Genomic DNA, 113,185 nt, shown 5'->3' on the forward strand with positions numbered 1-113,185 from the left:
TTTCGTCACGGACCTCATGGGATTCCTGTCTTTTCTGGGACTCGCGAGCCTCATCCTGCTGTAACTGGCGTCAGGCTTGCGCCCGGCTGGACGGGCGCCTGTCGCCTGTGCCGATTTGGGACGGATAGAGCTCGTGCTCTCGCGCCACCGCGTCTCCCGGGCGGCCATCGAACTGATCAAGCGGTTCGAGGGCTATCGCCGGACTGCCGCCCAGTTGCCCGACGGGCGCTGGACGATCGGCTATGGCCACACGCTGACCGCGCGCGAGGGCGCCGAGGTCTCCGAGCCCGACGCCGAGGCGCTGCTGGTCTACGACCTGATCGCCGTCCAGCATGCGGTGAACGAAGGCCTGCTGGCCCCGGTCACGCAGAACCAGTTCGACGCGCTCAGCAGCTTCGCCTTCAACGTCGGGATCGACAACTTCCGCCGTTCGCAGGTGCTCAAGCGCCTGAACGCCGGCGCCCCCGTGCAGGCTGCCTGCGCGATGGAGCTGTGGCGCAAGGCCTACTTCGAGGGCGAGCGGATCGTGGTGGACGCCCTGGTCCGCCGCCGCTCGGTCGAGAAGGCTCTGTTCCTGACGCCGCCGAACGACGCGTGGACGCCCGCGCCGTCGCCGCTGCTGCGGCCGGTGATCGACCTGGACGCGCTCGACCTGGTGCCGCTGCGCCGGCCGGTGGAGGTGGAGGCGTCGTTCGAGGGCCCGAAGGTCACCGCGCGCCGCGACGACCTGCCGGACGAGGACGCGCCGCCCGAGCCGACCCCGGACCTGGCGGCGCCGGCGCTGACCGCCGCGGCCGAGCAGATCGCCAGCCGCCTCGAGGCCATCTTCCCGGACACCGGGGAGGAGCCGGCGCTCCTCGACCTCGACGACGCCCCGCGGGCGGGTGAAACGCACGCCGTGCGCCCGCAGGCCGACTTCGCGCCGCCGATCACCGAGCGTGTGGAAGGGCCCGAGCCCGAGCCGCCCGTCGTGGACGCCGAACTGGCCATCCCGCTGGCCCCGAGCGCGCCCGAGCCGGACGCGACGCCGGAAGCTCCGGCCGAGCCTGAACCCTATGAGTTCATCCCCGCCCGCCTGCGGCCCGAGCCCAGGCCCAGGGAACAGTCGGTGGCCTGGGACCTGCTGCTCTCGCTGCTGGGCCTGGCCTTCTTCGGCTTCGGCGTCTTCTGGGGGCTTTCGGCGCGGCCAGCCCCGACGGGCGCGGTGATCACCCCGTTCATGGTGGCCTGGAGCGCGGGCCTGGCCGGCGTCGGCTTCGTGGCCGTGGCGGTCTACCGCCTGCTGCAGCGCATGGGCCGCGAGGCGGAACGGGACTGAGGCTGTGCGCGTCGCGTGGCTGTGCTAACCCGCGCAACATGATCCCGAACCACGGACCCAGCCTCGAATTCGGCCTCGGCGAGAGCGCGGACATGATCCGCGACACCACCCAGCGCTTCGCCGCCGACAGGATCGCGCCGCTCGCCGCGGAGATCGACGCCACCAACACCTTCCCGCGCGCGCTCTGGCCGCAGATGGGCGAGCTGGGCCTGCACGGGATCACGGTGGAGGAGGCGTTCGGCGGCCTGGGCCTGGGCTACCTCGAGCATGTCGTGGCGGTGGAGGAGGTCAGCCGCGCCTCGGCCTCGATCGGCCTCAGCTACGGCGCGCACTCGAACCTCTGCGTGAACCAGTTGCGCCGCTGGGGCACGCCCGAGCAGAAGGCCCGCTACCTGCCGAAGCTGATCAGCGGCGAGCACGTGGGCTCGCTGGCCATGAGCGAGGCCGGCGCGGGCTCGGACGTGGTCTCCATGCGCCTGCGCGCCGAGAAGAAGGGCGACCGCTACGTCCTGAACGGCACGAAGTTCTGGATCACCAACGCGCCGCACGCCGACACCCTGGTGGTCTACGCCAAGACCGACCCGGACGGGGCCTCGCGCGGCATCACGGCCTTCATCATCGAGAAGGGCTTCAAGGGCTTCAGCGTCAGCCAGAAGCTGGACAAGATGGGCATGCGCGGGTCCGACACCGGCGAACTGGTGTTCGAGGACTGCGAGGTGCCGGAAGAGAACGTCATGGGCCCGGTCGGCGGCGGCGCGGGCGTGCTGATGAGCGGCCTGGACTACGAGCGCGCGGTGCTGTCGGGCGGGCCGCTGGGCATCATGCAGGCCTGCCTGGACGTGGTCCTGCCCTACGTCCGCGAGCGGAAGCAGTTCGGCAGGCCGATCGGCAGCTTCCAGCTCATGCAGGGCAAGGTCGCCGACATGTACGTGGCGCTGAACTCGGCGCGCGCCTACGTGTATGCGGTGGCCAAGGCCTGCGACGCGGGCCTGACGACGCGGTTCGACGCGGCCGGGGCGATCCTGATGGCGAGCGAGAACGCCGTGAGGGTCAGCCTGGAGGCGATCCAGGCGCTGGGCGGGGCGGGGTACACCAAGGAGTACCCGGTGGAGCGCCTGCTGCGCGACGCCAAGCTCTACGACATCGGCGCCGGCACCAACGAGATCCGCAGGTTCCTGATCGGACGCGAGCTCGTGGGCGGGTGATCCGGGCGGGGGCCATCGTCCTGCTGGCGGGCGTCCTGCTCGCGGGCTGCCGGACGGCCCCGCCCAAGTCGCCGTGCCCGGCCGGGCAGGCCGAACTGCGGACCGCCCAGGTGTTCCTGGCGGCCAAGGCGCCCGCCAGGCTGAACGACGCCGACATCCGCAGGTTCGTCGACCAGGAGGTCACGCCGCGGTTCCCGGACGGCGTCACCGTCGTGGACGGCGGCGGCCAGTGGAAGGGCGACGAGAACCAGATGATCCGCGACGCGGCCAAGGTGCTGACGATCGTGCTGCCGGCCGCGGGCGATCCGATGGGCCGGGTGGAAGCCGTCCGCGCCGCCTACCGCGCCAGGTTCAGGCAGGAGTCGGTGGTGGTCCTGCCGCCGCCCGCCTGCATCGCGCTCTCCGACCCCGCCCGCGCAGGCGGGCCAGGGCGGGCCGCGAGGCGCTGAAATAGCGAAAGGCCGCCCCATGGCTGGGGCGGCCTTTCCATAGTCGGACCGCTGAGCGGCGCGCGACCCTGCCTAGTGGCTAGGCGCGAACCCCGTAGACGGAGGTCCAGGTCACGGTCACCGCAGTGCGGCTTTCACTATGAGACACTGGGTCACCTCCTTTCAGTTGTTGAACACCCTCTGAATATGGGGGCGCGTCGCGCGCCTCCGCAAGGCTCATTCCGCCGCGGCGTGCGCGGAGGCCATGAAAGGGGCGGTGTGGGCGCCGGCCGCCTGCTGTTCACGCAGCGAGGCGCGGCGGCGCAGTTCGGGGAGCGGCCTGGTCAGCTTGTCGAGGGCTGCGAGCGTCGCGCGATAGCCCGCCTCGACGGCCTCGTCGTAGGCCTCCCAGTCGCGGATTTCGATGCCCGAGACGTCGGGCTGGACCAGGACGTCGGTGGCCTCGCGGGCCGCGGCGAGGTCGCGGCCGGTGGAGACGGTGGCGGTGCGCATCAGCAGCGACACGATCGGGGGGCCGAGGCGCCACTGCCCCGAGCGGATCCAGCGCCAGACGGAGGAGGGCCGGGCGACGTCGTTGGCCGTGATGCTGCGCGCGGTGGTGACGTCGACGCCGACGATGGGGCCGGTCATGGCGGCGCGCATGACGTCGGCGGGGAAGTTCTTCATCACGGCGCCGTCGACCAGCACGTTCTGGCCGTCGGTGGCGGGCGGGAGCACGCCGGGCAGGGAGATGGTGGCCCTGAGCGCATGGCGCAGCAGGCCGCGCTTGTGGAGCTGGTAGGCGCCGGTGGTCAGGTTGGACGACAGGCAGAAGAACGGCAGCCAGAGGTCGGCGATCTGCGTCTCGCCGAAGTGGTGCGCCAGCCGCTCGCTCACCTTCACCCCGTGGGTCATGGCCAGCAGGGGCAGCGCGATGTCGTCCAGCGGGCTCGTGGTGACGAAGGCCTCCTTCAGGCGGCGGTCCATCTCCTCCTGGTCCCAGCCCATGGCGAGGCCGGCGCCCACCACCGCCCCCATGGACGAGCCGCCGACGAAGTCGATGGGCACGCCGCGCTCGCGCAGCGCCCGGATCGCGCCGACGTGGGCGTAGGCCCGCGCGCCGCCGCCCGAGAGCACCAGGCCGACCGCCTGCCCGGTGAGCACGCGGGCCAGCCGCTCGAAGTCCGGTTCGTGGCCGCGGCGGACGTGGAAGACCCGCGCCGCGCCCGTGCCGTCCAGCCAGGCCTCGGCCCCCTGCGGCCGGACCGCGTCGCCGGGCTGGACGAGGATCAGGTCGACGAGGCCCTGCTCCTGCAGCGTCGCCGCGCCGGGTGGAGCGCCCGACGCCTCGGCGGGCCGGTCGCCGCGGCCGACGCGGAACAGGCGGTCCACCTGGCGCGGCACGAACGACGCCCACGCGGTCTCGTCGCGCTCGGCCACGTAGAGGACGAAGTCGTGGATGCGCTCGACCTCGGAGAACCACTCGGTGGGCGCCGAGGCCGCTTCGGCGCCCACCGTGGTGACCTCGTAGCCGAGGGCGGCGATCTCGCGCTCCAGCCGCTCGACGATGGGCCGGATCGGGCCGGGCCTTCCGACGGGAACGAAGCCGAACACCGAGGGGTCACCCACCGGCCCGCGCCGCGCGGTCTGGCGGCTGCGCAGGATCATCAGCTTGGCGAGCTCGATCATCACGTCGGCGTCGGCGTCGCAGGCGTCGAAGAAGGCCTTTTTCGGGATCGCGAAGATCTCGGAGTCGCGCAGCGCATAGACGTCGGCCGAGTGCGGGATGCCGGCGATCAGGGCCATCTCGCCGGCCGGCTCGCCGGGGCGGATCACGCCCAGGAACTGCGCCTCCTGGCCCTCCTCGCGGCGGAACGCGCCCAGGCGGCCGGTGCGCACGACGTAGAGGGCGTCGGAAGCGTCGCCCTGGCCGAACAGCTTCGAGCCGCCGGGCACGGAGAACCAGATGGTCTCGGCCCGTGCGTTCGGCTGCCGGAACAGCCGGGCCAGGGCCGAATCGGCCTCGATTTCAGGCAGGCTCGCCACGGCGCGGAGGGTAGCGCCGCTCGGCGCCCAGAGCTACGCCTGTGCGTTGTCGTCATGCACAGGAGGCCCGATGACCAACGAGCTCGCCCACCCGCTGGTGGAATTCCCGGACGTCAGCGCGACCTCCGACCTGGTGCATATCCACGCGACCCAGGCGGGCGCGGTGACGGTGACGATGAACCGGCCGGCGCGGAAGAACGCCTTCGACGACGACCTGATCTCGGCGCTGGAGGAGGCGTTCGAGACGCTGAAGGGCGCCGAGGGCGTGCGGGTGGTGTTCGTGCGCGGCGCGGGCGGGACGTTCTCGGCCGGGGCCGACCTCGAGTGGATGCGGGCCGCCGTGGAGCGCAGCGAGGCCGACAATCGCGCCGACGCCATGAACCTGGCGAAGATGCTGAAGGCGCTCTACGACCTGCCGGCCCTGACCGTCGCCCTGGTCGAGGGCGGGGCCTATGGCGGCGGCGTCGGCCTGGCGGCCTGCTGCGACATGGCGGTGGCGACCGAGGGCGCGCGCTTCAGCTTCTCGGAGGCGCGCCTGGGCCTGATCGCGGCCACCATAAGCCCCTATGTGGTCCAGGCGATCGGGCCGCGGCATGCGCGGGCGCTGTTCGCCAGCGCCCGGGTGTTCGACGCCGCCTACGCCGAGAGGATCGGGCTTGTGGACGAGGTGGTCGCCGACGCGGCCGGGCTGGCGGCCGTATCGCACCGCATCTTCCGCGAGGTCCTGGCCTGCGCGCCGGGCGCCGTCGAGGCGTCGAAGCGGCTGGTTGACGAGGTGGCGGGCCGGCCCATCGACCGCGGGCTGATGGAGCTGACGGCGCACCGGATCGCCGCCGCGCGGGTGGGCGAGGAGGGACAGGCGGGCGTCCGCGCCTTCCTGTCCAGGCAGAAGCCGCCGTGGGCTCAATGACGCACTTTCCAAGGCGCTGAAGCGGCCCTAATCCGGGGCCGATGGCCCTGCACATGATCAAGCTGGTGGTGGGCGCCGCCACCATCGAGGACCTGCTCGACTGGCGCGCCCGCAACGCCGTGACCGGCGAGCCCTGGATCCTGCGCACCCGCATGACGCCGAAGCGCGCGCCGGAGATGGTGGACGGGGGCTCGGTCTATCGCGTGTTCAAGGGGGTGATCCTCTGCCGCCAGAAGATCCTGGCCGTCGACACGGTGGGCGAGGGCGCCGCCGCCCGCTGCCACGTGACCCTGGACGAGCAGGTCGTGCGCGTGGCGCCGACGCCGCGGCGCGCCTTCCAGGGCTGGCGCTACCTCGACGCCAGGGATGCGCCGCCGGACCTGGACGAGGCGGCCTTCGGCGACGTCCCGGAAGCGCTGGCCCGGCAACTGCGCGACGCGGGGGCGTGGTGAGGCTGCACGCTGGGGCGAAGCTCACTCCGCGGAGATGGATATGACCCAGGTCTCCCTTCCTCCTCGACGGAGGAAGGGTCGGGGATGGTGGTGTGCGCACGGCGCTCGAGACGCCCCCGCTTGAGGGGCTGAGCCAAACACGGCCGGGCCTCAAACTCAAGGGCCACACCACCACCCAACCCTCCTCCGTCGAGGAGGAGGGCTCATGATTTCAATAGTCTAGAAGGCAGCCCTGGCCGACCTGAATGTGGCTTGCACCTAATCCCCGACGTTGTCGATGAGGCGGGTCTTGCCGAGGCGGGCGGCGGCGAGGACGCGGACGGGGCCGTCGGTGGGGCCGGGGCCGAGGCGCTCCAGCGTGGCCGGGTGGCGGACCTCGACATAGTCGATCCGCTGGAAACCGGCGCGGGCCAGGGCGTCGAGGGCGACGCGCTCCACGGCCGCCACGGACTCGCCGTCGCGCAGGTTCCGGAGCAGCGTCTGCAGCACCTGGTGCAGGGCCGGCGCCTGCTGGCGTTCCTCGGCCGTCAGGTAGGCGTTGCGGGAGGACAGGGCCAGGCCGTCGTCGGCCCGCATCGTCGGCGCGCCGACGATCTCCACGGGGATGTCCAGGTCGGCGACGAGGCGGCGGATCACCGCGAGCTGCTGGAAGTCCTTCTGGCCGAACACCGCCACGTCGGGGCCGCACTGGTTCAGCAGCTTCGTGACCACGGTGGCGACGCCTGCGAAATGGCCCGGCCGCGCCGCGCCCTCCAGGGGCTCGGCGACGCCGCAGACGGTGACGATGGTGGACGCGCCCTCGGGGTACATCTCGGCCACGGCCGGCGCGTAGAGGAGGTGGCAGCCCGCGCCTTCCAGCAACCCGGCGTCGCGGGCCTCGTCGCGCGGGTAGGCGTCGAAGTCCTCGCTGGGGCCGAACTGGGTGGGGTTCACGAAGAGGCTCGTGACCACGCGGTCGGCCTTCGTCCGCGCCAGCCGGACCAGCGAGAGGTGCCCCTCGTGCAGCGCGCCCATGGTGGGGACGAACCCGACGCCCAGGCCCTCGGCCCGCCAGGCGCGCACCCGCGCGCGGAGGTCGGCGACGGTGCGGACGAGGGGGAGGGCCATGGCGCGGATATGGCGTCGGCGCGCCGCCAAGTCCATCCACAGGCCGCGCCGAGCGGTCACGTTGACGCTGCGCGGGCGTACACGCTCTGTTAAAGGTCGGTTGAGTCGGTCCTCCCAGACCGGCGTGTCTACCGATTGGGGCGGCGAGCCGCTCCTGGGGGAGCTAGAGAGCCATGGGCCAGGCCAGCGTCATCGTGGTCGGCAACGAAAAGGGCGGGGCGGGCAAGTCCACCATCGCCATCCACATCGTCACCGCCCTGCTGCACGGGAAGGCGAAGGTCGCGGTGCTCGACCTGGACCTGCGCCAGCAGACCCTCGGTCACTTCTTCGCGAACCGGGCCGCGTGGCTGGCCGCGAACGCGGCCGAGGCGCCGATGCCGATCGAGCACGCCATCAGCTCGGCCGGCGACGCGCTGGCCAAGGCGGCCGAGGCCGAGCAGCTCGCCCGCTTCGAGGCGGCGTTCGCCGAGGTGAGCGAGGCGGCCGACTTCGTGCTGATCGACACGCCCGGGAGCGACACGGCGATCAGCCGCGCGGCCCACGCGCGCGCCGACCTGATCGTGACGCCCATGAACGACAGCTTCGTCGACTTCGACATGCTGGGCGTCGTCGACCCGGTGACGCTCGACCTGAAGCGGCACTCGCTCTACGCCGAGACGGTCTGGGGTTGCCGCAAGCAGCGCGCGACCGCCGAGCGCAAGCAGATCGACTGGGTGGTGCTGCGCAACCGCCTGGCGCCCACCGAGGCCCGCAACCGCCGCCGCCTGGACGAACGCGTCGAGGCGCTGTCGAAGAAGGTGGGCTTCCGCGTCGGACCGGGCCTGCGCGACCGCGTGATCTACCGTGAGCTGTTCCCGTTCGGCCTGACGGTGGCCGACCTGTCGCCGGCGATCCGGCCCGTCGCCATGAGCCTGCAGCACGTGGCCGCCCGCCAGGAGCTGCGCGCGCTGATGGTCGCCCTGGGCTTCCAGGGGCTGGACGACGCCGAACGCATCGCGGCCGAATAGGCCGATGCTCTATCTCCTGCTCGGGAGCGCGCTGCTCGCGGGCTACTTCTGGCTGAATGGCCGACGGTTCCCGGTGCTGGGGCGCCGGGAGTGGCGCGTGGTCTCGGCGGCCGCGGCGCTGGTGGCGTTCACGGCGGCGGCCTGGTCGGGCGTGCGGGGCGTCTGGGGGCCGACGATCGTGCTGGCGATCACGGGCCTGTGGTTCGCCGCCTCCGCGCGGAAGACCGACGCGGGGGGCGCGAGGCCTCCGCCGCCGCAGAGCCGGATGAGCGCCGAGGAGGCGCGCCGCATCCTGGGCGTGGGCGAGGGCGCGTCGCGCGAGGAGATCCAGGCCGCCTACACGCGCCTGATGCGCGCGGTGCATCCGGACAAGGGCGGCACGGCCGGCCTGGCGGCCCAGCTCAACGCGGCGCGCGACCGGCTGCTGAAACCCTGAGCGGAGGGCTGCGTGAGCAGGCCGGACAAACGGCGCCGACCTGTCGGCGCAGCATGCGCCGCAGGCGCTCTACTCCCACCACCAAGACCACGAAGATCACGAAGGCGTCGCGGATGAGCTGAGCGTAACGGGCTTCCCGGACCCTTGGTGGTCTTCGTGGTCTTGGTGGTCAATCAAACGGCGCTGACGCGCCAACGCGGCTCGAAGGTCCGCACGGCCTTTCATCCGGACGCTGCGCGCGGGAAGAAGGGCCGTTCCCTACCCCCGTGCCGGACCCATCACCACGCAGGGCTGCTTCTTGGCCTTCAGCGCCTTGCAGGCGTCGCGGGCGTCCTGTTCGGTCATGCCCTGGAAGCGGGCGCGATACTTGCCGCCGTCCTTCTCGGCGACGGCGCGGGCGTCGTCCACGTGCTTGCCGAAGCGCTTGCCGATGAGCGAGAGCTGCTCGCGCGCGTCCGCGCGGCTGTTGAACGAGCCGACCTGCACGGTCCAGCGGCCGCCGGCCTGGGCCTTGCCCTTGCCGGAGAGCTTCGGCACCGACTTCGGCTCGACGATCTGGATCTGCGAGGCGCGCGCCGGGGGCGGCGAGGAGGCGAGGCGGACCGGCAGGCTGTCGCCGGTGTCGCCCTGGGCCATCTGCGGCTCGGTGGCGGCGGCGAGCTGCGGCGGCTCGAAGAAGTTCTGCGCGACCTTGATGTCCTCGCCCAGGTTGCGGCGGCGGATCACGTCGAAGCCGGTGAGCAGCAGGCTTTCGGCGACGCGGTCGCGGGTGATGCGGGTCGGGCCGCCCAGGACCACCACGATCAGGCGGCGGCCGTCCTTCACGCCCGAGATGGCGATGTTGAAGCCGGACGCGTTGGTGAAGCCGGTCTTCAGCCCGTCCACGCCCGGCGTGTTGCTGAGCATATGGTTGTGGTTGGTGATCGTGCGGCCGCGGAACTCGAACGAGACCTGGCTGAAGAAGCGATAGTACTGCGGATAGTCGCGCATGGCCGCGCGCGACAGGATGGCGATGTCGCGGGCCGTCGACAGGTTGCGCGTGTTCGGCAGGCCGTTGGCGTTGGCGAAGTTGGTGTTGGTCATGCCCAGTTCCTGGGCGCGCAGCGTCATCAGCGCGGCGAAGCGCTGCTCGGTGCCGCCCAGCTTCTCGGCCATGGCGACCGAGGCGTCGTTGGCCGAGAGCGTACACATCGCCTGGATGGCCTCGAGCACCGAGATCGAATCGCCGGCGCGGATGCCCAGCTTGGTCGGCGCTTGCGCCGCGGCGTGGGGCGAGAAGACGACGCGGTCGTCCAGGCTGATCCGGCCCGCCGAGAGCGCCTCGAAGGTGAGGTAGAGCGTCATCACCTTGGTGATCGACGCGGGATACCGCGGGGCGTCCGCGCGTTTGGCGTAGAGCACCTCGCCCGTCTTCGCGTCGACGACGATCGACGCGTACTTGGACGAGTCCTGCGGGATGAGGCTGAGGTAGGGGACCTGCGCCATCGCGGCCGGGACGGCCCCGCCGATGGCCATGGCGAACGCCAGGCCGAAGGAAAGCAACAGGCGGCGGGCGTGCTGGATCATGCTTCGTCCGTCGAATCAAAGCGTTGCGATGGCGACATGCCACCGGAGGGAGTCCGTAGCATGCCCCTCTCATCCTTTCATGAGGGTAAACAAGGATTGAACGAGCGCAATTGCCGCAGTGGAGGCGGCGTGCTGCGCAGGCGTCCTGCCTCTCCAGCCGGGAGAGGCCGTCTTCAGCGGGGTTTGTGACGCTCATGTTGCACTGCACAAAAATGCGTTGACTTGTGCAGTGCAGCATGGAATAACCGGGTTCGTGATTTGGGGCGGACCGCCCCGCCGTCCCCGTTCTGTCACCCCAACCAGCAGGAGCCGCCCATGGCCGCCGCCGAAGCCGCGAAGAATACCGTCGAGCAGTTCACCACCGCCTCCAACGTCGCCTTCAAGGAAGGCATCGAGAAGGGCCTGGCCGCGATGAACGAGCTGAACGCCCATTCGAAGAAGAACCTGGAAGCCGTCGTCGCCTCGGCGACCGCTTCGGCCAAGGGCGCGGAAGCCCTGGGCGCCCAGGCGATGGCCTTCTCCAAGGCCGTGTTCGACACCCAGGTGTCGGCCGCCAAGTCGCTCGCCGGCGCCAAGAGCGTGCAGGAAGTGGTCGAGCTGCAGACCGCCTACGCCAAGTCGGCGCTCGAGACCTACATGGCCGAGTTCACCAAGATGTCGGACACCGTGTCGGCCTCGGTGAAGGAATCGATGAAGCCGATCAACGAGCGCGTGACCGCGACCGTCGAGAAGTTCCAGGCCGTCCGCTAAGGCCATTCCCTCCCCTTCATGGGGAGGGACAGATTGCGAAGCAATCAGGGTGGGGAAGTGTGGGGCCAGAACGCCGGCGTCGGTGTTCGGTCCACGCTTCCCCACCCGTCTCGCATTCGCTCGCCACCCTCCCCATGAAGGGGAGGGAAGGGCCCGGTCCGATGAGGACCGGCCCTTTTTCTTTGCGCGGCGTGGCGGTAAGCGTTCGCCATGTCCAAGGTCGAAGAACGCCTCGCCGCCGCCGGCATCGAACTGCCGACGCCGAACGCCCCCGTCGCCAACTACGCGCCCTTCGTGCGGGTGGGCGAGTTGGTCCACATCTCGGGCCAGGTCTCGGTCGACGCGTCCGGCGGGGTCCGCGGCATGGTGGGCGAGGACGTCGACTTCGACGCCGCCGTGCGCGCCGCCCGCATCTGCGGGATCAACCTGCTCGCCCAGATGAAGGCCGCCTGCGAGGGCGACCTGGAGCGCGTGGTGCGCGTGGTGAAGCTGGGCGGCTTCGTCCAGGCGGGGCCGAACTTCTTCGACATCCCCAAGGTCGTGAACGGCTGCTCGGACGTGATGGTCGAGGCGTTCGGCGACGCCGGGCGCCACGCCCGCTCGGCCGTGGGCGTCTATCGCCTGCCGCTGAACTTCGCCGTCGAGGTCGACGCGGTGGTGCAGGTCCGGTGAAGGCCGCGCCCGGCAAGGAGGGCTTCGGCCAGGCCTGGGAGCTTCTGTTCCATCCGCCCATCGCGCATCGCGGCCTTTGGAGTCCGGACGGCCCGCCGGAGAATTCGCTGGGCGCGTTCCAGGCCGCGTGCGCCGCCGGCTACGGCATCGAGCTGGACGTCCAGTTGTCGGCCGATGGCGAGGCGATGGTCTTCCACGACGACAAGCTGATGCGGATGTGCGGCGTCGAGGGCCGGGTGCGCGACTTCACCGCCGCCGACCTGGCCGGGATGCGCCTGAAAGGCACGGACGAGAAGATTCCCACGCTGCTGGAGACCCTGGCCGTCGTCGGGCATCGCGCGATGATCCACGTCGAGCTGAAGACGCCCTTCGGCGAGGTCGGCCCGCTGGAGCAGCGGACGCACGAGGTGATCGCCGACCACAACGGCCCGCTCTGCGTGATCGGCTTCAATCCCTACAGCCACGCCTGGTTCGCCGACCGCTATCCCGGCGTGCTGCGCGGCCTCGACAGCTACTCGTGGGACAGGGCGCCCCACATGAACGAGGCGCAGCGCAGGTCCTTCGCCGACCTGGAGCACGTGGCGATCGCGCGGCCGCACTTCCTGGCGCTGGGTCTCGACATGCTGCCGAGCGCGAAGGGCGCGGCCTATCGCGAGAAGGGGATGCCCGTCGTCGCCTGGACGGTGCGCGAGCCGGCGCAGTGGGACGCGATCAGGGACGGCTGCGACAACCTCATCTTCGAAGGCTTTCCGGCGTGAAGCTGAAGCCGGCGGTCAGCGTGGCCCGCCGCATCGCCGAGATCGGCCGCGAGGGCTGGGACGCCTGCGCCGACAATCCGGCCTACGGGCAGAACCCCTTCATCCGCTTCGACTTCCTGGACGCCCTGGAGGAGGCGGGCTGCGCCGTCGAGCGCACGGGCTGGGGGCCGCAGCACCTCTCGGTCGAGGACGGGAGCGGCCGCGTGGCCGCGGTGATGCCGCTCTACCTCAAGAGCCACAGCCAGGGGGAATACATCTTCGACCACGCCTGGGCCGACGCCTACGAGCGGGCGGGCGGGCGCTACTATCCGAAGCTGCTGTCGGCCGCGCCGTTCACGCCGGCCACCGGCGCGCGGCTCCTGTGCCGGCCCGACGTGGACCCGGAAGAGGCGTGGGGCATGCTGGTGGGCGGCGGGTTGCAGCTCTGCGAGCGGTTCGGCGCCTCGGGGCTCAACCTCAACTTCGTCACCGAGGCCGAGTGGCGGTGGCTGGGCGGGCAGGGGCTGGGGCGGCGCGAGGGGCAGCAGTACCACTGGCAGAACCACGGCTACCGCGACTTCGAGGACTTCCTGGGGGCGCTGTCGTCCGGCCGGCGCAAGACGATCCGTCGCGAGCGGCGCGAGGCGCAGGCCGGCGCCGAGATCTGCTGCCTGACCGGCGCGGACCTCACCGAGGATCACTGGGACGCCTTCTTCCGCTTCTACATGGACACCGGCTCGCGCAAGTGGGGGCGGCCCTACCTGACGCGCGCCTTCTTCTCGATGCTGGGCGAGCGGATGGCCGACCGGGTGCTGCTGGTGATGGCGAGGCGTGGAGGACGCTGGATCGCCGGGGCGCTGAACCTGATCGGCGGCGACTGCCTCTACGGGCGGCACTGGGGCTGCGTGGAGGACGTGCCCTTCCTCCACTTCGAGCTCTGCTACTACCAGGCCATCGAATGGGCGATCGGCCGGGGCCTGCCGCGCGTTGAGGCCGGCGCGCAGGGGCAGCACAAGATCGCCCGCGGCTACCTGCCGAAGCCGGTCTATTCCGCCCACTGGATCGCCGACCCGGCGCTGCGCGGGCCTGTCGAACGGTTCCTGGCCCAGGAGCGGCAGGCGGTGGACCAGGAGATGGAGTGGCTGGAAGAGGCCTACTCTCCGTTCAGGGACGGCGTCTGAAACGACGAAGGCCGCCCCGGGGAGGGCGGCCTTCGGTTACGCTTACGCTTACTGAGACTGTGACTTGGATCAGGCCGCCGCGGCGCGGCGACGGCGCAGGCCGGCGCCGGCGAGGCCGAAGCCGCCGATCATCAGCGCCCAGGTCGCCGGTTCCGGCACGCCGCCGGTGCTGTCGATGTTCGCCGTGGTCAGGAAGGCGATGTACTGCTGGCCTTGCTGAAGCTGGACGTTGAAGTCGCCGATGTTCGTCCAGGCAAAGGTGTCGCCGACCGGGATGACGGTGCTGGTGGTGTAGAGCACCGGGCCCACCGGGCGCGAGCCGTCGAAGGCCGCGATCACGAAGTTGGCGTCCACCGGGCCCGCGGACGCCGCGCAGACCTCGCCGCAACCGCCGCCGCCGCCCGACGAGTAGTTGTAGATCAGGAAGTTGAACGAGGTCAGCGCTCCGCCCGGTGCGAAGAAGGTCTGGCCGTAGCTCGTCGTGTCGGGATCGCCGAAGCTGTAGATGTAGTCGCTGCCGTTCCACGAGTCGTAGTTGGTGTACGACGTCTCGCCGAAGGTCGCGTTGAACACGACGTTGCCGTACGAGAACTGGGTATCCCAGGCGCCGCCGTTCTCGAACGGGTCCTGGCCGTTCGAGTTGAGGTAGGCGAACGTGCCGCCGAGGCCGCCGTTGTCGCCGGTCGCGGCCCATTGCGACTCGGTCACCGGATCGGCGAAGGCCGATGTCGCGGCGCCGGCCAGGGCGAAGGCCGCAGCGGCGGCGGTCAGAATCTTGAGTGTGCGCACGAGGTATGCCCCATCCTGAGTTGCGATAGAGAGCCCCCACTCACCATCGAGCGCTACCCTAGGATGGGAGGACGCAGTCCGCGAACTCTGTTCAACCAACTGGAGAATCCAGGGCCTGGAAAAACGCCTGCCGCCGTTCATTCGCACGCGCCTTGGCTTCTCCTGCCGTGGATTTCGCTCGGAAGCTGTGCCTCAGGAGCGTTCGAAGGCCTGCCTGAGCAACGCCTTCACGCCGGAATCGACCCCGGCCGGGGCGGTGAGGACCAGGACGGACGTCAGCCGCTCGCTCCAGCCTTCGTTCTTCGGCGGCCCCAGCCGAGGATCGGCGTCGGGCTCGACGGCGAGGCCCAGGCGCACGCCGCCCCTGGCCGGCCGGGCCGACGCGAACTGGAATGCCTTCGAGAAGGCGGTGAAGCCCTTGCGCTGCGCCGAGACGAGGCCCGGGAAGTCGGCGACGGCCGCCTCGATGGCCTCCAGCACCGCCCGCGCCCCGGCGTCGGCCCACAGCGCGCCGCGCAGGTTGTCGGGCTCGGCCCAGTGGGCGGTCTCGGGGAAGGCCTTGCCGAGGATGACGCTGGCGCGGTTCGTGCCGATGCCGTGGACCGCCTTGAACCAGGCCTTGCGGGCGGCGGGCCTGGTCTCGGGGCAGGTCCGGGCGATGACGACCCATTCGTCCAGCGTCTTGCCGGTCTCGCGCTCCATGCTCTCCAGGATCGAGGCGAACCACTTCTCCTGGCGGGAGGTCATGCTGCTGGGCCTGTCCGACATTTCCCCCTCGGAGGCGATTTGCTACGCGTGCCCCGCAACGCGCAGGAGCACTGCCCATGAGCCTGGACGGGACCTACGACCCCGGCAACATCTTCGCCAGGATCCTGCGCGGCGAGATGCCGTCCGTGCGGGTGTTCGAGGACGACCACGTGCTGGCGTTCATGGACGTGTTCCCGCAGGCCCGCGGCCACACGCTCGTCATCCCCAAGCATTCGACGGCGCGCAACTTCCTGGAGGAGACGCCGGAGAACATCGGGCCGCTGATGGAGGGCGTGCAGCGCGTGGCGAAGGCGGTGCGCGCGGCGCTGAACCCCGATGGCATCGTCATCACCCAGTTCAACGGCTCGCCCGCCGGCCAGACCGTCTACCACCTGCACGTCCACATCATCCCGCGCTGGGAGGGCGTCGCGCTCGGCCGGCACGGCGAGGGGATGGCGGACGTGGAGGAACTGAAGGGCCTGGCCGCGCAGATTTCGGCGAAGATCGCCTAGCCCGTCCCTCCCAACCGGAACGTCATGCCCAGCCTGCGTCGTCTGGCCGGTTGAGTTCGCGGTGGCTCGCGCCTATCCGTCAGGCGTCATGGACCGCGAAGCTGCCGAAACGCCCCTGATCGCCGGGTCTCCCCGGACAGGGCGGCCCGCGGCGCCGTTCCTGCCGATGAGCCGGGCCGAGATGGACGCGCTGGGCTGGGACGCCTGCGACATCGTCCTGGTGACCGGCGACGCCTATGTGGACCACCCCAGCTTCGGGATGGCGATCATCGGGCGGCTGCTGGAGGCGCAGGGCTTCCGGGTCGGCATCATCGCCCAGCCGGACTGGCGGTCGGCCGAGGCGTTCAAGGTCCTGGGCAGGCCGTGGGTCTTCTTCGGCGTCACCGGCGGCAACATGGACTCGATGGTCAACCGCTACACGGCGGACCGTCGCATCCGCAGCGACGACGCCTATACGCCGGGCGGGGAGGGCGGAAAGCGGCCGGACCGCTGCACGCTGGTCTATTCGCAGCGCTGCCGCGAGGCGTTCAGGGACGTGCCGATCGTCCTGGGCGGGATCGAGGCGTCGCTGCGCCGGATCGCCCACTTCGACTACTGGTCCGAGAAGATCCGCCGCTCGGTGCTGGCCGACGCCAAGGCCGACCTGCTGCTCTACGGCAACGCCGAGCGGGCGGTGGTCGAGGTGGCGAACCGGATCGCCGCCGGCGAGGCGCCGCGCGACCTCACCGACGTGCGCGGCGTGGCGCTGTTCCGGCGCGTGCCCGAGCACGTCACGGAACTGCCCGCCGACGACCTCGACAGCGCCGACGAGGGGGCCGCCCGCAAGCCCGGCGACGTGGTCATCCGACTGCCGTCCTATGAGCAGGTGGAACAGGACAGCGAGGCCTATGCGCGGGCCTCGCGCGTGCTGCACCGGGAGAGCAACCCCGGCAATGCGCGGCCGCTGGTGCAGCGCCACGGCGACCGCGACCTGTGGCTCAATCCGCCGCCGATCCCGCTCGCCACCGAGGAGATGGACGCGGTCTACGACCTGCCGTACGCGCGAGCCCCGCACCCGTCCTATGGCGACGCCAGGATCCCGGCGTGGGACATGATCCGATTCTCGGTGACGATCATGCGCGGCTGTTTCGGCGGCTGCACCTTCTGCTCGATCACCGAGCACGAGGGGCGGATCATCCAGAACCGGTCCGAAGCCTCGATCCTGCAGGAGATCGAGAAGATCCGGGACAAGACGCCGGGCTTCACCGGCGTGATCTCCGACATCGGCGGCCCGACCGCCAACATGTACCGGATGGCCTGCAAGGACCCGAAGATCGAGAAGGCCTGCCGCCTGCCCTCGTGCGTGTTCCCGGACATCTGCCCGAACCTGAACACCAGCCACGACGACCTCATCCGCCTCTATCGCAAGGTGCGCGAGGTGAAGGGGGTGAAGAAGGCGCTGGTGGCCTCGGGCGTGCGCTACGACCTGGCGGTGGAGAGCCCGGAGTACGTGCAGGAGCTGGTCACGCACCACGTGGGCGGCCTCCTGAAGATCGCGCCCGAGCACACCGAGGACGGCCCGCTCGGCAAGATGATGAAGCCGGGCATCGGGACCTACGACCGGTTCAAGGAGATGTTCGACGCGGCCGCCCAGAAGGCGGGCAAGAAGTACCACCTGATCCCGTACTTCATCGCCGCGCACCCGGGCACGACCGACGAGGACATGATGAACCTCGCGATCTGGCTGAAGAAGAACGGCTTCCGCGCCGACCAGGTGCAGACCTTCCTGCCGTCGCCGATGGCCACGGCGACGGCCATGTACCACTCGGGCGTGAACCCGCTGAAGGGCGTACGCCGCGGCGTGAGCGAGAAGGTCGAGACGGTGAAGGGCCTGCGCCAGCGCCGGCTGCACAAGGCCTTCCTGCGCTACCACGATCCCGAGAACTGGCCGGTGCTGCGCGAGGCGCTGAGGGCCATGGGCCGCGCCGACCTGATCGGCCCGCGGCCCGACCAGTTGATCCCGGCGCACCAGCCGGGCGTCGCCGGGCGGCCGAAGCGCCACCCCGGCGCCAAGTTCACGACCAAGGGCGTGCCGATCCGGAGATAGCCCCTATCCCACAGCGCTGCCGCGCTTGGGAGAGGAGCTAGGATTTCACCATCACCGCGGCGAAGAAGCCGTCGGTGTCGTGGCGGGCGGGGGTGAGGGACAGGTAGTCAGGATGGGCCGAGTCCGTGATCTGCGGGACGGCCTCGCGGAGCGGGACGGGGCGGAACTCCGGGTGTGCAGCGAGGAAGGCCTCGACCTGGGCCTCGTTCTCTTCGACCAGCAGCGAGCAGGTGGCGTAGACGAGGCGGCCGCCGGGCTTCACCAGCCGCGCGGCGCTGTCGAGGATGGCGGCCTGCAGCGGCAGCAGGGCCTCGAACCCGGCGTGTTCGGCGCGCCAGCGGGCGTCGGGGTTGCGCCGCCAGGTGCCCGTGCCGCTGCACGGCGCATCGACCAGGACGCGGTCGAAGCCGCCCTTGTGGCGCTTGACCCACTTGTCGCGTTCGCTGCCGAGCAGGCGGGTCTGGATGTTGTGCAGGCCGGCGCGGCGGAAGCGTTCGGCGCCGCGCTTCAGCCGGTTCTCCAGCACGTCGCAGGCGATGACGACGCCCTTGTTCGCCATGTCGGCGGCGATCGCCAGGGTCTTGCCGCCGGCGCCGGCGCAGAAGTCGACGACGCGCTCGCCGGCCTTGGCGCCGACCAGCAGGGCGACGAGCTGCGAGCCCTCGTCCTGGATCTCGACCTCTCCGGTCCGCAGCATCGGCAGGCGGGAGAGCGACGCGCGCTCGCCTATGCGGATGCCGTGGGGCGCCATCCGGCACGCCGTGGCCTTCAGGCCGAGGCCGGCGAGGGCGGCGAGCATGGCCTCGCGCGTGGTCCGGAGCGGATTGACCCGCAGGTCGAGCGGCGGCGGGGTCAGCATCCCGGCCATCTCGCGGGCGAAGGCGTCGCCGAAGCGGCGGCGGAGCGCGTCCAGCGCCCACTCGGGGCATTCGCCGCGCACCTCGTCGGGCATGGCGGGGTGATCGAGGGAGCCGCCCTGGAGCCGCCCCAGCAACTGGCGCTCGGGCTCCGTCAGGACGGCCGCGGCGAGCCGGCCGCCGCTGAACTGGCGCTCGACCTGCTCGCGGGTGCTGCCGCGGCCGAGCATGAGCCAGGCCAGCAGCCGGTTGCGCGGCGTGGCGGGCCGCTCGTACTTCGCGAGCCACCAGGTGAGCCGGGCCTGGCTGCGCAGCATCGAATAGACGAGGTCGTAGATCACGCCGCGATCGGCCTCGCTGAGGTCGCGGCGGGCGCGGAACCACGACGAGACCACCGCATCGGCGGGGCGGGGCGCGCGCTCGATCTCGCGGATGAGGTCGAGCGCGGCTTGCAGGCGGGCAGGGGGCGTCACGGCGAGGCGGACCTAGACGCCTTCCACGCCGCCGTCCAGCGGATCACCCCGGCGGGCGGTCGGCGATGACCTCAGCCTCGGCGAGGTCGGCGATCTCCTGGGCGGCGTAGCCCAGCGACGCGAGGACCTCGGCGTTGTGCTGGCCGAGGCCGGGCGGGCCCTTCAGCATCACCTGCCGGCGGCTGAAGTGGAGCGGGAAGCCGGGGAAGCGCTGCGGGCCGGCGTCGGCCTGGTCCAGGGTGACGATGAAGCCGCGGGCCGCCAGATGCTCGCTTTCGACCAGGTCGCGGTTCGTGAAGGCCGGGCAGGCGGGGACGCCGGCGGCCTGGAGCGCGATGGCGGCGTCCATGGCCGTGCGCCGGCTCGTCCACGCGGATATGGCCGCTTCGATCGCCGCGCGGTCGGCCTGCCGCGCCTCGACCGTGAGGTCGGCGCGGGCGTCGCCGATGAGGCCGGCCAGGGCCCGCCACTCGTCGTCGCTGCGGACCGCGACGGCGACCCAGACGTCGTCGCCCTGGCAGGGAAAGACGCCGTGCGGCGCGTGGTCGGGCGAGCTGTTGCCGCGGCGCGCGGGCGGGGCGCCATGCACCGACGCCGCCACCAGCGCTTCGCCCGCGAAGCTGAGCAGGCCTTCGAGCTGCGAGAGGTCGGCGTGGACCGGGCCGCCGCCGCCTGCGGCCTGTTCCCAGAGCCCGCCCAGCACCGCCGCCGCGCCGAGTGCGCCGCCGATGGCGTCAGGGTAGGCGACGCCGATCCGCATCGGTCCTTCGCCCTCGTAGCCCATGGCCTGGTCCACGCCGCCGAATGCCTCCAGCAGGGGGCCGTAGGCGCCGAAGTCGCGCATGGGCCCCGTTTCGCCGTAGCCGGTCATGGCCACCGTGACGGCGTTCGGCCGATGCGCCTCGATGGAGGCGCGGTCGATCCCGAGGGAGTCGGCGCCGCGGGGCGAGAAGTTGTGCAGGACGGCGTCCGCCGAGGCGAGCAGGCGGGCCAGCACCGCCTCGCCGCCGGGCGCCTTCACGTCGAGCGCCAGGCTTCGCTTCCCGCGGCCCAGCTTGTTGATGACGGCCGAGCGGTTCCAGCGGCGCTCGCCCGGCTCGGCGTGGGGATAGACCGGCGCGCGGATGAGCGGGTCGGGCAGGTCGCCCCACCGGAGCGGCGCGGCGGGCTGCGCGCCGCCGGGCGGACCGCGGCCTGCGGGATGCTCGACCTTGATCACCTCCATCCCGAGGTCGGCCAGGAACCGCCCGGCGAGCGGCCCGGCCCAGGCCAGCGTGAATTCGGCGACGCGTTTGGTGGAGAGGTCGAGGCGAGGGTGTTCAGGGCGCGTCGCGCCGTCGAGGCCGGCCAGCACGTCGGCCGTGTGTTCCTCCGGCGCCGGCGCGGGGCGGTCGCGGCGATCGCTGCGGCTGAGGACGAACGGCGCGCGCGGGACCTTGCCGCCCGGCGCGCCGGGCAGGTCGGCCCAGAGGTCGCGCGCCTTCAGGTGCCCGGCTTCGAGCGTCTCGGTGTAGTCGAGCAGGCGGCTGGCCGGCACGCGGGCCGCCTGCAGGATCTCGACGATCCCGGCGGCGCTGTGCTGTTGCAGGAACGGCTGGACCCGCGCGTCGATCTCCGCCGCCCGCTCGAAGCGCTCGGCCGGCGCGTTGAGGCGCTCGTCGGCGAGCAGGTCGGGCACATCCAGGGCGATGCAGAACGCCTCCCACTGCGCGAGCGTCGCCGCGCCGATGCAGACCCAGCCGTCGCGACAGCGGAAGAGCGCCATCGGGTGGTAGGCCTCGCCCAGCAGCGCGCCCCAGCGCCGCTTCACCGCGCCCGTATGGGTGTACATGACGATCGACCACTGGTGGGCGGCGGCGCCGCACTCCATCGCGCCGACGTCGACGAGCTGGCCCAGGCCCGTGCAGGTGCGGTCGAAGAGGGCGGCCTGGGCGCCCACGGCCGCCGCGGCGCCGGCGAGGCAGGCGTTCAGCGGACTGCCGGGGGTGAGCGGCGCGCGGCCGGGCTCGCCGGTCAGGTAGAGGTGGCCGCCCGAGGCCCAGTCGATGAGCGGGCTGTGCTTCCAGGCCGCCAGGGGGCCGGAGAGGCCGAAGCCGCTGGTCACCACATGCACGGCCGCCGGGTTGAGGGCGGCGATATGGTCGTGCAGGGCCAGCGCCGCGGCCGGCTCGCCGTCGCAACCGGAGACGACGATGTCGGCCCAGCGGATCAGGCGGTCGAGGCCTTCGCCGTTGGCGACGATCGAGCGTTTGCCGTAGTTCAGGTGCTCATGCAGCGCGCTGCGGCCACGCGGGTCGAGCGGGCGGCCGGTCGGATCCGGGATCCACGGGCCTTCGCGACGCAGCGCAGAGCCCTCCGAGGGTTCGAGCATGACGACGTCGGCGCCCAGCGCCCCCAGCACCCGCGTGCAGTAGGCCCCCGCCACGGACTCGCTGAGTTCCAGCACCCGCACGCCCCGCATCGACGTCCCGTCCCTTCGGCTTGTCGCTGCGGGCAGTTAAGGGCACGCGGGCAGGGCCAGCAACGCTGCCGCCGCGGAAGCGAAAAGGCCCGGGATCGCTCCAGGGCCTTCGCATTCCGATGCTCCGGCGGCGGCTCAGACCGCCTCCGGCTCCTCGGCGGGCGCCTCGACCACCGGCGCGCCGGGCTCGCGGTCGTCGCCTTCGATCTGGAACGCCAGCTTGCCGTCCTTGAGCACCACGCGGACGTGGCCGCCCTTGGCGAGCTTGCCGAACAGGATCTCGTCGGCCAGCGGCTTCTTGATGTGCTCCTGGATGACCCGGGCCAGCGGCCGGGCGCCGTAGAGCTCGTCGAAGCCGTTCTTGGCGAGCCAGTCGGCCGCCTCGTCCGACGTCTCGATGGTGACGTGGCGGTCCGCAAGCTGGGCTTCCAGTTGCATGACGAACTTCTGCACCACCTGGCGGATGATCTCGGGCGTCAGCGCGCGGAACTGGACGATGGCGTCCAGGCGGTTGCGGAACTCCGGCGTGAACAGCCGCTTCAACGCCTCGTCGACCTCGTCGTCCTGCTTGCCTCGGCCGAAGCCGATGGTGTTGCGCTGGGCGTCGGAGGCGCCGGCGTTGGTGGTCATGATCAGGACCACGTTGCGGAAGTCGATCTTCTTGCCGTTCGAGTCGGTGAGCTGCCCGTGGTCCATGACCTGGAGCAGGATGTTGAAGACGTCCGGGTGCGCCTTCTCGATCTCGTCCAGCAGGACCACCGCGTGCGGATGCTGGTCGACCGCGTCGGTGAGCAGGCCGCCCTGGTCGAAGCCCACATAGCCGGGCGGCGCGCCGATCAGGCGGCTCACCGTGTGGCGCTCCATGTACTCGCTCATGTCGAACCGCAGGAGCTCGATGCCGAGGGTGGAGGCGAGCTGGCGCGCCGTCTCGGTCTTGCCGGTGCCGGTGGGGCCCGAGAACAGGTAGCAGCCGATCGGCTTGTTGGCGTCGCGCAGGCCGGCGCGGGCCATCTTCATGGCCGAGCTCAGGCTGTCGATCGCCTCATCCTGGCCGTAGACCGCGCGCTTCAGGTCGTTCTCGAGCTGCTTCAGCGCCTCGGTGTCGGACTTGGAGACCGACTTCGGCGGGATGCGGGCGATCTTGGCGACGACCGCCTCCACTTCCTTCAGGCCGATGATCTTCTTCCGCTTGCCCTCGGGCAGCAGCATCTGCGAGGCGCCGGCCTCGTCGATGATGTCGATCGCCTTGTCGGGCAGCTTGCGGTCGTTGATGTACTTGGCCGACAGCTCCACCGCCGCCTTGATGGCGTCGTTGGTGTAGCGGAGCTTGTGGAACTCCTCGTAGTACACCTTCAGGCCCTTCAGGATCTTGATGGTGTCCTCGATGGTCGGCTCGTTCACGTCGATCTTCTGGAAGCGCCGGACGAGCGCCCGGTCCTTCTCGAAGTGCTGGCGGAACTCCTTGTAGGTGGTCGAGCCCATGCAGCGCAGGGTGCCCGAGGCCAGCGCGGGCTTCAGCAGGTTGGAGGCGTCCATGGCCCCGCCGGACGTCGCGCCGGCGCCGATCACCGTGTGGATCTCGTCGATGAACAGCACCGCGTCCGGGTGGTTCTCCAGTTCCTTGACCACCTGCTTCACGCGCTCTTCGAAGTCGCCGCGGTAGCGGGTGCCGGCCAGCAGCGCGCCCATGTCGAGCGAGAAGATGGTCGACTTGGCCAGGACCTCGGGCACCTGCTTGTTGACGATCTTGCGCGCCAGGCCCTCGGCGATGGCGGTCTTGCCGACCCCCGGGTCGCCCACCAGCAGCGGGTTGTTCTTGGTGCGGCGGCAGAGGATCTGGATGCAGCGCTCGACCTCGGACATGCGTCCGATGAGCGGGTCCACCTTACCCTGCTTGGCCTTCTCGTTGAGGTTGACGCAGTAGGCTTCGAGCGCCTCGCCGCCGGTCTTCACCTGCGGCTTGTCCTCGTCCTCGGCGCCCTTCACGGGTTTGGCCTCGGAGGCGCCGGCCTTCTTGGCGATGCCGTGGGCGATGTAGTTCACCGCGTCGTACCGCGTCATGTCCTGCTCCTGCAGGAAGTAGGCGGCGTGGCTCTCGCGCTCGCTGAAGATGGCGACGAGCACGTTGGCGCCCGTCACCTCCTCGCGTCCGGAGGACTGGACATGGATGACCGCGCGCTGGATCACGCGCTGGAAGCCGGCGGTGGGCTTGGCGTCCTCGCCGTCGTCGACGACCAGGCTGCGCAGCTCGTTGTCCACGTAGTTGGTGAGCGTGGTGCGCAGGGCGCCGAGTTCCACGTCGCAGGCGCGCATCACGCCGGCGGCGTCCTCGTCGTCCACCAGGCTGAGGAGCAGGTGCTCCAGCGTGGCGTATTCATGCTTGCGCTGGTTGGCGTAGGCGACCGCGCGATGCAGGGATTCTTCGAGCTGGCGGGAGAATGAAGGCAAGAGCGCCTAATCCTTTTCCATGGTGCATTGCAGCGGGTGCTGATGCCGCCGCGCCGTATCAACGACCTGGGCTACTTTTGTTTCCGCCACTTCGTATGTGTAGATCCCGCAGACGCCCACACCGTGTTGATGGACGTGAAGCATGATCCGAGTCGCATCTTCGCGCGACTTGTTGAAGAATTGCTCAAGTACGTACACGACGAACTCCATCGGCGTGTAGTCGTCGTTGAGGATCAGAACCCGATACATGCTCGGCTTCTGAGTCTTCGGCTTGGTCTGGGTGATGACCGTCGAGCGAACGCCGGTGTCAGCGTCACCATCCTTTCGTTCGCTCATGTGTCCGTTCTCCTTGCGGGCGCCGGTCCGGGCCATCCCGACCCGATTAGATATGCCAGAAAGCGCCTTTTGAAAGGGATGAATCGTCACGGCCCGGGTTCACGCTGCGGCGCCTGCGCCTGAACCCGGCGGCCCGCCGCCTGCCGGCTTTCGTGGCGTTGGCGCCGAAACCTCACTCTTCGTCATACGTGGTCCTGGCCCGCAGGATGCGTCCCGAGGTGACCGAATCGGGGCCGAACTTCGCGCGGATCGCGTCGATGGACCGTTCGGAGGCCAGCGCCTTCTTCTCGTCGCCGGCGAAGAAGTCGTCCGCGGCCTGCCCGGCGTCGACCAGGTCGGCGATGCCGATGCCGATCAGGCGCCACGGCCGGCCGGTGGCCTCCCGGGCCAGCAGCTCGCGGCCGACCTTGAAGAGGGTGTGCGCGGTCTGGGTGGCGACGGGCAGGGTGCGGCGCCGTGTCACGATCCGGAAGTCGGTGGTCCTGAGCTTCAGCGTCACCACGCGGCCGGCGACGCCGCCCTGGCGGGCCTGGCGGGCCACCCGCTCGGCCAGCGGGGCCAGCCTGTCCTCCAGGTCGGGGATGCGGCTGAGGTCCTCGTTGAAGGTGGTCTCGCAACTGATGCCCTTGCGCGCCTCGTTGGGGTTCACCGCGCGATGGTCGCGGCCGTGGGCGAGGTTGTGCAGGCGCAGGCCGTGGGCGCCCCAGCGCTCGGCCAGCACCTTCACGTCGACGCGGGCCAGGTCGCCCACCGTGTGGTAGCCGGCCTTCTCCAGGCTGGCGACCATCGCGGGCCCGACGCCGGGCAGGATCCTCACCGGCTTGTCGGCCAGGAACTGCTGCGCCTCATGGCCGATCACCGAGAAGCCGCGGGGCTTGTCGAGGTCGGAGGCGACCTTGGCCAGGAACTTGTTCGCCGCCAGGCCGATGGAGACGGTGAGGCCGGTCTCGTCCTCGATGCGCTGCTGCAGCTTCGCGAGCGTGACGGCGGGCGGCGCGCCGTGCAGGCGCTCGGTGCCGGAGAGGTCCATCCAGGCCTCGTCGAGGCTGAGGTTCTGGATCAGCGGCGTGAGCTCCGCCGCCATGCCCAGGATGCGCTTCGATTCGGCGCGGTACTTGGCGAAGTCGGGCTTGATCACCACGGCCTCGGGGCAGGCCTTCAGCGCCTTGAACATCGGCATGGCCGAGCGCACGCCCTTGATGCGGGCGATGTAGCAGCAGGTGGTGACGACGCCGCGCTTGCCGCCGCCGACGATCACCGCCCGGTCGCGCAGCTCGGGCCGGTCGCGCTTCTCGACGCTGGCGTAGAAGGCGTCGCAGTCCATGTGGGCGATGGCGAGGGCGCCCAGCTCGGGATGCGTCACCACCCGCGGCGTGCCGCAGGACGGGCAGCGCCGCACGGCCTCCTCGCCGCTCCAGAAGCAGTCGCGGCAGAAGGCCCTCATTCCAGCTCGTCCAGCCGCCAGAGCCAGGCCGCGCCCCGGACGCCCGACGAGTCGCCGTGCATCGCCTTCACGACAGGCGTGGCGAACACGTCGGAGAAGACGTGCGGGGCGATGGCCTCGGGCAGCCGCTCGTAGAGCCGTGCGATGTTCGACATGCCGCCGCCCAGGACGACGACGTCGGGGTCGAGCACGTCGGCGATCACGGCGAGGCCGCGGGCGAGGCGGTCGATGTAGGTGTCGAGGGCGTCCAGGTCGCCCGCCGCCACCGCGGCCTCGGCCGGGCGGCCGGCCTCGCGGGCGAAGCCCGTCCCCGACAGCCAGAGCTCCAGGCAGTTCACGCGGCCGCACCAGCAGGCGACGCCCGGCAGTTCGGGCCCGCGCGGCCAGGGCAGGGGCGTGTGGCCCCACTCGCCGGCGATCCGGTTGCGGCCCTCCAGCAGGCGGCCGTCCACGGCGATCCCGCCGCCGCAGCCTGTGCCGACGATCACCGCGAAGACCACCCCCGCGCCGGCCGCCGCCCCGTCGGTGGCCTCGGACAGCGCCAGGCAGTTGGCGTCGTTGGCGTAGCGGACGGGGCGGCCCAGCGTCCGCTCCAGGTCGGCCGGGAAGGGCCGGTCGTTCAGCACCGTCGAGTTGGAGTTGCGCATCAGGCCGGTGACCGGCGAGGGGGAGCCGGGTCCGCCGACGCCGATGCGCGCCACCTTCGCGCCCGCCTGCCGCTCGGCCTCGGCGACGACCTGCGCGGTCGCATCGAGCCGCGCCGGATAGTCCGGCGGCGTGGCCACGCGCACCCGTGCCTGGAAGCGGCCCCCGGCGTCCAGCGCCGCGGCCTCGATCTTGGTGCCGCCGAAGTCGACGCCGATGCGGATCATGGCGCGCGGCGGACCGCCGCTTCGATCGCTTCGCCCAGGTCGGCCCAGTCGTCGAAGCGGGGGTGGTTGTCGGAGCGCGGCGCGAACGGGCGCAGGCGCAGGTCCGCGACGTGCTGGAACGTCGCCGTGCCCGGCGAATGCTCCGTCACCGAATCGAGGTTCGGCAGCAGGTCGTCGACGAAGGCGGTGCGGTGCGGAGTCTGGGCGACCAGGCCGGCGGCGATCGGCCCCTTGGGACCCGAGTTCAGCACGAGCGGATGGGCCATCCCGTGCCGGGCCAGCCATTGGGCGCGCAGCCGCTCGCCCTGGGCCGGCGCGTTCGACAGGATCAGGATCTCGGCCGACTTCGCGAGCTTGTTCAGCGCGGCGATCGCCCCCGGCGCCGGCTCGATCTCGTGGCAGTGGCCGGCGAAGAACTCGTCGAACAGCCTGCGCCCCGTCTCCAGGTCGATGTGCTCGGAGCCGCCCGGCGGATAGACGTTCTGGAACAGGGCGAACCGCTCGATCCGCATCTCGTAGCCGCGGCCGGCCAGGAAGTCGCCGAAGCCCTGCATGAACAGGCCCAGCACCTCGTCCACGTCGACCAGCACCAGGGGCCGCTCGGCCGGCAGGCCCAGCGAGGCGAGGGTGGGAACGGTCGGGGTCGGGGCTTGGGCCAAGTCACCTCGGTACGCGGATAACGAAGTTTAAGGATATCGCGGGGAATAACCATCGGCAGGGTGGGGAAGGCCGAAAACCGGCCGGGTCCCAAGAACGCTTGTCGGGGCTGAATGGCCAAGAAGGTCCTCATCGTCGAGGATAACGAGCTGAACATGAAGCTCTTTCATGATCTGCTCGAAGCCCAGGGGTACGAGACCCTCGAGACCCGTGAGGGTCTGGCCGCGCTGTCGCTCGCCCGCGAGCACAAGCCGGACCTCATCCTGATGGACATCCAGCTCCCCGAGATCTCGGGGCTGGAGGTCACCAAGTGGCTCAAGGAGGACGACGACCTCGCGCACATCCCGGTGGTGGCGGTGACCGCCTTCGCCATGAAGGGCGACGAGGAGCGGATCCGCGAGGGCGGCTGCGAGGCCTATATCTCCAAGCCGATCTCGGTCAGCCACTTCCTCGAAACCATCAAGCGCCTGTTGAACTAGGCCGCCCATGTCCGCCCGCATCCTCGTCGTCGACGACATCGAATCGAACGTGCGGCTGCTGGAGGCCAAGCTTTCGGCCGAATACTACGAGGTGCTGACCGCCTGCGACGGGCCGACCGCCCTGGCCGTGGCCGCCTCCGAGCGCCCCGACATCGTGCTGCTCGACGTCATGATGCCCGGCATGGACGGCTTCCAGGTCTGCCGCCGGCTCAAGGACGACCCCGAGACGCGCCATGTGCCGGTGGTGCTGGTGACCGCCCTCGACGGCCGCGCCGACCGCGTGGCGGGCCTGGAGGCCGGCGCCGACGACTTCCTGACCAAGCCCATCGACGACGTGATGCTGTTCGCCCGCGTCCGCAGCCTCGTGCGCCTGAAGGCCGTGATCGACGAGTTGCGCGACCGCGAGGCCTCGGGCCGCCGCATGGGCGTGATCGCCGGCGCCGCCTCGCGCCTGGGCGGCTCGGGCGGCCGCATCCTCATCGTAGACGACAACCCGCGCCAGGCCGAGCGCGTGGCCTCCGAACTCTCGATCGAGCACCGCCCGGTCGTGGAGACCGAGGCCTACAAGGCCGCGCTCACCGCCCGCGGCCCCGTGGACCTGGTCATCGTGAACACCGGCGCCAAGGCCTTCGACGGCCTGCGCTTCGCAGCCGGCCTGCGCTCGGACGAGACCACGCGGCAGATCCCGATCCTGGCCGTCGCCGACGTCGACGAGCGGCCCAAGGCGGTCAAGGCGCTGGAGATCGGCGTCAACGACATCCTGGCCCGCCCGATCGACCCGGGCGAGCTGGCCGCCCGCGTGCGCACCCAGATTCGCCGCAAGCGCTACACCGACTACCTGCGCTCGAACCTCGACCACTCGCTGGAACTGGCCGTCACCGACCAGCTCACCGGCCTGCACAACCGCCGCTACATGTCGGGCCAGCTCGAGGCGCTGATGCGCCGCGCCTGCCAGGGCGGCGAGCCCGTGTCGCTGCTGGTCATCGACATCGACCACTTCAAGAAGGTCAACGACAGCTTCGGCCACGACGTGGGCGACGAGGTGCTGGCCGAGTTCGCCGTGCGCCTGGCCTCCAACGTGCGCGCCATCGACCTGCCCGTCCGCCACGGCGGCGAGGAGTTCGTGGTCGTCATGCCCGACACCGACCTGGAGGACGCGCGCCGCATCGCCGAGCGCATCCGCCTGCACGTGGCCGGCGCGCCCTTCCGCGTGATGGGCGGCCAGGAGCTGCTCAGCGTCACCATCTCCATCGGCGTCGCCTCCAGCGCCGGCGCGAGCGACACGTCGAACGCGCTCCTGAAGCGCGCCGACGAAGCCGTCTACGAAGCCAAGTCCCGCGGCCGCAACCGGGTGATCGCGCGGGCGGCATAGAGGCTCAGTCCCGCCCGTAGATCCATTCCGTCAGCATCAGCCGCGGGACGGAGAGTCGCCCCAGTCAGCGACTGATTCTCCACTGTCAGCGGTGCGCTCACATGGCCACCGCGAGGTGATAGCGGGTGGATTTCAGTGCGCCGGTCTGCGTCAGCGCGCCCATCGCGACCAGTTCTTGCAGATCCCGGGTGGCGGTTGCGCGCGAAGTGTCGGTGATCGTGAGGTAGTTGGCGACGCTCAACCCGCCCTTGAAGCCGTCCGGCCCTTCACGGAACATGCGGGCGACGACCCGCTCCTGCCGCGTGTTGAGGCGGCCCCGGAAGCGGTCGTGGAACCTGGTCCTGGCGAGCAGGAAGTCGATGAGGGTCAGGCTGTAGTCCTGCGCGTCGAGCGCCATGCTCGCGAAATACGCCAGCCAGTCCGTGACCTCGTTGGCCTTGTTCGCGGCTTCCAGCGCATCGTAGTAGGCGGTGCGGCTGCGCTGGATGGTCTGCGACAGGGCGATGAGGCTGGGCTGGCCGATGGCCTGCGAGAGCGCCTTTTCGGCGATGCCGCGCGCAATGCGCCCGTTGCCGTCCTCGAACGGATGGATGGACACGAAATAGAGATGCGCCAGCCCTGCCCGCGTCAGTCCGGGCAAGGGCCGCACGCCATCCGGCGCGGTGTCGGCGCACCATGCCAGGAAGCGCGCCATTTCCGCAGGCATGGCGGCGGACGGCGGCGCTTCGAAATGGACCTTCGGACGATGCAGCGGCCCGGACACCACTTGCATCGGGTCGTCATGCTCGCGATAGCGCCCCACGGCCGCCACGTCCTGCCGCCCGTTCATCACCATGCGATGCCAATCGCACAGCGCCTGTTCGGTGAGGGGTTCGGCGAAGTCGCGATAGAGCGCCATCATCATTTCGGCGATGCCCCGCTCGGCGGGCGGGATGCGGCGATGGTCGGTCTCGAGCCCGAACTGACGGCGCAGGGAGGATTGCACGCTGTCGCGATTGAGCCGTTCCCCCTCGATCTCGGCGGTCTTGACGGCCTCGCCCGTCATCACGTCGATTGTGACGGTGGCGCGATCGTCATCACCGAGGTGCTTGACCGTGCCGATGACAACGCCGGATTGCCGCAGGAACCGCGCTTCGAGCGCGGCCAGGGCCGCGCTGTCCCACCGAAAATCCGGCCAATCCGACTGCTGCCAGTTCCATCTCATGCGTTACACTGCCGCCGTTTATGCCTCATAAAGTCCCATAATTTGAGGTATAAATCCACTCCTTATAGCTCATGGCGAGAGCAGCAGGCGCGCCACATGCGGCGTCGCTCGGCGAGAGCGGCCGTCAGAAACGCAAAACGCCCGGCGGTGAGGCCGGGCGTCTTCGGATCGGTCAATGCGTCGGCGTGACTACTTGATCTTGCCTTCGCGGAATTCGACGTGCTTGCGCACGACGGGATCGTACTTCTTCAGCACGAGCTTGTCGGTCTTGGTGCGGGCGTTCTTCTTGGCCACGTAGAAGTAGCCGGTGTCCGCCGACGAGTTCAGGCGGATCTTGATGGAGGCGGGCTTCGCCATGGGTCTTGTCCTCGGGCGGGGCCAAACGGATACGCACCGCCGGCGGGTGTTTCTTCAGGAGGCGCGGAAAATACGAATCCGCCGCCGGAAGTCAACCTCGCCCTTGCCGCCCTCCCTTTCCCGCAGGCGGGAAAGGGAGGCTACAGGTACGTCGGCCGCATGCCGCTCTCGCGGTCCTTGTAGCGCAGGAAGGGCTTCGGGCGGCTGGGGTCCTTCATCCGCTCGACGGTCTCCTTCAGCATCATGCGCGTGACGGTCGGTAGCGGCAGGCCCATGGCGTCGTCGAAGTCGACCCAGTCGATCTCCTCCAGTTCGCCGCAGTCGGGCTGGCGCTCCAGGCTGGTGAGGCGCTCGGCGTCGGCGGTCAGGAACCAGGTGTCGAAGCGCTTGCCCACCGCCGGCGGCGTGATGGCGCGGGCCACCACGTCCATGGCGTCGAGGTCGGCCAGGAAGCCCTGGGCGACGAAGTCCTTCCACGGCCCTCCGGCCTTGGCGGCGCCCGGCCTGGCCAGCAGCAGGCCGGCTTCCTCCCAGGTCTCGCGCACGGCGGCCAGCGCCAGGGCGCGGCCGCGGCCGGCGGGCAGGTAGCGGTCGAAGAGGCCGCCGACGTCGGTCCGCAGGTCCGAGGCGAAGGGGGCGCGATAGTCGGCCCGGTCGATCCGGCCGCCCGGGAACACCCAGCGATCGGGCATGAAGCTGTGGCCGCCATGACGCTTGCCCATCAGCACGCGCGGCTTGGCGGCGTCACGGCGGATGATCATCACGGTGGCGGCGTTCTTCGGGCGCACGGCCCGCTGGCCGGGAACGCGCGGCGGGCCCTCGGGCTTCGGGGCGCCGTCCGGCGCAGGGGCCTTCGCGGGAACTTCGATCTTCGACATGAAACAACTGTATGACCTCGCCGGAGCCCGAGGAAAGGGCGCCGTGGCGGAAGGCCGCTACCGCCGCTTGCCGCCCATCTTCTTCTTGCGGCCGGTGCGGATGCCGGGCGGGCGGCCGCTGGCCGGTTTGGGCGGCCCGCGCCTGGGGCCCCGGTCGAATCCCCGGTCGCCGCGCTCGCGCATGCCGAGGCGGGGCCGCGGCATCGAGGCGTCGGCCGGCGCGGGGTCGCTCAGCATCTCGAACAGCAGGCCGCCGGTGATCGGCGTGGCTTCCTCCAGCCGCACCTGCACGGTCATGCCCAGCGGCCAGCGCGCGCCGGAGCGCTCGCCCACCAGCGAATGGGTGCGATCGTCGTGGACGAAGTACTCGCCGCCCAGCCTGGAGATCGGCACGAGGCCGTCCGCGCCGGTGTCGGCCAGCCGCACGAAGAGGCCGAAGCGGGTGACGCCGGTGATCTTGCCGGCGAACTCGGCGCCGACCCGGTCCGACAGGAAGGCGGCCACGTAGCGGTCCATGGCGTCGCGCTCGGCCGCCATGGCGCGGCGCTCGGCGTGGGTGATCAGTTCCGCGGTGTCCTTCATCTTCGAGATGTCCCAGTCGGACAGCCCGTCCGAGCCCAGCCCCAGCGCGGTGATCAGCGCACGATGCACGATCAGGTCGGCGTAGCGGCGGATGGGCGAGGTGAAGTGGGCGTACTTCGCCAGGTTCAGGCCGTAGTGGCCGATGTTCTCGGTGGAGTAGACCGCCTGCATCTGGGTGCGCAGGACCACCTCGTTGACGATGTCGGCGTGGGGACCGCCGCGGGTCTCGTCCAGCAGCCTGTTGAAGCGCTCGGTGCGCGGCGCCTCGCCCTTGGTCCACGGCAGGCCCATCGAGCCCAGGAAGTCGGCGAGGGCCTGGATCTTCTCCGGGCTGGGCTGGTCGTGGATGCGGTAGATCAGCGGCGTCTTCTTCTGCTCCAGCGTCTCGGCGGCGCAGACGTTCGCCTGGATCATGAACTCCTCGATCAGCTTGTGGGCTTCGAGGCTGGCGCGCGGCGTGATGGCGGCGATCTCGCCGTCGGCGATGGCGATCTTGCGTTCGGCGCTCTCGATGGCCAGCGGCGAGCGGGCGTCGCGGCCCGTCTTCAGGCAAGCGTAGGCGGCCCAGAGCGGCTTCAGCACCGGCTCCAGCAGGGGGCCGGACTTGTCGTCGGGTTGGCCGTCGACGGCGGCCTGGGCCTGCTCGTAGCTGAGCTTGGCGGCCGAGCGCATCAGGCCGCGGACGAACCTGTGGCTGCGCTTGCGCCCGTCGGCGCCGAACACCATCCGCACGGCCAGGCAGGCGCGGTTCTCGCCCTCGCGCAAGGAGCACAGGCCGTTCGACAGCCGCTCGGGCAGCATCGGCTCGACGCGGTCGGGGAAGTAGACGCTGTTGCCCTTGTCGCGGGCGATGCGGTCCAGCTCGGAGTTCGGGCGCACGTAGGCGGCCACGTCGGCGATGGCGACCCAGCAGACCCAGCCGCCCGGGTTCTTCGGATCGTCGTCCGGGTGGGCGTAGACCGCGTCGTCGTGGTCGCGGGCGTCCACGGGATCGATGGTGACCAGCGGCAGGTCGCGCAGGTCCTCGCGGCCGGCCAGCGTCGGCTCCTGCGCCGCTTCGGCCTCGGTTTCGGCGGCCTCGGAGAAGCCGGTCGGGATGCCGTGGGCGTGGATGGCGATCAGGGAATAGGCGCGCGGATCGTCCTCCTTCCCGACGATCTCCAGCAGCTTGCCGCGCTTGGGTCCATAGCGGGGGCCGTGCGGCTCGATCTGCGCCACCACGAGGTCGCCGTCGCGGACGTCCTCGCCCTCGGGCAGCAGCAGGGTGTCCTTCGAGCGGCGGTCGACGGGCTCGACGCGGACCTCGCGCCGCGCCTTGCGGACCACGCCCAGGATGCGGTGCGCGCTCTGGCCGAGGCGCTTGATGAGGCGGGCCTCGAACTCGCCGCTCTCCAGCTTCACGAAGCGCACCAGCACGCGGTCGCCCAGGCCGGGCGCGCCGGCCTTCGGGTCGCTGTTGGGCGAAAGCGCCACCAGCGGGGCGTCCTCGCCGCGGGTGAGGCGGACCAGGAGATCGCCATCGGCGTCGCGCTCCACCACGTCGGCCACGCCCACCTCGGGCAGGGCGCCGGCCTCGGCGAAGCCGCGGCGGCCGCGCTTGCCCAGCGCGCCGTCGGCTTCCAGGGCGTTCAGCATGTGGCGCAGCGCCCGGCGATCCTCGCCCTTCAGGCCGAAGGCGCGGGCGACGGCGGCCTTGTCGGTCTCGCCGCTCTCGCGGATGAACTTCAGGAGGGTGTCGCGGTCGGGAAGGCCTTTCGCAAAGCGGGCGGACTTCGGAATCTTGGGTCGGGCCATCGGGCGTGCTTTAGCATCTTTGCCGAGGCGGGAGGGCCAGAAGATGCTGACCGGGACACACAGGTTTCCGCGCCAGGACCAGATCGCCTACGGCCGCCCGGCCGCCGAGGTGGTGCGCGAACTCGCCAGGGCCTGGGGCTGCTCGCGGCTGCTGGTGACGACGACACGTTCGCTGGCGGGCGGCCTGGCGGCGGACTTCGCGCGCGGCCTCGGCGACCTCTCCGTCGGCGTGTTCTCCGAGATCGGCGCGCACTCGCCGCGCGAGGGCGTTATCGCGGGCGCCGCCGAGGCGCGGCGCGCGGAGGCCGACCTGCTCGTGGCCCTGGGCGGCGGCTCGGTGATCGATGCGACGAAGGTGATCCAGCTCGCGCTCTGGGCCGGCCTGACCGAGCCCGGGCAGCTCGACGCCTACCGCGCCGCGCGCGGGCCGGGGCGCACCGACGTGAGCAGGGTCCCGGCGGGCGTGCGCATGATCGCCGTGCCGACCACGCTGTCGGCGGCGGAGTTCACGGCCTTCGCCGGCGTCACCGACGTCGCGAACCGGTCGAAGGAGGGATATGGCCACCCGCTGCTGGCCCCGCGCGCCGTCGTGCTCGATCCGGAGGCGACGCGCGCGACGCCGCTCCAGCTCTGGTTCTCGACGGGGATGAAGGCCGTGGACCACGCCTGCGAGCAGCTCTGCAATCCTCAGCGCGCGCCCTATGCCGACGCCCTGGCGCTGGACGGCCTGCGCCGTCTCGCCCGCGGCCTGGCCGCCACGAAGGCCGATCCGAACGACATGGGCGCCCGGCTCGAATGCCAGTTCGGCATGTGGCTGGCGATCAGCGGCGTGGGCTCGGGGCGCGGCATGGGCCCCAGCCACGCCATCGGCCACACCCTGGGCGGGACCTACGGGGTGCCCCATGGGATCACGTCGTGCGTGATCCTGCCGGCGGTGCTGGCCTGGACCGGGCAGGGCGGCTCGCCGCAGCACGCCCTGATCGCCGAAGCCCTGGGGGCGCCCAGCGCCGCCGAAGGCGTCCGCCGCCTCGTGACCGACCTGGGCCTGCCCGCGGACCTGAAGAGCGTCGGCGTCGGCCGCGAGGCGTTCCAGGCCATCGCCGAGCATACGATGCACGACGCCGGCGTCCGGACCAGCCCGCGCCCGGTCGCCGGCCCGGCGGACCTGGTGGAGATCCTGGAACTGGCGGCGGGCTAACGGACCCACCTCTCTGAACGTCATGGCCGAGCCTGTCCCGGCCATGACGTTCCGGGAGGGAAGGGGGCTAGCGCGTCAGGAAGTCGATGATCGCCGGGTAGGCGGCGCGGTCCTGGAGCATGAAGAGGTGGCCGCCCTCGAACCAGTGGAGCTCGGCGCCGGGGATGCGGGCCGCCATCCGCTCCTGGGTAGCGGGGAGCGCGATGCCGTCGTAGCGGCCGGCGGCGATCATCGTGGGGCAGGCGATCCGGCCCAGGCGATCCCAGGTGTCGTGGTGCGAACGGGCCTCGAGCTGGTTCCACGCGCCCTCGGCCTGGCCGGGTTCGCCGGCGTAGGGATCGGCCGCCGCCAACTGCACGAAGCGCTCGTAGTCCTCCGGGTTCGCGGCCTGCCAGGCCGCGTCTCGGCGCGTGTCGCTGACCGGCATCAGGAAGCGGGCGCGTTCCTCGCCCTTCAGGTGGTCGATCTCGTGGAATGGGTAGGACGCGCCGCCCGCGCCGCCCGGCGAGGTGCAGGCCAGCACCAGCCGCTTCACCCGCTGCGGATGCCGCAACACCAACTCCTGCGCCACCATCCCGCCGAACGAGACGCCGACCACCAGGGCCGCGTCCCAGCCCTGGTCCGCCATCAGCGCCGCCGCATCGTCGGCGTACTGGGCCATCGAGTACGGGCCGTCCGGCTTGCTGGTGCGCCCCAGGCCCCGCTGGTCGTAGGCCAGGAGGTCGAACGTGCGGGCGAGCGGCGAGGCGAAGACGTTGGGCTGCACCCTGAGGTCGCCGCCCGTGCCCGAGATGAACAGCAGCGGCGGCCCCGCGCCGGCGCGCTCGTAGTAGAGGTCGAGGCCGTTGATCTGCGCTGTCGGCACGCGAACCCTCCCAACCCGCTCATCCCCGCGAATGCGGGGACCTAGGCTTGCTTCCGACGAAGCTAGCCACAGGCCGCGTGGGACGGAAGGTCGTCCGCAAAGAGAAGTCTGGGTCCCCGCATTCGCGGGGATGAGCGGAAGAGGGGTTAGAACGGCGCCTCGTCGTCGTCGATCGGGGCGGAGGCGGCCCTTTTCGCCGCCGGCTTCTTCGCGCCCGCCTTCTTCTTCGCGGGCTTCTTGACGGCCTTCGCCGCGCCGCCCTCGGCCTTGGCGGCCCTCGCCGGCTTCTTGCCCTTTTTGCCGCCGCCCTTGGCTTCGCGCTCGGCGATCAGGGCCACGGCCTGCTCCAGGGTCACCGACAGCGGGTCGGCGCCGCGGGGCACGTTGGCGTTGGTGGAGCCGTGCTTGATGTAGGGCCCGTAGCGGCCGGAGAGCACGCGCACGGGCTGGCCGTCCACCGGGTGCGGGCCCAGCTCCTTCAGCGCCGCGGCCTCGGCGCCGCCCCGGCGGCCCGCGCGCTTGGTGGCGATCAGGTCCACGGCGCGGTTCACGCCCACCTCGAACACCTCGTCCACGCTCGGCAGGTTGGCGTAGGTCCCCTCGTGCAGCACGAACGGGCCGAAGCGGCCGATGCCGGCGAGAATGGGTTTCCCGTCCTCGGGGTGCAGGCCGACCTCGCGGGGCAGGCGCAGCAGGCGCAGCGCCTTCTCCAGGTCCATGTCGGGCGCGCTCCAGCCCTTCGGCAGGCTCGATCGCTTCGGCTTCTCGCCGTCGCCGAGCTGCACGTAGACGCCGAAGCGGCCGGTCTTCAGGTAGACGGTCTCGCCGGTCACCGGGTCCTTGCCGAGCTCGCGGTCGCCCGACGCGCCGTCCTCGCCCTCGACCTGCACGCCGATCGGGCGGGTGTAGCGGCACTCCGGATAGTTCGAGCAGCCCAGGAACGGCCCGTAGCGGCTCGACTTCAGGCCCATGCGGCCCGTGCCGCAGGTGGGGCAGGCGCGCGGGTCCGAGCCGTCCGGCTTGTCCGGGAACAGGTGCGGGCCGAGCGCGGCGTCCAGCGCGTTCAGGACGTCGGTGATCTTCAGGTCCGCCGTCTCGCCGATCTTGGCGTTGAACTCGGTCCAGAACTCGCGGAGCAGCACCTTCCAGTCGAGGTCGCCGGCCGACACCAGGTCGAGGCGTTCCTCCAGCCCGGCGGTGAAGTCGTACTCGACGTAGCGCTCGAAGAACTCGCCCAGGAAGGCGATCAGCATGCGGCCCTGGTCCTCGGGCACGAACCGCTGCTTCTCCATGCGGACATAGGCGCGGTCGCGCAGCACCGTCAGGATCGAGGCGTAGGTCGAGGGCCGGCCGATGCCGAGCTCCTCCATCTTCTTCACGAGGCTCGCTTCCGAATAGCGCGGCGGCGGCTCGGTGAAGTGCTGGTCGGCCTTGGCGGAGCGGACGTTGGCCGCGGCGCCCTCGGCCACCTGCGGCAGGCGGCCGCCTTCCTCGTCGTCCGGGTCGTCGCGGCCTTCCTCGTAGACGGCGAGATAGCCCGGGAAGGTCACCACCCGGCCCGTGGCGCGCAGGCCGGTCCGGCCGTCGCTGCTCTCCAGGTTGATGTTGGTGTCCTCGATGCGCGCGGCTTCCATCTGCGACGCGATCATCCGCTTCCAGATCAGCTCGTAGAGCCGGCCGAGGTCGCCCTCGAGCTTCAGCTTGCCGGGGTTGCGGCCCAGGCTGGTCGGGCGGATCGCCTCGTGCGCCTCCTGGGCGTTCTTGGCCTTGGTGGAGTAGATCCGCGCCTTCTCGGGCACGTAGTCCTTGCCGTAGAGCCCGTTGATGACCGCGCGCGCCTCGTCCAGCGCCTCGGGCGCGGTCTGCACGCCGTCGGTCCGCATGTAGGTGATGAGGCCCACGGTCTCGCCGCCGATGTCGATGCCCTCGTAGAGCTTCTGGGCGGCCTGCATGGTGCGCTGCGCGTTGAAGCCCAGCTTGCGCGAGGCCTCCTGCTGCAGGGTCGAGGTGGTGAACGGCGGCGGCGGCGAGCGGCGGCCGGGCTTGCGCTCGACCGAGGCCACCTTGAAGGTCGCGGCCTTGATCGCGTCGCGCGCGGCGAACGCCGAGGTCTCGTTGGCGAGGTCGAACTTGGTGAGCCGCTTGCCCTCATGCTTCACGAGGCGGGCGGTGAAGGGATCGCCGCCGGCGGCGACCTCGGCCTCGACCGTCCAGTATTCCTGGCTCCTGAAGCGCTCGATCTCGATCTCGCGCTCGACGACCAGCCGGAGCGCCACCGACTGCACCCGGCCGGCCGAGCGCGCGCCCGGCAGCTTGCGCCACAGCACCGGCGAGAGGGTGAAGCCGACCAGGTAGTCCAGCGCGCGGCGCGCCAGGTAGGCCTCGACCAGTTCCATGTCGAGGTCGCGCGGATTGGCCATGGCGTCGAGCACGGCCGACTTGGTGATGGCGTTGAACACGACCCGCTGGACCGTCGCGCCCTTGATGGCGCGCTTCTTCTGCAGCACCTCCAGCACGTGCCAGCTTATCGCCTCGCCCTCCCGGTCGGGGTCGGTGGCCAGGATCAGCTTGTCGGCCGCCTTCGCCGCGTCAGCGATCTCGGCCAAGCGTTTGGCCGCCTTGCCGTCGACCTCCCAGGACATGTCGAAGTCCTCGTCCGGGCGCACCGAACCGTCCTTCGCGGGCAGGTCGCGGACGTGGCCGTACGAGGCCAGGACCTTGTAGTCCGAGCCCAGGTACTTGTTGATGGTCTTGGCCTTGGCCGGGCTCTCGACGATGACGAGTTGCATCTAGAGGTGTGTCTCGTCCCCAGAAAAAGAGCGCGGAAGGTGGGGGCGGCGCCCGTGCGCTGTCAACGTCCGCTTTCGGCCCGGCCGGCGAGCCCCCTTAGGGGGCTCACGCTGTTGCGACCATTCCGCCCGGCAGCAGTTCGGCGCGGCCGGCCAGCGAAAGCTCCATCAGGGCGGCGAAGACGAGCGGGGCGGGGGCGCGGGCGGCGCGGACCAGTTCGTCGCGGCTGACCGGCGTGGGCGACAGGAGCGCGGCGAGGCGTTCGCGCAAGGCCTCGTCGGGTTCGCAGGCCGGGCCGCGGAAGGGCGTGGGGTCCGGCTCGCGGAAGCCGCCGAGGCCTTCGAGGGCGCGCAGAACGTCGTCGACGCCCTCGCAGATCGCCGCGCCCTGGCGGATCAGGTCGTTGGTCCCCCTGGCGCGCGGGTCGAGCGGCGAACCGGGCACGGCCAGCACCTCGCGGCCCTGCTCGTTGGCGAGGCGGGCGGTGATCAGCGAGCCCGAGCGGAACTCGGCCTCCACCACCACGACGGCGCGGGCGAGGCCGGCGATGATGCGGTTGCGGCGCGGGAAGTCGCGGGCGACGGCGGTGCGGCCGGGCTCGCTCTCGGAGACCACACAGCCCTCGGCGACGATGCGGTCGTAGAGGCCGCGGTGCTCGGGCGGATAGACGTCGTCGATCCCGCCGCCCAGCACGGCGACCGTGCCTGTGGGCAGCGCCCCCTCGTGCGCGGCGGCGTCGATGCCGCGCGCCAGGCCCGAGACCACGACGCAGCCGGCCTGGCCCAGGTCGGCGGCGAGCCCGCGGGCGAAGCGCTGGCCGGCGGCCGACGCCACCCGCGCGCCCACCACCGCGACGGTGCGGCGGTCGAGGGTGGCCACGTCGCCGCGGGTCCAGATCAGCGGCGGCGGCGGATCGAGCGCGGCCAGCGCCTGCGGGAAGTCGGGCTCGCACGATGCGATCAGCCGCGCGCCGAGCCTGGCCCCGGCCTCAAGTTCGGCGTCGGCCTCGTCGGCGGCCGGGACGCGGATGCCGGCGCGCCCGCCGCGGCGGGCGAGGTCGGGCAGGGCGGCCAGGGCGACGGAGGCCTCGCCGTAGCGGGTGATCAACTGGTCGAACGTCACCGGCCCCACGTTCTCGGCGCGGGCCAGCCGCAGCCAGTCGCGGCGCTGGGCGTCGGTCAGCGGCCGGATCACCCCTCGGCGCTCTCCGGAGCCTTCCTGCCGCCGCCGATCTTCGGCTCCTCGCCCTTCAGCAGGCGGCGGATGTTCTCGCTGTGCCGCACGTAGACGAGGAGCGCCATGAAGAGGGCCAGCAGCGCGATGGGCCGCGGCCGCCCCAGGCCCAGCGCGATCGCCGGCGCCAGCGCCACCGCCACCAGCGCCGCCAGCGACGAGATGCGGAAGAGGAAGGCGGTGGCCAGCCAGGCGGCGCCGGCCGCCAGGCCCACGGGCCAGGCCGCCGCCAGCAGCGTGCCGAAGAAGGTCGCCACGCCCTTGCCGCCCCGGAAGCCCAGCCACACCGGGAAGAGGTGGCCCAGGAACGCCGCGCCGGCCGCCAGCGACGTCAGCACCGCCTGCTGCTCGACCGTTCCGTCGCGGGTGGCGAGCCAGGCCAGCAGCACCGCGACCGCGCCCTTGCCGCCGTCGCCCAGCAGGGTGATGGCCGCGAGGTCCCGCCGTCCGGTCCGCAGTACGTTGGTCGCGCCGATGTTGCCCGACCCCACCTTGCGCAGGTCGCCCGCGCCGCCCAGCCTGGCCGCGATCACCCCGAACGGGATCGAGCCCAGCAGGTATCCCCCCGCCAGCGCCGCGCCGATCTCCACCGGACCCAGGACTTCCGCCATGCACGCTCCCTCGTCGCCCGCAGTCCTAGCGCGGGCCGCGCCGTTCGTCTCGCGGGCCGGAGCAGAAGGGAACTAATCGGGAACGTCAAGGCAAATGCACAGCTTGCCGCCTCCGGGCTAGATCCGCCAGTCCACGGACAGTCCGCAGCGCGCCAGGCGTTCGGCCATCACGCGCGGTGAGGTCGCGTACCAGAAGCACGCCAAACCGACCGACGATTCGCGCCCGCTCCGGGGCGCGTCCGGCTTGAGCATGATCTCCAGCGACCGCGGCAGGCCCTCGAAGAGCCCTTCGGGCCCTGTTTCGATCCGCTCGATATCCCCGAGACCCACCGACCATCCGACCTCGACGAGACGGCCGTCCCGGATTTCCAGGCCTCGAGCGCCTCCGAACAGCACGCGCGCGACCAGCGGCAGGCCGAGCGTGAGAAAGCAGCCGATGCCGAGGATCACGGGCAGGAAGTAGCCGACGCCGAACTGCAATTCGTCATAGCGCGGTCGATAATAGCCTCTTACCAAGGCCAGCCAGAGCATCAGCGCAATCAAGCCGATGCCGAGCAGATACAGCGCCAGTATCCTGGGCGCCGACAGGTTTCCGATGACGATGTGAGGTTCCCGAGCCAACTCAGAAGGCGCGGCGGCGTCCCGCCCAGGTCTCGGGATTGTTGACTCTCGCAACGCCTTCGCGCGCCGTCCTTTCGAATTCGCGAGCAAAACGCCTGGCATTGCGCCAGCCGCCGGCCAGCGCCGAGGCGAGCATCTCACCATCCTTTTGTCCTATATATTCTCCGAGCTGCGCCGCAGAGTCAAGAACAAATAGAGAACAATGCTCTCCCATGTTCATCGGCCCCGGGGATGGACCGGGGGATGTGAGTAGGGGAGAGTCGCCGGCGCCTAAGCCGAATAGACCGTCCGGCCGTCCACCAGCGTCCGCAGCACGCGGCCCTGAAGGCGGCGGCCGTCGAAGGGGGAGTTCTTCGACTTCGAGACCAGCTTGTCGGCGTCGATGTGGACCGGCGTGTCGAGGTTGGCCAGCACCAGGTCGGCCGGCGCGCCCTTGGCGATGCGGCCGGCGGCGAGGCCCAGCAGGCCGGCCGGCGCGCTCGTGACGGTGCGGATCAGGTCGATCAGCGGGATGCGGCCCTCGTGGTGGAAGGCCAGCAGCGCCGCCAGCAGCGTCTGCAGGCCCACCGCGCCGGGCGCCGCCTCGTCGTAGGGCAGGCGCTTGTCCTCGGCCGGCGCGGGCGCGTGGGCCGACACCACCACTTGGATCAGCCCCGAGGCCACGGCCTCGATCACCGCCTGGCGGTCGTCCTCGCTGCGCAGCGGCGGGTCGAGCTTGCAGAAGGTCCGGTAGTCGCCGATGTCGATCTCGTTGAACGACAGGTGGTTGATCGAGGTGGTCGCCGTCACCGGCAGGCCGCGGTCGAGGCCGCGCTTCAGGCTCTCCAGCGCGCCGGCGGTGGTGACCTGGTCGACGATGAGCTGGGCGTCCGTCAGCTCCACCAGCGCCAGGTCGCGCTCCAGCATGATCTTCTCGGCGACGGCCGGGACGGCCGGCAGGCCCATCCGCGCGGCGAACTCGCCCTCGCTGGCCGCCGCGCCCGCCGAGAGCCACGGATCGGCCGGGCGATGGGCCACGGGCGCGCCGAACGCTCGCGCGTAGCTGAGCACCCGGCGGAACACCTTGGAGTCGACGATCGGCTTGTCGGCATCGGTCACATAGAGGCAGCCGGCCTCGTGCATCAGGCCGATCTCGGCCATCCGCTGGCCCTCGCAGCCCTTGGTGGCCGCGCCGGCCGGATAGACGTTCACGAGTTCGATGTCGCGGGCGCGGCGCAGGATGAAGTCCACGACCGATGGCTCGTCCATCACCGGGTGTGTGTCGGGCTGGACGACGATGGTGGTGACCCCGCCGGCCGCCGCGGCCAGGGCGGCCGACTTCAGCGTCTCCTTGGGCTCGGCGCCCGGCTCGCCGGTCTTCACCCGGATGTCGATCAGGCCAGGGATCAGCAGCGCGCCGTCGGCGTCCACCACCTCGACGTCGGCCGAGAGCTTCCCGAGGTCCGGCTTGCGCGCCACGTCGGCGATCACGCCTTCCGTGACGACCACCGCGCCCGGCCCGTCGTAGCCGCTCGCGGGATCGACCAGCCGCGCGTTCACGAAAGCGAGGGGACGGCTCATCCTACTTCGCTCCCTTCGGGAGCTTCGAAGGACAAGTCCGCCCATCCCGCGATCGCGTGGAGGGCCTGCCCTCCGAAGCCTTGGCGAAGGAGGGTCACCGGTCGTTCTCCAGCCGCGCGGCGAGCGAGGTCAGCACGGCCATGCGGGCGGCCACGCCCATCTCCACCTGGTCCTGGATCAGGCTGACCGAGAGGTCGTCGGCGACGTCCGAGTCGATCTCCACGCCGCGGTTCATCGGCCCGGGATGCATCACCCGCACGTGGTCCGACGCGAACGCCAGCTTCTCGCGGTCGAGGCCGAAGAAGCGGAAATACTCGCGCTGGCTGGGGGCCATCACGCCATCCATCCGCTCCAGTTGCAGGCGCAGCATCATCACCACGTCGCAGCCGGCGATGCCCTGGCGCAGGTCGTGGAACACCTCGACGTTCCAGAGGTGCGCCGCGGCCGGGATCAGCGTCGGCGGCCCCACCAGCCGCACGTTGGCGGCCAGCATCTGAAGCATGGCGATGTTCGAGCGGGCGACCCGGCTGTGCAGCACGTCGCCGCAGATCGCCACCTTCAGCCCGGCGATGTCGCCGAAGGCGCGGCGGATGGAGAGCGCGTCCAGCAGCGCCTGCGTCGGATGCTCGTGCTGGCCGTCGCCGGCGTTGATCACCGAGCAGCCCACCTTCTGCGACAGCAGCGAGGCCGCGCCCGACGAGGCGTGGCGCACCACCAGCAGGTCGGGCTGCATGGCGTTCAGCGTCACCGCCGTGTCGATCAGCGTCTCGCCCTTGGAGATCGACGAGGAGCGCGGGCTCATGTTGACCACGTCGGCGCCCAGCCGCTTGCCCGCCAGCTCGAAGCTGGCCTGCGTCCGCGTCGAGTTCTCGAAGAAGAGGTTCATCAGCGTCCGGCCCTTGAGCAGGTCCAGCTTCTTCGAGGTCTGCCGGTTCAGGCTCACGAACCCGTCGGCGAGGTCCAGGAGGCTGCGCACCTCCACCTCGTTCAGGTCCGTCGCCGACAGGAAATGGCGCTTGGGGAAGGAGAAGGTCCGTTGCAGGACCTCGTTCAGGCCGGGGGGTGCGCCGCTCATCAAAGCGCCCTCCTAGAGGACCCCGCCCCCGATGGGAAGCCGACGCAACGGGTGATCCCCAGGATTCCTGGCCCCCGGGCTCAGCCGTTCCGCAGGCGGTCCAGCGCGCCTTGCAGGATCCAGGCGGCGGCGGCCCTGTCGACCACCTCGGCGCGGCGCGCGCGGCTGACGTCGGCTTCGCCGATCAGCATCCGGTTCACCGCCATGGTCGACATCCGCTCGTCCCAGAACGCGATCGCGAGGTCCGGCTTCAGCCGCAGCAGGTTGCGCGCGAACGCCCGGTTCGACTGGCACCGCGCGCCCTCGGTCCCGTCCATGTTCACCGGCAGCCCGATGACGAAGCCGACCGGCCGGCGGCTGTCCACCAGCCTGAAGAGCGCGGCGACGTCGTCGGTGAACCTGGTCTTGCGGATCGTCTGCAGCGGCGAGGCGATCATGCGGATCGCGTCGGACACCGCCACGCCCATGGTCTTCTCGCCCAGGTCCAGGCCCACGAGGGCGCCTGCGGGCGGCAATTCGGCGAGATCAACGACGGCCATGGCCGCCTATAGCTTGCAATACGCCCCCTCGCACGGCTAACCACCGCGCTCGTAATCAGGAGGCCCCCATGGCCATCGACGCCGCGACGGTGCGCAAGGTCGCGAGGCTGGCGCGCATCGCAGAGCCGGAAGAGAAGCTGGAGCCGCTCGCCAGGGAGCTCTCGGGCATCCTGAACTGGATCGAGCAGTTGAACGAGGTCGACACCGACGGCGTCGAGCCGATGACCACGTCGGTCGCCACGACGCTGCCCATGCGCGACGACGTCGTCACCGATGGCGGCGACGCGGCCCGCGTGCTGGGCAACGCGCCCAGGTCCGAGAAGGGCTTCTACGTCGTGCCGAAGGTGGTGGAATAGCATGTCCGACCTGACCGGCCTGTCGCTGAAGGCCGCCCTCGACGGCCTCGCCAAGGGCGACTTCTCCTCGGAGGAGATCACCAGCGCGCACCTCGACGCGATCCGCGCGTCTCGGCCGCTGAACGCCTACGTGGTCGAGACGCCGCATAAGGCCATCGAGATGGCCAAGGCCTCGGACGCCCGCCGCAAGGCCGGCGAGGCCGGGCCGCTGGAAGGCGCGCCGCTGGGCGTCAAGGACCTGTTCTGCACCGAAGGCGTGCAGTCGACCGCGGGCTCGATGATCCTGCGCGAGTTCCGGCCTGCCTACGAGAGCACCGTCACCTCGCAGCTCTGGCGCGACGGCGCGGTCATGCTGGGCAAGCTCAACATGGACGAGTTCGCCATGGGCTCGTCCAACGAGACCTCGGCCTGGGGGCCGGTCGCGAACCCCTGGCGCGTGGAAGGCTCGAACGCCAACCTGACCCCCGGCGGCTCGTCGGGCGGCTCGGCCGCGGCGGTCGCGGCCGACCTGTGCCTCGGCGCCACGGCCACCGACACGGGCGGCTCGATCCGCCAGCCCGCCGCCTTCACCGGCACGGTCGGCATCAAGCCGACCTACGGCCGCTGCTCGCGCTGGGGCATCGTCGCCTTCGCCTCGTCGCTGGACCAGGCCGGCCCGATGGCGCGCTCGGTCGAGGACGCCGCGATCCTGCTGAAGTCGATGTCGGGCCACGACCCGAAGGACTCCACCAGCCTGCCGGTCGAGGTTCCGGACTTCCCGGCCTTCGTCGGCAAGTCGGTGAAGGGCCTGCGCGTCGGCATCCCGAAGGAATACCGCGTCGACGGCATGCCCGCCGAGATCGAGAAGCTGTGGGAGCAGGGCATCGCCTGGCTGAAGGAGGCCGGCTGCGAGATCGTCGAGGTCAGCCTGCCGCACACCCGCTACGCGCTGCCCGCCTACTACATCATCGCCCCGGCCGAGGCGTCCTCGAACCTCGCCCGCTACGACGGCATGCGCTACGGCCTGCGCGTCGACGGCCAGAACCTGACCGACACCTATGAGAAGACCCGCGCGGAGGGCTTCGGCGCCGAGGTGAAGCGCCGCATCCTGATCGGCACCTACGTGCTCTCGGCCGGCTACTACGACGCCTACTACCTGAAGGCCCTGAAGGTGCGCGCGCGCATCGCCGAGGACTTCGACAAGGCGTGGGAGAAGGTCGACGCCCTGCTGACGCCGACGGCGCCCTCGGCCGCCTTCGCGCTGGGCGAGAAGTCGGACGATCCGGTGGCGATGTACCTGAACGACATCTTCACGGTGACGGTGAACCTGGCGGGCCTGCCGGGCATGAGCATCCCGGCCGGCCTCGACGCCAACGGCCTGCCGCTCGGCCTGCAACTGATCGGCCGGAACCTCGACGAGGGCACGCTCTTCTCGCTGGGCGGCGCCATCGAAAAGGCCGCCGACTTCAAGGCCAAGCCGAAGAAGTGGTGGTGAGGGTCTAGGCATCCCTCCCCATCAGGGCAGGGCGATCGCATATGGCTTGTGGGCGGCTTGTCCGCCCGATTCTTGAACCGCAGAGATCGCGGAGACACGCAGAGAGGGGCGCCGATCCACCGGAGTCCTCTGCGTATCTCCGCGATCTCTGCGGTTTGACTGACGGCCTTATCAGCCGCCCGAATCCATATGCGATGGCCCTACGCGTCAGGGCAGGGGCGGCTCGCCCCAGGCGAGCGGGGTGGGGAAGCCTGCCGCCGCGCGGACGTCGCGGATTTCCCCACCCTGACCGCTGCGCGGTCGGTCCCTCCCCTGAAGGGGAGGGATAGTCGGTCCTACTTGCCGATTTCGTCGAACTTCGCCTGGAGTTCCTTGAGCTTGGCGTCGTCGAGGGCGCCCTGGCTCATCGGGGCCACCTGGGACAGCGTCATGGTCGAGATCTGGTCGTAGAACTGCGGGATCTCCGGCAGCGCCGCTTCCAGCACGGCCTTGGCCTTCTCGTTCTTGATGATGTCGCCGATCGGCGTGTTCTCGACGCTGATCTTGCCGTCGGCCGCGGCGGCCGCGGCGTGGTCGGCGTGGTCCTGGGCGAGCGCCGGCGCAGCGATCGCGGCCACGGCGAGCGCCGCGGCGAAAGCGATGGTCTTCATGTGGGTGTTCCTCATCCCCTGGTCTGAGCGCCGTTAAGACGCGGCGCCAGTGAGGCGATTTCGGGGCGCTCGCGCAAGTGACTTCTGAGCAAGCTTCCGATTTGTCGCCGGCTTGGGTAGTACGCGGCCTATGACTGACACGAGCACCCGCCGCGCCGGCGAGGCGACCAAGGTGATCCAGGGCCGGACCGGCCCGTGGGAGATGGTCCTGGGCCTTGAGATCCACGCCCAGGTGGCCTCGAACGCCAAGCTGTTCTCCGGGGCGGCGGTCGGCGCGGGCGCGCAGCCGAACAGCCAGGTCAGTCTCGTGGACGCCGCCATGCCCGGCATGCTGCCCGTCATCAACCGCCATTGCGTGGAGCAGGCGATCAAGACGGGCCTGGGCCTGAAGGCGAAGATCAACGAATGGTCGCGCTTCGACCGGAAGAACTATTTCTACCCGGACCTGCCGCAGGGCTATCAGATCAGCCAGTTCAAGGACCCGATCGTGGGCGAGGGCGAGGTGCTCGTCGAACGCGACGACGGATCGGCCTTCACCGTGCGCATCGAGCGGCTGCACCTGGAGCAGGACGCCGGCAAGAGCGTCCACGACCAGGACCCCAACGCCACCTACATCGACCTGAACCGGGCCGGCACCGCGCTGATGGAGATCGTGTCGCGGCCCGACATGCGCTCGTCGGACGAGGCGGCCGCCTATGTGAAGAAGCTCAGGACCATCCTGATCTATCTCGGCGCCTGCGACGGCGACATGGAGAAGGGCAACCTGCGCGCCGACGTCAACGTCTCGGTCTGCCGCCCCGGCGACTACGAGAAGTTCCGCGAGACCGGCTCGTTCAAGCACCTCGGCACGCGCTGCGAGATCAAGAACGTCAACTCGTTCCGCTTCATCCAGCAGGCGATCGAGTACGAGGCGCGCCGCCAGATCGACATCCTCGAGGACGGCGGCAAGATCGACCAGGAGACCCGGCTCTTCGACCCGGCCAAGGGCGAGACGCGCTCGATGCGCTCGAAGGAGGAGGCGCACGACTACCGCTACTTCCCCGACCCGGACCTGCTGCCGCTGGTGCTGGACCCGGCGTGGATCAAGCGCATCGAGGCCGGGCTGCCCGAGTTGCCCGACGCCAAGAAGGCGCGCTTCCAGTCGCAGTATGGCCTCTCGGCCTACGACGCCGGCGTGCTGATCAGCGAGCAGGCGAGGGCGGACTACTACGAGGCCGCGGCCAAGGGGCGCGATGCGAAGCTCACCGCCAACTGGGTGACCAACGACCTGGCCGCTAGGCTGACGGCCGACGGGATCGAGATCGGGAACTCGCCGATCAGGCCCGCGGCCATCGCCGAACTGGTGCAACTGATCGAGGACGGCACAATCTCGTCCAAGATCGCCAAGGACGTCTTCGAGCGCATGTGGGCGGGCGAGGGCGCCCCCGGCGAGATCGTCGAGAAGCAGGGCCTCAAGCAGGTCAGCGACACCGGCGCGCTGGAGAAGATCATCGACGACCTGATCGCCGCCAACCCCGGCCAGGCCGCCGCGGTGAAGGAGAAGCCCCAGGCCATCGGCTGGTTCGTGGGCCAGGTGATGAAGGCCACGGGCGGCAAGGCCAACCCCGGCGTCATCAACGGCCTCCTGAAGTCGAAGCTCGGGCTCTGATTTCCCTCCCCTTCATGGGGAGGGTGGCGAGCGAAGCGAGACGGGTGGGGAAGGCTGGATCATCACCGGCCTCTCAGATCACGCACATCGCATCCCCACCCTGGCCGCCGGCGCGGCCTGTCCCTCCCGGGAGGGATGGGTCAGTCCGGGATCACGTCGAAGACCTGGCCGGTGCCCTCGGAGACGAGGGCGAAGCCGTTGCCGACGCGCACCCAGGCGTAGCCGTGGGGCGGCGGGCGCAGGCGGTAGCGGCGGTAGTCCTCGACCACGCCGCCCCGGAACTGGTCGGGCAGGTAGCCGCCCCGGCGCGCGCCGGGCGGCGCGAACGACTGCGGCGGCGGACGCTCGTCATAGCGGCGGCGGTCCTCGTAGCGCGGCGGCGGCGCGGGCTGGCGGCGGTCTTCGGCCTCCCAGCGGCGGCGGTCGTCGCCGCGGTCGCCCTCCCGGGGACGCTCGTCGCGGCGTTCGTAGCCGCGCGGCGGGGCGTTCCGGTCGTCCGGACGCCGGCTCTCGCCACGGCCCTGCTGGCCGCGCGGCTCGGACCGCTGGCCCCGCGCATCGCCCCGGCCCTGGGCGAAGGCGAGGTCGGCGCTCATCGGCCCGGCCACGCACGCGGCCGCCGCGATCATGAGGAACAGGCGTTTCATGCTGGCGCCATCATGCCCGGCCGTGGCTGAACTGTCGCTGAACGCGTTGCGACCTGCCCGGGGCACCGCTCGTCCCGGTCTCGCGTTAAGGGTGCGGCGTATTGGCCGGCCTGCGATTCTGACGATTGCACAACAGCGCTCTTAACCATGTGTTCAACTGAAGCTTGGTTTCTTCCACACGTAAGCCGGTGACGGGCCCGAAAAGCGGGTCGGCCGGGCTGGATGGGATGAAGACCATGCTGGCGAGCATCGACACGAAGTGTGATGGCCTGCCGCTGCCGACTCCGGAGGCGACGGGCGACGAGCTGTTTCGGATGGGGCTGCTCTATTCGACCGGGCAGGGCGGCGCGCCGCTCGACTACGTCTCGGCCCACATGCTGTTCAACCTGGCCGCCATGCGCGGTTCGGTCGAAGCCAAGGTCTACCGCAAGGAGCTCTCCGAGGAGATGGCGTCGGAAGACGTGGCCGAGGCCCAGCGCCAGGCCCGCCAGTGGCTGGCGCAAGGCTGACGATCCGACCGGCCGCCAGGGCGCCGCTTTCCCCTGTCGGTTGAAAATGAGGGGTGTCCGACTTCTGCGGGAACTTACCTCATCCCCTCCTTGTTAGGCCCCACAGGGATCCCTGCGGAGGCTATGACACGTGAAAACCCTCGCTCTCGCTGCAGCGACGTCTGCTGCTGCGTTGCTCGCCACGACGGCCCAGGCGGCCGTCTTCATCTCGTTTGACGGTGTGACCACCGCCTATTCCCAGGCCGGCGACGGCGAATTCGCCTTCAGCGCGGTCTGCGGCGGCGTCGGCGATCCCTGCGGGGGCTTCGAGACGGTGGCGGTCGTCGGCACGGCGCCGCCGGACCTGCCCGGCCTGCTGCACAGCGACAGCGTCGCGGTCAACGCGCGCAACACGGGCGCGGCTTCGATCACCATCTGGGTGACGCGGACCGATCTCACCAATCTCGGCGACGATTTCTTCTCCTCGTTCACGAGCAACAACCTGGGCGGCGCGGTGCAGGTCCACCTGGACACGCTGATCTCGTCGACGAACCAGCTCTTCGGCGGCGCGACCCTCGCGTCCTTCGACCACAACTCCACGGGCAGCGCGTCGAGCAACGTCGACACGGCCTTCGCGACGGGCGCCGGCCCCTATTCCGTGACGCAGAAGTACATCATCACCGTGAACAGTTCCGCCACGGAGCGCAGCGCGTCGCCCACCATCACGCTCTCGACCAGCTCGGCCGTCGTACCGGAACCCGGCGCCTGGGCGCTGATGATCCTGGGCTTCGGCGGCGCGGGCGCCATGCTCCGCAGCCACCGCCGGCGGACGGCCGCGGCCTGAGGCGCCGTCCCGGACCGCTTTCGCGAACGCCCCGGCCAGGCCGCCGCGGCGTTCGCATCGTGCGCCCTCCCGGCGACGGAGAGGGAGCGCGAGCTCGTTGCGGGCGAGCCTGCGACTTCGCCCGCCGGAGCCGTCTAGGCAGACGGGCGATCGTCCGCTAAGAACGCCCTCCCGCGGGCGCCCAGGCGTCTGCGCGCTGGTGACGTGGCCGAGTGGCTGAAGGCAACGGTTTGCTAAATCGTCATACGTGAAAGCGTATCGAGGGTTCGAATCCCTCCGTCACCGCCATTCATTCCTAGTTGACGCCCCCGCCTCCCGTGAGGGGGGGAATACAGTTGAGATTTCCGGTGCTTGGCAGCTAAGCAACGCGACTCCACGCATTCTCTCAAGCTGTTTTTGCGCAATTGTGGTCCGGCCGTGGGGCTGCATTCTCCGGGCCCAGACTGAGAAGTACCCAATTCGCGACAGCCGAGCGGCGGAGAAAGGTTCGAATCTGCGTCTGTAGGGCACCGGCTGGAGTTCTCAGCGGGAATTGATCCTTCGCTGACCGTAGGAAGGTCCGGTTTCCGGAGCGCTAACTCCCGGAAGACCAAAGCGATCCTAACGACCGGAACTGACCGATGACGTCAAACCGGGATCTCGTCGTCGAGATCGTCCTCGGCGACAGGTTCCTCATTACCGTCGGCTTCGCCCTGCGCTGCATGCCCCTCCGCGCCAGGAGCCGCTGCGGCTAAGGCAGCATCCCCTCCGTCCGGTGTAGTCCACGCTGCGACAAGCTCCGGCCAATCGACGGTCCGTTCCTCCTGCCCGGTCCAAACCTTCCAAAAATCCGGATCGGCGGAGTGCGGCCGGTGTTCGTCGGGGAGTTCGTCCATTTCGACCAAGACTGGAATCGGCGCCGCCCAGCCCAATAGGATCGCCTGACGAGACGGCAGACTCGGCAGCTCACGCAAGAGGCCGCCGACGTTATCCGGCACTAACCTCGAGACGAGGTTTTGATCGCTGTCGTTAACGATGCGATGCAGCAAGAAGGTGTTGCACTGAGCTAGGACAGTTGGTGAAAGCTCAGACGGTCGTTGTGAGCTGAGCACGAGACCGAGCCCGAACTTGCGCCCCTCCCGCGCAATCCGCTCGAAGATTTCTCGACAAAGGGCGGCCGGCGATGAGGCATCGGCACCTTCATCCGACCCTTTCCTGACGAAGGTGTGGGCTTCTTCAAGCACCAGCACCGTTGGGAGAACTTTGCCCTCGGGATGGCTGCGGCGATAGCGCTGCAAGGTTTCGAAAACGATCCGGGCCAGCACCGCCACCACGATATGGGTGATTTCTGAAGGAACGAGGGAGAGATCGATAATCGCAATCGGTCCGTTTGCAGCCCCATCCGCCCCTATGTAGTCGCCGAGCCAATCCTCAAATGTGGTTGGAGGATTCCTTGCGATCACGCCGCCGAGCCGCTTGTCCGCAAGCATGCTCCGGATCCGTAAGCCCAGCGTTGAGAGAAAGCCGGCGACATTGGCGCCTTGGTCCAGCGCGATACGCTCCAGGTGATCGGCCAACTGGTCGACGTCGAAGAAGATGGGAGCGTCCTCGCCGACACCGCTTGGGGGCACGAACGCTGGAATATCACCCACCACAGCCACGAGGGCGTCGCGCACGCCCTCAAGATCGGCCACGCTGAAGTCGTTGAACCATTGCCCGGAGCGCCGATTTTCCATCACCGCTTCTGCTGTGTTCGCGGCATCATGCAACGCGGTGCTCAAGGGGTCCGGCACGTCACCCGCCCAAGCCCGCGTATCGTTCATCACGTTGGTCAGCATCTGACCGCACGCCATCCGGGCTTGAACGGCGCCGGAGAAAGCTTGCGGCCCGGTCCCCAACAGCGCTGCGATCCGCACGGCGTAGGCCGAGATGTAGGGTCGAATCTGAGCCTCGCGCGGAATAGCACCCGCATTGCCAGTCTTAAGTTCACGCAGCCCTTGCAGGAGGAGCGGGCGTTGGGCGCCAGGCTGTGCATGTGCGACGGCGGTCCACTCATGCCCATTCCAAAGCCAGGCGGGCACATCTAGCGGGCGCTCATTGCTGGCGGTGTCGATCGGGGGAACACGAAAGTGTCGGGCTTTCCCGCCGAGGTCGGCAAACGCCCGCGAATATTCTCCGTTGGGGTCGAGCACGATGAACCGCGCATTGGGGGCCGGATCTGGCTTCTCAGTGGTCGGAGGTGGCGTGGCAGCCTCTAATGACCACCGGATGACGCCAGCAACGCTGCACGACTTGCCGCTGCCTGTGTTGCCGAGCACCGCCAAGTGCCTGCCGAACAGCTTGTCAGGATCAACCATGATGGCGGCGTTGGACGCCATCGGTGACGCGCCGATGCGCACCCGTCGGTCGTTCTCCTTGGCCCCGACGATCGCTTCGACCTGTTCGGGTGTCGGTAGCAGCACCTGGTCGCCGACTGACGGGAACGCGGTGACGCCTCGCGAGAGTTCGTATCGGACGCCACCCCTCGCTTTTCGGTCCCTACGGGTCGTGAGCGTTCCGACCGGCGAGATCGTCATCTTCCGGAGTGGAAACGGAAGATCGATGAGCCCGAAATCTTTGAGCCCCGACCGCTTAGGATAAGGCGACCGCTCGATGCCGATCCAAGCGATGTAGCCGACCGTCGCCCCGGCTTCATTGGGGATCAGGACATAGCTGTTAAGTCTGGGAAAGGCGCTGGGCGTGCCGGCATTTAGGGCTGTTGTCTGAGGCGCATCGAGTTCGAGCATCACTCGAATCTCATCAGGGGCCACCGACTCGACGGTGCCAATGACGAGCTGCGCCAAGCGTTCGGTAGCGCTTGTCATGGAACCGCGCCGCCGGCTGGGGGCACCGGAGCTGGCGGTGGCGGCGAGGGACGGTGCCTCAGCAGCTCGGTAAGCCGGCCCGTGACGTAGTCGAGCGCTGGCTTCGGCAGATAGTGCTCGACCAAATTGTCCAGCGAGGCGAAGTGTGGCCCAATTAGCAGCGACACCTGGGCAGCCCGCGTCCGCGCGCAGAAGTTTCTGATCCGGTCATCGACGCCATAAGTGATGATCACTAGGTGCGTGGACGGGATCGCGAGCATGTCGACGAGGACCCGATTGATATGGTCGTCGCCGAACCCATACCCATAGGTCACCACGACGGCGTTGGGACGACAGAGTGCAGCCGCCATGTCGCGGAATAGCTCTGCATACGGGTAAGCCGTCGTCTCAACGTCCTTGGCCGGGTTCGGATAGATCATGACCGTGTCGAGCGTGTTGGTCGGCAGGTCGGTGTGAGTGTCTGGCGCCCCAAAGGGGACGGCAAACTTGCGGATCGCCCCGATACCTGGATCGAAGCGCCAATCCAGGGAGCCATGAAGCTTGGTCAGGCGAACCACGCCCTCCATGAAACGCGGCTCCCCTCGGATTCCGGGCGGGTTGTAGTGGAGGTCCACTTCGATGCGCGACGACCGGAAGATCGGCGAGAGCGCGCCGACGAACCGATCGACGATCCGAAGGCCCGCCAAGTCTGCCCCGTGTTCGATGAGGCGATCATAGTTCGTGGTGAAGACGTGCAGCCGTTCACGGGACGCGGCACGACTCGCGAAACTCAAGAGAAACGACTGAAGGAACGCTTCGGCTTCCGCCTTCTTGTCGGCGCCAGCTTCGGCGATGCCGCGCTCGGTGGCCAGCAGGGATTTGAGGAACGCCAGCAGTTGCGCGTCCATCGCTGTCTTCAAGGTTGCCCCGGCAACCGGATCGGTGACCTTAAGGCCCTCCAACACCGCGAGCGCGCTCCGGAATTGGTCCTCGACGTTCGCAGTCCCCCTGTTCATCGCCTTCGCGGCCGCGGTGGCGTGGGCATTGATGGCGACGTCGTAGGCACTACCAAACGTCACAGTTGACATGCCGGTCGCAGCCGAACCGGCCTTGTACGCAATGGCGGTTGTGAACCCGCTTCCTACCAGCAGATTAAGGTGTTCAGCCTGAAAGACGGCCGATAGCCATGGCTCGATGTTCTTCCGAGCGGCGGCTGTGAAGTCATCCAGCTCGGTTGGGTCGACGGGCAGCACATCGACTTCGAGCGTGTGCGAGCCGGCTCGATACCCGTGTGCTTTCCACTCCATCGGCCGCTCACTTCAACTTGTCCGTGTCCTCAAACCATACCGACCACCAGTCGGGGCGTCGAGGCCAGCAGCCAAGCTCCGGTGCGCGGAAAAGACGGTTTCCGGGATTTGGCACCCGAATCCAGGATGGCAACCTGTCAGGGCATGGCGGCGCTCGGGCGACGCATCTCAGGTCTTCTCGAACTTCAGCTTGTAGAGCTTCTTAAGAACCGCCTCGACGACCTCCCGGTACGCGGCAATATCCTTGTCACTGATGCCGGCCGACGCGCGCTTGTGAACCAGATCACAGCGTAGATTATAATAGTGGCCAATCTTGCTCCACGTCGCCGCGGACAGATTGACGTATTTCTTGATCTCGCTCTGAACGAGGTGACGCTGCTTGAACATCGTCAGTAGCTGTCCGTCCGAGTAATGCGCGCCCGAGTCGTTGACGAGGTACTCCTTGAACGCGATCTCCAGAGTGCTGTCCAAGAGGATCAGCACGATCCGGTTCTTTTGCTCCAGCTTCTGTTTTCCGATCAGGTCCGCTGCGATCACGCCCTCATAGAGACCTCGAACCCAGGGTTTCGTCTTGACCAGTTTCGCATTCGACTGCGTGACGACATCACCGTATCGCGGCCGTGATTTCGGTGCGGGTGCCAAGTACGACTTCTTCGCGGTAGGGAAATCATCGATCGGGATGTCGACGATCTTGCCAGTCTTGTGACGGAACACCTGATCTTGCCATTCGCCCTGCCACGCGCGCGACACGGTGGCGTAGTCCTTGACCACCGTGACCAGCCAGCCCTGGAGCGCGACAAACACGGGGTGCTTGGTGCTAATGTCTGACTTGCTGCTGTTCCATGGCATTGCGCCCGCTTCGCCATGAAGCGATACAATAATCTTCGTGAGCGACACCTTCGGGTGGGGCAATCCCGCCAGACCCTTGGTAAATCCCACGTCGAAGGTCTTCAGACCGCGAGCGAACAGGCGATCGTTTCCATAAAAGTAGACGCCATACTCACCGGACGCCGGACTGGATTCGTTGCTAAGGCCCGCCAGGACTTCAACCTTGATGACGGTGCCATCGTCGGCTTGGATTTGGCCATGGTAGCGGTGTGGTAGGTAGTTGGGCGGATACGCCCAGTTGTCGAAAAACTCCGGGCCGATTGGATCATTATTGACGCGGATCGTGACCTGCCCGTCCTTCAGAAACTTTCCGTAGGTGGCGCCAAGGTGCAGCTTCAGACCGTCGATGGCGTCCTCGTTGATCGCCACACGTAGTTTTTGGAGGTCGACTCGTGTGGTCCCTTTGGGAAGAGGATCCACCTCGTAGTAGGGCAAGTCCCACGTGGTCTCGTCGTCGATCCAGGGATCGTCGAATTCGATCCGGAATGTCGGCCCTGACCCGAACCGCGTTGTGACCTTGATGTCCTGGGCGAGCGCGACCATCGCTCGCTTCGTACCGACGCCAAAGAAGCCGATAATCTCGTCGCCCGATGCCGAGCCCGTCTGGCCGGGGCCAACGATGACGCTCAGCTCCTTTTCAGCGACGCCGCCGGCGTCATCTTCAACGCAGATGGTCTTCTGATCCTCGTTCAGAATGACCTTGATCGTTACGGCACCCTTGCGGCCGCCCCGTACCCACACGTCCAAGCCATTGTCGACCAGCTCACAGATCGACTTGTTGAGGTCGTAGTCTGCGATGATCGATTGGTAGACGCGCTTGGACGGCACCGCGCTGACGGTGTCTACGAGCCTTTTCATGCCCACCCCGAGCATTTATTTCGTTGCTTCAAATGGATGGCGCCAATTGTAGCGCTTAGCAATGCGCGCCTTAGTAGAACCGCCTCACGCACGGCCGGCTCCAGGGGAGACCCCCGGGTGGGACATCAACTGCCGCGCCGTAACCGACCGCGAAAGCATTGCTGTGGCGACATCCAAGCGTACAAGTTGCTATGATGAAGGCTACGAGTTCTCGCCCAGGGAAACGCAGAGAGGCAGTCACGCCCACCAGCCCCGAAGTCACAGGGGGTGCCGGTTTCACTTTCGAAGACACGGTCACGGCCTATTACCTCGCGGCCCTCGTCGGCGAACACGGCGCAAGAGGGCTTGAGCGGACCATCGTCCAGCGAGTGGCTCTACAGAGGGCCGCACTCGGCTTGCCCTTGGATGACGTCATCGTCGATGGCAAGGACGCCGTCGGAACGCGCCGCCTCAGCGTTCAGGTCAAGCGCAGCTTCCGCGTCTCCGCAGCGAAGACTAACGCCGACTTCTTCGACGTTGTGGCCCGCGCGCAAGCGACCCTCGACCTGCCGGAGTTCCAGGAGGGTCGGGATAGGATTGGCGTGGCAGCCGAGACATTCCTGGGTGACACGGTTCGCCAAGCGAAGGCCGTGTGCGACTGGGCCCGCGACAGCGCCACACCCGAAGACTTTCTCGAGCGTATTAAGCTGCAGAGGTTTGCCGCTGAAGCCAAGCGAGGGGTGCTAGTCGCCGTGCGAAAGGCGCTTGGCGCGGCGTTGGGCGCGCCGGCCACGGACGCGCAGGTCCATAGGTTCTTCCGGCACTTCGTGCTGCTGCGCTTCGACCTCCTGGGCGAGGCCCCCCAGGACGCCGATCTGGTCTTGGACCGCATCCGCACGAGCTTGCGGCCGAGTGCGGCAGACCAAGCTCCGGCCGTCTGGGACCGGCTGCGTCTGGTGGCGCGGGAAGCGGCTGGAAATGCCGGCAGCTTTGACTTGGCAGCCCTGCGCGCGCGGTTGGACGACGTGGCGAGCCTGGCGGTCAGCCGCTCAGTGGCGGCTGACGTGGCCCGACTCGAGACGGAGTCCTGGGCCGCGCTGAGCTCGATCAACCATAGCGTAGATGGCTTTACCGTCCCTCGCGACGACCGGGTTGACGAACTCTTTGCTCGGCTGGGATCGCGACGGTTCCTACAGATCCTCGGTCAGCCGGGTGTCGGTAAATCGGCGATCTTGCGTGCGGTCGCCGAGCGCGCGGCGGGGACGGGTCCCATCCTGGTGCTCAAGGCCGATCGCCTTGTGACGGGAGGCTGGCCTGCTTTCGCGCAGCGTCATCGGCTTGAGTCCGCCAAGCCGCGCGAGCTGTTGGCCCAGATGGCGGCCCTCGGCGAACCGATCCTCTTCATCGACGGTCTCGATCGGATCAGTCGCGACGAACGGGCCGTCCTAAGCGAGCTGCTCACGCCGATCCTCGAAGACCCACTGCTGTCGGACTGGCGCATCGTCGCGACGGCCCGGGACGGAGCGACCGAACACCTTCGCCAGTGGTTGCCCCGGCAGCTCATTGGCGCCGACGGCTTCGAAACCCTGCGAGTGGAGCCGCTGAGCGGTGCCGAGTGCCAAGTCCTCGTGAAGGCGAAACCGGGACTGCAACCCCTCTTGTATGGCGCTCCAGCGGTTCGTGAGATCGCACGACGCCCCTTCTTCCTAGCTGTACTTGCCCGTTTGGCCGCTGTGCCGAACGCGCCGCCTCCAGCCAGTGAGACGGAGCTTCTATCCGTTTGGTGGAGAGGCGGGGGCTACGACGCCGAGGGTGCGGACCGGGGGCGACGCCAGGAGTGCCTGCTCGAGCTGGCGGCCAGAGGCGCCGGCTCGCTTGGCCGCGGCATGCCTATTCGACGGCTGGACCATGATGCGATCGAGCCATTGAGGTCGGATGGCGTCCTCAACGATGCCGAGTCGGGGCACACGGTCTCCTTTCACCACGACATCTTCTTTGAGTGGGCATTCACCCACCTTTTAATCGATGCCGGCCCGAATTGGCGGGATCGACTTACCGAGGCGAGCGAGCCGCCTGCGCTGGGGCGGCCGGTCGAGCTGTTGTCCCAGCTGAGGTTTGAGCGCGACCAAGCCTGGTCCGACGAGCTGACAGCTCTCGAAGGCGCGGCGACACGGAGTCAGTGGATTCGCGCCTGGTTGCTGGGCCCACTCTCGTCGCCGCGGTTCGAAGAGTTCAGCGATCAGTTTTCAGACGCGGTTCGGCCGAACGCGAACGATCGGCTGGAAAAGCTACTCACATGGTTCCAAGCGGTGCGGACCGACGCACACCCCGGGATCCTATCCTCGGGGACGGTCGCACTTACGGACTCCCTAGATCGGATGCGCCTAGCGGACGCCTTAGGCATCCCAGCCGACATTGCAGCCTGGCGCCGCCTACTGGCTTGGCTGCTTTCGGCGCCAGACGCCATTCCACCCCCGCTTTGGCCTGCGGCCGTCACCCTTATGGAGGTCTGGCAGCGGACCGCAGGCGGATTCGACAACCCGATCTCGAGGGCCCTTCTCGCTCAGGCCAATACTTGGCTGATAACGCTCGAAGACACCCTCCATCCCGAGGAGTGGCGGACCCTGCGCGAGATCGACGGACTGGACCGAGAACAGACCGAGGCGCTCGAAACTCAGCTTCGGACGCTTCTTCTGCGGGGATCGCAAGTCTACCCAGAAATTGCTGAAGCTTATCTGCGGCACCTCGCTGAACGCCCGGCGGTCAACGCCCGCGTCTGGTCGGAGCTGGCGTACGTGTCGGATGCTTTGGCGGCCGCGGCGCCGGCCATCTTCATCGACGCGTTGCTCGCGGCCGCCCTGGATCCGTTGCCGAAAGAGAACGTCGCGCGTGCGGAGCGCGACTACCAGGAGCGGATGAAAGCAGCCGATGAGGCGCAGGACGAGCGCGAGGCTGAGCTTCTCCGTCCCGTCATCTACCATCCCGGTGTTAATCGCTGGGACTGGGACCAGCTGTCCCTCGATCGGCTCGGCCAGGCCTTCTATCCACCGACGCCGGACACAGAACCTTTCCGGTCGCTATTCGCCCGGGCGCCCGCCGACGGTCTGCGGCTAGTTAAGACGCTCGCCAATCATGCGGTGGCCGCGTGGCGCGAGCTGAACGAAGTGGATTACGAGCGCCGGGCAACGCCCATCCCGCTGAAGTTACAGTTCCCGTGGGGAGAAGAGACCTACTGGGGCACCTGGCGCGAGTACGTTGCCTTCCGCGCCTGCTTTGCGCCTCACATCCTTGAGGCCGGCCTCATGGCAATGGAGGACTGGGCCTTCCAGCAGCTCGAAGGCGGTCGCGACTTGGACGCTATCATAGAGGATCTTGCGAAAGGGGCTCATCACCCTGCGGTCCTCGGTATCTGTGTGGCTCTCTTCGCCACAAAACCTGCTTACACCCGAACCACGCGCGCCCTCGCCACGGCGCAGCGGCTCTGGGATTGGGACTTGGTACGGTTCATCAAGATGGACCAGGGTCCCTGCGCCAATCTCATCGGCGCCATGGGTCGGGAAGAATACGTTGCGTCGCTACGGCGGGCCAACGAACGGCCCGCGCGGAAGGTGCTTCTGCGGAACGCCGCCCTCGGCTTCCTGTTCGACCCAGAGCTTCGGGACGAGTTCAGCGCCGCTGTCGCGGCCTTCGCGGAAAATCCGCCGTTCGAGTTCGAGGAGCAGAAGCAGGATCCGGAAACCGTGGAACAGCTAAAGCGCGACGCGAGACATCGCGCGGCGGCCGGCGACCCGGCGAACTACACCACCCAACCGGTGGAGCAAGGGGTGGAAGTCCGATTCGTCAATCCCCACGCCGAGGAGCCCGAGGCGCAGGCTGCGGTCGCCCAGCATGACGCCATGAGCCGTTGGCTCCGCCTTGCGTCGTGGACGCGAGCGAAGCTTGAGAGTGATGGTGACGCGAAGTCCCTTACGATTGAACAAGCCATCGCCGAAGCGCAGGCCTTGGACGAAGAGAATCTCTTCCGAAGGGTATTTGCGACCGGCGACCTGACAGAGATCCGCCGGGCGGGGGTGGTGGGGGCTGCGGCGGCCGTGCTCCTGGAGCCTGAGGCCCAGGCGGTCCACTTCGAGTGGGCGGAGTCTGTCGTATTCCGCGCCCTCGAAACGCCGGAGCCTCAGGACGGACCGACGATCCCGGAGTCCGCTGTCCTATTTCACCCGCTTCTCTATGCCCCTCTCGGTTTGGCCGCACTGGTGCGTGCCGGGGCCGCCTCGGCAGATGATGCGCGGAGCATGCTTCTGCAGCTGATCTATCATCCGCTGTACGAGGTCTCAGTCCGGGCGACCCGCGCCATTTGCTCCCTTGCCGCAACGGAGCCCCGGCTCGTGTGGAGCGCCGCGGTGCTGGTTGTTGATCTATCCATCCGGGCCGACACGCGGCGCGCCTACTTCAGGGACCGGGAAGGCACTCACAAGGCCCTGTGGGAGGCGCGCGAAGCGTCCGTCCGCGCGGCGCTTGACGCCCATTTCGGTGGGGCAGAGCCTTCCCCTCCAGCCATTCCAATGCCGGTCGAGCCTCCTCCTCCCGCGAGAGGGCGTGGCTTCGATCTCGGGGATGACGAGCCGGACGACGAGCCGCAGCGGCGCCTGGACGTCGAGTTCCTGCGGCGGCAGTTGACCGAGCTGCGGCCCGCCGTCCTTCGGGAGGTTGGGCGGCAGGTGGAGATGCGCGCGCTCGGTTTCGATCTGCTGAAGTGGACGATCGAAAAGCACCGTCCGGACAAGCGAGGGCGCCGCGGACGGAACGCGACCGCCCTTTGGGAGTGGCGCTCGACCCTCATGGCTTGGCTGTTCGAGGCGACCGCCGATCTCGACGCGGCCGAGGTCGTAAGGCTCGTGATCGAGCCGATATGCGAGCTGCCCGACGAGCCTGCGCTCGCCTACCTGCGGGACTACGCCAATGTTCTGGTGTGCCGCGACCTCTACGACAGCCCCAATGTCGCCGAGCGTACGCTGGGAATCCTGCGGCGCATCGCCGAGCGGGTGGCTGACCAAGCGCGTTCCTGGCGCGACGACATTCTGGACGATGGTTTGACCATTGTGCGCTTGCTGTTTGGAACCGCCATCTCCGGGGCGAGCGGCGCCACACGGTTCGCGAACGGCGACTACCGTGACCTGCCGCTCATTCTGCCCTTTGTCGAGACGATCATGTCGCGGCTGCTCGGACGCACAGCGGTAGTGAGGGCTTGGCTCACTCTGGTCGAGCGGGCGATCGACCACTACCCCGCGGAGGCCTTCGCCCGGCAGGCCAAGGTCGTCCTGTCCGACAAGGACTATGGTCGCGCCCTTCGCGCCGTGGGCGCGTCGGCGCGCTTTTCCAACATCATCCAGGCGATCGCCGAGCGCGAAGCTCTGCCTCAGCACGTAGCAGACGTCTTTCTACGCCTGCTCGACACCTTGATCGACCATGGCGATCGCCGGGCGGCGGCGTTGCAGCGCGGTGAGCTGTTCCGTCGTATGCCGCGCCAGATATTGGCTATGGCATAGTCAGAATCAGCGAATTTGGTCCGCCACAAACACCCCGACCTCGCTTCGCCTAACTCCTGGCGTGTCAGAGACGGATTGGGCATCGAGATGGCGGATCGCGATTCAACCGCTCCTATGTTCGTAAGACGAACTGCACACTTGTGTTGACCGCGGCGGTGGCGGAGCCCATCCCTTGGGTCGAGAACAAAAGGTGATTCGGATGGGTGACGTATTCCGCGTGCAGGTGCTCCTGCGGCCGGGCGAGGCGGAACGCTTCGAACGCTTCTGTCACGAGCGAGGGCACAAGAAGTCGACGCTCATCGCGCGGCTTATCCGAGAGCACCTTGACCGCGAGGATTTCGAGACGCGCCCGATCGTCCTACCGCGGAGGGCGGTCGGATGAGCCTGACCGCCGAGCAGGCCGTTCTAAGCAAGATCGCCAGGCTAAGTCATGGCGGTGCACCACGCGTGCTCGACCTCTTCGCAGGATGCGGAGGGCTTTCGCTGGGCTTTCAGGCGGCGGGCTTTGAGATTGCCGCTGCTGTCGAATTCGATCCTGACGCCGCCGCCTCCCACGGTGCCAATTTTCATCCCGGCGATCCGCGGCACGCCGTGGCGCGGGACATCACGCGGCTCACCCCGGAGGACTTGGCTGACGAGCTGGAGCTAGGCGACGTCGTCTCGGCCGTGGACGTGATCGTTGGCGGACCTCCCTGTCAGGCGTTCGCGCGCGTAGGTCGCTCGAAGCTGCGCGAGATCGACGAGCATCCAGAGGCCTTCAAGCACGATCCGCGGGCTCAACTCTATCTGGAGTACCTCCACTACGTGGAGGCCTTCCGGCCCCTGGCCCTCCTCATGGAGAACGTACCGGACATACTGAATCACGGCGGCCAGAACGTCGCCGAGGAGACCTGCGAAGTCCTGCGCGAGAAGGGCTACGTTGCCGGCTACACGCTGCTGAACGCCTCCTATTTCGGCGTCCCGCAGATGCGCGAGCGAATGATCCTCGTCGCTTACCGTAAGGAACTCGGCATCGACGTGAGCTTCCCTGCGCCCACGCACTACATGAAGCTGCCGCCCGGCTATGCCGGGAGCCGGCAGGTGGCGCTGAAGTTTCTGAGCGGGCTGAAGCCGGGCGAGGCGATCAGCTATGTCGAGGCGCCTGCTCCGGACCCGGCGCTGCCCCCGGCTATCACGGCGGAGGACGCTCTCAGCGACCTGCCGCCGATCACCCTGCATCTGGAGGGCAAGCTTCGCCGCGGCGCCCGTCGTTTCGAGGACCTGATCGCCTACGACCGTGCACCCTCGGGCATCTACGGCGCCCTGATGCGGACGTGGCCGGGCTACACCAACGACGAGGGCCTGCGCGATCACGTGATCCGCTACCTGCCGCGGGACTGGAAGCTCTTCGCCAGACTCAATCCGGGAGACCAGTACCCCGAGGCCCATCGCCACGCCGTGATCATGTTCAACGAGGAACTGGCGCGTCTCGTGAAGAAGGGAAAAGCGCCGGCCGAAGGGTCGGATGCCTGGAACGACCTCTGGGATAGCTTCGTGCCGCCCTACGACGTCGGCAAATTCCCCAACAAGTGGCGCAAGATGGAGCCGGACCTGCCTGCGCGGACGCTGATGGCCCACCTCGGCAAGGACAGTTACAGCCACATCCACTATGACAGCGCCCAGGCGCGGACGATCTCGGTGCGCGAGGCCGCCCGTCTTCAGTCTTTCCCGGATGGATTCGTGTTCTGCGGAACCATGAACCCGGCGTTCCGTCAGATTGGCAACGCGGTCCCGCCGCTGCTTGGCAAGGCGATCGCAACTGAGATGATGTCGACGCTGCGCACCGCGCTGCAGAGGCGTGAAGACGCAAGCCTCAATTCGGCGGCAGCGGTCTAGGTCGGGATCCACATAGCCCATGGCGCGCTTCAACCCGCATCACGATGCCGAGCCGGTCTATGCGGCCGTTGAACACTGGCGGGACAGCTGCCTCCTCGACGAAGGCTCGATGCTGTTTCCCGGCAGTCGGCTATGGACGGCGCCTACGATCGCTCAGGTCCGCTCAGCGTACGTCGACGCCCCGGACGAGGGCTCGGACACTTTTCTGGTCAAACTTGGTCGGCAGCTGGCTGATCTATCGGACGACGCGAAGGCGCTCGCCGCAGAATTGCTCTGGATCCTGCTGCTCTTCCCCTCGAACATATCGGCCGCGACCAAGCGCAATACGGTCGATGAGATCCTCTCGTGGAGGGCTGACCAGACACGGCCCGACCCGCAGTGGCTGAGCGATGACGTCCTGGGTGGTCTGGGCTCAGGCGGCGTCGGCTTCAACACCTATCGCCACCGCGAGTTCATGTGCCTCCTGGACCTTGTGACACGCCTGAAGGGCCTCGCGCCCGCCGAAAGGCAGGACGTCCTGAGCGAGCCCTGGGCGTTTTCGAGTTTCCTGACGACCGTTCCCGCCGATGGCGGGCGTCAGTTCCCCCATATCGCCGAGCACCTGCTGTTTCCAGACACGTTCGAGCGGATCTCTAGCGGCGAGGACAAGCGCAAAGCCATCGTGGGCCTGGGTGGCGATCGCCCGGCGGTGGCCAAGCAGATGGATCGCGCTGCACGCGACCGTCGCCTCCTGGCGATCCGCCAGGAGATTGCGGCTACGCGCGAGAGTGCGGATTTCGACTTCTACCAGGATGAGTTCACTGAACGCTGGAAGCCGAGTGACGCAGGCGGCGAGAAGACGGTTCCTGGTGAGGCAGAGGCTGGCTCCGCGCGGCCTCGGAATGGGTCGGCGATCTCCTTCTCTGATCGGCAGAAGCAGTTCCGGTCTGCGATCGAGACGACTGCTGGCGATGGCGCGCGGCTGGCGGAGAACTTCGGTTTCTCCAACAGCGCCCGCGTGATCGAAGGCGGCCTCTTCGCCTGCACCAACAATCTGCAGACCTATTCGAAGAAGATCGCCGTCGATCCGGAAAGCGGCGCCGCGTCGTTCGTATTCCTGTGCGTGCTGACCTTCCCGCCGCATGACGAGGTCTACTTTGCGATCACCGTTCGCGCCGAAGCGTCGGCGGTGAACGCGGGACTGATCAGCCTCCACGATCAGGTCGTCGAGAAGAACGCGGCCTTGAAAGCCGCCGGGAAGACCGAAGGCAGCATCAATAACAACGTCAAATTCTTCCTGACCGAGAGCGGTCAGCTCTGGTTCGACAACGAGTTCCTGGATTCCCTGGCTAGCGTCGATCTGGACCCGGTTCGACTGGCGCGGGTCGATCGCATCGAGTTCGCGATCTGGCCGCCGACTGTCTCGGCGCGGCGCAGCCTGCTGGCGCGAGAGTTCGTGGGCTATCTCGGCCGCCTGGTCGGCCGCGACCGTGTCCACGAGCTGAAAATCTGGACCGCAGAAGATGGCGTCGGGCCGCTGATGCAGCGCATGCCTTCGACCCTCGAACCGGCGGAGATCCAGGCCGGCATTGCCCGGCTGGGCGGCGTCTTCCCGCCGGCCCTGGTCGATCGCTTCCACGCAGGCTTGAATCACCTCGCGCACAAGCACTTCGTGATCCTCTCGGGCCTCTCGGGCACGGGCAAGACGCTGCTGGCCATTCAGTACGCGCTAACGGTCCACGGCTTCACCACCATGGAGGCGAGTGATCCACTGCTGTTCGTCTGCCCGGTCCGCCCTGAATGGACCGATCCCTCTGGCCTTACCGGCTACGAGGATCGGCTCTCCGACCGATATGTCGTGCCGCCGTTCCTTGAGGCATTGCTCGTAGCGACCGCGAATCCGGCGTCGCCGGTCTTTGTTGTCCTCGACGAGATGAACCTCGCGCGGGTCGAATACTACTTCTCCGACATCCTGAGCGCCGTGGAGAGCCGCCACGATCTGCAGCTGCATTCGAGCGGGGTGCCTATGGAAGGCAGCACCGGTGGCGAGGTGCCTGCGCACCTGCGCGTGCCACCGAACCTCTTCCTGATCGGCACAATCAATGTCGACGAGACCACCAGCACGCTCAGCGACAAGGTGCTCGACCGCGCCGTCGTGATCGACATGTCGGAGGTGGATTTCGGCTCGTTCTTCGACGCCTTCCACAAGCGCCAGCCAGACCTAGCCGCCTCCATCGCTGCTTGCCAGCCTGTGCTCACCGCGATGAACGATCTGCTGATCCCGCACGCGCTGGGCTTCGGCTATCGGCTGGCCGAGGAGTTCGTGCGCTACCATGCCTTCGCGACCGAGGCGCTGAAGCGACCCTCCGAGGACATTATCGACGACCAGCTAGTCCAAAAGGCGCTTGTCCGCCTGCGCGGCTCCGAGGCCCAGAGGCAGCTTCTGGATGATCTGACGAAGAGTCTTCAAGCCTATCCTCGCGCGTGTGCGCGCGTTGAGCGCCTCGGCCGTGAACTGGAGGAATTCGGAGCGTTCCAGAACAGCCGATGACCGCCGCGCTCCACATCTGGCCCGACCGGGACCGGAGCCGCGCCCTGCGGGTGTGGCCCGATCCCGAAGAGGCACCAGCCGGCCTCATCCAGGAGACCCAGGAGCACCTCTTTGTCCTGAGCGGCGCATCCGAAGCTGCACGCGCCGATCTCCTGATCGACGAGGCGCCGCTTGAGGCGTTGCGGGCCTCGCGCGCGGATGAGGCCCTCTGGCGATGGTCGCCGGGCTTCCATGCCGGCGCCGTCGAGTGCCGGCTGAAGCTGCCTGGGACAGCGCACGATTTTACGGTCGTCACCGATCCGGCCGAGCGCAAGCTCACGCGGGACGCCTTCGACGTCATGGTGCGCGAAATTCTCGAAGACACATTCGCCCTTTTTGCGCTCAGCCCGTTCCGCACTGGTGTCGCCCGCGGTGCGGGGCGCAGGCCACCACCGATCGCGCGGCTTGAGTTTCTGCGCAGCCGTATCGATCTGATCGCTCGCACTGTGACCGCCATCGACGCGCGCCCCCGCCGCATCCTGCGGGCAGAGGATGAGGTGACGCCCTCCTGGCGTGCGGCCCGGGCCACGGCGCCCGAGGTGCTGAAGTCGTTTCGCTCCGGCCGTCTCGACAGGGAAACTGGCCCTCCACGACTTCCGCCGGCCCTGCGTGGCCATCTGCCGGCCGTGATCCGGCGCAAGGTGCGCCGTTCCAGCCTCGATATCGCCGCACACCGCCAGATGAAGGCCTCGTTGGAAGTCTGGGCGCGCTGGCTTGAGAATGTGGCGCAGATGCTGGTAGCCGCTGCGCCAGCGGACCCGGAGGATGGCGTGGCGGGGCGCCTGTGGACGGCGCGGTCACGCCGTATGGCCCGACGGCTGCGCCAGCTCCTGGACCTGCCGCTGTTTGAGGACGTTGGAAGCGGTCCCCCGCGGCCCGACGCCTCGGCGATCTGGCGAGGCGATCCGCAGTACCGGCGCTTCGCAGCCATCCACCGCGACATGTCCCGGGGTATCGCGGACGTCTTCGGCGATTTCCTGCAGATGCCACTCGCCCGAACGTTCGATCTCTATGAGCTCTGGGCCTATCTGCGGCTTGTCCGGGCGGCCGTGGATCGCTTCGGGGCTGACGGCGTCGACGTGTCCGGCCTCTTCGACGCGGGCAGCGGCATCACCCTCGCCGCGGGGCAGGCGGTGGTTCGCCTACCGGCCGCGGGGTTCGCGCTCTGCTTCCAGCGCCGCTATCGTGAATTCTGGATCGAAAAGGACGGGCGAGGCAGCTTCAGCCGAGAGATGCGTCCTGACGTCGCCATCGAGGCGCTCGAAGGACAGCCGGAACGGCTCATCGTGCTGGACGCGAAGTACCGCATCGGGGCCGGATTGAACGAAGCGCTGGCCTCGGCGCACATGTATCGCGACGCGCTGGTGAACGCGGGGGCAGACAGTTCCATTCGTCGGATCGTGGGCGCGGCCTATCTGCTGAGCCCCGATAGCTATATGGGCGCCGGGGACTGGCGCACGACGGGGATGCCTGGCCGGCTTTTCCATCCGGCCTATCGTTCTGAGTTCCGTTTCGGCGCGGTGACGCTCGCGCCGGGAATGACCGCCGCCGAGATCCGGCTGGCGCTCGACACCATCCTGGAGGATGCAGAGGGCGGAGAAGAAGGAGCGCCGCCGTGAGATTCGCCGTCAAGAAGCTCAGCCGTTCTGATCTCACCTTCTTCGAGCCGCAGTTCCGGGTCCAGAACGCAGGCAATCAGAAGTCCATCAACCTGAACCGCGACGTCTTCGTGGATGAGCTGTTTCCCGCCTTCCCGGACGTCCTTACCGAAGCCGGCGGACAGCTGGCCGTGCGGCTGCTGATCGATGGACCGGGCCTTGGCCACAACCGTATCGACGTGCGGCGCAAGCTCGCCAAAGGGACGAGCTACAAGAACTACCGCCTGAACGGCGAGTTCGTCCGCAATCCGGAGGAAGAGGCGAGCCGGTTCAACAGCCTCGCCGAGGGCGATTTGGCGGTCCTGGCCTTCGACGGTGCAGGTGCGCCGGAGCTGATCCGGCTCTTCGTCCTCTCGGCTTCGGAGGCGGCCGATGTTGCGGTTCGCAACGCCCTGGTCTCGGGCGGGCGCACGATGAGAGCTCTGAGCCGCGAACAGCTGGCCGCCGCGGTAGCGCTGGCTCCGCCAGATCACCCGCTCCAGGATCTCCTCCTCAGTCCGGCGGATGCCGCCGATCTTGAGGCGGCAGCCGAGGGCGACGCCGCCGCCACTCGCAGGCTTCTCAGCAAATCGCCCCGGCGGCGGATCACCGCTGAGCAGCTCGCCGCCGCCCGGCGTCGTGCTGAGGAGACTGGTCTGGACGGCGAGCGCCTAGTCGCCGCATGGCTCGGACTGGGACAGCCCCAGGTGCAAACCTGGATCTGGGTTGCAGCGACGAACGCAATCAGCCCCTGGGACTTCGAGCTCAGGACCGCTGACGGGGACCTCCGTGTCGAGGTGAAGGCCACGCGCGGCGACCATGAAACCCCATTCCACATCTCCATGGCGGAGCTCCATGCGGCGGCCGAAACCTCCCGCTATGACCTGTGGCGGATCAGCGGACTCAACGAGGACGGCGGGAGGCTGCGCGTCTGCATCGATTTTGGTCCGACCGCGCGGGAGTTGATTGATAGGCTCAAGGCGCTTCCCGACGGGATCCGGCCCGATGGCTTCACCGTCGATCCCGTCAAACTGAGTTGGTCAGAACCCGCAGCCTTGGCCTGGCCGGACGCGGACGAGGCTTGAGCAGGTCTCGCCCACGGCCGTGTCTCACGAGCGGGATCGATCCGCTGACGCCCGAACAGCGCCGACTCAATATGTCGCGCGTCCGTGGCAAGAACACGAAGCCTGAGTTGCTAATCCGGCGCGCACTGCACGCAGCCGGCCTCCGCTATCGTCTGCATGGCGCGAAACTGCCGGGAAAACCCGATCTCGTGTTCCCAGCGCGGCGGGCTGTGATCTTTGTCCACGGGTGTTTCTGGCACGGCCATCACTGCCCACTGTTTCGGTTGCCCGCCACGCGCACGGCATTCTGGTCGGAGAAAATCGAGTCTAATCGCACGCGAGACGCTGTCGCCGTAGGTTCTCTGCGGTCGGCTGGTTGGCGTGTCCTCACCATCTGGGAATGCGCCCTGCGCGGCCCCGCGCGGCGTGACGTTACAGAAGTAACGGCTGTGGCAGCCAACTTCATAAGAGGCGACGCCGAGCTGGCTGAGCTTGAGGGCGAAGTGCCAAGTCAGAGCTAGGAGGGCGCCTTGAGCTTACAGTTCTAAGTGAGGTGCAAAGTCCGCTGCCGCGCTTTCCACTCGGTGGAAAGCCCGCGCTCGACCAGATCCGCAAGCACCGCCTCCCTCAGCCGCCGACCGTCTAACAGGCCCTCGACTAACTCTGGCGCCATCCATGCCAGTCTGAGAATCTTATCGACATAACGGGACTGGAGACCTTCGATCGCGGCGATGTCGTCGGCGCTGGTCCGCTCACCGACAGCGAGCTGCATCTCCCAACGTTTCGCGCGGGCGATAGCGCGGAGAAGGGCTTCGTCGGGTTCCTCGGCCCCAGCAAGCGCGCCGCCGGAGTGAGCGTCCACAAGCCGCTTGGCGCCGCCCCAGGTTTTCAGGATGGCTGGTATGCGGACGACCTCCGCTCCCCGCGCTTCGCCGTCGCTCTGCTCCTGGGCCAGCGTGAGCTCTACCCATGTGCGCGCAATCACCACCCGCTGGATGAACACATTGCCGCGCTGGTGATCCCTCGCTGCAAGCTGAGCCTCAATTAGCGCTTCAATCGCAAAGGCCGGAACACGCCGGACGGACCCCGGCTCACCCCGATCGCCTCGAAGCACGGCCTGGCTCACATAGTAACGGTAGGTTCGTCCACCGCGACGGGCGGTCACGGGGCTCATGCGATGTCCCCGATCATCGTAGATTCGTCCCGCCAGAGCCCCGGCGATGACGGCGTCGCTGCTGTAATGTTTACGCCGATTTCCCTCCGCTAATCGCACCTGCGCGGAGTCGAACAGCTCAACGTCCACGATCGCCGGATGCTGTCCCGGATAGACCTTGTCCTTGTGGACGATCTCTCCCCGGTAGATCCGGTTTTTCAGGAGGTAGTACAGCGGGCCTTCTCTCCAGGGCTGACCACCCATGACGCGACCCTTTCGGGTGATCCGCTGCTTTGAGGTCACGCCGCGGTCTCTCAGCTCCGCAGCCAGCGCCCGCACCGAACCCAGCTCCAGGTAACGGTGGAAGATATGGCGGACGATGTCCGCTTCCGCAGGGTTGACGATCAGGACCCGGTCCTGGGGATCTGCGGGCAGGTCGTAGCCCAGCGGAACAGCACCTCCCATCCACAACCCCCTGGCTTTGGAGGCGGCGATCTTGTCCCGTATCCGTTCGCCAGTGACCTCGCGTTCGAACTGGGCGAAGGACAGGAGGACATTCAGCGTCAGCCGGCCCATGCTGGAGGTAGTGTTGAACGCCTGCGTCACGGAAACGAACGACACCTCGCGCTGATCAAAGATCTCCACGATGCGCGCGAAGTCCGATAGCGAACGGGTCAGACGATCGACCTTGTATACCACGACGACGTCGACCTTTCCGGTAGCGATATCGCCGAGGAGCTGGGTAAGCCCGGGGCGCTCCATGCTGCCGCCCGAGTAACCGCCGTCGTCATAGACCGTGGGCAGGGCGAACCATCCCTCACCAGCCTGCGAAAGGACATAGGCCTCGCAGGCTTCGCGTTGGGCATGGAGGGAATTGAAGCCCTGCTCCAGACCTTCCTCAGAGGATTTGCGCGTGTAGATCGCGCAGCGACGACGCTTCCCCGCCATCAGGCCACCGCCTTCGGTTTGTCGCGAAGCCCGAAGAACAGCGGACCGTTCCAGCGCGATCCGGTGATGGCCCGCGCCACCTCCGACAGGGACTTGTAGTGCGTTCCCTCATGTTCGAAGCCGCTACCGGCAACACGAACTTCATGGCGCACACCCTTCCATTCTCGGATCAGCACCGCGCCAGCGCCGAGGCGCACCGGCGGGGCCGCCCGCTTCTTCGGCGGGTTGGCCCGTCGCGCCTCAATGGCTGTGAGCTTACGCTTCGCGGCCGGCGACAGATCGCCGAACACCGCCGCCTGTAGGCGGTACGCCAGCATTCGCCGGAAGATTTCCGGGCTGCGCAGCGGCGGTGGTTCCTGGTCGAGCTTCTCCCACCAGATCGTGCGCAGGTCGCGCAGACGCGCGTCTGCGACACGCTGGAGGTCTGCCTCCAGCGTGTCGCGGAGCATGGCGCGCTGACGTGACCCGATGCGCGCCACGTCAGGCCTCGATCCGGTAGACGGTGCGCCCGTCCACCTTCTCGGTGACGACCGTGAGGCCGAGCTTCTTTTTGATATGCCCGGCAATGGCGCTGCGCACGGAATGCGCCTGCCAGCCGGTGATCTCCGAGATGACGCTGACGTCAGCGCCACCATCGCGCCGAAGCAGGTCGATCACGGTGTTGATCTTGGTGGTGCGAGCAGGCGTTTCAGCGGCGGGCTGTTCGGTCTTGTCCTTGAATTTGCTCATGTTGGTCTCCTTCAGCGCCGTGGCGGCGCGTTCGGACGAACGCTTCCTTTGCAGGCGAAGTCGAATGGAACTGCGCCCACTTCGCGGACAAATTCAGAGACCGGTGCGAACCACGGTAAGCAGGCAACTATGCTCAAATACCGCTTCCTGCTTCCCGCTCTGATGCTTCTCGCGACACCGGCGTTGGCCGATCCCTGCAAGGCCATCCCCGACAAGGGGCCTATGCCGTCCTATCTCTCGCCGGGCTCACGGTTCCAGGGCACGGTCACCTATGTGGGCGACGGTGACAGCCTCTGCGTCGCGGTGGGCCGTACACAGAATGAGTGGGTGGAGGTTCGGGTCGCGGACTTCTATGCGCCGGAGCTGCACGCGCCAGGCGGCCGAGAAGCCAAGGCGGCGCTGGAGCGCATTGCCATTGGCCGCAAGGCGATCTGCACCGCCGGGCGCCGCAGTCATGATCGCGTCGTTGCCCGCTGCACGATCGACAGCATCTCGATTGGAGACCGAATGCGCCGCGCTGGAATTGCCGAAGGCGGAAATGGCGCTGATAGCGCTCGTTGATACTCCGCGCCTCTTCAAGCTGAGCAATTCGGTCTCTTCAACTTGAGCCGCAGGGCGGTTCGAGCCATGGTGCCCGCGGGTGAGCCATCTGGCTCCCTGGGGCGTAGGAACCCCTCGGTAAGCGGCCATGAGTGCGGCCGTGACCAGCACTCCTCGACCATGCGGTCGGGGAGGCGGCAGTGTATGTCCAGGGCGCAAGCCTAAAGACTGTCGCGGCTTCCTTACCGAGGCTTCCTAACTCCCCGATCACCAGTCGGGGGCAGGTCATTGCATCGCCTCCAGCAAGGGGGCTGAGGATGACCGCATCACGCGTTGCGCGACCGCGCCTGAGGCAGGGCGATAGTCCGCCGCCCGGCACCCTCTGCGAATGCATCGAGAGGGAATAATGACAGCTCTTCTGGGACTGATCGCCATCGCCGGCCTTGTTGGCTTGGTCATTGGCGTAATCGCGCTTTTCCGCCCGCTGCCGAAGCTCAAGCTCGCAACCCGCGGGCGGGCGGGCCTCCTGATCGGGGGTTCGCTGGCACTTCTCGCGGTCGTCGGAGCCCTGGCTCCTCCAGACACCTCGCCGTCAACGAAATCGCAGGTCGCCGATAGCGCACCAAAGCCCGACCGCAAGCCAGCAGGCTACGTCGTGGGCCAGCCGCTCGATATCGGCGACTTCCGCGTCATTATCCGCAACGTCAGCGAGCGCGAGGCCGTCGGCCGCTCGATCGTGCGCGAGCAGGCCTCCGCCGGTGGCGTGCTGGTCGTCGTCGAATACACAGTTGAGAACATCTCGGATCGCCCGAAAGCGGCGTACCAGTTGCCGGCGCCATCCCTGATCGGACCCAACAACGTCGTCTACGATAAGGACCTTGGCAAAACCGCCGCCTATGCCTCGGAAGGCGAGCTCGACAGCAAGGCGATGAGCGACCTCAACCCCGGCATCCGCGTGAACAACGCCGTCGTCTTCGAAGTCTCAAAGGCAAGCTTTGACCGCAGTACATGGATGCTTGGCCTGGGCGCAGGCAACCGTCTGCGCGTCAGCATGAAGGCGGACGATCATCCCGAAGTTGCGCGACGGGATTGGGGAGACTGCTCGAAGTATGAAGCCGCCGCTGATCGGGTGTTCTGCGCAAATCCAGACCTCGCCCGGCGGGATGAGATCCTTGCCGCGAAGGTGGCGCGCCGTCAAAAGCTCCATCCCGACGACCAGATGACCGAGATCGCCAAACTGTCTGAAGAGGCGATGGCCTGTGCAGACCGTGCGTGTGTGGCAGCTGCATACGACCGACTTGAAGAACTGATGGCGGATTGGCCGACGAGCTAATGGCTTTCTTCAAGTGCTAGCCAGATGCCTCCCCACCACGCGCCGCCTGGCGGGGAGGCGCGGTGAGTTCATGGAATGGTCAGCGTGCAGCCGTCTTTGGCCATGAGAGCAGCGGCCCCGTCCGCAGGACCTCAAGTGTCCGCGGCGCGATCTTCCTGAGGATAGGTGTGGGTGATGCGCCATGGCACATACCCGCCGCCTTGGGCTTCGTACTGATCGTGCAGTTTCCCTGCGAGGAGCTTGCCTAAAATCGGCTCATGCGAGGTTCCTGTCCAAAGCTCGACGAAGACTTCCATCGTGGCGAACGGTAGCGGGACGTCGTCCCAACCGCGTGGGTTAGCCAGCCGGTCCTGAGTTGACTGCTGCCATCGATGCAGGTCGAAGTTTGGCTCACGGCGCAACGCCGCTGCGGGGAACCGCGCGCCTTCTTCGATCGCCAGGCGATCCCAGTAACCTGCCTCAAACTCGTAACGGGCCGCCAAGTCCGGCGGCAGCTCCGCCGCAGCCAGCCGCCGGCGAATCTCCCTGCCGGTCGCCGTGACCAGATGCTGGAACGCCTCGGCGAGGCGCCAGTCTTCCACCTCCTCGGGTGAGGTCGGACCGAAGATTGCCACGCGATCGCGACCAGCGTCGTAGAACATGTCTTCTGGATCGGGGTAGTGGACCGGCCGGGGGCGGCCACCAATCTCTGCGCTCCGGCATTCCGATCGCCAGCGTGTTTTGGACTCCTCCAGCATCTCCAGAAATTCCTGGGTCTCGGCTGCGCGTCGGCGTGAGATGTTCTCGGCCCGCTGGATCACTGCCTGCTGCGCGCGTGTGTTGCCCTTGATCGCCGAAGCAATCTGACTTCGTATCACGATGTCCAGCGCCGGGAGCTCAGACTCCCGACCGCGATCCGTAACAGGATAAGCGCGGCCAATTTCCCGGATGAAGGTGTCGTCCGCGTCGTTGCCGATCGGCAGGAGGGGCGACGGAGACGGCTTCTTCCGCGGGCGCCCTTTTGGGTTTCCCGACTGACCCGGTTGGAAGCGCGTCTCTACGGGGGTTTTGCCCTTACCAACCTCGTAGTCGCGCGGCCGTGGTGGCTTCTTACTCACCGCTGCCGTTCCGTTTGGATGCTACGTCTTCGAACGACGAGCCGGCTCCCTCCAGCATTGCGGCCTTGCCGGTGTAGGCCTGATAGCGACGGATGATCGTGTCACAATAGAGCGGGTCGTACTCGATCAACCTGGCACTCCGTCCGCACATCTCCGCTGCGATCAGCGTCGTGCCTGAACCACCAAAGGCGTCGAGCACGATGTCCCCTCGCTTGGTGCAGTCGCGGATCGCATCGGCGACCAGCGCCGTCGGCTTGACGGTGGGGTGCATTTCCAGCGCTTCCTTGCGGCCTGCGCCGAGGCTGCTGACGCCGGCATAGTCCCACACATTGGTGCGGTAGCGGCCGCTGTCCCCAGGACCGAAGGTGTTGGTATGCGGCGCGTCGCCCACCTTGAAGACGAACACCAGCTCATGCTTGGAGCGATAGAAGGTGCCCATCCCGCCGTTGGATTTGTTCCAGACGCAGACATTCTTCAGCTCGCTGAAGACGGCCTTTCCGGCGGCGAGAAGTTCGCCCATGTGGCGCCAGTCCATGCAGACGAAAGCGATAGCGCCGTTGCGGCAGGAGCCCGCGGACGCCGCCAGGGATTCGATGAGAAAGGCCGTGAATGCCGCTTCGGACATCTCACCAGTCGCCATCGCGAACTCGCGATGTCGCAGCTTGCCCAACCCGGTGACGTGACCATCGATCGGCACGTTGTACGGTGGATCGGTGAAGATGAGATCGGCCCGTTGACGGGCCATGAGAGCGGCGTAGTCGGAAGGCTCGCGCGCATCGCCGCAGACGAGCCGATGTCGACCAAGAATCCAGACATCGCCTTGCCGGGTGACGGGCTCGCCGGCGACGATGGTCACCTCGTCTTCGGGGCCAGATTGCGCGTCAGGATCGCCCTCCCGTGCGCCGTCCAGAGCGAAGTCGATCTCGGCGACGCTGAAGCCCGTCAGCGTCATGTCGAAGTCGAGGTCGACCAGCGCCTGAAGCTCAATGGCGAGAAGCTCACTGTCCCAGCCGGCGTTCAGTGCGAGCTTGTTGTCGGCGAGAATGTACGCGCGCCGCTCCTCTGGACGGAGATGCGAGAGCCGTAGCGTCGGTACTGTCGACAGGCCAAGCTTCTTCGCCGCTTCTACCCGGCCATGCCCGGCGATGATTTCATCATCGTCGCCGACGAGGATAGGGTTGGTGAAGCCGAAGCGTTCGATGCTGGCCGCGATCTGCTGGATCTGTGCCTTGGAATGCTTGCGGGCGTTACGCGCATACGGACGAAGGTCCGCAGGGCGGCGCGGCTCAACAGTAGGGCTTTGGAATGCGGCATGTGATTGCATAGATCAAATGCGAACACGAAAGCGAACTCTGCACAAGCCATTGATTCAACGTATTTATTTTGACGACGCCGTCATGCATCTTTGCGCATTCAAATGACGGAACCGTCATACCTGGAAGCCCAACATCGCCATGCGCTTAACGCGATTGTTTGGGGCTTGCCCAACACTCGCCGAAGCCCCGAACTTTTTTGTGGGCTGTTCCTTTGACGGCGCCGTCACCGGCCCCAAACGGGCCGGCCGGCCGGCCCTATGGCGACCGGCCTGGTGGGCTCCGAACGGGTTCGCCGCCATTCCCACCACCATCCTTGATCCGCCCCACACGACGGCTTCTCCGATGGCCCCGGCGCTTACGGGTCCCGGTCCCCACAGACGTCAGGCGGCGACGGCTGGCTGATCGAGCGACGCAGCCTGAACAATGCTTCGAAACGTCTCGACGAACTCCGGATAGCGTCCGGTAAGAAAGCGCTCGATCTCCGGTTTGGACAGCAGCCTTTCCAGGAACCCTGCGGCGACGACGAGCACCAGCATGTCGTCACCGTAGGCGCTCTCCAGCTCCTTATAGTCCTCGCTGATAGCGGCCATCTCGCGCTCAAGCCGAGCCATCTGTTCCGCTGACAGGCCGGTGGCTTTGCGAAGCTCGTCTGGGCGATGAAGATCCGCCGGCTTTGTCGTTGCCAGAAGCGCCTTGGCGTAGTTGGCGCTGTAATTGTTCGCCGAGACCATCAGCTCCGCGACCTCCAGCTGCCGAATAGGCTTCATCTTCCGCAGCTTCTGAAACGCGTGGTGGCCGACCGGCTTGTCCTTCAGGAGATCGACGACCTCGGGCGCGATCCCGGCAAGCAGGCTGCGACGCTGGCGGATCACCTTCACGTCTACGTTCAGGGCACGCGCCAGCTTGGCCTCCGAAACCCCGCGATCGAGCGCGCGGACGATCATGTAGTGCTCCTGGATCGTGGCCAGGCGATTGACGCGCTTATTGTATGTGAAGCCCTCGTCGTCATCGGCGACAACGCAACGGGCCTCCGTCGAGGCCTGATCGCGTAGCGCGCTCAAGCGCACATGACCATCAAGGAGCAGATAGGTCCCGTTCACCTGCCGAGTGACGACCAAAGGTTCGACAAGACCGACGCTCGCGACCGACGCGGCGATACGTTTGTATTTCACACCCTCCTTCAGGCCCGGCGCCAGCATCTTGGAGGGAAGGATGTCGCGGAGCGGCAGGACCAGGACCTGCTGCTCGAAGGCGATTTTGACGTCGTCAGCCATCAGGCGCTTCCAGCTTCCATGCGTTCGGCAAGCGCGCGCGGCACGCTCTGGATGCCTTCCGCGCGCATTAGCGCCACGAAGTGATCATCTTCCAGAAGACGGCGCAGAGCGTTGGAGGCGAACATCAGGCGGCTACGGGCCAGGGAGGCGCGCTTTACCAGGAGCTTTTGACGCTCAGTTTCTTTCTGATAGGCGCGGATTAGCGCCTCGGAACTCACCGGCTGGCTCTTCCGATTTCGCCATCCACGGCTGTGCATGGCTTTGCCGCTCGTATTTCGCTGCTCAATGATCTGACGGATAGCCAGCACCTGGTTACCGGGGATCGCCTTCTCTTCGTAGGCCTGGGCGAGCGCCTGCTGGACTTCGCCTTCCTTGGCGCGTGCGATCTCCATGGCGATGGTGTGCGGAATGACGCCCCGCTCGACCGCGTTGATGAGCTTCTCTTCGCCATTCTCGAGCAGGAAGCAGATCGCGCCGACGTACTCGGCGCTGAAGTCGACCTTTGCCGCGATCTCGGAATGACTGTAACCCCGCTCCCGCAGCGCCCCGATCGAGCGGACAAGTTCGAGCGGCGTGTGCTGTCGGCGCGCCAGGTTCTCAACCAGGCTCATTACGAAGCAGTCTTCCTCGGCGGCGTCCACGACGATGGCCGGGATGAGCGCTTGCCCCAGAGCGATGAACGCCTCCAGCCGGCCCTGGCCACAGACGAGATCATATCGTGACCGTCCTGGTCGTTGGCTGACCGTGATTGGCTTCTTCAGACCAAGATGGGCAATGCTTGTCACCAGCTCCTGGAAGATCCGCTTATTGCGGACGCGCGGGTTGATGACGGTGATGGCGTCGACCGGGACCATGAGGATTTCGGGTGGAGGAGTGATCATGCGGCTGCTCGCAGAGGCATGCGTCGGACGAGGTCCATGAACGGATCGAGTGCATCGAACCGATACGCGTCGAGAAGGACACCGTTGTCAGGCGCAAGCTTGAGGCTGGGTGTTGCGCCGACGTCCAACCAGGGCAGGAGGTAGTAGTCCTGTATGGCTTCGTTCGTGGCGCTCATGCGCGCGACGACGGTGATGTCCGGACACAGACCCGTGTCGAGCCTGATCTTCCAACGATTGGAGCCGGCGGCCGTCTGGCCGCATCGGACAATCACCAGCGAGGCGGAGAACTCATCATTGATAGTCAGCAGATCGCTGATGGGATCGCGGCGCACGACGCCTCCGGCCGCTTCGATCTCGCCGATCACCTGCGCCACGACCTCGGGATGCAGCGCCCGGAGCGCCCGGTTTGTTTCGATGTATCGGTAGTCTCGGGAGGGGCTGTAGCCGACCAGCTCGTAGGCGCGGAGTAAGCTGCCAAAGCGCTGGCGGAAGGTGGAGCTAGACGGCATGTCCTCGACCTCGTCGATGACGAGGCCGGACAGCCATCCCTTTTCCGCCAGCAGGGCGGAGAGCCGATCCAGCAGATCCTGATCACTGAAGCGCCGGCTCCGATCCTGGATGATCCGCTGGGCCGCTTCGAAAAAGTCAGGCTCCACGATCGCCTGAAAGACTCCATCTGCGCGTATCCACATCTCCGGAAGATTTGTGACGCGCTTCGCCTTCAGCTTGTTGGAAACGCGATTGTAGACGTTGTTGCCGACGTACTTTTCGTTCGTCAGCACCTGGTGGACGACGCCGCGCGTCCAGGGGCGGCCGAGGTCCGTGGTCAGCCCTTCAGCGTTTAGTGCGGCGGCGATCTCGCGCTCCGTCCGACGTTGAACGACGAACATGCGATAGAGGCGGCGAACGACCTCGACCTCGTTCGGTGGCCCCGGCGCCAGGACCACGCGGTCGGTCTGCAGGCTCTTGTGCTCGCCTCGGCTAAGTTCGCCTTTTGCGGCGCCATGCTCGTCGACCAGTTGTCGTCGCAGGCCATAGCCCGCGGGCCCGCCTTGTCGGTAGCCGAGCCGAATAAGCCTGCACTGCCCGGCAAAGACTTTGACCGAGAGCTCGCGGCTGTATTCGCCCGCCATCGCGCGCTTGACGCTCTTAAAGATCGTCGCGCTGACGCTCCCGTCATTGTCGAACTGCTCAGCGCAGTAGTGGACGCTGATGCCAGCCTCGCGACAGACGAACTCGTAGTAGGCGCCCTCGTCAGCGTCTTGGAAACGGCCCCACCGGCTAATGTCGTAGACCAGGATCGCGGTGAAATCCGCGCGACCTCCGCGCACATCGCTGAGCAGCTGCTTAAGCGATTGCCGCCCATCAAGCGTCAGGCCGCTCTTCCCGGAATCCTCGTAGGTCCGAACGATCTCAAATCCGCGCCGCGCGGCGTACTGGGCGATCGCGTCTGCCTGGTTCTCTGTCGAGTACTTCTGATGTTCCGTGGACATGCGGACGTACTGCGCCGCACGGATGCTTGGCAGCTTCGCCCCGCTTTTCTCTCCCACTTCTGCCGCAGCCATCGCCAATACCCAACTCCTTGTGGGAGCGGCCTTTGAAAGGCGCGAGCCTAAAGGATGGAGTAGCGGAATGTCTTTTACCGAGAACGACCGAAAATTTCGGTCCAACTCCGGAAAATCTTTTCCGGACGGCGACAGCTATGATGGGCAGCGGATTGTCGGCGCGTTGGCCGAGGCGCTCCGAGCGGACTTTGGTTCCACGCCGTCGTCGATGAAGCAGATCGCCCGGCTTACGAGGGCGAACGAGAGGACGATCAGAAACTGGATGGATGCCAGGAACGGTCCTCGAGGTGAGAACCTGATCGTGCTGATGCAGCATTCCGATGCGGTGTTCGAGATAGTGCTGACGCTGGCCCACAGGGTACACGCGCCCGGCGGCATGTTCCTCATTCGATTACGGGAACAGCTGATGGATGCCGTATCGACCATAGATGCGCTGGAAGCGGGACAGGCTTAAGCTTCCCTGTTTTCGGGGAACGGTTTCCCTGTTCTGAGCACGCCGTTTCCCTGTTCTTGAAACGCCCCGGCTGGTGTGATTCGTACCAAAAGTGCAGCATTCTCCGCGCGTTGTTGAGAGCGCAGCGGCTTGGGCGCGCATGTGCGGCCCCTAGAAAACTATGGAACAGGGAAAAACAGAGAAAAGTTCGCGGAGCACTGCGTCCACCGCCACCCTACGCCCCTTCGGGGCTTCGGGCGGCAAGCCACCGAGCGCGGATGGGCGTAGTTCTTTCAGCAAGAGCCTGGCTCGCGGCCTGCCCCCGGCCTCCGAGGGCCGTCTGCTCTCCCGCGTCGGTTGAGGGGGACCTCGACCGAGGCCGCGGCGGCTGCGTCGATGCGACGTCATCGAAGCGCCCGCCATCCCCCCGCCTCTCGCGCCGCATGCCGCGGTCATGCCCTTGATGCAGCCCCAGGGCGAACGCCGCCTGCGTTCGGGATCGCCGGCCCGTGGAAGAGCAGGTCCAAGACTATAAAGAAGAAAATCGCGCCATTCGCCTCGGAGGCGAATATAGTGGAAAACAGGATTCCGGTTTATGCGCGATCGTCGTTTCTATCAGGAATAGAATACATACGTCCGGTTGCATTCATGTCTGTATTACGGGCGCCAGAACCCCGGTGTTCCCATCTGTATCTGCGGAAATTTGTCACATGAGCGGGCGGAGACTTGCCGGCGATGCCTTGTGTGGATAGTTGACGGATAGGAACTACGAGAGTGGGGGAACTCCTATGAACAAGCATCTCGCGGCCCTGGCCGCGACCGGTGCGCTGGCCATGGTGGCCGGCCCGGCGAACGCCAACCTGAGCAGCGACTTCACCGTCAGGGTCGAGGCGCCGGGCGTGGTGAACACCACCGCCACGTTCGACTACGTGGGTGTGGAGACCTTCGACGCGCGGGCTCTGGGCTTCGCGGACTTCCCGTCCGATTTCGGCGGCGGCGACGGAAGCAACGTGATCGTCGGCGACTACAGCGGCGTGAACGTCATACGCGCCGACCAGTACGGCGGCGCCGGCGGCCCCGGCTACGAGGGCCAGTATGCCGTCGTCGGCCTGAACTCGCCCGACAGGTCGTACACGATCACGTTCACGCAGACGGGCGGGAGCGGCATCAACTACTTCGGCTACTGGCTCTCGGCGCTGGACGCCGGCAACACCGTGGAGTTCTTCAACGGCGCCAACTCGCTCGGCGCCTTCACCCCGGAGAACCTCATCAGCATCGTGAGCGGCAACTCGGCCTATTACGGCAACCCGTACAATCCCACCGCCAATAGTGGCGAGCCCTATGCATTCGTGAACTTCTACCTGAACGAGGGGACGTTCGACCGTATCGTCTTCCGTCAGGCCCCCGGGACCGCCGGCTACGAGTCCGACAACCACACCGTCGGCTGGTTCACCTCGCAGGGCGACGGCACGGTGATCCCCCCCGTGCCGGAACCGGGCGCCTGGGCGCTGATGATCATGGGCTTCGGCGCGACGGGCGCGATGCTGCGCCGTCGCCGGGCTTTCGCGGCGGCCTGACCGGGCCGGTCGCCTGTCGATGATGGAAGGCCCCGGTTCGCGCCGGGGCCTTCTTCATGCGCCTTGCCTCCCCGCACGTCGGCCTGAGAAGGTCGGGCCGGAGAAATGGGAGGAATCATGCGGAACCGGGACCCGGACTTGGTGAAGGACGCCCGCGTCGCCGGGAGGCGGACGCCGGTGGCCGGCGGCGTCGAGGGCTGCGCCGAATGGAACTGATCCTCGTACGCCACGGCCTGCCGGAGCGGCGCGACGACACCGCCGATCCGCCGCTCAGCGAAGCGGGACACGACCAGGCCCGGCGTGTGGCCGCCTGGCTCGCCCACGAGAAGATCGACGCGGTCTATGCCTCGACCATGCTGCGCGCCCGCCAGACGGCCGAGCCGTTCGCGGCGCAGCGCGCCTTCGAGGTCAGTTGCCATGACGGCATCTGCGAGTTCGACCGCGACACCGGGGCCTACATCCCCACCGAGGTGCTGAAGCGCGAGAACTACGAGGCCTGGCTCGCGATGGCGACCGGCGAGCTCGGGGTCGACATCACCGCGTTCCAGCGGCCGGTGGTCGACACGCTCGAGGCGATCATCGAGGCCAACCAGGGCCGTCGCGTCGCCGTCTTCTGCCACGGGGGGGTCATCAATGTCTGGACCGCCCACGTCCTGGGGATGCCCGCGCGCCTCTTCTTCGAACCCGACTACACCTCGATCCACCGCTACATGTGCGCCCGCACCGGCCAGCGAAGCGTGCTCGGCCTGAACGAGAGGGCCCACCTGCGAGGCTGACGCCGCTTGGTGACTTATCGGCGTTCAGTTATACCGATGCGAACAACGACGGGGCGGGGGACCAGCATGGCGATCGAGCACTTCGACGTGGTGATCGTGGGGGCGGGGCTCTCGGGCGTCGGCGCGGGCTACCACCTGAAGACCGCGTGCCCCGACCGCAGCTACGTGATCCTGGAAGGCCGCGACGCCATCGGCGGCACCTGGGACCTGTTCCGCTATCCGGGCATCCGCTCGGACTCGGACATGTACACCCTGGGCTACGCCTTCAAGCCGTGGACCGAGGCCAAGGCCATCGCCGACGGCCCGTCGATCCTGAACTACGTGCGCCAGACGGCGTCCGAGAACGGCATCGACCGGCAGATCCGCTACAACCACCTGGTGAAGCGCGTGTCCTGGTCGACGCAGGACGCCTGCTGGACCGTCGAGGCCGAGGCGGCGGGCGCCGTGAAGCGCTTCACCTGCAACTTCCTGTTCCTGTGCGGCGGCTACTACTCGTACGAGGGCGGCTACACGCCCGAGTTCCCGGGCGTCGACCGCTTCAAGGGCGCGCTGGTCCACCCGCAGAAGTGGCCCCAGGACCTCGACTATGCGGGCAAGAAGGTCGTGGTGATCGGCTCGGGCGCGACGGCGGTGACGCTGGTCCCCGAGATGGCCAGGACCGCCGGCCACGTCACCATGCTGCAGCGCTCGCCGACCTATGTGGTCAGCCGGCCGGCCGAGGACGCCATGGCCAACTGGCTGCGCGCCCGGCTGCCGGGCAAGCTGGCCTACGACATCGTGCGCTGGCGCAACGTCCTGGGCGGCATGTGGTTCTTCAACCTGGCGCGCAAGAAGCCCGAGGCGGTGAAGGCCAACATCATCAAGATGGTGCGCGAGCAGCTCGGCCCCGACTACGACGTCGATCGCCACTTCACGCCCAGCTACAACCCCTGGGACCAGCGCCTCTGCCTGGTGCCCGACGCCGACATGTTCAACGAGATCAAGGCCGGCCGCGCCTCCGTGGTCACCGACCACATCGAGACCTTCACCGAGACGGGCATCCGCCTGACGTCGGGCCAGGAGCTGGAGGCCGACGTAGTCGTCTCCGCGACCGGCCTGGTGCTGGAGGTCTGGAACGGCATCGAGGTCAGCGTCGACGGCCGCAAGGTCGATGCGTCGCAGACGCTCAGCTACAAGGGCATGATGTACGAGGGCGTGCCGAACATGGCCTCGGCCTTCGGCTACACCAACGCCTCGTGGACCCTGAAGTGCGACTTGACGTGCGAATACGTCTGCCGCGTGCTGAACCACATGAAGCGGACCGGCCAGCGCCAGGCGATGGCCACGAACGACGACCCGACCGTGACTTTCGAGCCGTGGCTCGACTTCTCGTCCGGTTACGTCCGGCGCGCGATGGCGAAGTTCCCCAAGCAGGGGAACAAGGTCCCGTGGAAGCTGAACCAGAACTACGCCCTGGACCTCATGAGCCTGCGCTACGCCAAGCTGGAGGACGGCGTGCTGCGCTTCACCAACCGCGAGGGCCAGGCGGTGAAGGTCCCGGAGAAGCTCGCGGCCTGACCGCTTGACGTACGTCTGTAAATTTGCTCCGTCCTGCACAGGCAGTTCGGAGTTCGCGTGATGGCCGCCTCGAAGCAGAAATGGGTGGGGCCGACGATCCTGGGGGCGATCGCGCTCCTCGTCGTCGGCAGCCTGACGGTGCGCTACGTCAGGATCCACCAGGGCCGGATCGACGACGCCAAGGCCTGGGCCATCGCCGGCCCGCCGTGCCCGCAGGTCAGCGAGGCCGAACTGCTGGCCGCCCCGCGCGGCCTGCGCCGCTCGGACTACGGCGAGGTCAGCTTCGAGCGGGCCAAGGGCGAGATCGAGTGCGCCACCATCTACGTCGACGGCGGTAGGGGCGACGAGAACTATCCGGTCTGCCAGTTCGACCGCCCCAGCGACCTGCGCATCCGCACCGCCAGGGGCGAGTGGCGGTTCCGGCCCGGACCCGGTGTCCCGGCCACCGTCTCCACCCGCGGCGGGGTGGCGACGTGCGTGATGGCGACCGCGCGGAAGCCGGCGTGACCCCCGCCCGCCGCCGCCGGCTCACCAACGGCCAGAAGCTCGCCATCGCGGGCTTCGCGCTGGTGTTCCTGGGCTTCGCCGCCTGGCTCTACGGCGGCAGCTACCTGCGCCAGCGCGACTTCGCCCTGGGGCGGGCCAGGGAGGCCGCCGTCGAGGGGCCGCCGTGCCCCGAGATCACCCGCGCCCAGTTCGAGGCCCAGCGGCTCAGGAAATTCAAGACCACCCTCTACGAGGGCGTCGTCGTCGGCCGCCAGTTCGGCCACATGGACTGTTCGACGCTGCGCTACGGCGGCGGCTGGAGCACCGACACCTACGCGGTCTGCCAGTTCACCGGCCCGGGCCTGCTCAGCGTGAAGACCGACAGGGGCGAGTGGTTCTATGCGCCCGGCGTCGGCAAGCCCGCGAGCATCGGCGCGCCCCACGGCCAGGCGCACTGCGTCATGGCCTCGAACTTCACGGTGCAGAAGCTGATCGCGCGGTAGCCATTCATGAACGTCATCCCCCGGCTTGTCCGGGGGACCCACTGGGCTGTGACTCGAGGCCGGATTCGCAGCGTCGCCGCCGCGCTCGTCCTGCGGCTCACAGAACAATGGATCCCCCGGACAAGCCGGGGGATGACGTTCGGAGGGGGATAGGAGCAGCCCGCCTCAGTACGCGAAGCAGTCCGCCGCGGGGCGCTCGACCGGCAACGGCGCCTCGGCGCCGCCCGCGCCGCCCAGCGGGCGGCGGTTGGTGACGAAGTACCCGTCGTCTGGCGGCGGATACCGGCCGGGGCGCGCCTTGGGCCGCGAGAGCTGTCCCTTGAGGCGCGACAGGAAATCGTCGAGGCTCTCGTCCGAGCCCGTCAGATCCTTGCGGAAACTGCGCTCTTGCATGACGCCACGGTATACGCCCATCGGGCGAGTGATTCCAGCCCAGGCCGAACATCGTGATCCGGCCACGCTTGGCAAAAACGGGAACAGGGAAGGGGACTTGCAGTGAAGCTCTACACCTCGATCGGGCCCAATCCGCGGGTCGTGAAGATGTTCATGGCCGAGAAGGGGATCGACCTGCCCCGCGCCGAAGTCGACCTGCGCGCCGCCGAGAACCGCCAGGAGCCCTACCTGTCGGTGAACCCCTCCGGCCAGACGCCCTGCCTCGAACTCGACAACGGCGACGGCGTCGCCGAGATCACCGCCATCTGCGAGTACCTCGAGGAGAAATACCCGAGCCCGCCGCTGGTCGGGACGAACGCCGAGGAGCGCGCCGCCACGCGCATGTGGACCCGCCGCGTCGACCTGAAGGTGTGCGAGCCGATGGCCAACGGCTTCCGCTTCGGCGAGGGCCTGCCGATGTTCAAGGACCGCCTGCGCTGCCTGCCCGAGGCGTCCGCCGGCCTGAAGGCCGTCGCGCAGGACGGCGTCCAGTGGCTCGAGGCCAACATGAAGGGCCCGTGGATCGCCGGCGACCGCTTCACCCTGGCCGACATCCTCCTGTTCTCGTTCATGGACTTCGGCGCCGTCGTCGGCCAGCCGATCGACCCGGCCAACAGGAAGGTGGTCGACTGGTTCGAACGCGTGAAGGCGCGGCCCAGCGCGGCGGCGTCGGCCTAAGGCGCCGTCACCCCTCCCCTTCAGGGGAGGGATGAATGGTCACCCCACTTTCCGGTCGCGGCCTTCCCAGTACGGCTTGCGCAGCTCGCGCCGCAGCACCTTGCCGGACGGGTTGCGGGGCAGGGCGTCGATGAAGTCGACGCTCTTGGGGGCCTTGTAGCCGGCGATGCGCTGGCGGGCCCAGGCGATCACGTCTTCGGGCGCCGGAGCCGCCCCGGCCACGGGCACGACGATCGCCTTCACGGCCTCGCCCCACCTGTCGTCTGGCACCCCGATGACGGCGGCGTCGGCCACGCCCGGACAGCCCAGGATCGCGTTCTCCACCTCGGCCGGATAGACGTTCTCGCCGCCCGACACGATCATGTCCTTCACCCGGTCGTGGACGAAGAAGAAGCCGTCCTCGTCCATGAATCCGGCGTCGCCGGTGCGCAGCCAGCCGTCGGGCCGGATGGTCTCGGCGGTGGCCTCCGGGCGGTTCCAGTAGCCCGCCATCACGATCGGCCCGCGGATCTCGATCTCGCCGATCTCGCCGGCCGGCAGGGTATTGCCGTCCTCGTCGGCGATGCGGGTCTCCAGCGTCGCCCAGGGCCGCCCGCAGGACCGCAGCAGTTCGCCCCGGTGATCTGCGGGCGCCAGCGTCGTCCCCGCGCCGGTGGTCTCGGTCATGCCGTAGAACTGGATGAACCCGCAGCCGAACACCTCGGTCGCCCTGGCCAGCACCGCCTCCGAGATCGGCGAGGCGCCGTAGCTCACGGTCTTCAGGCTGGAGAAGTCGGCGTTCCCGACGCCCGGCGTCTGCAACAGCGCGTTGATCATCACCGGCGCCAGGAAGACGTGGTTCACCCGCTCGGCGCCGAAGGCGGTGAGCACGTTCTGCGGCGCGAACTCGGCCTGCAGCACGACGCGCCCGCCGGCGGCCATGCCGGAGAAGCTGATGTTCGTGCCGGCTACGTGGAACATCGGCATCAGGATCAGCACCGTGTCGTCGGCCTCGTAGGAGAAGCCCTCCACCAGGTGCCGCAGGCCCAGGAACGCCGTGTAGTTGGCGTTGGAGAGCCGCACGCCCTTCGGCAGGCCCGTCGTGCCCGAGGTGTAGAGCTGCAGCACGTCGTCGTCGGCCGCGGGCTCGTCCAGCACGGGCGCCGGCGCGGCGTCGCGCAGGTCGGCGTAGCTCATGAAGGCCGGGGCCGGGCCGCCCACGCCGATGGCCAGGATCTCGCGGTCCACCTGGCTCAGCACCGCCTCGGCCGCGGAATAGAACTCGGGCGTGACGAAGAACACGTCGGCGCCGGAATCCTGCAGGATGAAGGCGATCTCGGGCACGGCCAGCCGCGAGTTGATCGGCGCGAGGCAGGCGCGCGCCTTGGCGACGCCGAAGAAGATCTCGTACCAGGCCTCGGACGGCCGCCCGAGCCACGCCACCCGGTCGCCCGGCTTCACGCCCAGCTTCTGCAGCATGCCGGCCACCCGGTCCGAGCGGCGGTCCAGTTCGGCGTAGGTCAGGTCGCGGCCCTCGAAATGCACCGCCACCCGGTCGCCGCGGTCGCGGCCATGCACGCGCGCGATGTCGATCAGGAGCTTGATGGGGTCGTCGTTCATGGGCCCGCCGGTTTCCTCGCGGGGCGCGTCGTCCGCCCCTTTGCGGCATTGCTAGCAACCGCGCCCGCGGCGGGGAAGCTTGCCCTCAGGTCACCGCTCCGACCACCGTCGTCATCCCGGCCTCCGCCCGTGGCGGAAGCGGGATGACGACGCGGAAAACGACACTCGGCCAAAGCCGTGCTTAGATGGCCGCAACAGGGCTGACATGCGGGCGCGAAGACCCGCGGAGGGAACGGAGCACATGATGAGCTGGCGTAAGCTGGCGCTCGCCGGGGCGGCGGCGCTTCTCCTGACCACGGCCGCCGATCCGGCCGCCGCCCAGCGCCGCGCCGCCGCGGCGCCCGCCGCCGGGAAGCCCGCGCCATGGCCGGGCCTGCCGCCGGGCGCAGTCGAGGAGACGATGACGCTGCGCGACGGCGTGCGCCTCGCGGCCAACGTCTTCAAGCCCGAAGGGAAGGGCCCCTGGCCGGTGGTGCTGACGCGCACGCCGTACCTCAAGGACGGCCGCATCGACCCGAAGGCCGACCCCAAGGGCGAGGAGAACCGCAAGCGCCTGGCCGCCCAGGCCAGGCGTTACACCGACGCCGGCTATGTGTTCGTCGTCCAGGACGTGCGCGGCAAGGGCCGCTCGCAGGGCTTCTATTCCGCCTTCGAGACCGATATCGAGGACGGCTACGACGCGGTCGAATGGGCCGGGACGCAAGCCTGGTCCGACGGCAAGGTCGGCATGACCGGCGGCTCGGCGCTGGGCATCACCTCCAACCTCGCCGCCGTCGCGGCGCCGCCGCATCTGAAGGCGGCCTATGTCGTCGTCGCCCCGGCCGACATGCTCGCCTACAGCTTCCCCGGCGGAGTCCAGAAGGAGAAGGACGGGTCCGGCTGGCTGCGCCAGCAGGGCGTCGCCGAGGACGTGATCGACCGCGGCCGCGCCCGCTCGGCCGACGACGTGTTCTGGCGGCGCGCCTCGCTGGCCGAGAACCGCAAGTTCATCCGGATCCCGATCTACAACGTCGGCGGCTGGTACGACATCTTCAACGGCGGCAGCGTCGACAACTTCGAGTACCTGCAGAACCAGGGCGCGCCCGGCGCACGGGGGAACCAGAAACTGCTCATGGGGCCGTTCGGCCATGGGAACCTGTCGGGCGACCTGGCCTATCCGGGCTCCGACCGCCTGGTGCTCGGCGGCGACCAGGAGATCCGCTGGTTCGACCACTGGCTGAAGGGCCAGGACAACGGGATCATGGCCGAGCCGCCGGTCCAGTACTTCATGATGGCGAGTGCGAAGAAGGACGCCTATTCGCCGAAGAACCGGATGCTGACCTCCGCCAACTGGCCCCCGGCCTACCGCGAGGTGCGCTACTACCCGACCGGCGGCGACGGCCTCGCCACCAAGGCCCCGGCCGCCGACGAGAAGAAGGCGTCCTACCGCTTCGACCCGGCCAATCCGGTCCCGACCTTCGGCGGCGCCAACCTCACCTTCGAGCGCGGCCCGGAAGACCAGCGCCAGATCGGCCAGCGCCAGGACTACCTGCGCTTCTCGACCCCGCCGCTCGACAAGGACGTGGCGATCGCCGGGCCGGTGAAGGTGGAGCTCTGGGCCTCGACCGACGGCCCCGACACCGACTTCGTCGCCAAGCTGGTGGATGTCTATCCCGACGGCTACGAGGCCCTGATGCTCGACGCCCCGATCCGCGCCCGCTTCCGCAATGGCCGGATGCCGCAGGACATCCGCATGATGACCCCCGGCGCGCCCGAGAAGTTCGAGATCGACCTGTGGCCCACGGCGCTGACCTTCGAGAAGGGCCACCGCATCGCGCTGCACATCTCCTCGTCCAACGCGCCCCGCTTCGAGGTGAACCCCAACACCGGCGAGCCCGCCGGCGGCAAGGCCAGGCCCCGCGTCGCGGTGAACACCATCTACATGGACGAGGCCCACCCGACGGCGCTGGTCCTGCCGGTGGTCTATCCGGTCGACGTGAAGTGACGCGCGACGGCAACCCAAATGAACGTCATCCCGCGACTTGTTCGCGGGACCCATACACTCCGAGATCGCTGGGTAGCCCGCGACGCTGACGCTGCAGATCGCCACGCTCTCCCGTGTTCATGGGTCCCGCGAACAAGTCGCGGGATGACGTTCAGGGAGAAGAAGGCTGCGTCGTCAGGCCGTCACACGCGCGCTGTCGCGCTCCGTTCGGCGGGTGTAAGACCGTCGATGGGACAGGGCTCCGGGGCAGATGACCGACCGCAAGACGGCGGCCGCGCTCGATGCGGCGTTGAAGGCTTCGTTCAAGAAGCTCGAAGACCGCGGCGTGCCCGAGCACGTGATGCGCGTCGTCGAGCAGCTCGAGGATAAGGAAGAGTCTAAGCCGTCCCCAGCACCGCGGCCGTCTCCAGGGCCATGACGTCGGCCGGCTCGTCGGCGTCCATGATCTTCAGCAGGCGCGCGCGGGCGCGGTTCACGCGGCTCTTGATGGTGCCCAGCGCACAGCCGCAGATGTCGGCCGCTTCCTCGTAGGAGAGTCCGGCGGCGCCCACCAGGATCAGCGCCTCGCGGTGCTCGGCCGGCAACTGCTGCAGGGCGTCCTGCAGCGAGCGCATGGCGATCGTCCAGTCCTGCGTCGGCGGGGTCTTCAGCGTGCTGGCGTACTCGCCCATCTCGTCGCGCACCTCGCGGCGGCGGCGCAGCACGTTCGTGTAGTAGGTGTTCCGAAGGATCGTGAAGAGCCACGCGCGCAGGTTGGTGCCGGGCTCGAACTTGTCGCGGTTGGACCACGCCTTGATCAGCGTATCCTGCACGAGATCGTCGGCGTCGGACCCGTTGTGGCTCAGGGACCAGGCGAACGCCCTGAGCGCGGGGATCAGGCCAACGACGTCGTCGCGCCAACTCGACACGGAACTCATACAGACCCCTTGGGTGACTCCGGCCGCCCGACCGGACCAGCAGCCGCTAGTGTGCAGTTGAACGCAAGGGTTGAGAGACCGTTCCGGCCAAAAAGGCGGCGGCGCGCGGAACTGTGCGTCCGGAACGGGCGTTGCCGGACAGGCGATGGCGATTGCGCACGGTCGGGGCCGTTGCCGTGTTCCGGTTTCGTCCCCATCTTGCCCGCGGGAGACACGCCGGGCGGCTTTCGAGAGGGAATGGTGATGCGCGAGACCGACCGTCGGCCTGACGACCGCCTGCGCGCGGATCCGCAGGGGCCCGCCAGCGACGCCGTCGCCCGCTATCGCGCCGTGCGACGGGGGACCGAGGCGCTGACCCGCTCGCTGACGCCGGAGGACATGGGCGCCCAGTCGATGCCGGACGCCAGTCCGACGAAGTGGCATCTGGCGCACGTCACCTGGTTCTTCGAGACCTTCATGCTGGTCCCGAACCTGCCGGGCTATCGGGTGTTCGACCCGAGGTTCGGCTACCTCTTCAACTCGTACTACGAGGCGGTCGGCCCGCGGCAGCCGCGGCCGGCGCGGGGGCTGATCACCCGCCCCTCGGTCGCCGATGTACTCGCCTATCGCGCGCATGTGGACGCCGGCATGGAGCGCCTCCTGGCGACCGGGGCGGGCGATCTCGCGGGCCTGCTCGACCTGGGGCTGGCGCATGAGGAGCAGCATCAGGAACTGATCCTGATGGACATCCTGCACCTCTTCGCCCAGTCGCCGCTCAACCCCGCCTTCGCCCCGCCGCGCGCCGGCCACCCGGCCGTCGATCCCGGCCCGATGACCTTCGCCGCCTTCGCGGGCGGCCTGGTCGAGATCGGGCATGACGGGCAGGGGTTCGCTTTCGACAACGAGGGCCCGCGCCACCGGACCTGGCTGGAGCCGTTCCGCCTGGGCGAGCGCCTGGTCACCAACGCCGAGTGGCTGGCGTTCATGGCCGACGGCGGCTATCGCCGCGCCGAGTTCTGGCTCTCCGACGGCTGGGCGCTCTGTCGCGCCGAGGGCTGGCAGGCGCCGGTCTACTGGCGCGAGACGGATGACGGCTGGCGGATCATGGGCCTGACCGGCCTGCGCCCGCTCGATCCCGCGCAGGCCGTCAGCCACCTCAGCTACTTCGAGGCCGACGCCTACGCCGCCTGGGCCGGCGCGCGCCTGCCCACCGAGGCCGAGTGGGAGCACGCCGCCGGCTCGGTCACGCAGGACGGCAATTTCCTCGGGACCGGCCGCCTCGGCGCCCAGCCCGCGCCGGCGGGCGAGGGCGTGCGCGAGATGTTCGGCGACCTGTGGGAATGGACCCGCAGCGCCTACCTCCCGTATCCGGGCTTCCGGCCGGCCGCCGGCGCGGTGGGCGAGTACAACGGCAAGTTCATGTCGGGCCAGTTCGTCCTGCGCGGCGGGGCCTGCGTGACGCCGAACGGCCATGCGCGGGCGACCTACCGCAACTTCTTCTACCCGCATCAGCGCTGGATGTTCTCCGGCCTGCGCCTGGCGCTCGACGGAGCCGGGGAGGGCGCTCGCCGCTCGGACCTCGAGGCCGATGTGCTCGAGGGGCTGTCCAGGCCCCGGAAGTCGATCCCGCCGAAGCACTTCTACGACGCCGAGGGCTCGCGCCTGTTCGAGGCGATCACCGGACTGCCGGAGTACTATCCCACCCGCACCGAGATCGCGCTGCTGAAGCGCACGGCGCCCGAGATGGCGCGCCACATCCCCGACGGCGCGGCCCTGGTGGAGTTCGGCTCGGGCGCCAGCACCAAGACGCGGATCCTGCTCGACGCCGCGCCGCAGCTCTCCGCCTACGTGCCGATCGATATCTCGGCCTCGGCGCTCGAGGAAGCCGCCAGGGCGATCCGCGCGGACTACCCGGGCCTTACCGTCGCCCCGCTGCGCGACGACTTCACCAATGCGCTGCGCCTGCCGGCCGAGACCGAGGGCAAGCCGGTCGTCGGCTTCTTCCCCGGCTCCACCATCGGCAACTTCGACCGGGAGGGCGCGAAGGCGTTCCTGGAGAGCGCGCGGCGGCTGCTGGGAAGGGGCGCGGCCTTCCTGGTCGGCATCGACCTCGTGAAGCCGGCCGAGGTGCTGGTCCCGGCGTACGACGACGCCGCGGGCGTTACCGCCGCCTTCAACCTGAACCTGCTCACCCGCATCAACCATGAGCTGGGCGCGGACTTCGACCTGTCGGCCTTCCGTCACCGCGCCGTCTGGAACCCGGCCGAGAGCCGGATCGAGATGCATCTGGAGAGCCTGAAGGACCAGACCGTCCACGTCGTGGGACGGCCCTTCCGCTTCCGCGCGGGCGAGACGCTGCACACGGAGAACTCGCACAAGTTCACGCTCGACGGCTTCGCCCGCCTGGCCGCCGAATCCGGCTGGACGCTGGAAGCGCGCTGGGAGACCGCCGATCCCGCCTTCGCCGTGGTGCTGCTGCGGGCTTAGGGCCATCGGCATCCCGCGGCCCGGACGCGGTGTGCGCCGCAGGCGCCCTCATGCCCACCAAGAACACCAAGGTCACGAAGGGTCCGGGAAGCGCGCTGCGCTCAGTTCATCCGCGGCGCCTTCGTGCTCTTGGTGATCTTCGTGGTTGAATCAAAACGGCGCCGACGCGCCCTCGAAGCTGAAAGGTTCGCGCCACCCCCCGATCCTGGCCCCTTTGCCGACGCCGCCCCACCGCGCCCTCTCCCGCAGGGGAGAAGGCGCGCATATGCCCGTCAGCCTTCGCGGCCGCGCGTGCGGCCGCCGCCGCGGCTGGCTTCGCCGCCCTTGCGGCCGGCGGAGGCGGCGAGGTCGCGGTCCTTGGCGAAGCTGCGCTTCTCGCCGGGCACGCTCGCGCCGCCCTTGCGGGCGATCTCGCGGCGGCGCTCGGGGTTCATGGCGGCGAAGCCGCGTCGGGCGCGGGGCTTTCCGGTGTCGACGGTGGGCATGGAGGTAGGCTCCTCGGGCGGCGAAACGGGGGGATTTCGCGGGACGCGCGCCGCGGGCCGTTCGCCACCGGCCGGCTGCGCGGAGGGGGACGGTGGCGCGTCGCGCCGGGGGTCCCTGGGCGGCTTTGTCGTGGCGGTGTCTCCGGCTCTGACAGGTTCGTCCCGCAAGGGGCTTGCGGTCTGGCTAACCCGCGAAACCGGTCAAGGTTGCAGTTGCGCCCGCGACTTATTCGCGCCTGAGCGCCTCGATGGGGTCGAGCCGGGCCGCCCGCCACGACGGATAGGCGCCGAACACCAGCCCCACGGCCATGGAGAAGCCCAGCGCCAGGGGCGCCGCCCAGGGCGGGATCGCCGCCGGCCACCCGGCCAGCTTCGCCACCCCCAGCGCCCCGCCGATCCCGATGGCGAGCCCGATCAGCCCGCCCGCCATGGAGAGCGCCACCGACTCCAGCGCGAACTGGATCAGCACGTCCGACCGCCTGGCGCCGACGGCCATCCGCAGGCCGATCTCCCGCGTCCGCTCGGTCACCGACACCAGCATGATGTTCATGATGCCCACGCCGCCCACCACCAGCGACACCGCCGCCACCGCCGCCAGGAACACCGTGAAGGTCGCCACCGCCGCCTGCATGGTGGCCAGGATCGAGGCCATGTTCTGGGTCTGGAAGTCGTCCTCCTCCCCCTGGCGGATGCGGTGCTGGTCGCGCAGCAGGTCGATGACGTCCTCCTGCACCCGGTCGAGACTGTCGGCGTCGGTCGACTTCACGTAGATCGTCTGGATCGTGTCGCCCCGGAACCGCCGGCCCACCAGCCGCGAGCGCACCGCCTCCAGCGGCGCCAGCGCCACGTCGTCCTGGTCCTGGCCGAGGCCCGCGTTGCCCTTGCTCTCCAGCACGCCGATCACCTCGAACGGCACGGTGCGCACGCGGATGCGCCGGCCCACCGGGTCGGCGTCGCCCCAGAGCTGGCGCGCCACGGTCGGGCCGACCACGATCACCTTCTTGCCCTGCCGCGCCTCGCGTGCGTCGAACATGCGGCCCTGGGCGACGATGAGGTCGCGGGCGATCAGGTAGTCGGGCGTCACGCCCTCGACGCGGGTGTTCCAGTTCGCGCCGTCCGCGTTCATCTGCGCGCGGCTGGTCACGCTGGGCGCGACGGCGGCCACGTCCTCGACCTGCCTGGCGATGGCCTCGGCGTCGCTGTCGCGCAGGCTCATGCCCGAGCCCGCGCCCTGGCTCACCGGCCCGCGCTGGAAGTTCGGCATGACGATGATCAGGTTCGAGCCCAGGCCCGAGATCGCGCCCGTCACGCGCTGCTGCGCCCCCAGGCCGATGGCGGTCATCATCACCACGGCCGCGACGCCGATGACCACGCCCAGCGAGGTCAGCGCGCTGCGCATCGGGTGGGCGACGATGGCGCCCAGCGCGAACCGGACGAGCTCGACGAACCTCATGCCGCGTTCCGCTCGTCGGAGACGATCAGGCCATCGCGGAACGCCACCCGCCGGTGCGCCTGGGCGGCGACGTCGGGGTCGTGGGTGACGATGGCGAGCGTGAGGCCGTCGCGGTTCAGCGCCTCGAACAGCTTCAGCACCTCCTCGCCCGTGTGGGTGTCGAGGGCGCCGGTCGGCTCGTCGGCCAGCAGCAGGTCGGGGCGGTTGGAAAGCGCGCGCGCGATGGCCACCCGCTGCTGCTGCCCGCCGGAGAGCTGGGTCGGCCTGTGGCCCACGCGCGCGCCCAGGCCGACGCGCTCCAGCAGGTCCTTCGCCCGCGCCTTGCGTTCGGCCGGCGCGACGCCAGCGTAGACCATCGGCAGCTCGACGTTCTGCAGGGCCGTCAGCCGGGGCAGGAGCTGGAAGGACTGGAAGACGAACCCGATCCGCCGGCGGCGGAAATCGGCCAGCTCGTCGTCGCTGAACCTGCCCACCTCTTCGCCGCCGAAGCGGTAGCTGCCCGCGGTGGGCCGATCCAGGCCGCCCAAGATGTTCATCAGCGTCGACTTGCCCGACCCCGAAGGCCCGATCACGGCGACGTACTCGCCGCGCGCGATGGCGAGCGAGACGCCGGCCAGCGCCGGCACCTCCTCCTCGCCCATCCGGTAGACCTTGGTGAGGTCGGTGACGGCGATCACATCTTCACCCGCACCTGGCCGCCGCCCATCGGTCCGCCGGCGCCGGGCTGCGCCCTGGCCTTCGGCCCGCCGCCGACGATGAGCCGGTCGCCGGCCTTCAGCCCGCGGCTGAGGATCTCGGTCGAGGCGCCGTCGGTGGCGCCGACCCGCACGGGGATCGCCACCGGCGTCTCGTCGCGCAGCACATAGACGGTCCCCGCGCGCATGCCCGAGGCGCGCCCGCGCCCCTCGGCCAGGGTCTCGTTCGGCGCGGGCGGCCCGGCGCCCTGGCCCTGCCGCCGGCCGCCGCGCTGCTCCTTCGCGGACGGCGGCGTCCAGCGGAGCGCCACGGACGGGACCTTCATCACGTTGCGGCGGGTCTCGATGACGATGTCGGCGTTGGCCGTCATGCCGGGCAGCAGCTTGCGCTGCGGATTGTCGGCCTGGGCGATGACCGTGTAGGCGACCACGTTCTGCTCGGTGGTGGGCTGCTTACGCACCTGGGTCACGACCCCCTGGAACGTGTCGTCCGGGAACGCGTCGACGGTGAAGCGGACCTTCTGGCCCTCCTGCACCTGGCCGACGTCGGCCTCGTCGACGCTGATCTTCACCTCCACCTTCGAGAGGTCCTGGGCGATGGTGAACAGCACCGGCGCCTGCAGGCTGGCGGCCACCGTCTGGCCGGGCTCGACCTTGCGGTCGACCACGACGCCGGCGATCGGCGAGGAGATGGTGGTGCGGCCCAGGTCCACCTGCTGGCTGCGCAGCGTGGCGCGGCTCTGGTTCACCCGGGCGCGGGCGGCGGCCACCTGCGCCTGCGCCACCTTCATGGCCGCCGTCGCCTGGTCCAGCGTCGTGGGGGCGTAGATGCCCTGGTCCACCAGCGCCTTCTTGCGGTTGAAGTCGGCCTCGGCGTTGGCCAGCGTCGCCTGCGCCTGGCGCACGCCCGCCTCGCCGGCGGCGATGTCGGCGGCGCTCTGGGCCACGCGCGACTGGAAGGTCTGCGGGTCGATGACCGCCAGCGTCTGGCCGGCCTTCACCTCGTCGTTGAAGTCGGCGAGCACTCTCACGACCTGCCCCGAGATCTGCGAGCCCACGTCCACCGTGACCAGCGCCTGCAGGCTGCCCGAGGCCGAGACCGAGCGGGTGACGTCGCCCTGTTCCACCGCGCCGAAGCGGTAGGGATCCTTCGGCGCCCTGGGCCGCATCTGGCAGGCGAAGACGGCCCCGAGCGCCAGCACGACCACGGCGATCGTGATCCAGGCGGCGCGCGGCAGGCGGAAACGGCGGCGTGTCGAGGTCTGGCTCATGGACCGTCCAGTATCGAAGGGCCGGCATGAGCCCCCGGCGACTTGTGGTCGCGTAGCGTTGCTACCCGATTTCAGTCCCGATACCGGCTCGCGGCGGCGTGGCCTGGGCAGAGTCGCCGAGGAACTCCGATGGAAGCGATCGCCCTCCTCCTCGACGGAGCAGGGCGATCGCATATGGCTTGTGGGCGGCTCGTCCGCCCGAGTCATGAACCGCAGAGATCGCGGAGATGCGCAGAGAAGCTCGCGGATCCACGGGAATCCTCTGCGTATCTCCGCGATCTCTGCGGTTTGACTGACGGCCTTTCGGCCGCCCGCATCCATATGCGATTGCCCTGCTCGACGGAGGAGGGTTGGGTGGTGGTGTGGCTACGGCGTTACGACAGACGGCGCTGTGGCGTCGACGCCTCCGCGCCCGGCCGGCAAGTCCTGCGTACACCTGCCTAGAGAGGCAACTGCACCCGCGCCGTCAGGCCGCCGCCCGTGCGGTTGATCAGGTTCACGTCGCCGCCGTGGCCGCGGGCGATGGTCCGCACTACGGCGAGGCCCAGGCCGATCCCGCCCGTCTGGCGGCTGCGCGACGGCTCTCGGCGATAGAAGGGCTCGAAGACCTTCTCGGCGTCGGCCGGCGGGATGCCGGGGCCGTCGTCGTCGATCTCGACCACCGCATGGCCGGCGTCGGCGAACACGCGCGCCCGCGCCCGGCCGCCGAACTTCACGGCGTTCTCCAGCAGGTTGGCGATCAGCCGGCGCAGCGCCATCGGATCGCCCGTCAGCACGACCTTCTCGCCGGACTCCACCTCGGTCTTCGCGCCCGTCTCGGCCATCTCGTCGCACAGGCTCTCGACCAGCGACGACAGCTCCAGCGGCGTCCGTTCGCCGGTCTTGGTGGCGTCGCGCACGAAGGCCAGGGTGGCGGTGATCATCTCCTCCATCTGGTCCAGGTCGGCGCTGTACTTCGCGCGCTGGTCCTCGGGCAGGCCCTCGATGCGGAAGCGCAGGCGCGTCAGCGGCGTGCGCAGGTCGTGGGCGATCGCGCCCACCATGGCGGTGCGGTCCTCGACGTAGCGCTGCAGGCGGCCCTGCATCTCGTTGAAGGCGCGGGCGGCCATGCCGATCTCCGCCGGCCCCTTCACCAGCTCCAGCGGCGCCGCGCGGGGGTCGCGGCCCAGCCGCTCGGCGGCCTCGGCGAACTCCTTGATCGGCTTGGTGAGCCGCCGTGCGAACAGCCAGGCCACCGGCGACATCAGCAGCGCCGACAGGGCGAACCACAGCGCCAGCCGTTGCTGCCAGCCGCTCAGCCCCAGGTCCGTCTGGGGCTGCACGATCCGCCAGGTCCCGTCGGCCTGTTGCACGCCGACCTTGAACGGGAAGATCAGGAAGTGCTCTTCGCCGCGCATGCCTGCCCGGGCCGCGCGGTCGCGGATGACGCGCCCCAGGCGGCGGTCGGAGAGCAGGGCGCGTTCCCCGGCGATCACCACGCGCGTCGGCGCCACGCCGAGGTCGCGGGCGATCTTGTCGCGCATCTCGGGAATGCTGCGCCCCTCGAGCTCGGGTCCGGGACGCCGGTCGCTGGTCCTCACCATCAGCGGCTTGCGCTCGGTGAACACCAGGTGGGCGCCCTGGTAGGTCCGCTCGATCTCGGACAGCCGGTAGAAGTCGGGCGCCGGCGGGGGCAGGGCGAAGAGGAGCAGGGTGCTCATCGCCCAGGCGGCCACCAGCGTCAGACCGGTCAGCGTCAGGAGTTGGACCAGCAGCGGCGCCGCGGGCCGTCTCACGTGCGCTTCACCTTGGCGGTGAACATGTAGCCTTCGTTGCGGATCGTCCGGATCAGGTCGTGGCCGCCGCCGCCGTCGTCCAGCTTGCGGCGCAGGCGGCTGATCTGCACGTCGATGGCGCGGTCGAAGGCGTCGCTGTCGGGGCCGCGCGCGAACTCCAGGAGCTGGTCGCGGGTCAGCACCCGCTGCGGCCGCTCCACGAAGGCCCGCAGCAGCGAGAACTCGCCGGAGCTCAGGTTCACCACCACGCCGTCGGGCGAGCGCAGCTCGCGCCGCACCAGGTCCAGCCGCCAGCCGGCGAACTCGCAGCCGGCGCCCAGCGCGCCGCTGGCCGAGCGCTGCTCGGAGCGGCGCAGGACGGCGCGGACCCGCGCCAGCAACTCCCGGGGATTGCAGGGTTTCGCCAGGTAGTCGTCGGCGCCCAGCTCCAGGCCCACGATCCGGTCGGTGTCCTCGCCCATGGCCGACAGCATGATGATCGGCGGCGCGGTCTCGGTGGTCGTCAGGCGGCGGCACACCGCCAGCCCGTCCTCGCCCGGCATCATGATGTCGAGCACGATCAGGTCGACGGGGCCACGCTCCAGCGCCCGGTCCATCTCGCCCGCATCGGCGGCGGTCTCGACCTTGTAGCCGTGGCGTCCGAGGAAGTCGGAGACCACGTCGCGGATCCCCGGGTCGTCGTCGACCATCAGGATGCGGGCGCCGGCGCCGGCCATGTCAGTCGTGAGCTCCATGCCCGCCAGCTTCGCCGCCGGCCGTAACGCGCGAATGTCTCACCTGAAACCCGGGTGTCACTGCGCTCATGTGTCCGCCAGCACCATGTCGGCGACGAACGGGTTGGTCTTGCGCTCCTGCCCGAAGGTCGACATCGGCCCGTGGCCGGGCACGAAGCGGACGTCCTCGCCCAGCGGCCACAGCTTGCCGGTGATCGCGTCGATGAGCTGCTGGTGGTTGCCGCGCGGGAAGTCGGTGCGCCCGATCGAGCCCTGGAACAGCACGTCGCCCACCTGCGCGAACTTCGCCTCCCGGTGGAAGAACACCACGTGCCCCGGCGTATGCCCCGGGCAGTGGTAGACCTCGAACTCGGTCTCGCCCAGCGTCACCCGGTCGCCGTCGTGCAGCCAGCGGTCGGGCGTGAAGCTGCGCGCCTCCGGCATGCCCCACTTGGCGCCCGACGCGCCGATGTCGTCGATCCAGAACTGGTCGTCCGGGTGGGGGCCCTCGATCGGGCAGCCCGTCAGCGCCTTCAGCGCCGCCGTGCCGCCGGCGTGGTCCAGGTGGCCGTGGGTGATCCAGATCTTCTCCAGCGTCAGGTCGTGCTCCTTCAGCGCCGCCATCAGCCGCGGGACCTCGCCGCCGGGATCGATGATCGCCGCCTTCCGGGTCTTCACGCACCAGACGATGGTGCAGTTCTGCTGCAGGGGCGTCACCGGCGCGATCAGCGCACGGATCGGGAGCGGGGCGGGCGTCGGAGCGTTCATCGCCGCCCATGATCTAGGCTCGGCGTCGAAATGGGAAGCGCGCCCGTGTCGTGGGGGAATTGCGGTGAAGTTCCCTTGTGTCTAGCGTGCCCGCAAACGCCCCATTTCGAGGGCGGAATCGATACAGGAAACAGCCGTATGGCGAATGGAATTGCGCGCATCTTCCTGCGCAAGTCGGTCTCCCAGATACAGGCCGAGCACGAGCACGGGGAGCTGAAGCGCTCGCTCGGCGCCATCAACCTGGTGCTTCTCGGCATCGGGTGCATCATCGGGACCGGGATCTTCGTGCTGACGGGCCGCGCCTCGGCCCAGTTCGCCGGCCCGGGCATCATGATCTCCTTCGTCATCACCGGAACGCTCTGCGCCTTCGTGGCGCTCTGCTACGCCGAGCTCGCCGCGGCCCTGCCGGTGTCGGGCTCCGCCTACTCCTACACCTACGCCTCGATGGGCGAGGGGGCGGCCTGGGTCATGGGCCTGCTGCTCGTGCTGGAGTACGGGCTGGCGGCCTCCACCGTCTCGGTCGGCTGGTCGGGCTACTTCGTGAGCCTGATGCACGACTTCGGCGTCAACATACCGGCGTCGTTGCAGGCCGCGCCCGGGGTGATCGTCAAGGACCACGACGGCGCCGTCATCGGCACGGGCGTGATGAACCTGCCGGCCTTCATCGTCATCGGTCTCGTCACCCTGCTGCTGATCCGCGGCGTCACCGAGAGCGCCACGGTCAACAACATCGTGGTGGCCATCAAGGTCACCGTCGTGATCGCCTTCATCGTCATCGGCTTCAAGTTCGTCGACACGTCGATGTGGACGCCGCTCGTGCCGGCCGAGATCCCCGCCCGCCCGGCCGGGACCGACATGAGCCTGCTGGCCCAGATCGGCCGCGCGCTCGGCGACGTCATCACCGGCAACGCCGACTACAAGTACGGCATCGGCGGCGTGATCCACGCCGCGGCGGTGATCTTCTTCGCCTACCTCGGCTTCGAGGCGGTCTCCACCGCCGGCGCCGAGGCCAAGAACCCGGGCAAGGACATGCCGATCGGCATCCTGGGCGCGCTCACGATCTGCACCATCCTCTACATCCTGACCTGCGGCGTGCTGGTGGGCATCGTCCCCTACGCCCAGCTCGACGTGCCGGCGCCGATCGCGCTCGCCGCCGACAAGATGCACCTCCCGTGGTTCGCCTTCGCCGTGAAGGTGGGGGCCATCGCGGGCCTGAGCTCGGTGATGCTGGTGCTGCTCTACGGCCAGACGCGGGTCTTCTACACGATCAGCCGAGACGGCCTGATGCCCGCCGTCTTCGCCAAGGTGCATCCGAGGTTCAAGACGCCCTACGTCAACACCCTGGTCGTCGGCCTGCTCGCCATGCTGGCCGCGGGGTTCCTGTCGCTCGACCACCTGGCCGACCTCTCGAACGTCGGCTCGCTGGCCGCGTTCGCCCTGGTCTGCATCACGGTGATCTACCTGCGTCGCACCGATCCCGGGCTCGCCCGGCCCTTCCGCACGCCGTTCTATCCGGTGGTGCCCGTCCTCGGCGCGGTCATGTGCCTGATCCTGCTGATGAGCCTGATGTCGACGCCGAACACCCGGAACTTCTTCCTGATCTACCTGGTGATCGGGATCGTCGTGTACTTCGCCTACGGCATCCGCAGCTCGAACCTCGGCAAGGGAATCCTCGTAGCGGGTTCGGAAGGCGAGCCGCACGAGCTGCCGCACAAGGTGGGCGAGCCTCCGCAGGGCCAGGGCTGACGCCCTGGCGGCGCCATGCTGCCCATTCGCGACGCACTCCCGGAACTGAAGGCGGCGCTGTCCTCGGGCAGCGCCGCCGTTCTCGTGGCCCCGCCCGGCGCGGGCAAGACGACGGTCGTCCCGCTGGAGCTGCTCGGCGAGCCCTGGGCGGCGGGCGGCAGGATCATCGTCCTCGAACCCCGGCGCCTCGCCGCCCGCGCCGCCGCCGACCGCATGGCGAAGACCCTGGGCGAGCCGGTCGGACAGACCGTCGGCTATCGCGTGCGCATGCAGACGAAGGTCAGCGCCGCCACCCGCATCGAGGTGGTCACCGAGGGCGTCTTCACCCGCATGCTGCTCGCCGACCCGGAGCTGGAGGGCGTCCGCGCCGTCATCTTCGACGAGTTCCACGAGCGCAGCCTCGACGCCGACCTCGGCCTGGCGCTGGCCCGCGACGCCCAGAAGCTGATCCGCGACGACCTGCGCCTCCTGGTCATGTCCGCCACCCTGGACGGCGCGGCGGTCGCGCGCCTGCTGGACGACGCGCCGGTGGTCGAGAGCCAGGGCCGCATGTTCCCGGTCGAGACCCGCTACCTCGGCCGCGACCCCGCCGCCCGCCTGGAGGACCAGGTCGTCCGCGCCGTCGAACGCGCGCTGGCGGAGGAGGGCGGCTCGCTGCTCGTCTTCCTGCCCGGCCAGGGCGAGATCCTGCGCGTCGCCGAACGCCTCGCCGAGCGCCGCCGCGCGAACGTCGAGATCGCCCCGCTCTACGGCGCCCTCGACCCGAAGGATCAGGACCGCGCGATCCAGCCGGCGCCCGACGGCGTGCGCAAGGTCGTCCTCGCCACCTCCATCGCCGAGACCAGCCTGACCATCCAGGGCGTCCGCGTGGTGATCGACTCGGGCGTCGCCCGCGTCCCCCGCTACGATCCGGCGAGCGGCCTGACCCGCCTCGCCACCGTCCGCGTCAGCCGCGCCGCCGCCGACCAGCGCCGCGGCCGCGCCGGCCGCACCGAACCCGGCGTCGGCTACCGCCTGTGGGACGAGGCCGAGACCCGCGCGCTGCCGGCCTACGCCGACCCCGAGATCCTCGACGCCGACCTTTCGGGCCTGGCCCTCGACCTCGCCCGCTGGGGCGCCAAGGACGCCCAGGGCCTCGCCTTCCTCGACCCGCCGCCCGCCGCCGCCTTCGCCGAGGCCCGCGCGCTGCTCCGCCGCCTGGAGGCCCTCGACGCCGGGGGCGTGCTCACCGGCCACGGCCGCGCGCTCGCCGACATGCCGCTCGCGCCCCGCCTCGCGCACATGGTCCTGAAGGCCGCCCACACCGGCCAGGCCGCCCGCGCCGCCCGCATCGCCGCCCTCATCACCGAGCGCGGCCTCGGCGGCCGTGACGCCGACATCCGCCACCGCCTCGACGCCCTGGAGCGCGACCGCTCGCCCCGCGCCCGCGACGCCAGGGCGCTCGCCGACCGCTGGGCGGGCCTCGCCGGCAAGCCGGGCCGGGGCGAGCCGCTGTCCGACGGCCTGCTCACCGCCTTCGCCTACCCCGAGCGCATCGCCAAGGCGCGGGGCGGGCAGGGCGAGTTCCAGCTCGTCACCGGCCGCGGCGCCTTCGTCGAACCCGCCGACGCGCTCGCCCGCGAACCCTGGCTCGCCATCGCCGAGCTCGGCGGCGGCCAGGCCCGCGACCGCATCACACTCGCCGCACCCCTCGATCCCGCCGAACTCGCCGCCTTCGCCGGCCAGTTCGAGGTCGAGGAACGCCTGGAGGAGAGCGGCGGCGGCCGCCTGCGCGCCAAGCGCCTCACCCGCCTCGGCCGCCTGACGATCCGCGAGGAGATCGACGACAATCCCGATCCGGCCCTGGTCGCCCGCGCGCTCGCCGAGCGTGTCCGCCGCGAGGGGCTGAAGCTGCTGCCCTGGGGCCCGGCCGCGGAGTCCCTGCGCGAGCGCGCCCGGTTCCTTCACGCCCGCGACCCGGCGTGGCCCGACCTCTCCGACGCGGCGCTCATCGCCCGGCTCGACGACTGGCTCCTGCCCATCCTCGACGGCGTCCGCCGCCTCGCCGACCTCAGGCCCGACGTCCTCGACGGCGCGCTGCGCGCCCTCATCCCGTGGGACCGGCAACGCCGCCTCGACGCCGAGGCCCCCGCCCGCTGGACCGCGCCCACCGGCAACAGCTTCGCCATCGACTACGCCGCCGAGGCCGGCCCCCGCGTCGACGTCCGCGTGGGCGAGGTCTACGGCCTTTCCGAGCACCCCATGGTGGGCGGCGTCCCGCTCACGCTCTCGCTGCTCTCGCCCGCCCACCGGCCCATCCAGACCACCCGGGACCTGCCCGGCTTCTGGAAGGGCTCCTGGAAGGAGGTGCGCACCGAGATGAAGGGCCGCTACCCCCGCCACGTCTGGCCCGAAGACCCGGCCTCCGCCGCCGCCGTGACGAGGGCCAAACCACGCGGGACCTAGGCCGCCGCCTGCTCCGGCGCCCAGGCGCGCGGGTGCTGGCCGCGGAAGCCGACGGCCAGGCGGTTCCAGGCGTTGATCGTGGTGATCAGCAGCGAAAGGTCCACGATCTCGGCCTCGCTGAAGTGGCCCTTCAGGCCCTCGTAGTCGGCGTCCGGCGCGCCGGTCTGCGCGATCAGCGTCAGCGCTTCGGTCCAGGCCAGCGCCGCCCGCTCGCGCGGCGTGTAGAGGCTCGATTCCCGCCAGGCGCTCAGCAGGTGGAGCCGCTCCTCGCGCTCGCCCTGCGCCCGGGCGTCCTTGGAATGCATATGCAGGCAGAAGGCGCAGCCGTTGATCTGCGAGGCGCGCATCTTGATCAGGTCGCGCAGCAGGGGCTCGATGGTCGTCGTCCTGAAGTGCGCCTCGAGCGTCATCATGCCCTCGAGCGCCTTCGGGTTCACGCCGTACATGTTGATCCGCGTGGTCATGGGGGAGGTCTCCTGTTCTCTGCGCCCAGGACGCGGGAGACGGGGTGGTTGTGACATCCTTCCCTCCCTTAATGGGGAGGGACAGGCCGCGGAGCGGCCAGGGTGGGGCAGTGTGGTCCAGAACTGGGCGGGTGGAGGTCAGCCAATCCCGAAGCGCCGGCGCTCAGGGTCAGGCTTCCCCACCCTGGCGCCTGCGGCGCCTGTCCCTTCCCATTAAGGGAGGGAGGTCGCCGCGTAGATCATCACGCCGGTCGCCACGCTCAGGTTCAGGCTGTCGGCGCGGCCGCGCATGGGGATCTTCACGTTGAGGTCGGGCAGGGCGGCCATGTCGGGCGTCAGGCCCTGCTGCTCGTTGCCCATGAGGACGAGCACCGGCTTGCGGTACTCGGCCTCGGCGTGGCTGGCCGTGGCCGAGAGCAGGGTGCCGACTACCGAGCCCGTCCAGCCTGCGCGCCACGCGGCGAACCCGGCCTCGGTCGCCTTGGCCAGCGGCACGGCGAAGATCGAGCCCATGGTCGCCCGCACCGCCTCCACCGAATAGGGGTCGCAGCACTCGCCCACCAGCACCACCGCGCCGCAGCCGGCCGCGTCGGCGGTGCGCACGATGGTCCCGAGGTTGCCCGGATCGCGTACCCGGTGCAGCGCCACCACGCACTCGGCCGCGCCGGGCGCCACGTCGCTCAGCGCCACGAACGCCTGCGGGAACACGCCCACCACGGCCTGCGGGTTCTCCCGCCGCGAGACCTTGGCCAGGATGTCGTGGGTGACCTCGATCACCTCGCCGCCTGCGGCCAGAGTCGCGGCGACGGCCTTGCGCATCATGGGATGCGAAGCGGCGTCGGGCCCGTGCATCAGGATCCGCGGCGCGTGGCCGGTGTCGATCCCCTCGATGACGGTCTTCAGCCCCTCGGCCACGAACAGCCCCGTCTCGTCGCGTTCCTTGCGCATGTGCAGCGCCCGCACGCGCTTGACCGTGTCGTTCGACAGGGAGGTGATGGTCCGGCTGCTCACGCGGACCACCGCGCGAAGAAGCTCATGCCGATCGCCCGGTCGCCGCGGTCCTCCTCCAGCGCCAGTTCGCCCCACTCGATCCGCCCGCCGCGGCCGCCCAGCTTCTCCGCCAGCAGCCCGGCCAGCGCCGCGCCCGAGATCCGCTCGGCATAGGCGTTCAGCACCAGGAACCTGGCGTTTTCCGAGAGAAGTTGGGCGCATAGCCCGGCAAGTTCAGGCAGGTCATCGAACAGCCGCCACACCTCGCCGCCCGGCCCGCGGCCGTACTTCGGCGGGTCCAGGACGATCCCCTCATAGGTCGAACCCCGCCGCACCTCGCGCTGCACGTACTTGCGCGCGTCCTCGGTGATCCAGCGCACCGGCCGGTCGGCCAGCCCCGACAGCTCCGCGTTCTCCCGCGCCCAGGCCACCGCCTTCTTCGACGCGTCCACGTGCGTCACCGCCGCGCCCGCCGCCGCCATCACCAGGCTCGCCACGCCCGTATAGCCGAACAGGTTCAGCACCCTGGGCTGGCCCCCCTCGTGGCCAACGGCGGCGCGCACCGCCTCGTCCAGCCACGCCCAGTTCGCCGCCTGCTCGGGGAAGAACGCCAGGTGCCGGAAGGCCGTGAACCGTCCCTGGAACCTCACCTTGCCCCACGACAGCGGCCACACCTCCCTCGGCCGCCCCTTGAACCGCCAGCGCCCCGCGTCCTCCTCGTCGGTGGGGTCGAAGACGGCGTCGGCCCCGGCCCACGCGCTCTCGGGCAGTCTCGGCGTCCACAGGCACTGCGGCTCGGGCCGCACGACCCTGTACGGGCCGTACCGCTCCAGCTTCCGCCCATGGCCGGAATCCAGCAGCGCATAGTCGCCCCAGCCCCGGGTGCGCATCACCAATGCCTCGGCGGCGGTCTCGACGGCGCTCATGGCCGCCCCTTACGCGGAGAGACGCATGCGCGCAAACTCCGGTGACAAGGACTTGTCACGGTTGTGGAATTGGGGTCCGCTATCGGCGCTGCACGGATGTGGGGAGACTCCATGAGCACTGTCGCCACGGCGGCGCGGAAGACCGCGCGCAAGGCCAAGGGAGACGGCCACCTCCGCCGCGCCGAGATTCTCGAGGCGGCCGAGCGCATCTTCGTGGCCGACGGCTATGAGGGCGCCACCATCCGCAAGATCGCGGACGAGGTCGGCGTGTCGTCGACGGCCCTCTACATGCACTTCAACGACAAGGCCTGCATCCTCCACGAGATCGTAGAGGGGGTGCTGTCGCAACTCCTGGTGCGCAACGCCGAGTGCGCGGCCCTGAACCTCGACCCGGTCGTGCGCCTGCGCATGATCCTCGAAGGCTACATGCGCTGGGGCCTGGAGCATCCGAACGCCTATCAGCTTGTCTATTGCGACCGCGGTCCGGTATCGCAGGCCTCTGCGCCGCCGTCGGACCTGAGCCACCAATGCTACGAACATTTCGCCGGCGTGGTGCGCGAGATCGCCGCCGAGGGCCGTCTGCGGACGGGCTCGGGCGACTCGGCGGCCCAGGCGCTGTGGATGGGCTGCCACGGCGTGGTGGCCCTGATGGTCAGCCGGCCGAACTTCGGCTGGGCCGAGCCGGACGAACTGATGCGCGTGGCCCTCGACGGCATGCTCCACGGCCTGGTCGCCGACTAGCGCGAGATCCTTTCCGAACGTCATGGCCGGGCTTGTCCCGGCCACCCATGAACTCAGCCTTCACCAGGCTCGCGGCTGCGATGACGCACGTCCACCTCGCGAACTCAGCGCGTATGGATGGCCGGGACAAGCCCGGCCATGACGTACGTTGGGTGGCAGGCGTCGCGGGGCTTCTGGCCTCATGCCTGGCCGCGACCGCCCAGGCCGCGCCGCGGGTGCTCTCGCTCGACCAGTGCTCCGACCAGTACGTCCTGGCCATGAGCCCGCGCGCGAGCATCGTGGGCCTCTCGACCCGCGCCGACGACGCCGACTCCCGCCTGCGCGCGCTCGCCGCGGGCCTGCCGCAGCGCCGCGTCGACCTGGAGACCGCGCTCGCCGTCCGCCCCGACCTCGTCGTCCGCTACTGGGGCGGGGAGCCGCGGCTCGTCCGCGCGCTGGAGGCGCGGGGCGTGAAGGTGGTGACCATCGCCGATTCCACGAGCTTCGCCGACGTCCGCCGCAATGTCCGCCAGGTCGCCGCCGCCCTGGGCCAGCGCCCGGCCGGCGAGGCGATCGTCGCGCGCATGGACGCCCGCCTCGCCGCCGCCGCCGGCGCCTGGAAGGGCGCCAGCGCGCTCTACCTCACGCCGGGCGGCGCCAGCGCCGGGCCGGGCACGCTCGTCGATGCCATCCTGACGGGCGCGGGCTTCACCAACGCCGAGGCGCGGCCGGGCTTCCAGGTGGTGTCGCTGGAGCAATTGGCGCTCTCGCCGCCCAGGGCCGTCGTGACCGGCTTCTTCGACACCTTCCAGCTCGCGGGCGACAGTTGGGGCATCGGCCGCCACCGCATCCTGCAGCGCACGGTGCGGCGCTCGGCCGTCGCCAGCCTGCCGGGCGCGATGCTGGGCTGTCCCGACTGGAGCGCCGCCGAGGCGGTCGAGATGCTGGCGCGGAAGGCGCCCGCAAGATGAGGCCGCTCGCGCTCAACCTCCTGCTGCTCGCGGCCGTGCTCCTGCTCATGGCCGCCGGCCTCGCGCTCGGCGAGGTCACGCTGTCGGCTGCCCAGATCGCCCAGGGCTTCGCCGACCCCGCGTCCGCCCCGCACGAGATCCTGTTCGACATCCGCCTGCCGCGCACCGTCGCCGCCCTCGTCGTCGGCGCCGCCCTCGGCCTCGCCGGCGCGGTCATGCAGGGCCTGCTGCGCAACCCGCTCGCCGACCCCAGCGTGCTCGGCGTCTCCGGCGGAGCCGGGCTCGGCGCCGCACTCGCGATCACGGCAGGGCTCGCGGGCGCGCAGGGCGCCATCGAGGCCGCGGCGCTGGCCGCGGCCCTGCTGGTCGGCGTCCTCCTCACCTGGCTCGCCGCCCGCTTCCGCGAGCCCGAGACGCTGATCCTGTTCGGCGTCGCCTTCTCGGCCTTCCTCGGGGCGCTGACCTCGCTGGTCTTCAACTTCTCGCCGTCGCCGGTGACGCTGGCCGAGGTGTTCTCCTGGCTGCTGGGCTCGGTCGCCAACCGCGACTGGGACGACATCGCCCGCCAGCTTCCGGCCCTGGCCATCGGGACGGGCCTCTGCCTCTACGCCTCGCGCGGCCTCGTGATGCTGACCCTGGGCGAGGAGACCGCCGCGCTCTCCGGACTGCCGATGGCCCGCCTGCGCGCCGCCGCGGTCGCCGGCGCCTCGCTGCTGACGGGGGCGTCCGTCGCCATGGCCGGCATCGTGGGCTTCGTGGGCCTCGCCGCGCCGCACCTCGTCCGCGCGGGCTCCGGCGGCGACCCCGGCCGGGTCCTGCTGCCGTCGGCGCTGGCCGGGGCGGTGCTGCTCGCCGCCGCCGACATCGCCGCGCGCGTCATCCCCACTGACCTGGAGCTGAAGCTGGGCGTCGTCACCGCGCTCTTCGGCGCGCCGCTCTTCGCCATGATCGCCTGGCGCGCCGCCCGGAGCTGGAAGGGATGAGCGCGCTGTCCCTCCACGGCGCCACGGTCCGCCGTGGGGGCCAGACCGTGCTCGACGGCGCGAGCCTGACCGTCCGGCCCGGCGAGGTGGTCGGCGTCGTCGGCCCCAACGGCGCCGGCAAGACCACGCTGCTCCGCGCCGCCCTCGGCCTCGCGAAACTCGACGCGGGCCGCGCCGAGCTCGCCGGCCGCGACGTCGCGCGCCTCGCCGACCCCGAGCGCGCCCGGCTCGCCGCCTACCTGCCGCAGGAGCGCCACGTCGGCTGGAACATGGCCGCCGCCCGCGTCGCCGGCCTCGGCGCGTTCAGCCTGCCCACCGCCGCCGCCCGCGCGGCCGCCGCCGCCGCCCTGGCCCGCGCCGGCCTCGCCGGCCTCGAAGGCCGCGGCGTGCTGGAGATGTCCGGCGGGGAGCGGGCCCGCGTCCTGCTCGCGCGCCTGCTGGTCACGGGCGCGCCGCTGCTGATCGCCGACGAGCCCGCCGCCGGCCTCGACCCCGACGCCCAGCTCCTGGCGCTCGAACTCTTCCGCGAGGAGGCCGCGCGCGGCGCCGCCGTCGTCCTCACCCTGCACGACCTCAGCCTGGCCGCCCGCTTCTGCGACCGCCTGGTGGTGCTGAGCGCCGGCCGCGTCGTCGCCGACGGACCGCCCGCCGAGGCGCTTCAGCCATACATCCTTGCACAGGCGTTCTCGCTGGATGGCCGATTGGAACCGACCGCCGCCGGCCCCATCCTGATCGCAACGCGGAGGGGCTCGGGATGACATTCGCGAAGTGGGTGTTCACCATCGGCGGGATCTGGGGCGTCCTGATCATCGCCCCGCTGTTCTTCCTGGAGAAGACGCTGGCCGCCGCCAGCACCCCGATCAGCCATCCCGACATGTACTACGGCTTCGCCGCTTCCACCCTGATGTGGCAGTTCGGCTACCTCGCCATCGGCCGCGACCCGGCCCGCTTCCGCCCCTTCATGCTGCTCGGCGCGGCCGGCAAGGTGATCTACTTCGTCTCCTGCCTGAGCCTGTTCCTGCAGGGCCGCGTCCCGGCCATGATCCCCATGATCACCGCGCCCGACATGCTGCTCGCGACCCTCTTCGTGATCGCCTGGTTCCGCACCAGGCCGGACGCTGCGGCCTGAACCTCCGCTCATCCCGGCGCATGCGGGGACCCAGACTTTTCTTGATCCGGGGCCTGAAGAGTGAAGCCTGGGTCCCCGCATGCGCGGGGATGAGCGGTATTGGTGGGCCAGCGTCGGCGCGAACCTTCAGGCGCGCCCGGGCGCGTCGGCGCCGCATGGATTCAACCACGAACCACACGAAAGACACGAACGGGCCGGGGGTGCGCTCATGGGGCGGGTTCATCCCGGAGTCGTTCGTGTGGTTCGTGTGGTTCGTGGTTCGAAAAACAGGACGCCTGCGGCGCGCCGGGCGGTCGGCCGTTGTCCTCGATGCCGCTCGCCCCGGCGGAGGGGTCGTGCCGTGAGAGGACGCAAGCCTGGGTCCCCGCATGCGCGGGGATGAGCGGTGTCAGGGCGTGCTCGCCGTGAGCGTCTGGCCGCTCGATGCCGTGTAGCTGTAGCCGCCGCGGCGCAGGTCGGCCGAGAGCGTGATCGGGGCCGAGCCGCCGTTCAGCTTGGCGCGGTACACCGTCATGTTCTCCAGCACCCGCATCACATAGTTGCGCGTCTCGGAGAACGGGATGCACTCGATGAAGTCGAGCGGGTCCGACGTGGCGCCGCGCGGGTCGCCGCAGACCGTCGTCCATTGGGTCGGCCGGCCGGGGCCGGCGTTGTAGCCGGCGGCGGCCATCACGTAGCTGCCCGAGAACTGGTTCACGAGCTGGCCCAGGAAGGCCGAGCCCAGCTTCATGTTGTACTCGGGCTCGTAGAGCTGCGCGGCCGAGTAGGGCTCGCCCATCCGCCGCGCCACGCTGGCCGCCGTCGAGGGCAGGAGCTGCATCATGCCGCGCGCATCGGCGCCCGAGCGCACCGAGGGGTCGAAGCCGCTCTCCTGGCGCGTGATCCCCAGCACCAGCGCCGGCTCCGGCGCGTTCGCGACGCTGGGCGGCGTGCGGTACGGATAGGCGCGGTCGATCAGGATCAGGCCCCGCGTGGCCGCGGCCCGCGCCGCCTTCATCGAGGTGTCCTGGTCGCCGTAGCCGCGGATCGCGTCCACCAGCAGGGCGGCGTCCACCGTCGTGGGCACGATGTCGTCGATGTGCAGCGCGAACACGCGGAAGAGGTCGCGCTGGCCCTGGTCGGCCAGCAGCCGCATGGCCTGCACCTCGGGGCGGCCCTCGAAGGCGCGGCGCTGGGCGTCGGTGGGCACGGGGTCGCGGGGCAGGGTGATCGGCAGGCCCAGCTTCTCGGCCGAGAGCTGGCCGTAGAAGGTGGTCAGGTACTGCGCGCCCTGGCGATAGGCGTCCTCGGCGCGGTCGCGGTCGCCCTTGGCCTCGGCGGCGCGGCCCATCCAGTAGAAGGCGCGGCCCCGGGTGATCGGCGACGAGCCGATACGCTCGATGGCGGCGAAGTGCTTCGCCGCCGCGCCCGGGTCGTTCAGGTACTTGAGCGCGATCCAGCCGGCGTAGAACTCGGCCTCGGTGGCGTCCGCGCCCTCGCTCAGGCCCGAATTGGCGGCGGCCTGATAGGCGCTCCTCCAGTCGTTCAGCTTGATCGCATAGGCGACGAGGCGCTTGCGTTCGTCCCACATCCGGCCCGCGCCGTCGCTGGTGACCATTTCGCGCGGGAACGAGGCCAGTTGGGCGATGGCCTCGGCCTCGCGGCTCCTCTTGCGCAGCGCCGCGGCGCGTTCGAACGCCACGCCCGGCGAGGCCTGGTCGCCCGGCGTGAGGGTCGCATACGCGCCGTCGCTCCCCGAACGCAGGGCGATCCGCGCCAGCGCCGCGGCCTGACGGTCGGCGGGCAGCAGGGCGATCATGTCCCGCGCGGCGGGCCCTTGCGCGCCGTACAGCAGGATGTCGGCGCGGCGGACGTGGTCGTCCATGGTCAGCACGTCGCCGAAGCGGGCCAGCATCTGCCGCTGCGGCTCGGCCTCGAAGCTCCTGGTGCGCCACCAGGCGCGGATCAGCTCGCCCGCCTCGCCGTTGCGGCCCAGCGATCGGTAGGCCGAGGCCAGCGCCATCGCGCCCTGCGCGGTCGCCGGCGGCTGGCCGCCGAACCAGGCCGCGATCTCGGAGGGGCTCTTGCCCGAGGTCTCCAGCAGCGCCTCGGTCGCCGCCT

The 113,185-nt window shown here is 69.1% G+C and carries 100 protein-coding genes and 1 tRNA gene (2 of these 101 running past the window's edge); 49 read left to right on the forward strand and 52 right to left on the reverse strand.

The window, feature by feature from the left end:
• From mgtE to KF737_RS05920, 4 genes are all read left to right on the forward strand, one after another.
• A protein-coding gene (mgtE, locus tag KF737_RS05905; protein ID WP_296451450.1) for a magnesium transporter crosses the window boundary here: on the forward strand, window positions 1-64 show its 3' end. The gene continues 1,352 nt to the left of window position 1, outside the view; only the last 64 of its 1,416 coding nucleotides appear in the window; the start codon falls outside the window, past its left edge; the stop codon is at window positions 62-64.
• Between the two features lie 69 nt (window positions 65-133).
• The gene (locus KF737_RS05910; protein ID WP_296451453.1) at window positions 134-1,318 is read left to right on the forward strand and encodes a lysozyme; all 1,185 of its coding nucleotides are present in this window, start codon (window positions 134-136) and stop codon (window positions 1,316-1,318) included.
• Between the two features lie 38 nt (window positions 1,319-1,356).
• Window positions 1,357-2,523, forward strand: coding sequence for an isovaleryl-CoA dehydrogenase (locus KF737_RS05915; RefSeq protein WP_296451456.1), 1,167 nt, complete (start codon window positions 1,357-1,359; stop codon window positions 2,521-2,523).
• Window positions 2,520-2,972, forward strand: a complete 453-nt coding sequence (locus KF737_RS05920; RefSeq protein ID WP_296451459.1) for a DUF3574 domain-containing protein — start codon at window positions 2,520-2,522, stop codon at window positions 2,970-2,972. Before KF737_RS05915 ends, KF737_RS05920 begins: the two co-directional genes overlap by 4 nt.
• A 216-nt stretch (window positions 2,973-3,188) precedes the next feature.
• On the opposite strand, the gene KF737_RS05925 is transcribed toward KF737_RS05920, so the two are convergent.
• On the reverse strand, window positions 3,189-4,997 hold the full coding sequence (locus tag KF737_RS05925) for a patatin-like phospholipase family protein (RefSeq protein WP_296451465.1): 1,809 nt from the start codon (window positions 4,995-4,997) through the stop codon (window positions 3,189-3,191).
• Window positions 4,998-5,067: 70 nt separating this feature from the next.
• Here KF737_RS05925 and KF737_RS05930 point away from each other — a divergent pair, with 70 nt between their 5' ends.
• Both KF737_RS05930 and KF737_RS05935 read left to right on the forward strand, forming a co-directional pair.
• Window positions 5,068-5,907: an enoyl-CoA hydratase-related protein gene (locus KF737_RS05930; protein ID WP_296451468.1), complete on the forward strand. Its 840-nt coding sequence runs from the start codon at window positions 5,068-5,070 to the stop codon at window positions 5,905-5,907.
• Window positions 5,908-5,948: 41 nt separating this feature from the next.
• Window positions 5,949-6,359, forward strand: coding sequence for a DUF1489 domain-containing protein (locus KF737_RS05935; protein WP_296451470.1), 411 nt, complete (start codon window positions 5,949-5,951; stop codon window positions 6,357-6,359).
• Between the two features lie 258 nt (window positions 6,360-6,617).
• Here the strand turns inward: KF737_RS05935 and panC are convergent, their stop codons facing one another.
• Entirely contained in the window at window positions 6,618-7,466 is an 849-nt protein-coding gene (gene panC / locus KF737_RS05940) for a pantoate--beta-alanine ligase (RefSeq protein WP_296451474.1), read from the reverse strand.
• A 173-nt stretch (window positions 7,467-7,639) separates the two neighbouring features.
• Here panC and KF737_RS05945 point away from each other — a divergent pair, with 173 nt between their 5' ends.
• Together KF737_RS05945 and KF737_RS05950 are read left to right on the forward strand one after the other, a co-directional pair.
• Entirely contained in the window at window positions 7,640-8,473 is an 834-nt protein-coding gene (locus tag KF737_RS05945) for a division plane positioning ATPase MipZ (RefSeq protein ID WP_296451477.1), read from the forward strand.
• Window positions 8,474-8,477: 4 nt separating this feature from the next.
• A complete protein-coding gene (locus KF737_RS05950) occupies window positions 8,478-8,909 on the forward strand; it encodes a DnaJ domain-containing protein (protein ID WP_296451480.1) in 432 nt (143 codons plus the stop codon).
• 258 nt (window positions 8,910-9,167) lie between these two features.
• On the opposite strand, the gene KF737_RS05955 is transcribed toward KF737_RS05950, so the two are convergent.
• The gene (locus KF737_RS05955) at window positions 9,168-10,475 is read right to left on the reverse strand and encodes a D-alanyl-D-alanine carboxypeptidase (protein WP_296451483.1); all 1,308 of its coding nucleotides are present in this window, start codon (window positions 10,473-10,475) and stop codon (window positions 9,168-9,170) included.
• Between the two features lie 315 nt (window positions 10,476-10,790).
• Here KF737_RS05955 and KF737_RS05960 point away from each other — a divergent pair, with 315 nt between their 5' ends.
• The 4 genes from KF737_RS05960 to KF737_RS05975 all read left to right on the forward strand — a co-directional run bounded on the left by KF737_RS05960 (window position 10,791) and on the right by KF737_RS05975 (window position 13,815).
• The gene (locus KF737_RS05960) at window positions 10,791-11,225 is read left to right on the forward strand and encodes a phasin family protein (RefSeq protein ID WP_296451486.1); all 435 of its coding nucleotides are present in this window, start codon (window positions 10,791-10,793) and stop codon (window positions 11,223-11,225) included.
• Window positions 11,226-11,435: 210 nt separating this feature from the next.
• Window positions 11,436-11,897 (forward strand): RidA family protein, encoded by a 462-nt coding sequence (locus KF737_RS05965; protein WP_296451489.1) that lies wholly within the window; start codon window positions 11,436-11,438, stop codon window positions 11,895-11,897.
• Complete coding sequence (locus KF737_RS05970; protein ID WP_296451492.1) at window positions 11,894-12,655, forward strand: glycerophosphodiester phosphodiesterase; 762 nt, start codon at window positions 11,894-11,896, stop codon at window positions 12,653-12,655. Before KF737_RS05965 ends, KF737_RS05970 begins: the two co-directional genes overlap by 4 nt.
• Window positions 12,652-13,815 (forward strand): GNAT family N-acetyltransferase, encoded by a 1,164-nt coding sequence (locus KF737_RS05975; protein WP_296451495.1) that lies wholly within the window; start codon window positions 12,652-12,654, stop codon window positions 13,813-13,815. The genes KF737_RS05970 and KF737_RS05975 overlap by 4 nt, the downstream gene beginning before the upstream one ends.
• A gap of 69 nt (window positions 13,816-13,884) precedes the next feature.
• On the opposite strand, the gene KF737_RS05980 is transcribed toward KF737_RS05975, so the two are convergent.
• The gene (locus tag KF737_RS05980) at window positions 13,885-14,604 is read right to left on the reverse strand and encodes a PEPxxWA-CTERM sorting domain-containing protein (RefSeq protein WP_296451498.1); all 720 of its coding nucleotides are present in this window, start codon (window positions 14,602-14,604) and stop codon (window positions 13,885-13,887) included.
• 192 nt (window positions 14,605-14,796) lie between these two features.
• Window positions 14,797-15,351 (reverse strand): DUF4287 domain-containing protein, encoded by a 555-nt coding sequence (locus KF737_RS05985; protein WP_296451501.1) that lies wholly within the window; start codon window positions 15,349-15,351, stop codon window positions 14,797-14,799.
• Between the two features lie 77 nt (window positions 15,352-15,428).
• Between KF737_RS05985 and KF737_RS05990 the strand changes: the two genes are divergently transcribed.
• Together KF737_RS05990 and KF737_RS05995 are read left to right on the forward strand one after the other, a co-directional pair.
• Complete coding sequence (locus tag KF737_RS05990) at window positions 15,429-15,863, forward strand: HIT family protein (protein ID WP_296451505.1); 435 nt, start codon at window positions 15,429-15,431, stop codon at window positions 15,861-15,863.
• An 88-nt stretch (window positions 15,864-15,951) separates the two neighbouring features.
• Window positions 15,952-17,949, forward strand: a complete 1,998-nt coding sequence (locus KF737_RS05995; protein ID WP_296451507.1) for a YgiQ family radical SAM protein — start codon at window positions 15,952-15,954, stop codon at window positions 17,947-17,949.
• A gap of 37 nt (window positions 17,950-17,986) precedes the next feature.
• On the opposite strand, the gene KF737_RS06000 is transcribed toward KF737_RS05995, so the two are convergent.
• The 7 genes from KF737_RS06000 to KF737_RS06030 form a co-directional block, all read right to left on the reverse strand.
• Window positions 17,987-19,279, reverse strand: a complete 1,293-nt coding sequence (locus KF737_RS06000; protein ID WP_296451511.1) for an RsmB/NOP family class I SAM-dependent RNA methyltransferase — start codon at window positions 19,277-19,279, stop codon at window positions 17,987-17,989.
• Window positions 19,280-19,322: 43 nt separating this feature from the next.
• Window positions 19,323-21,740, reverse strand: coding sequence for a CaiB/BaiF CoA-transferase family protein (locus tag KF737_RS06005; protein WP_296451514.1), 2,418 nt, complete (start codon window positions 21,738-21,740; stop codon window positions 19,323-19,325).
• A 135-nt stretch (window positions 21,741-21,875) separates the two neighbouring features.
• On the reverse strand, window positions 21,876-24,188 hold the full coding sequence (gene clpA / locus KF737_RS06010) for an ATP-dependent Clp protease ATP-binding subunit ClpA (RefSeq protein WP_296451518.1): 2,313 nt from the start codon (window positions 24,186-24,188) through the stop codon (window positions 21,876-21,878).
• 6 nt (window positions 24,189-24,194) lie between these two features.
• A complete protein-coding gene (gene clpS / locus KF737_RS06015; RefSeq protein ID WP_296451521.1) occupies window positions 24,195-24,524 on the reverse strand; it encodes an ATP-dependent Clp protease adapter ClpS in 330 nt (109 codons plus the stop codon).
• A gap of 172 nt (window positions 24,525-24,696) precedes the next feature.
• Window positions 24,697-25,968, reverse strand: coding sequence for a DNA polymerase IV (locus tag KF737_RS06020; RefSeq protein ID WP_296451524.1), 1,272 nt, complete (start codon window positions 25,966-25,968; stop codon window positions 24,697-24,699).
• Entirely contained in the window at window positions 25,965-26,840 is an 876-nt protein-coding gene (locus KF737_RS06025) for an ROK family protein (protein ID WP_296451527.1), read from the reverse strand. Before KF737_RS06025 ends, KF737_RS06020 begins: the two co-directional genes overlap by 4 nt.
• Window positions 26,837-27,499 carry a hypothetical protein gene (locus KF737_RS06030; RefSeq protein WP_296451531.1) on the reverse strand — a complete coding sequence of 221 codons (663 nt, stop codon included), beginning with the start codon at window positions 27,497-27,499 and terminating at the stop codon, window positions 26,837-26,839. The genes KF737_RS06025 and KF737_RS06030 overlap by 4 nt, the downstream gene beginning before the upstream one ends.
• A gap of 111 nt (window positions 27,500-27,610) precedes the next feature.
• Between KF737_RS06030 and divK the strand changes: the two genes are divergently transcribed.
• Together divK and KF737_RS06040 are read left to right on the forward strand one after the other, a co-directional pair.
• Window positions 27,611-27,976, forward strand: a complete 366-nt coding sequence (gene divK, locus KF737_RS06035) for a cell-cycle response regulator DivK (RefSeq protein ID WP_296451534.1) — start codon at window positions 27,611-27,613, stop codon at window positions 27,974-27,976.
• A gap of 7 nt (window positions 27,977-27,983) precedes the next feature.
• The gene (locus tag KF737_RS06040; protein ID WP_296451537.1) at window positions 27,984-29,348 is read left to right on the forward strand and encodes a PleD family two-component system response regulator; all 1,365 of its coding nucleotides are present in this window, start codon (window positions 27,984-27,986) and stop codon (window positions 29,346-29,348) included.
• Window positions 29,349-29,445: 97 nt separating this feature from the next.
• Here the strand turns inward: KF737_RS06040 and KF737_RS06045 are convergent, their stop codons facing one another.
• From KF737_RS06045 to rnr, 4 genes are all read right to left on the reverse strand, one after another.
• Window positions 29,446-30,552, reverse strand: a complete 1,107-nt coding sequence (locus KF737_RS06045; protein ID WP_296451542.1) for a Fic family protein — start codon at window positions 30,550-30,552, stop codon at window positions 29,446-29,448.
• 189 nt (window positions 30,553-30,741) lie between these two features.
• Window positions 30,742-30,909, reverse strand: coding sequence for a 50S ribosomal protein L33 (rpmG, locus tag KF737_RS06050; protein ID WP_296451545.1), 168 nt, complete (start codon window positions 30,907-30,909; stop codon window positions 30,742-30,744).
• Between the two features lie 140 nt (window positions 30,910-31,049).
• The gene (locus tag KF737_RS06055) at window positions 31,050-31,787 is read right to left on the reverse strand and encodes an NUDIX hydrolase (RefSeq protein WP_296451548.1); all 738 of its coding nucleotides are present in this window, start codon (window positions 31,785-31,787) and stop codon (window positions 31,050-31,052) included.
• Window positions 31,788-31,844: 57 nt separating this feature from the next.
• Complete coding sequence (gene rnr, locus KF737_RS06060; protein ID WP_296451551.1) at window positions 31,845-34,163, reverse strand: ribonuclease R; 2,319 nt, start codon at window positions 34,161-34,163, stop codon at window positions 31,845-31,847.
• Window positions 34,164-34,206: 43 nt separating this feature from the next.
• Between rnr and KF737_RS06065 the strand changes: the two genes are divergently transcribed.
• Window positions 34,207-35,361, forward strand: coding sequence for an iron-containing alcohol dehydrogenase (locus tag KF737_RS06065; protein WP_296451554.1), 1,155 nt, complete (start codon window positions 34,207-34,209; stop codon window positions 35,359-35,361).
• Between the two features lie 67 nt (window positions 35,362-35,428).
• Here KF737_RS06065 and KF737_RS06070 read toward each other — a convergent pair whose 3' ends face one another.
• The 9 genes from KF737_RS06070 to ruvX all read right to left on the reverse strand — a co-directional run bounded on the left by KF737_RS06070 (window position 35,429) and on the right by ruvX (window position 44,655).
• Window positions 35,429-36,226, reverse strand: coding sequence for an alpha/beta hydrolase (locus KF737_RS06070; RefSeq protein WP_296451556.1), 798 nt, complete (start codon window positions 36,224-36,226; stop codon window positions 35,429-35,431).
• Window positions 36,227-36,372: 146 nt separating this feature from the next.
• A complete protein-coding gene (gene topA / locus KF737_RS06075) occupies window positions 36,373-39,015 on the reverse strand; it encodes a type I DNA topoisomerase (RefSeq protein ID WP_296451559.1) in 2,643 nt (880 codons plus the stop codon).
• 106 nt (window positions 39,016-39,121) lie between these two features.
• The gene (gene dprA, locus KF737_RS06080; protein ID WP_296451562.1) at window positions 39,122-40,210 is read right to left on the reverse strand and encodes a DNA-processing protein DprA; all 1,089 of its coding nucleotides are present in this window, start codon (window positions 40,208-40,210) and stop codon (window positions 39,122-39,124) included.
• Window positions 40,207-40,860: a glycerol-3-phosphate 1-O-acyltransferase PlsY gene (plsY, locus tag KF737_RS06085; RefSeq protein WP_296451565.1), complete on the reverse strand. Its 654-nt coding sequence runs from the start codon at window positions 40,858-40,860 to the stop codon at window positions 40,207-40,209. The genes dprA and plsY overlap by 4 nt, the downstream gene beginning before the upstream one ends.
• 117 nt (window positions 40,861-40,977) lie before the next feature.
• Entirely contained in the window at window positions 40,978-41,481 is a 504-nt protein-coding gene (locus tag KF737_RS06090) for a hypothetical protein (RefSeq protein ID WP_296451568.1), read from the reverse strand.
• Between the two features lies 1 nt (window position 41,482).
• Window positions 41,483-41,617, reverse strand: a complete 135-nt coding sequence (locus KF737_RS06095; RefSeq protein WP_296451571.1) for a hypothetical protein — start codon at window positions 41,615-41,617, stop codon at window positions 41,483-41,485.
• A 134-nt stretch (window positions 41,618-41,751) separates the two neighbouring features.
• Entirely contained in the window at window positions 41,752-43,041 is a 1,290-nt protein-coding gene (gene pyrC / locus KF737_RS06100; protein ID WP_296451573.1) for a dihydroorotase, read from the reverse strand.
• A gap of 94 nt (window positions 43,042-43,135) precedes the next feature.
• The gene (locus KF737_RS06105) at window positions 43,136-44,116 is read right to left on the reverse strand and encodes an aspartate carbamoyltransferase catalytic subunit (protein WP_296451575.1); all 981 of its coding nucleotides are present in this window, start codon (window positions 44,114-44,116) and stop codon (window positions 43,136-43,138) included.
• A gap of 80 nt (window positions 44,117-44,196) precedes the next feature.
• On the reverse strand, window positions 44,197-44,655 hold the full coding sequence (ruvX, locus tag KF737_RS06110) for a Holliday junction resolvase RuvX (RefSeq protein WP_296451578.1): 459 nt from the start codon (window positions 44,653-44,655) through the stop codon (window positions 44,197-44,199).
• A gap of 68 nt (window positions 44,656-44,723) precedes the next feature.
• Between ruvX and gatC the strand changes: the two genes are divergently transcribed.
• Together gatC and gatA are read left to right on the forward strand one after the other, a co-directional pair.
• A complete protein-coding gene (gene gatC / locus KF737_RS06115; RefSeq protein ID WP_296451582.1) occupies window positions 44,724-45,011 on the forward strand; it encodes an Asp-tRNA(Asn)/Glu-tRNA(Gln) amidotransferase subunit GatC in 288 nt (95 codons plus the stop codon).
• Between the two features lies 1 nt (window position 45,012).
• Window positions 45,013-46,485, forward strand: coding sequence for an Asp-tRNA(Asn)/Glu-tRNA(Gln) amidotransferase subunit GatA (gene gatA, locus KF737_RS06120; protein ID WP_296451588.1), 1,473 nt, complete (start codon window positions 45,013-45,015; stop codon window positions 46,483-46,485).
• 335 nt (window positions 46,486-46,820) lie between these two features.
• On the opposite strand, the gene KF737_RS06125 is transcribed toward gatA, so the two are convergent.
• Window positions 46,821-47,135: a hypothetical protein gene (locus tag KF737_RS06125; RefSeq protein ID WP_296451594.1), complete on the reverse strand. Its 315-nt coding sequence runs from the start codon at window positions 47,133-47,135 to the stop codon at window positions 46,821-46,823.
• Between the two features lie 130 nt (window positions 47,136-47,265).
• Here KF737_RS06125 and gatB point away from each other — a divergent pair, with 130 nt between their 5' ends.
• Window positions 47,266-48,783, forward strand: coding sequence for an Asp-tRNA(Asn)/Glu-tRNA(Gln) amidotransferase subunit GatB (gatB, locus tag KF737_RS06130; protein ID WP_296451597.1), 1,518 nt, complete (start codon window positions 47,266-47,268; stop codon window positions 48,781-48,783).
• A 140-nt stretch (window positions 48,784-48,923) separates the two neighbouring features.
• On the opposite strand, the gene KF737_RS06135 is transcribed toward gatB, so the two are convergent.
• Window positions 48,924-49,430: an RcnB family protein gene (locus KF737_RS06135; RefSeq protein ID WP_296451600.1), complete on the reverse strand. Its 507-nt coding sequence runs from the start codon at window positions 49,428-49,430 to the stop codon at window positions 48,924-48,926.
• 236 nt (window positions 49,431-49,666) lie between these two features.
• Here KF737_RS06135 and KF737_RS06140 point away from each other — a divergent pair, with 236 nt between their 5' ends.
• From KF737_RS06140 to KF737_RS06150, 3 genes are all read left to right on the forward strand, one after another.
• On the forward strand, window positions 49,667-49,939 hold the full coding sequence (locus KF737_RS06140) for a sel1 repeat family protein (protein WP_293477834.1): 273 nt from the start codon (window positions 49,667-49,669) through the stop codon (window positions 49,937-49,939).
• A gap of 172 nt (window positions 49,940-50,111) precedes the next feature.
• Window positions 50,112-50,762, forward strand: coding sequence for a PEPxxWA-CTERM sorting domain-containing protein (locus KF737_RS06145; protein WP_296451603.1), 651 nt, complete (start codon window positions 50,112-50,114; stop codon window positions 50,760-50,762).
• Between the two features lie 198 nt (window positions 50,763-50,960).
• A tRNA-Ser gene (locus tag KF737_RS06150) sits at window positions 50,961-51,050 on the forward strand.
• A 338-nt stretch (window positions 51,051-51,388) separates the two neighbouring features.
• Here KF737_RS06150 and KF737_RS06155 read toward each other — a convergent pair.
• From KF737_RS06155 to KF737_RS06165, 3 genes are all read right to left on the reverse strand, one after another.
• Entirely contained in the window at window positions 51,389-53,584 is a 2,196-nt protein-coding gene (locus tag KF737_RS06155; protein ID WP_296451606.1) for an ATP-binding protein, read from the reverse strand.
• 17 nt (window positions 53,585-53,601) lie between these two features.
• Complete coding sequence (locus KF737_RS06160) at window positions 53,602-54,891, reverse strand: SIR2 family protein (RefSeq protein WP_296451609.1); 1,290 nt, start codon at window positions 54,889-54,891, stop codon at window positions 53,602-53,604.
• Window positions 54,892-55,059: 168 nt separating this feature from the next.
• Window positions 55,060-56,652 carry an ATP-binding protein gene (locus KF737_RS06165; RefSeq protein ID WP_296451613.1) on the reverse strand — a complete coding sequence of 531 codons (1,593 nt, stop codon included), beginning with the start codon at window positions 56,650-56,652 and terminating at the stop codon, window positions 55,060-55,062.
• 386 nt (window positions 56,653-57,038) lie between these two features.
• Here KF737_RS06165 and KF737_RS06170 point away from each other — a divergent pair, with 386 nt between their 5' ends.
• The 7 genes from KF737_RS06170 to KF737_RS06200 all read left to right on the forward strand — a co-directional run bounded on the left by KF737_RS06170 (window position 57,039) and on the right by KF737_RS06200 (window position 69,828).
• Window positions 57,039-62,162, forward strand: a complete 5,124-nt coding sequence (locus KF737_RS06170; protein WP_296451616.1) for an ATP-binding protein — start codon at window positions 57,039-57,041, stop codon at window positions 62,160-62,162.
• A 199-nt stretch (window positions 62,163-62,361) separates the two neighbouring features.
• Window positions 62,362-62,544, forward strand: coding sequence for a hypothetical protein (locus KF737_RS06175; protein WP_296451622.1), 183 nt, complete (start codon window positions 62,362-62,364; stop codon window positions 62,542-62,544).
• Window positions 62,541-64,037 (forward strand): DNA cytosine methyltransferase, encoded by a 1,497-nt coding sequence (locus KF737_RS06180; RefSeq protein WP_296451625.1) that lies wholly within the window; start codon window positions 62,541-62,543, stop codon window positions 64,035-64,037. The genes KF737_RS06175 and KF737_RS06180 overlap by 4 nt, the downstream gene beginning before the upstream one ends.
• 19 nt (window positions 64,038-64,056) lie before the next feature.
• On the forward strand, window positions 64,057-66,567 hold the full coding sequence (locus KF737_RS06185) for a hypothetical protein (RefSeq protein WP_296451628.1): 2,511 nt from the start codon (window positions 64,057-64,059) through the stop codon (window positions 66,565-66,567).
• Window positions 66,564-68,225, forward strand: coding sequence for a DUF2357 domain-containing protein (locus tag KF737_RS06190; protein WP_296451631.1), 1,662 nt, complete (start codon window positions 66,564-66,566; stop codon window positions 68,223-68,225). Before KF737_RS06185 ends, KF737_RS06190 begins: the two co-directional genes overlap by 4 nt.
• A complete protein-coding gene (locus tag KF737_RS06195) occupies window positions 68,222-69,328 on the forward strand; it encodes a DUF3883 domain-containing protein (protein WP_296451633.1) in 1,107 nt (368 codons plus the stop codon). The genes KF737_RS06190 and KF737_RS06195 overlap by 4 nt, the downstream gene beginning before the upstream one ends.
• Window positions 69,325-69,828, forward strand: a complete 504-nt coding sequence (locus KF737_RS06200) for a very short patch repair endonuclease (RefSeq protein ID WP_296451635.1) — start codon at window positions 69,325-69,327, stop codon at window positions 69,826-69,828. The genes KF737_RS06195 and KF737_RS06200 overlap by 4 nt, the downstream gene beginning before the upstream one ends.
• A gap of 23 nt (window positions 69,829-69,851) precedes the next feature.
• Here KF737_RS06200 and KF737_RS06205 read toward each other — a convergent pair whose 3' ends face one another.
• From KF737_RS06205 to KF737_RS06215, 3 genes are read right to left on the reverse strand one after another with little or no spacing between them, the layout of a single operon-like run.
• On the reverse strand, window positions 69,852-71,408 hold the full coding sequence (locus KF737_RS06205) for a recombinase family protein (RefSeq protein ID WP_296451639.1): 1,557 nt from the start codon (window positions 71,406-71,408) through the stop codon (window positions 69,852-69,854).
• Window positions 71,408-71,857, reverse strand: a complete 450-nt coding sequence (locus KF737_RS06210) for a DUF2924 domain-containing protein (protein ID WP_296451642.1) — start codon at window positions 71,855-71,857, stop codon at window positions 71,408-71,410. The genes KF737_RS06205 and KF737_RS06210 overlap by 1 nt, the downstream gene beginning before the upstream one ends.
• 31 nt (window positions 71,858-71,888) lie before the next feature.
• Window positions 71,889-72,137, reverse strand: a complete 249-nt coding sequence (locus tag KF737_RS06215; protein ID WP_296451646.1) for a DUF3489 domain-containing protein — start codon at window positions 72,135-72,137, stop codon at window positions 71,889-71,891.
• 129 nt (window positions 72,138-72,266) lie between these two features.
• Between KF737_RS06215 and KF737_RS06220 the strand changes: the two genes are divergently transcribed.
• A complete protein-coding gene (locus KF737_RS06220) occupies window positions 72,267-72,698 on the forward strand; it encodes a nuclease (protein ID WP_296451649.1) in 432 nt (143 codons plus the stop codon).
• Between the two features lie 385 nt (window positions 72,699-73,083).
• A complete protein-coding gene (locus KF737_RS06225) occupies window positions 73,084-74,010 on the forward strand; it encodes a DUF4352 domain-containing protein (protein ID WP_296451652.1) in 927 nt (308 codons plus the stop codon).
• Window positions 74,011-74,141: 131 nt separating this feature from the next.
• Here KF737_RS06225 and KF737_RS06230 read toward each other — a convergent pair whose 3' ends face one another.
• The 5 genes from KF737_RS06230 to KF737_RS06250 all read right to left on the reverse strand — a co-directional run bounded on the left by KF737_RS06230 (window position 74,142) and on the right by KF737_RS06250 (window position 80,143).
• A complete protein-coding gene (locus KF737_RS06230) occupies window positions 74,142-75,107 on the reverse strand; it encodes a DUF5681 domain-containing protein (protein ID WP_296451657.1) in 966 nt (321 codons plus the stop codon).
• Window positions 75,100-76,431 carry a DNA methyltransferase gene (locus tag KF737_RS06235; protein ID WP_296451659.1) on the reverse strand — a complete coding sequence of 444 codons (1,332 nt, stop codon included), beginning with the start codon at window positions 76,429-76,431 and terminating at the stop codon, window positions 75,100-75,102. The genes KF737_RS06230 and KF737_RS06235 overlap by 8 nt, the downstream gene beginning before the upstream one ends.
• A 372-nt stretch (window positions 76,432-76,803) precedes the next feature.
• Window positions 76,804-77,697 (reverse strand): plasmid partitioning protein RepB C-terminal domain-containing protein, encoded by an 894-nt coding sequence (locus tag KF737_RS06240; protein WP_296451662.1) that lies wholly within the window; start codon window positions 77,695-77,697, stop codon window positions 76,804-76,806.
• Window positions 77,697-78,551, reverse strand: a complete 855-nt coding sequence (locus tag KF737_RS06245) for a plasmid partitioning protein RepB C-terminal domain-containing protein (RefSeq protein ID WP_296451665.1) — start codon at window positions 78,549-78,551, stop codon at window positions 77,697-77,699. The genes KF737_RS06240 and KF737_RS06245 overlap by 1 nt, the downstream gene beginning before the upstream one ends.
• Window positions 78,552-78,574: 23 nt before the next feature.
• On the reverse strand, window positions 78,575-80,143 hold the full coding sequence (locus KF737_RS06250) for a recombinase family protein (RefSeq protein WP_296451738.1): 1,569 nt from the start codon (window positions 80,141-80,143) through the stop codon (window positions 78,575-78,577).
• Between the two features lie 67 nt (window positions 80,144-80,210).
• On the opposite strand from KF737_RS06250, the gene KF737_RS06255 reads away from it, so the two are divergent.
• The 6 genes from KF737_RS06255 (at window position 80,211) to KF737_RS06280 (ending at window position 85,475) form a co-directional block, all read left to right on the forward strand.
• On the forward strand, window positions 80,211-80,597 hold the full coding sequence (locus KF737_RS06255) for a hypothetical protein (protein ID WP_296451667.1): 387 nt from the start codon (window positions 80,211-80,213) through the stop codon (window positions 80,595-80,597).
• 767 nt (window positions 80,598-81,364) lie between these two features.
• Complete coding sequence (locus KF737_RS06260) at window positions 81,365-82,153, forward strand: PEPxxWA-CTERM sorting domain-containing protein (RefSeq protein WP_296451668.1); 789 nt, start codon at window positions 81,365-81,367, stop codon at window positions 82,151-82,153.
• Between the two features lie 206 nt (window positions 82,154-82,359).
• Window positions 82,360-82,929: a histidine phosphatase family protein gene (locus tag KF737_RS06265; RefSeq protein WP_296451669.1), complete on the forward strand. Its 570-nt coding sequence runs from the start codon at window positions 82,360-82,362 to the stop codon at window positions 82,927-82,929.
• 66 nt (window positions 82,930-82,995) lie between these two features.
• Window positions 82,996-84,486, forward strand: coding sequence for an NAD(P)/FAD-dependent oxidoreductase (locus tag KF737_RS06270; protein ID WP_296451670.1), 1,491 nt, complete (start codon window positions 82,996-82,998; stop codon window positions 84,484-84,486).
• A 60-nt stretch (window positions 84,487-84,546) separates the two neighbouring features.
• Window positions 84,547-84,993, forward strand: coding sequence for a hypothetical protein (locus tag KF737_RS06275; protein ID WP_296451671.1), 447 nt, complete (start codon window positions 84,547-84,549; stop codon window positions 84,991-84,993).
• Window positions 84,960-85,475, forward strand: a complete 516-nt coding sequence (locus tag KF737_RS06280; RefSeq protein ID WP_296451672.1) for a hypothetical protein — start codon at window positions 84,960-84,962, stop codon at window positions 85,473-85,475. Before KF737_RS06275 ends, KF737_RS06280 begins: the two co-directional genes overlap by 34 nt.
• Before the next feature lie 165 nt (window positions 85,476-85,640).
• On the opposite strand, the gene KF737_RS06285 is transcribed toward KF737_RS06280, so the two are convergent.
• Window positions 85,641-85,868, reverse strand: a complete 228-nt coding sequence (locus KF737_RS06285; protein WP_296451673.1) for a hypothetical protein — start codon at window positions 85,866-85,868, stop codon at window positions 85,641-85,643.
• A gap of 102 nt (window positions 85,869-85,970) precedes the next feature.
• On the opposite strand from KF737_RS06285, the gene KF737_RS06290 reads away from it, so the two are divergent.
• Window positions 85,971-86,585 carry a glutathione S-transferase family protein gene (locus KF737_RS06290; protein WP_296451674.1) on the forward strand — a complete coding sequence of 205 codons (615 nt, stop codon included), beginning with the start codon at window positions 85,971-85,973 and terminating at the stop codon, window positions 86,583-86,585.
• Window positions 86,586-86,624: 39 nt separating this feature from the next.
• On the opposite strand, the gene KF737_RS06295 is transcribed toward KF737_RS06290, so the two are convergent.
• Window positions 86,625-88,184, reverse strand: a complete 1,560-nt coding sequence (locus KF737_RS06295; protein ID WP_296451675.1) for a long-chain-fatty-acid--CoA ligase — start codon at window positions 88,182-88,184, stop codon at window positions 86,625-86,627.
• Between the two features lie 244 nt (window positions 88,185-88,428).
• On the opposite strand from KF737_RS06295, the gene KF737_RS06300 reads away from it, so the two are divergent.
• Together KF737_RS06300 and KF737_RS06305 are read left to right on the forward strand one after the other, a co-directional pair.
• Window positions 88,429-90,168, forward strand: a complete 1,740-nt coding sequence (locus KF737_RS06300; RefSeq protein WP_296451676.1) for a CocE/NonD family hydrolase — start codon at window positions 88,429-88,431, stop codon at window positions 90,166-90,168.
• A 250-nt stretch (window positions 90,169-90,418) separates the two neighbouring features.
• A complete protein-coding gene (locus KF737_RS06305) occupies window positions 90,419-90,586 on the forward strand; it encodes a hypothetical protein (protein WP_296451677.1) in 168 nt (55 codons plus the stop codon).
• Here the strand turns inward: KF737_RS06305 and KF737_RS06310 are convergent.
• Window positions 90,546-91,085, reverse strand: coding sequence for a sigma-70 family RNA polymerase sigma factor (locus tag KF737_RS06310; RefSeq protein WP_296451678.1), 540 nt, complete (start codon window positions 91,083-91,085; stop codon window positions 90,546-90,548). The genes KF737_RS06305 and KF737_RS06310 overlap by 41 nt on opposite strands.
• Before the next feature lie 243 nt (window positions 91,086-91,328).
• On the opposite strand from KF737_RS06310, the gene egtB reads away from it, so the two are divergent.
• Window positions 91,329-93,551 (forward strand): ergothioneine biosynthesis protein EgtB, encoded by a 2,223-nt coding sequence (gene egtB / locus KF737_RS06315; protein WP_296451680.1) that lies wholly within the window; start codon window positions 91,329-91,331, stop codon window positions 93,549-93,551.
• A 272-nt stretch (window positions 93,552-93,823) separates the two neighbouring features.
• Here egtB and KF737_RS06320 read toward each other — a convergent pair whose 3' ends face one another.
• From KF737_RS06320 to KF737_RS06350, 7 genes are all read right to left on the reverse strand, one after another.
• On the reverse strand, window positions 93,824-94,036 hold the full coding sequence (locus KF737_RS06320) for a general stress protein (RefSeq protein ID WP_296451682.1): 213 nt from the start codon (window positions 94,034-94,036) through the stop codon (window positions 93,824-93,826).
• 226 nt (window positions 94,037-94,262) lie between these two features.
• Window positions 94,263-95,489, reverse strand: a complete 1,227-nt coding sequence (locus tag KF737_RS06325; protein ID WP_296451684.1) for an ABC transporter permease — start codon at window positions 95,487-95,489, stop codon at window positions 94,263-94,265.
• Entirely contained in the window at window positions 95,486-96,166 is a 681-nt protein-coding gene (locus KF737_RS06330) for an ABC transporter ATP-binding protein (RefSeq protein ID WP_296451686.1), read from the reverse strand. The genes KF737_RS06325 and KF737_RS06330 overlap by 4 nt, the downstream gene beginning before the upstream one ends.
• Window positions 96,163-97,455, reverse strand: a complete 1,293-nt coding sequence (locus tag KF737_RS06335; RefSeq protein ID WP_296451689.1) for an efflux RND transporter periplasmic adaptor subunit — start codon at window positions 97,453-97,455, stop codon at window positions 96,163-96,165. Before KF737_RS06335 ends, KF737_RS06330 begins: the two co-directional genes overlap by 4 nt.
• A 440-nt stretch (window positions 97,456-97,895) precedes the next feature.
• A complete protein-coding gene (locus KF737_RS06340; protein ID WP_296451691.1) occupies window positions 97,896-99,230 on the reverse strand; it encodes an ATP-binding protein in 1,335 nt (444 codons plus the stop codon).
• Window positions 99,227-99,964 (reverse strand): response regulator, encoded by a 738-nt coding sequence (locus tag KF737_RS06345; RefSeq protein ID WP_296451693.1) that lies wholly within the window; start codon window positions 99,962-99,964, stop codon window positions 99,227-99,229. Before KF737_RS06345 ends, KF737_RS06340 begins: the two co-directional genes overlap by 4 nt.
• 66 nt (window positions 99,965-100,030) lie before the next feature.
• Window positions 100,031-100,711 carry an MBL fold metallo-hydrolase gene (locus tag KF737_RS06350; protein ID WP_296451696.1) on the reverse strand — a complete coding sequence of 227 codons (681 nt, stop codon included), beginning with the start codon at window positions 100,709-100,711 and terminating at the stop codon, window positions 100,031-100,033.
• Between the two features lie 138 nt (window positions 100,712-100,849).
• Here KF737_RS06350 and KF737_RS06355 point away from each other — a divergent pair, with 138 nt between their 5' ends.
• Together KF737_RS06355 and hrpB are read left to right on the forward strand one after the other, a co-directional pair.
• Window positions 100,850-102,457: an amino acid permease gene (locus KF737_RS06355; protein WP_296451698.1), complete on the forward strand. Its 1,608-nt coding sequence runs from the start codon at window positions 100,850-100,852 to the stop codon at window positions 102,455-102,457.
• 15 nt (window positions 102,458-102,472) lie between these two features.
• Entirely contained in the window at window positions 102,473-104,902 is a 2,430-nt protein-coding gene (hrpB, locus tag KF737_RS06360; RefSeq protein ID WP_296451700.1) for an ATP-dependent helicase HrpB, read from the forward strand.
• On the opposite strand, the gene KF737_RS06365 is transcribed toward hrpB, so the two are convergent.
• The 3 genes from KF737_RS06365 to KF737_RS06375 all read right to left on the reverse strand — a co-directional run bounded on the left by KF737_RS06365 (window position 104,899) and on the right by KF737_RS06375 (window position 107,282).
• A complete protein-coding gene (locus KF737_RS06365; RefSeq protein WP_296451702.1) occupies window positions 104,899-105,366 on the reverse strand; it encodes a carboxymuconolactone decarboxylase family protein in 468 nt (155 codons plus the stop codon). The two genes, hrpB and KF737_RS06365, sit on opposite strands and share 4 nt — an antisense overlap.
• Before the next feature lie 213 nt (window positions 105,367-105,579).
• The gene (locus KF737_RS06370; RefSeq protein ID WP_296451704.1) at window positions 105,580-106,377 is read right to left on the reverse strand and encodes an RNA methyltransferase; all 798 of its coding nucleotides are present in this window, start codon (window positions 106,375-106,377) and stop codon (window positions 105,580-105,582) included.
• The gene (locus tag KF737_RS06375; protein ID WP_296451706.1) at window positions 106,374-107,282 is read right to left on the reverse strand and encodes a class I SAM-dependent methyltransferase; all 909 of its coding nucleotides are present in this window, start codon (window positions 107,280-107,282) and stop codon (window positions 106,374-106,376) included. The genes KF737_RS06370 and KF737_RS06375 overlap by 4 nt, the downstream gene beginning before the upstream one ends.
• 111 nt (window positions 107,283-107,393) lie before the next feature.
• Here KF737_RS06375 and KF737_RS06380 point away from each other — a divergent pair, with 111 nt between their 5' ends.
• The 5 genes from KF737_RS06380 (at window position 107,394) to KF737_RS06400 (ending at window position 111,085) form a co-directional block, all read left to right on the forward strand.
• Window positions 107,394-108,023 carry a TetR/AcrR family transcriptional regulator gene (locus KF737_RS06380; RefSeq protein ID WP_296451709.1) on the forward strand — a complete coding sequence of 210 codons (630 nt, stop codon included), beginning with the start codon at window positions 107,394-107,396 and terminating at the stop codon, window positions 108,021-108,023.
• Between the two features lie 152 nt (window positions 108,024-108,175).
• Window positions 108,176-108,973 carry an ABC transporter substrate-binding protein gene (locus tag KF737_RS06385; protein WP_296451711.1) on the forward strand — a complete coding sequence of 266 codons (798 nt, stop codon included), beginning with the start codon at window positions 108,176-108,178 and terminating at the stop codon, window positions 108,971-108,973.
• Complete coding sequence (locus tag KF737_RS06390; protein ID WP_296451713.1) at window positions 108,970-109,956, forward strand: iron ABC transporter permease; 987 nt, start codon at window positions 108,970-108,972, stop codon at window positions 109,954-109,956. Before KF737_RS06385 ends, KF737_RS06390 begins: the two co-directional genes overlap by 4 nt.
• Window positions 109,953-110,714, forward strand: coding sequence for an ABC transporter ATP-binding protein (locus tag KF737_RS06395; RefSeq protein ID WP_296451716.1), 762 nt, complete (start codon window positions 109,953-109,955; stop codon window positions 110,712-110,714). The genes KF737_RS06390 and KF737_RS06395 overlap by 4 nt, the downstream gene beginning before the upstream one ends.
• The gene (locus tag KF737_RS06400) at window positions 110,711-111,085 is read left to right on the forward strand and encodes a hypothetical protein (RefSeq protein WP_296451719.1); all 375 of its coding nucleotides are present in this window, start codon (window positions 110,711-110,713) and stop codon (window positions 111,083-111,085) included. Before KF737_RS06395 ends, KF737_RS06400 begins: the two co-directional genes overlap by 4 nt.
• 388 nt (window positions 111,086-111,473) lie before the next feature.
• Here KF737_RS06400 and KF737_RS06405 read toward each other — a convergent pair whose 3' ends face one another.
• A protein-coding gene (locus tag KF737_RS06405; RefSeq protein WP_296451721.1) for a lytic transglycosylase domain-containing protein crosses the window boundary here: on the reverse strand, window positions 111,474-113,185 show its 3' portion. 391 nt of this gene lie beyond the right edge of the window; 1,712 of the gene's 2,103 nt are visible here — the last part of the coding sequence; its start codon lies beyond the right edge, outside the window; it ends in the stop codon at window positions 111,474-111,476.

Source organism: Phenylobacterium sp. (assembly GCF_019636135.1).
GTDB lineage: Bacteria > Pseudomonadota > Alphaproteobacteria > Caulobacterales > Caulobacteraceae > Phenylobacterium.

Excerpts from the sequence above, each read along its gene's own strand:
- KF737_RS05915 (WP_296451456.1), top strand. The coding sequence starts at position 1,357 with ATGATCCCGAACCACGGACCCAGCCTCGAATTCGGCCTCGGCGAGAGC.
- KF737_RS05930 (WP_296451468.1), top strand. The coding sequence starts at position 5,068 with ATGACCAACGAGCTCGCCCACCCGCTGGTGGAATTCCCGGACGTCAGC.
- KF737_RS05935 (WP_296451470.1), top strand. The coding sequence starts at position 5,949 with ATGGCCCTGCACATGATCAAGCTGGTGGTGGGCGCCGCCACCATCGAG.
- panC (WP_296451474.1), bottom strand. The coding sequence starts at position 7,466 with ATGGCCCTCCCCCTCGTCCGCACCGTCGCCGACCTCCGCGCGCGGGTG.
- KF737_RS05945 (WP_296451477.1), top strand. The coding sequence starts at position 7,640 with ATGGGCCAGGCCAGCGTCATCGTGGTCGGCAACGAAAAGGGCGGGGCG.
- KF737_RS05950 (WP_296451480.1), top strand. The coding sequence starts at position 8,478 with ATGCTCTATCTCCTGCTCGGGAGCGCGCTGCTCGCGGGCTACTTCTGG.
- KF737_RS05955 (WP_296451483.1), bottom strand. The coding sequence starts at position 10,475 with ATGATCCAGCACGCCCGCCGCCTGTTGCTTTCCTTCGGCCTGGCGTTC.
- KF737_RS05960 (WP_296451486.1), top strand. The coding sequence starts at position 10,791 with ATGGCCGCCGCCGAAGCCGCGAAGAATACCGTCGAGCAGTTCACCACC.
- KF737_RS05965 (WP_296451489.1), top strand. The coding sequence starts at position 11,436 with ATGTCCAAGGTCGAAGAACGCCTCGCCGCCGCCGGCATCGAACTGCCG.
- KF737_RS05985 (WP_296451501.1), bottom strand. The coding sequence starts at position 15,351 with ATGACCTCCCGCCAGGAGAAGTGGTTCGCCTCGATCCTGGAGAGCATG.
- KF737_RS05990 (WP_296451505.1), top strand. The coding sequence starts at position 15,429 with ATGAGCCTGGACGGGACCTACGACCCCGGCAACATCTTCGCCAGGATC.
- KF737_RS05995 (WP_296451507.1), top strand. The coding sequence starts at position 15,952 with ATGGACCGCGAAGCTGCCGAAACGCCCCTGATCGCCGGGTCTCCCCGG.
- KF737_RS06005 (WP_296451514.1), bottom strand. The coding sequence starts at position 21,740 with ATGCGGGGCGTGCGGGTGCTGGAACTCAGCGAGTCCGTGGCGGGGGCC.
- clpS (WP_296451521.1), bottom strand. The coding sequence starts at position 24,524 with ATGAGCGAACGAAAGGATGGTGACGCTGACACCGGCGTTCGCTCGACG.
- KF737_RS06020 (WP_296451524.1), bottom strand. The coding sequence starts at position 25,968 with ATGAGGGCCTTCTGCCGCGACTGCTTCTGGAGCGGCGAGGAGGCCGTG.
- KF737_RS06025 (WP_296451527.1), bottom strand. The coding sequence starts at position 26,840 with ATGATCCGCATCGGCGTCGACTTCGGCGGCACCAAGATCGAGGCCGCG.
- divK (WP_296451534.1), top strand. The coding sequence starts at position 27,611 with ATGGCCAAGAAGGTCCTCATCGTCGAGGATAACGAGCTGAACATGAAG.
- KF737_RS06040 (WP_296451537.1), top strand. The coding sequence starts at position 27,984 with ATGTCCGCCCGCATCCTCGTCGTCGACGACATCGAATCGAACGTGCGG.
- KF737_RS06045 (WP_296451542.1), bottom strand. The coding sequence starts at position 30,552 with ATGAGATGGAACTGGCAGCAGTCGGATTGGCCGGATTTTCGGTGGGAC.
- rpmG (WP_296451545.1), bottom strand. The coding sequence starts at position 30,909 with ATGGCGAAGCCCGCCTCCATCAAGATCCGCCTGAACTCGTCGGCGGAC.
- KF737_RS06055 (WP_296451548.1), bottom strand. The coding sequence starts at position 31,787 with ATGTCGAAGATCGAAGTTCCCGCGAAGGCCCCTGCGCCGGACGGCGCC.
- rnr (WP_296451551.1), bottom strand. The coding sequence starts at position 34,163 with ATGGCCCGACCCAAGATTCCGAAGTCCGCCCGCTTTGCGAAAGGCCTT.
- KF737_RS06065 (WP_296451554.1), top strand. The coding sequence starts at position 34,207 with ATGCTGACCGGGACACACAGGTTTCCGCGCCAGGACCAGATCGCCTAC.
- topA (WP_296451559.1), bottom strand. The coding sequence starts at position 39,015 with ATGCAACTCGTCATCGTCGAGAGCCCGGCCAAGGCCAAGACCATCAAC.
- plsY (WP_296451565.1), bottom strand. The coding sequence starts at position 40,860 with ATGGCGGAAGTCCTGGGTCCGGTGGAGATCGGCGCGGCGCTGGCGGGG.
- KF737_RS06095 (WP_296451571.1), bottom strand. The coding sequence starts at position 41,617 with ATGCTCGCCTCGGCGCTGGCCGGCGGCTGGCGCAATGCCAGGCGTTTT.
- pyrC (WP_296451573.1), bottom strand. The coding sequence starts at position 43,041 with ATGAGCCGTCCCCTCGCTTTCGTGAACGCGCGGCTGGTCGATCCCGCG.
- KF737_RS06105 (WP_296451575.1), bottom strand. The coding sequence starts at position 44,116 with ATGAGCGGCGCACCCCCCGGCCTGAACGAGGTCCTGCAACGGACCTTC.
- ruvX (WP_296451578.1), bottom strand. The coding sequence starts at position 44,655 with ATGGCCGTCGTTGATCTCGCCGAATTGCCGCCCGCAGGCGCCCTCGTG.
- gatC (WP_296451582.1), top strand. The coding sequence starts at position 44,724 with ATGGCCATCGACGCCGCGACGGTGCGCAAGGTCGCGAGGCTGGCGCGC.
- gatA (WP_296451588.1), top strand. The coding sequence starts at position 45,013 with ATGTCCGACCTGACCGGCCTGTCGCTGAAGGCCGCCCTCGACGGCCTC.
- KF737_RS06125 (WP_296451594.1), bottom strand. The coding sequence starts at position 47,135 with ATGAAGACCATCGCTTTCGCCGCGGCGCTCGCCGTGGCCGCGATCGCT.
- gatB (WP_296451597.1), top strand. The coding sequence starts at position 47,266 with ATGACTGACACGAGCACCCGCCGCGCCGGCGAGGCGACCAAGGTGATC.
- KF737_RS06135 (WP_296451600.1), bottom strand. The coding sequence starts at position 49,430 with ATGAAACGCCTGTTCCTCATGATCGCGGCGGCCGCGTGCGTGGCCGGG.
- KF737_RS06140 (WP_293477834.1), top strand. The coding sequence starts at position 49,667 with ATGCTGGCGAGCATCGACACGAAGTGTGATGGCCTGCCGCTGCCGACT.
- KF737_RS06160 (WP_296451609.1), bottom strand. The coding sequence starts at position 54,891 with ATGGAGTGGAAAGCACACGGGTATCGAGCCGGCTCGCACACGCTCGAA.
- KF737_RS06165 (WP_296451613.1), bottom strand. The coding sequence starts at position 56,652 with ATGCTCGGGGTGGGCATGAAAAGGCTCGTAGACACCGTCAGCGCGGTG.
- KF737_RS06175 (WP_296451622.1), top strand. The coding sequence starts at position 62,362 with ATGGGTGACGTATTCCGCGTGCAGGTGCTCCTGCGGCCGGGCGAGGCG.
- KF737_RS06180 (WP_296451625.1), top strand. The coding sequence starts at position 62,541 with ATGAGCCTGACCGCCGAGCAGGCCGTTCTAAGCAAGATCGCCAGGCTA.
- KF737_RS06185 (WP_296451628.1), top strand. The coding sequence starts at position 64,057 with ATGGCGCGCTTCAACCCGCATCACGATGCCGAGCCGGTCTATGCGGCC.
- KF737_RS06190 (WP_296451631.1), top strand. The coding sequence starts at position 66,564 with ATGACCGCCGCGCTCCACATCTGGCCCGACCGGGACCGGAGCCGCGCC.
- KF737_RS06205 (WP_296451639.1), bottom strand. The coding sequence starts at position 71,408 with ATGGCGGGGAAGCGTCGTCGCTGCGCGATCTACACGCGCAAATCCTCT.
- KF737_RS06210 (WP_296451642.1), bottom strand. The coding sequence starts at position 71,857 with ATGCTCCGCGACACGCTGGAGGCAGACCTCCAGCGTGTCGCAGACGCG.
- KF737_RS06215 (WP_296451646.1), bottom strand. The coding sequence starts at position 72,137 with ATGAGCAAATTCAAGGACAAGACCGAACAGCCCGCCGCTGAAACGCCT.
- KF737_RS06220 (WP_296451649.1), top strand. The coding sequence starts at position 72,267 with ATGCTCAAATACCGCTTCCTGCTTCCCGCTCTGATGCTTCTCGCGACA.
- KF737_RS06225 (WP_296451652.1), top strand. The coding sequence starts at position 73,084 with ATGACAGCTCTTCTGGGACTGATCGCCATCGCCGGCCTTGTTGGCTTG.
- KF737_RS06235 (WP_296451659.1), bottom strand. The coding sequence starts at position 76,431 with ATGCAATCACATGCCGCATTCCAAAGCCCTACTGTTGAGCCGCGCCGC.
- KF737_RS06240 (WP_296451662.1), bottom strand. The coding sequence starts at position 77,697 with ATGGCTGACGACGTCAAAATCGCCTTCGAGCAGCAGGTCCTGGTCCTG.
- KF737_RS06245 (WP_296451665.1), bottom strand. The coding sequence starts at position 78,551 with ATGGTCCCGGTCGACGCCATCACCGTCATCAACCCGCGCGTCCGCAAT.
- KF737_RS06250 (WP_296451738.1), bottom strand. The coding sequence starts at position 80,143 with ATGGCTGCGGCAGAAGTGGGAGAGAAAAGCGGGGCGAAGCTGCCAAGC.
- KF737_RS06255 (WP_296451667.1), top strand. The coding sequence starts at position 80,211 with ATGTCTTTTACCGAGAACGACCGAAAATTTCGGTCCAACTCCGGAAAA.
- KF737_RS06260 (WP_296451668.1), top strand. The coding sequence starts at position 81,365 with ATGAACAAGCATCTCGCGGCCCTGGCCGCGACCGGTGCGCTGGCCATG.
- KF737_RS06265 (WP_296451669.1), top strand. The coding sequence starts at position 82,360 with ATGGAACTGATCCTCGTACGCCACGGCCTGCCGGAGCGGCGCGACGAC.
- KF737_RS06270 (WP_296451670.1), top strand. The coding sequence starts at position 82,996 with ATGGCGATCGAGCACTTCGACGTGGTGATCGTGGGGGCGGGGCTCTCG.
- KF737_RS06275 (WP_296451671.1), top strand. The coding sequence starts at position 84,547 with ATGGCCGCCTCGAAGCAGAAATGGGTGGGGCCGACGATCCTGGGGGCG.
- KF737_RS06285 (WP_296451673.1), bottom strand. The coding sequence starts at position 85,868 with ATGCAAGAGCGCAGTTTCCGCAAGGATCTGACGGGCTCGGACGAGAGC.
- KF737_RS06295 (WP_296451675.1), bottom strand. The coding sequence starts at position 88,184 with ATGAACGACGACCCCATCAAGCTCCTGATCGACATCGCGCGCGTGCAT.
- KF737_RS06300 (WP_296451676.1), top strand. The coding sequence starts at position 88,429 with ATGAGCTGGCGTAAGCTGGCGCTCGCCGGGGCGGCGGCGCTTCTCCTG.
- KF737_RS06305 (WP_296451677.1), top strand. The coding sequence starts at position 90,419 with ATGACCGACCGCAAGACGGCGGCCGCGCTCGATGCGGCGTTGAAGGCT.
- KF737_RS06310 (WP_296451678.1), bottom strand. The coding sequence starts at position 91,085 with ATGAGTTCCGTGTCGAGTTGGCGCGACGACGTCGTTGGCCTGATCCCC.
- egtB (WP_296451680.1), top strand. The coding sequence starts at position 91,329 with ATGCGCGAGACCGACCGTCGGCCTGACGACCGCCTGCGCGCGGATCCG.
- KF737_RS06320 (WP_296451682.1), bottom strand. The coding sequence starts at position 94,036 with ATGCCCACCGTCGACACCGGAAAGCCCCGCGCCCGACGCGGCTTCGCC.
- KF737_RS06325 (WP_296451684.1), bottom strand. The coding sequence starts at position 95,489 with ATGAGGTTCGTCGAGCTCGTCCGGTTCGCGCTGGGCGCCATCGTCGCC.
- KF737_RS06335 (WP_296451689.1), bottom strand. The coding sequence starts at position 97,455 with ATGAGCCAGACCTCGACACGCCGCCGTTTCCGCCTGCCGCGCGCCGCC.
- KF737_RS06345 (WP_296451693.1), bottom strand. The coding sequence starts at position 99,964 with ATGGAGCTCACGACTGACATGGCCGGCGCCGGCGCCCGCATCCTGATG.
- KF737_RS06350 (WP_296451696.1), bottom strand. The coding sequence starts at position 100,711 with ATGAACGCTCCGACGCCCGCCCCGCTCCCGATCCGTGCGCTGATCGCG.
- KF737_RS06355 (WP_296451698.1), top strand. The coding sequence starts at position 100,850 with ATGGCGAATGGAATTGCGCGCATCTTCCTGCGCAAGTCGGTCTCCCAG.
- hrpB (WP_296451700.1), top strand. The coding sequence starts at position 102,473 with ATGCTGCCCATTCGCGACGCACTCCCGGAACTGAAGGCGGCGCTGTCC.
- KF737_RS06365 (WP_296451702.1), bottom strand. The coding sequence starts at position 105,366 with ATGACCACGCGGATCAACATGTACGGCGTGAACCCGAAGGCGCTCGAG.
- KF737_RS06375 (WP_296451706.1), bottom strand. The coding sequence starts at position 107,282 with ATGAGCGCCGTCGAGACCGCCGCCGAGGCATTGGTGATGCGCACCCGG.
- KF737_RS06380 (WP_296451709.1), top strand. The coding sequence starts at position 107,394 with ATGAGCACTGTCGCCACGGCGGCGCGGAAGACCGCGCGCAAGGCCAAG.
- KF737_RS06390 (WP_296451713.1), top strand. The coding sequence starts at position 108,970 with ATGAGGCCGCTCGCGCTCAACCTCCTGCTGCTCGCGGCCGTGCTCCTG.
- KF737_RS06395 (WP_296451716.1), top strand. The coding sequence starts at position 109,953 with ATGAGCGCGCTGTCCCTCCACGGCGCCACGGTCCGCCGTGGGGGCCAG.
- KF737_RS06400 (WP_296451719.1), top strand. The coding sequence starts at position 110,711 with ATGACATTCGCGAAGTGGGTGTTCACCATCGGCGGGATCTGGGGCGTC.